Below are 115,343 nucleotides of genomic sequence, written 5' to 3' on the forward strand. Positions count from 1 at the left end.
AAAACCATTTTAGAAGAAACTGAAGAGTACGTTGTTGTGCGATTTGGTGCTGGAGAAATTTGGCACGAAACGGTCATGTTTGCCGTAAATAGTGGATGGGGTGGTTTAGAAAATCTCTCTCTGATTCCAGGCAGCGTGGGTGCTGCACCTATTCAAAACATAGGGGCTTATGGTGTGGAGATTAAAGATGTTTTGCTACAAGTTAACTTTATAGACCTTATTGGTGGTGAGGAAAAAAGTCTTTCAAATGCCGAATGTTTTTTTGACTATAGAAATAGCATTTTTAAAAATGAACTTAAAAACAAGGTAATTGTTACCTCCATTGACCTCAAGCTAAACAAAAATTCGACACTTAAATTAGATTATGGCGATATAAAATCAGAATTGAGCAAACAAAACATTGAAAAACCAACAATAAAAGATGTGAGTCAGGCAGTGATAAATATCCGCCAAAGCAAATTGCCCGACCCAAAGGAATTGGGAAATAGTGGTAGTTTTTTTAAAAACCCGGTAATAGAAAATGAATTATTGCAAAAAATTATTCAAACCAACCCCGAAGTAAAAAGTTATCCGATAGATGAAAACCACTCAAAACTTGCCGCAGGATGGCTTATTGAGCAGGCCGGATGGAAAGGGAAGCGGGTGGGCAACACGGGTAGCCACAAAAATCAGGCATTGGTGTTGGTAAATTATGGTAATGCCACAGGTAAAGAAATTAAGAATTTGGCTTATACCATCATCGATTCCGTTGAAAGACAATTTGGGGTAAGGCTTGAACCAGAAGTAAATATTATTTAATGGAAAACTGGAACGTAAAATCGGCGATACTATTTGAGGACAATCACCTCATTGCCATCAATAAACCGGCAGGATTATTGGTACATGACGAATTGTCTTACGACAAAACTTTGACCGATTATGTAAAGGAATACATCAAAACGGAATACGATAAACCTGGAGATGTATTTTTAGGTGTTATTCACCGAATAGACCGACCCGTTAGCGGGCTGGTAATATTTGCCAAAACATCCAAAGCTCTGACCAGAATGAACGAACTGTTTAAAGAAAAAAAACTCAAAAAGATTTATTATGCTTTAGTTCAAAAAAAGCCTCAAAAATTGTCGGATGATTTGACCCATTGGCTGGTAAAAAATAAAGAAAAGAATGTAACCAAGGCTTATGACAAAGAGGTAAAAGACAGCAAAAAGAGCCAACTGAGTTATGACTATATTGGAACGGCTAATCACAAATTTTTGCTTAAAATATACCTTCATACAGGTAGGTCGCACCAAATAAGGGCACAATTGGCCAAAATTGGTTACCCCATTTCGGGCGATTTAAAATATGGAAGCTGGAAAGGAAAGGGCAACTATATATACTTACACAGCAAAAGCCTTGAGTTTATTCATCCCGTAAAAAAAGAAAAATTACTTTTGCAATGTCCATTGCCGAATGAAGAAAATTGGAATTTCTTCCAATCGTTTGAGTAACAAATAATTAAAAGTTAGATTCAACATAAATTTATAAAATGAACGGATTTTTTAACGTACCAACTCCTAAAAACGAACGAGTACGAGACTATGCACCAAACACCCCCGAAACTATTTCATTAAAAAACAAATTGGCCGAAATGCGTGCCGAAACCCGAGACATCCCAATGTTTATTGGCTCTGAAGAGGTTAGAACTGGAAACACTGTTTCTATGCACCCTCCACACGACCATCAGCACGTTTTGGGTCATTTTCATAAAGGCACCAAAGACCACGTTCATCTGGCAATTAATGCAGCTTTGGCAGCCAAAAATGATTGGGCGAACCTTAGTTGGGAAAATCGAGCTTCGATATTTTTAAAAGCTGCCGATCTAATTGCCGGACCCTACAGAAATGAGATTAACGCCGCCACCATGCTTTGCCAAAGCAAAAATTGTTACCAAGCAGAAATTGATTCGGCCTGCGAATTGATTGATTTTTTGCGTTTCAACGTAAAATATATGACCGAAATATATGCCGAACAACCGCCAGAAAACTCTCCGACTGTGTGGAACAGAGTAGAATACCGGCCGTTGGAAGGATTTGTTTTTGCCATTACCCCTTTCAACTTTACAGCCATTGCCGGAAATCTGCCCGGAACTCCAGCTTTAATGGGCAACACAGTGGTTTGGAAACCAGCCGAAACGCAAATTTATTCGGCCTATGTCATAATGAAGGTGTTTAGAGAAGCCGGCTTGCCCGATGGAGTTATTAACTTGATATACAGCAATGGCTCTGATGTAGGCGATGTAGTTTTCAAACATCCCGATTTTGCTGGTATTCATTTTACAGGCTCTACCGGTGTTTTTAGACATTTGTGGAAAGAAATTGGCACGAATATAGCCGCCTACAAAACCTATCCGAGAATAGTGGGCGAAACAGGCGGAAAAGATTTTGTAATGGTTCACAAATCGGCTAACGCCAGCGAAGTTGCTGCAGCCATTGCTCGTGGTGCATTTGAATTTCAAGGTCAAAAATGTAGTGCTGCCTCCAGAGCCTATATACCCAACAACCTTTGGCCTGATGTTAAAAAACAACTTGTAGCCATGGTAAACGATATGAAAATGGGTCCAACCGAAGATTTTGGTAACTTCGTAAACGCCGTTATTGATGAAAAAGCATTTGATAAGATAAGCTCATACATAACACAAGCAAAAGCCGATGGCATCGAAATTTTGACCGGTGGAAACTTTGATAAAAGCAAGGGATATTTTATTGAGCCAACAATACTTCTGGCAAAAGATGCACACTACCGCACCATGTGCGAAGAAATTTTTGGACCTGTTTTAACCTTATTTGTCTATGACGAAAACAAGTTTATAGAAACACTAAAAATTGTGGACAGTACCAGCGAATATGCACTAACAGGCAGCATTTTCAGCAAAGACAGATACGCTGTTGAGATGGCAACCAAAATGCTGAGCAATGCAGCAGGAAATTTTTACATCAACGATAAGCCTACTGGAGCCGTTGTTGGTCAGCAACCATTTGGTGGAGCAAGGGGCAGTGGAACCAACGATAAAGCGGGTGCAAAAGCCAATTTGATGCGATGGGTGAGTATGAGAACAATTAAAGAAAATTTTGTACCCCCAACAGACTATAGCTACCCTTTCCACAAGTTATAAACAAGAGTACAAGTCTAAATTTGGGAAAAAACAAAGCGATATTTATGCATAAATATCGCTTTATTTTTTTATATACTAAAACATAACTAATTGATAATCAAGTATTTGAATCCATTATTTTTTACTCCCATTTTTTTTATAACCTCGGTGGCACATTGATTGCAAGAAGATAACAACTTTGGTGACACTATTAATTGATAACTTATGCGAAGATTTGATTTATTAAACTTTTTCTATGGGCTTGGAGCAGCTATTATTCTGGTTGCGGCTCTGTTCAAATTTTTAGGCTGGAAGGGTGCCGATGTACTCTTTGTGGTCGGTTTGGTTGGAGAAGCCGTCATATTTCTTATATCGGGGGCACAACCCGTTTTTAAGCAAAAATCATATAATTGGGAGAGAATCTTTCCTCAGCTTTCGCGTGATTCGGATGAGACAGAAGCTCCAAAAATGAGTTTGGATGGTGCTGAAATGACTCAAGAACAACAAATTCAGCATATTATGCAGTCAATTTTGAGTTTGAACAACTCGGTAGAAAATTTAAATGCAGCCACTCAAAAGCTTACAAGTTATGTGGAGAGGCTTGAAACGAACTATGAGTTGGTAAACACATCTACCCTTGATTATCATAAGGAAATATCCAATTTAAAAACCAAAATAGCAGCTGCTAACGATAAGTTGCGTGAGTTCGACAATTATAAATTTTAATTGACATGGAATCAAGTGCAGCAAAACTCAGGCAAAAGGCGATAAACCTTTTGTATCTTATATTTTTGGCATTAATATTCACATACATACCCAATGATTTTGTGGATACGGTGCAAAAAAGCGATCAATCATTGACCAGATTATGTAATGAGGTAGAGGTGCAAAACTCTCGTTTTAATGCATTTATGCTGGCCAACTTAAAAAACAATCCGGAATATTTCGACAAAACCTTGTTAAACATAAACATCATTGATAAAAAAACCCAGCAACAACTTAATTTGATTGATTCATTAAAATTGGTGCTTATCTCGCAAGAAAAATATAATGAGTTTGGATATTTGGTAGGCGGTAAACGTGAAAAACACTCAAACGACATTATGATTTATCAAAATAATGCCACCAAATTATTTAACTCGCTACGCGAATATAAATTGGACATAGGGCAATATTTAGATGCCGAAAAAGTAGATTTAATAGATTCCATACTCCCATTGCCAAAATTTGAACGAAAATCTGATGGACAACTTGTAACCTCAGAAAACTTCTATTTCTACAAGCATCCTCTTACCATATCGGTTCTTAGTTTAACAAATTTTAAGAGTAAGATTGAATTGGTTAGAAGTATGGTTATAAATGATGTGGTAAGAAGAGCAATAGTAGATAACCAATCTGTTCCGTCCGATATTAGAAGGTTGGCTCAATTAGACCCACAATCTTTCCAAAACCCTCAAATTTTAAAGGCATACACAGAAGATATTTCATTTGACTCTATCATTGTGATGCAAGACAAAATGCAACTTTATAGAAATGAGCGTATAGAAAAACAAAAAGAAAGCAATAAATACAATGTAAAAATTGAATCGTTGGGTGATTCAATTTACGCTGTTGGAAAGCCCATTCAGTTTGCATTTACTTTTGATAATTCGGCCAACCAAAAGCTGAATGTTTCGGTGGAAAACCCCGAAGGAGAAATGCAGAACTTTACAATGACCCGCGAAGGAGATTTTATGTTTGTGCCTGAAACAAAGGGCTATTATATTTTGCGATACTCAAATGGGGTAACCACAGGTAGAAAGAACCTTAAAGTAATTGACTTGAACCCTATTTTGGATAACAACCAAATGGGTACACTCTACATTGGCATAAACAACGAGTTGCAACTCAAAACCAGCGAGTTTGAAAATACGGACAACTTGCAGGCACGAATTTCTGATGGCCGAATCTTGAAAAAAGGAAAAAATTTCTACGCTCGGGTGGAAAAAGAAGGCCAAGTGCGAATAGAAATATTTGCAAAAATGCCTTATGGCCTTGTTAGAATAGCCAACAAACAATATGTGGTTAGACATTTGAACCCTCCGGTTGCCAATATTTTGGAAAAGAAAAGTGGAGAAAAAATTTCGTTTCAAGAAGCTCAAAAGGTAAAAATATTAAATATCAAGTCGGATGAATTGATGGTTGAAGAAGCCTACTACATTTCGAGTTTCAACTTTACGATTATTTATAATGGGCACACCGCCATTTTGAAGCCGATTCTCAATAAAGGCAATTCACTAAATGCCAGCTCATTAGAATCTCTTTCAAAAGTACAACCTGGTGATATTGTTATGTTTACTGACATAAAAGCAAAATCATCAACCGGTACCGAAATAGAGATACTTCCTGTTACTTATACCATTGCCCCATGAACAAATTTGATTACGTGCAAAAAACTTTGAGATGAGAACTATTATTAAACAAATACTCGTTGGAATGGCTTTCTTACTATCATTCTTGCCCATCGTGGCACAGAACAGCACCAATGTGCAAGTAAAAAGTTTTCCCTCGGTCATTTCCTCAACTACAGCCCTAGAGCCGGGAAAGTATGTGGTTAGTGGCAATAATGTGGTAAAAAAAGATGTAACACTTATCATAAACGCAGGCACAGAATTGGTTTTTACGGAAAATGCCAGTATCCAGGTTTTGGGTGGTTTAAAAATTGCTGGAGCCTCAAATAATTTTGTAAAAATATCCTCGATTGATGATTCGAAACCCGGTTTTGGATTTGAAATTAAATATGAAAGCAACTCAGACATCAATGTGCAGTATGCCGAGTTTACATCCTTAAAAAAATCGTTGAAATTTGACAAATTTTGGCTCAGAAATTCAGTCAATATCGAAAATTCTATGTTTCACGATTTAAACGCAGAGGTTTATCTCGAAATCTTAGAAATGGACAAGATTTTAGTTGAAAACAAAGTTGTTGTAAACATCAAAAACAATACGTTTGGCAACAACTCCTCAAGTTTGATGATTGCAGATGCAGCATGGACTCTCTTGGAATACAACATAGAAAACAACGTTTTTTCGAGAAGTGAATTTATTGGAAAAGAACAAAACGGAATTTTTACTACACCTCTTTATTTGGTGTATAATGAGGACGATGACCAATACAAACAACCCACCATAAAAAATAATAGCATAAGCTACAACTATGTGGGTTTGTTGGGGATTGATACTGTTGATTTTATTCCTGTTTACATCACGGCCGTTGGTTCGTCCGACAAAATTGATATTTCAAACAACTATTATGGCCCGGATGCCGAGAAATATATTGAACTCAATTCAGAGCAAATAAAAAGCCTACAAAGAGCCCCATTTATAGTGTTTTATGACTTGTTGGAAAAGCCTGACAATACTTTAAATGGTCATATTTATCAAATTGGAGTAAATGGCGTTCGTGTTGATAACCCATCATACGACCTTAGGATAGACCAATTTACTGAATTAATAGAACTAATTGCCAATAAACCCATAAAACCCACAGAATCTTTTGAGGTTAATTACATTTACATTCACGATGACACCATACGAAGATATGGCATAAAAAATAGAATTGAATTTGAAGACAATAGCCAACGTGTAAAAGTTTTTATCGAAGATAAAATCGTAAAACAATACGAGCATGGTTATATTGAAATTAAGGGGCTTCAAGACAATAATGGTTTTCTTGTGCCAGCCGTAAACATTGGCTTAAAAAACTACCTAAACAAAAACCGGGAATTTTTGGTCAGCATAGATGACTATCAGAAAATTCCACGAAGAGATTTATCATCAAATGACATAAATATTGATTATACAGCTACCAACAACATCGACACCGGAAAAAACGATGAACCAAAGGGCTTTGACTCATTAGAGGTAATTCGAAAGGAAAAATATTGGGATTTAGGGTTATTTACAGGTTCTACCATTTATTTTGGCGACTTGGCTTATACCGCGGTTGGGTTTTATATACCCAATGCACGACCCAATGTAGGACTTCGATTTGGATACAATATTTCGGAAAGATGGAGAATTGAGCTGGCTCAAAATAATTTGAGAATTGCCGGAGATGACCGCCGCGAAAGCGATTTGGGCAAGAACAGAGGACCCAATTTTGAACGTGGTCTTCATTTTAGAACCACCATTTATGATATTGGCCTTTTATGCGAATTTCGCCTTTTGAAATACAAACGACTTACATCGTATGTACCTAGTTTTACCTTTGGCGTTTCTGGTTTTTACTTCAATCCACAATCAAACGTTGGCAACAAATGGTATAATTTAAGGCCAGTTGGCACAGAAGGACAGACATTGAATGGAGCAACCGAGGCTTATAGCAAATATGCGTACAGCATTCCGATGGGCATCAAAATATCTCGCCATCTAAAGCAAAACTGGATTATTAGCGGATCCTATACCTACCATAAACTTTTTATGGACTATTTAGACGATGTAAGTACGGGTGAATTTCCTGATGCCGATGCTCTTAAAGCCGTAAACCCTGATTTAGGTGATATTGCCGTACAATTGAGCAATCCAAATGGAATATCGGGAAGACGCTCATTTAGTGATGTCAACGATGGATTTTCCTACTTCGGTATTACCATTACACGCAAGCTACGGATGGGCTTTTAATCTGATTCAAGCATATCTGGTCTTCGCTCTTCGGTTCGCTTTATGGCCATTTGTTCATTCCATTTTTCAATTTCGGCAAAATGGCCGCTCAGCAATATATCGGGTACTTTCCAACCATTGAAATCGGCTGGCCTTGTATAAATGGGAGGCGATAGTAAATTGTCCTGAAAACTGTCGGTTAAAGCAGAAGTTTCATCGCTGATAACTCCAGGAAGAAGCCTAACGATAGCATCTGCCACCACAGCCGCAGCCAACTCTCCACCTGTCAGCACATAATCGCCAATAGATATTTCTTTGGTTATAAAGTGTTGACGAATTCTCTCGTCAATGCCTTTATAATGACCACAGAGAATAATCAAATTTTTTTTCATTGACAATCTGTTGGCCATGGGTTGATTAAATTTTTCGCCATCAGGAGTCATGTATATTATTTCTTCATAGTCTCTTTTCGACTTTAAATCATTGATGCAATTGGCTATAGGCTCAATCATCAAAACCATTCCGGCATTTCCGCCATAAATTTTATCATCTATTTGGCGGTAGCCTCCCAGTCCATAATCTCGAAGGTTTATAACATTTATTTTGGCTAATCCTTTATCTGAAGCACGTTTTAAAATGCTCTGATTTACAGGGCCTTCCAACAATTCCGGCACTGCCGATATAATATCGATTTGCATGGTTTCAAAGTTGATGCAAGAAATCTGAAAAAGAAAATTTTAACACAAAAAAACCCCGGTACCTTGTACCAGGGTTGTGCTGTTGGCTTTCAGACTCGTTAAAGTCTTACTTCATCTCAAAAGTAAAATTGCCTTTAAATCTGAATGTCATTGTAATATCAGTTTTCAAATTTCAGATGGTTTGCAACCGAAACTGACACTTCGCTGTTTCTTTTATGACAATAATAATTAGCTCGATGCGTTGAGCATCATCGGCATAACCAGCATCAATAAATCTTCGCCTTCATCATTCTCATCAGGCAGAAGGATGCCCGCTCTGCTTGGCACCGACATTTCTAAATTAATATTCTCGCTATCCATATTACTCAAAACTTCCATAAGCAATCTTGAGTTAAAACCTATTTCTATATCATCGCCTTTAAAATCGCAAGCCAGTCGCTCGGTTGCTTCATTGGCCATGTCCATATCTTCGGTTGATATTACCAATTCGCTTCCGCTAATTTTGAGTCTAATTTGGTGTGTACTTTTGTTTGAAAAAATACTAATACGACGCACACTGTTTAAAAAATCATTTCTGTTAATGGTTAAAACACGTGGATTTTCTGCCGGAATAACAGCGTTGTAATCTGGATATCTTTCATCAATAAATCGGCAAATTAGCTGAATATCGCCAAAATTAAAGAATGCGTTTCTCTGATTATACTCCACCCGCACCGCCGAACCGTCGTCGGTTAAACTGGACTTGAGCAGGTTCAATGCCTTTTTTGGCAGAATAAACGAATGTTCTACACCGGGCGAAACATCTTTGCGTTTCAAACGAACCAATCGATTGGCATCGGTGGCCACAAAGTTTGCCGAATCCTGAAACAATTCAACATAAACGCCAGTTAAATTGAGCCTCAAGTCATCGTTTCCAGTAGCAAATATGGTTTTAGAAATACTGCTCAAAAGCACACTGCTCTTCATTTCAAACGAAGATTCGGTTTCTATCTCAGGTATTTTCGGAAAATCAACTCCCGGCTGACCCGCCAGTTTATATCTACCGTTTTCTGACCGAAGTTCTACCGCATTGGTATCTGCATCTAACGTAAAGGTAATTGGCTGGTTGGGCAACGACCTTAATGTATCGATGGTAAGTCGGCTGGGAACAGCCACCAAACAATCTTCCTCCGCCTGAACATCAAGGCTGGTACTCATACTGGTTTCCAGATCGGTGCTTGTAATGGTTAAAACTCCGTTTTTTATATCAAACAAAAAATGGTCGAGTATGGGCAATATCGGTTTGGCCGCAATTGTTCCGCTGATGGCCTGCAATTTTTGCAAAAGTGCCGAGGTGTTAACAATAAATTTCATTTACTAATAACTAAATTTTATATGTGTGGCGAAGTTATATCTTTGGTTTAAAATAAATCAAAATATGTTAAAAATGTTCCCGTTTTTGTTGAAAATGAAGAATGAATTAAAACAGAATCTCAAAAAATCATTAAAAAAAAGTATTCGTTAAAGTCGAAACATTATCTTTCGGCCTTTAAAGGAATCAAAAAGAAATAAAAACAATGATTGAAGAAGAAAACGACTTGACGGCACACGAAACCAATGATCTGAGGGCAATTTTGGAGGCTGAAACTAATAATGATATAGCTAAGATTGTAGAATTAGCCACCAAAATAAAGCAACAGCTTTCTACCGTAATTGTGGGTCAAAGGCAGCTCATGGATTTGTTGATTATTGGTTTATTAACCAAAGGCCATATATTGCTCGAAGGCGTGCCAGGAGTAGCAAAAACACTTACAGCTCGGTTATTTGCAAAAAGCATCGATGCCAAATTTTCAAGAATACAGTTTACCCCCGATTTGATGCCCAGCGACATTTTGGGAACCAATATTTTCAACTCAAAAACGCATGATTTTGAGTTTAAAGCAGGACCCATTTTTGCCGATTTGGTGGTAGCCGACGAAATAAACCGTGCTCCGGCCAAAACCCAAGCTGCCATGTTTGAGGTAATGCAAGAGGCTCAGGTTTCGGTTGACGGAATAACACGCCAATTGGGCGATGGCTTTATGGTTATTGCCACCCAAAACCCAATTGATAACGAGGGGACGTACAATTTGCCCGAAGCTCAGCTCGATCGCTTTTTGTTTAAAGTGATAGTGGATTACCCCACCATGGAGGAAGATTTGGCCATTTTGCATCGGTTTCAAAATGATTTTGATATGCGTGAAATGGGCAACATAAAACCCGTGGCAAGCATTGCCGATTTAGTAAAACTCCGGAAAACGGTAGAAAGCATATCCATAAGCGATTCTATTTTGCAATACATTGCCGGAATAATTCAGGAAACCCGAAAAACGGGAGACTTATTTTTAGGAGCTTCATCGCGTGCTGCTATTTGGTTAATGAAAGCTTCTAAGGCTGCCGCGGCTATAAATGGCCGCAACTTTGTTACCCCCGACGATGTGCGATGGGTGACCAAGCCGGTGCTTAATCATCGCATTATTTTATCACCTCAACGTGAAATGGAAGGAATTCCAGTTACTACTATTTTGCAACAAATTGTCGAAAAAGTAGAAATCCCGAGATAGCCTTGCTCCGCCGCTTTGTAAAACATATCAATTCAGTTTTTTTTACTCAAATGCTTTATAAAGCATTTGGCGTACTAATCGTGGTAATGGTTTTGGCCAATTGGCTCAAGTTTCTTTTTTTTCCTGCCATTGGTTTGGGTGTCGTTTTGTTGGCTGTAGTTTTTTATCAATATAGATTGCTTTATTATACCAAAGGTGGAATTGTAGCTCATCGAAAAATGGCCAACAAACTATCTGTTGGAAGCGAAAACATCATCAAAATTGATACGACCAATAACTTCAATACTGCAATAAACATTGAGATAGTTGATGATTTACCCTACCAACTGCAAATTCGTGATTTTAAAATTTCCACCCAAATGCAAGCCGGCGAAAACAAACTTTATAATTATACCATCCACCCCACCACTCGTGGTATTTATGAGTTTGACAAAATAAATGTTTTTGTTTCTGTTTCAAAATATGGACTCCTACAACGAAAATTTGAGATAGAAGCCACCGAAAAAATATCGGTTTACCCATCCTTAATTCACATGCAGGAAATTGAACTAAAATCGATTTCAAAAATTTCGGTAAATCAGGGGGTGAAAAAACAACGACGACTTGGCCACAGCTACGAATTTGAACAAATAAAACAATATGTGCAGGGAGATGACTATCGCAGCATCAACTGGCGAGCTACCGCCAGAAACCAAAACCTGATGATAAACCAATATGAAGACGAAAAATCTCAGCCCATATATTTTATAATTGACAAGGGTCGGAACATGAAAATGCCTTTTAATGGGTTGAGTTTGGCGGACTATGCCGTAAACACTACCCTTGCCATAAGCAATGTAGCTTTAAATAAAGGAGACCGCGTAGGGCTTATGACTTTTGATAAAAATTTTGATCAATTTGTTAAAGCCGAAAACAAAAAGGAGCAGTTGTTTCATTTGATGCAGTCGCTATACACTCTGGAGCAAAATGATTTAGACTCCAATTTTTCGGCCTTGTATTCGGGCATTACGCACCGCATAAAACAGCGAAGCCTTATATTTTTATTTACCAACTGCAACACACTGCACACACTGCAACGCATAAAACCTACGCTCAGCCTGATTGCCAAACGCAATTTGTTGGTGGTAATTATGTTTGAAAACTCCGAAATAGCCGCCATGACTGCCGAACAAGCAAAAACATTGGAAGAAATTTATGAAAAAACCATTGCCGAAAAATTCATCTACGAGCAACGGCTCATTGCCTCCGAACTCAACACCATTGGCATTCAAACCATTGTTTCAAAACCCGAAAATCTATCCATAAACACCATCAACCAATACCTTTCTTTAAAGGCAAAGGGAATGTTTTAAGATTGAATGTTTGTGGAACGCCATCAAAACAATTTTGATTTTCTACGGTTGCTGTTTGCCACTTTTGTAATTATTACACATTCCTATACACTTACAGGTCTCAAAGAGTGTGATATCCTGTGCCAAATTTCTAACGGTCAAATGGGATTCTCATACATTGGTGTAAAAGGTTTTTTTATCATTAGTGGTTATTTAATTTTCCAAAGTCTTCAACGCAGTTCCACTATTTTACAATATTTCTGGAAAAGAATTTTACGCATTTATCCGGCTTTAATTGTAGTGTTATTACTCACGGTTTTATTAGTACCGTTTGTTTATCAGAGCTCAGTCCCTTTCTTTCAAAACACACAACTACTCAAATATCTGCCCCAAAACTTAACACTCTATAAACCGCAATATGGCATATCAGGGGTGTTTGAATCAAATCCGCACAAGGCCGTGATAAATGGCAGTCTCTGGACTCTACCATTCGAATTTACCATGTACCTTTTTATTATTCCACTGTTTGTTTTTCGAAAAAAAACAAAACTTGCCTCCATTATTTTATTCTTCGTTCTGATTGCGTCCATAATTGCTATATTATTTTTTGAAGAAAAAGTGGAAAGTCTTCACCTTATTCTGAGTGGATTTCACCTATTCGATTTAGGTTGTTTCTTTTTGGCCGGGTCATTTTGGGCCTCGGTAGAAATTGAAAAATTTAATCATAAAAAAACAATGTTACTTGCTGCGTTTGTGACAATCATTATTGCTACCTATTTCAATTTCTTTAATGAAATAAAATACGTTGTCCTACCTTTCCTCATCATACTTTTGGGGTTAATTCCGGTTCGTTACATAAAAAACATCGGTTACAAACTTGGAGACCTTTCTTATGGAGTTTACATCTATGCATACCCTGTTCAGCAAACATTGTTGTATTTCTATAAGCTGAATCACGTTCAGCTAATGTTTTGCACAATTATTATATCCTTTATTTTGGCGTATTTTTCATGGCATATCGTTGAAAAAAGAGCGTTAAAACTTAAAAACATACCATTGAACCTCAGTAAATAACACTTGCAAGGCCGTCTAAATCGTCTTATAAAAATCAAGCAACTTAGCCACAACACTTTTGTTAGAATATTGATTTTCAATTAATTGACGAGCGTTTTGCTGAATTATTTTTCGGTATGCGTTGTCCTCTACTACATTTATTAGAGATTGAGCAAATGCCTCCGGAGTGTCGGCAATAAGGATATTTTCGTTTTCCGAATAATTGATACCCTGAGCCCCAATGGTGGTGCTAATAACCACTTTGCCAGCACTCATCGCTTCCAAAATTTTGAGCCTAATACCACTGCCCGATTTTAACGGAACAACGGTAATGGCCTTGTCCGCCACAAATGCCGTGGCAGAGTCCACCTCTCCCACCATTTCCACATTTTTTAGTTTCAAATTTTTCAAATTTTCGGGCATACCTTTTCCGGCCACAAAAAAGGAAATTTTATCTGTTTTTTGAAGTATATGTGGCCACACCTCATCCAAAAACCACATCACGGCCTCTAGATTTGGTAGCCACTCCAAACTGCCGATATGAAATATGGCATACGGATTTTCTTGCTCGTAGGTTGGTTTCCACACCTCTGTATTAATGCCCGCCGGAGAGGCAAATACGGGTATCTTACAACCCATTTTTTTGAACAAATTGCCATCGTCTTCCGTAACCGGAACTAATGCTGCATATTGGTTCAAATGTTTTTTTTCAAAATTTTCCAGTCTCCTCGAAAGCAAATTCAAATACCATTTCTTTATCGGATTTTTGGCATTGGCTGCCAGCCGTTGCCAAATCTGAAACTCCACATTGTGCTGCCGAAGCACCACCTTTGCCGATTTTGCGTATTTAAAAATAGTATCAGAATATACTGCTGGAAAAGTTCCTTCTATTTGAATTATATCGTATTGGTTTTCATTAAGAAGCTTTATCAGTTCTTGCTCAAAATGCTTTGAATAAAACCGCTCAACATTATACGACTTGCTGCTAAAAAGATTGAGAAACGCAGGAATGACGTGAACATCCGTATTGATTGGGTAAACCAAAAATTGGCAATATTTCGACAATTCAGTTTTAGCTTCATCGAGATTTATTTTATGCTTGTCGGCGGCCAATGCAATAAGAGTAACATCGCAACCCGACTCACTAAAACCGCGGGTGTAGTTGTATATGCCAATAGTTCCGCCCTCGTTTAGCGGATAAGGCACTCTATTTGAAACCTGTAAAATCCGCATCAACTTTTGTTTTTATCCGGCACAAACCTTCGAATAAAATTGACATAGGCATCCGGCGAAAATAAGGCAGAATCAGTGGTGGCTTTATAGGTAAGAAACAGTGCAATAGGGGTAAAAATAATTTGAGCAAACCATCCGCCGGTCCACACCTCAAGCACGCTCTCGCGAGCCAATTTTTCGCCAACGGTTTGGGTAATAAAATATACTATAAACAGCAAAATGGCTACCACCATGGGGGTTCCAAAACCACCTTTTCGGATAATGGCTCCCAACGGTGCACCAATAAAAAAGAGCATCAAACAGCTATATGCTAAAGTAAATTTTTTGTGCCATTGCACCATAAAGCGGTTTCGTCGTTCATACAATTTTTTCGACTCCATACTAATAGCAGAGCACATCTGGCCGATATTTCGAGAAGTTTGAGTTGCACTTTCCACCACCGTGCCAATTTCTACTTTTTGGGGTTGAAAAACGATTGGCTTTTTTGCCGCATTTGCCCTATTTCTTCGAGCCAATAGTGTGAGCGGTTCTTCTTCGTCCTCAACATATTTTATGGTATCCGGTTTGGCCACTTGCATACTGTCGAGCGAAGATTTTAAAATTTCATAATACGATTTGGATTTGTCAATTTTGCTAAAATCATATTTCCGTTCCACATAATTCGAATCTCTATGATGATAAAATGGCTTTATATACTCCGTCAAAAAAACGGTTTTACCTTTTATTCTACCATTCAAATCCTTTACCAGCGAATCTATTTCATCCAAATTTTGAGCATCAAAATTATTCATGAAATTTTGCGGATTTGTACGTTTAAGTTGCAATTCCGACAAATCAAGTGCAATGCTATATTGCTTAAAACTCATGAGATTGTGGGGCATTGTTTCGTTGTATTTCCCTGTTTCAACCATTTCTTGGTATCGTTTGCCATCTTCAAGCGTCAACTTCAAATACCGTTTATCTTCGGTAAATTCCATGGTTCCTGTTTTGGCCAAAATAACATTCGACACACCCGATTTGGTTGTTTCCTGATAGATTAAAACGCCGTCTATTCTATTAGTTTCTTTGTGCTTCTTATCAACCCGAATAGCAAAGCCGTTTATTTGGTTGTAAAAAACTCCGTCTTTAATATCCATTGCCGGCTTTTTCTCTTTCACATCCCAAAGCAAAGAGTAAAAGCTCAAATTGGCTTTAGGTATTAAACTGTTGGACGAATAAAAAGCGAAAGCTCCCAGCAATAGCATAATAAAAATGAGCGGCATCATGGTGTTTATGAGTGATATTCCTGCAGATTTTATAGCCACCAACTCATATCGTTCGCCCAAATTGCCAAAGACCATGAGGGTGCTAAGCAGCACAGCTAATGGCAGAGAGCGTGGTATTAGGTATGGAATAGAGTAAAGAATGAATTCAAGAATAACATACCATTCCAACCCCTTTCCCACCAATTCGCCCACATATTTCCACATAAATTGGAGCAAAAACAAGAAAATTGAAATACCAAAAGTGGCCGCAAACGGTCCTATAAACGATTTGATGACCAGAAGATGCAGTTTTTTCAACTCCTATTTTCTATTAGGTGCAAACGTAAGGTTTGCGATTCAAATTATTTTTTAAAACCGATAAAATCGCCTTTAAATCAATTCATTTTGCAATGCCTCAATTTTTGAGAGCGTATCTGCCTGCTTTTGTTTTTCGCGAGCCACCACATCTTCCGAAGCATTTGCCACAAATTTTTCGTTGCTCAACTTCTTTTCTATACCCATCAAAAATCCTTTCAATCGGTTTATTTCGGACTGAATGGCAGCCACATCTTTTTGATTCAAATCAACGCCCTCAAAATTTAGAACCACCTCGTTTGTACCCAACAATTCTTTCAATCCATCCACGGCAGTATTGTATGAAAATGACTCAACGTTGGCTAATTTACTTACCAAAGACTCCACAGATTTAAACCCATTTTCATTTTCTGTTTTTACGGAAATGGTCGCAGCAATTTTTGGAGAAATTTGTTTTGTATTTCGCACCGAACGAATAAGTGAAACCAATTCTTTGGCCAGTTCAACTACGTTATTTTCAGATATTTCCGAAGTTGCCGGCCACGTTTTGTTGTTTATAAAGATAGAATCTGATTGATGTAAATGTTGCCATAATTTTTCGGTCACAAAAGGCATGAATGGATGTAACAATCGCATCAAAACATCGAAGTTTGATTTGATTTTTTCTAAATCTTTTTGCGGAATCGGACTGCCATAGGCCGGTTTCATCCACTCAAGATACCAACTACAAAAATCTCCCCAAATAAGTTTATAAATGGCCGTCATTGCATCCGAAATACGGAACTTTTCAAAATGGCTATCCACTTGCTTAACGGTTTCGTTTATGGTGGCTTGCATCCATGCATGAATTTGGTCGGAAGCTCCATCGTAGAACAAATCGTCCGACTTTTCGGTAATTTCCCAACCATCAATCAATCGATAAGCATTCCAAATTTTGTTGCCAAAATTTCTGCCTTGTTCGCACAAAGCCTCGTCAAACAATAGGTCGTTTCCGGCGGGTGCTGCCATCATCAATCCCATTCGCACACCGTCTGTGCCGTAGGTATCCATTAGGCCAATGGCATCAGGCGAGTTGCCCAATTGTTTCGACATTTTTCTTCCTTGTTTGTCACGAACAATCCCAGTGAAGTACACATGGTCGAACGGCTTTTCATTACGATATTCAAATCCGGCCATTATCATTCTGGCGACCCAGAAAAATATAATGTCCGGCCCGGTAACTAACACATTTGTTGGGTAATAATAGTTTATTTCCGCATTGTCTGGTTCGTTAATTCCATTAAAAACACTAATCGGCCACAACCAAGAAGAAAACCATGTATCCAACACATCTTCGTCTTGTTTTAATTGGTCTATGGCAATATTCGAATCAATGGACTTTGCCTTTTTTAATGCCTCTTCAAGGCTTTCGGCCACCACATATTTTCCGTTCGGCAGATAGTAGGCCGGAATTTGCTGCCCCCACCACAGTTGACGGCTAATACACCAATCTTTTAGATTCTCCATCCAATGTTTGTAGGTGTTTTTCAATTTTGCCGGGTGCATGTCTATGTCATCATTCATTACATCGGCAAGCACTTGAGGGTTTTTATCAATATAGGCTTGCATATTTACAAACCACTGCTGACTGAGTTTTGGCTCAATCATGGCGTTGGTTCGTTCACTAAAACCAACTTTGTTTTTATAGGGTTCTATTTTTTCAAGGTTTCCCGTTTCTTCAAACGATTTGGCAATATTTTTACGCACCCAAAAGCGATCTTTTCCTACAAAAAATTGGGCGGCTTCACTCATAGTTCCGTCCTCACTTATCGTGTCGATTACTTCAAGGTTAAACTTGATGCCCAAATTGTAATCGTTTATATCGTGGGCGGGGGTAACTTTTAAGGCTCCGGTACCAAATTCAGGCTCAACATATTCATCAAAAATGATAGGCACTTCTCTATTAACCAATGGAACGATGGCCTTTTTACCTTTTAGGTGTTTATATCGTTCGTCTGTTGGGTTCACACAAATGGCCGTATCGCCTAAAACAGTCTCCGGACGGGTGGTTGCAACAGTTATGTATTCATCCGAATCAACAATTTTGTATTTGATGTAAAACAACTGTGAGTCAACTTCCCGATAAATAACTTCTTCGTCACTAAGAGCCGTTTTTCCTTCCGGATCCCAGTTTACCATTCGCACGCCTTTATAAATTAGACCTTTATCGAATAAATCCACAAAGACTTTAATAACGGATTGATAGAGTTCGGGTTCCATGGTAAATCGGGTTCTATCCCAATCGCACGAACAGCCCAACTTTTGCAATTGCCCCAAAATAATTCCACCGTATTTTTCTTTCCATTCGTATGCATGTTTCAAAAATTCCTCTCTACTAAGGTCTTTTTTGGCAATGCCCTTTTCTTTGAGCATGGCCACCACTTTGGCTTCGGTGGCAATGCTGGCATGGTCGGTGCCTGGCACCCACAAGGCATTATATCCCATCATTCTGGCCCGCCGAATCAACACATCCTGAATGGTATTGTTGAGCATGTGCCCCATGTGCAATACCCCTGTAACATTGGGTGGGGGAATAACAATGGTAAAAGGTTTTTTCTCGTTTGGCGAGCTGGCAAATAGTTTATTTGAAAGCCACGAATCGTATATTGTCGATTCGAACTCTGACGGGTTGTATTTATCGTTTAAGTGCATTCTGTGTATTGATTTTAAAAATCGTTCAAAAATAAAAAAGCCTCCCGTTTTGTGCGGAAGGCTTTCTTAGAAATTATCAAACTAAAGTTAAACTCTTTTTTCTTTAATTCTTGCTTTTTTACCGGTAAGCCCTCGCAAGTAAAACAATCTCGCTCTTCTGACCTTTCCTCTTCTGTTTACCACGATTTTCTCAATCAATGGGCTATTGATAGGAAAAATACGCTCTACACCAAAACCGCTCGAAATTTTTCTAACCGTAAAAGTTTCTGTAGAACCGCTTCCTCTACGCTGAATAACAGTACCTTGAAAGGGTTGAATACGCTCTTTGTTTCCCTCTTTAATTTTATAGTGAACAGTCACATTATCACCCGCACCAAACACTGGCAAATCTGCTTTCAATGCTTCACTCTCAATTTTCTTTATTAAGTCCATGTCCTTGAAATTGGGCTGCAAAATTATATTTTTTATTTATTTAAACGAAACAAAGATTTTATTTTTTGGAGAACTTCGCAAATGAAGGTTTTACAACTTTTGGGCATTGGGAGAAAATAACACATCTCTCAAAGTGCCTATTTTTACATTTTATTGAAGCATCTGTAGGGAAAAAGACCACACTAAAATTATGATATATATCAGATTTAGGGTCATTTTGATTGGATTATTTCTGATTTTTAGATAAAAATCTTTTGTACCAAAAAGAGTTGAATCAAGCCATTTCACTAACATCTCACAGCCTTTGAATCAACCTTAAAACCTAACAGAACAAAAATCTTGTAAAAATGGTTCGGATACTTTTGTCTGATTTAAGTCAGATAAAAATATCCGAATACCAAATTTGATATACTTTCGCAGAGGAATTTAATTATCACAGTTATGTTATCAAAAAATCAAGCACGGTTGTTCTTTATCGGAGGCACAATCGTCACTTTTAGCATTTTCTTGGGATTGTCGTGGCACACTTTGAGTACGGAGGTACCGAAGAAAACCAATTCACAAAAAATTACCAAAACCGTTGTCAGCGGCAAGGCCTTGTGGGAGTCCAATAATTGCATGGGCTGCCACAGTATTTTTGGCGAAGGAGCCTATTATGCACCTGAGCTTACAAAGGTAATTGAGCGACGAGGGGAGGGTTTTGTAAAAGCCGTTTTGATGTCAAAAACCCCGTGGAGTCCTCGTGGACGTAAAATGGTAGCCTACGGTTTTTCGGAAGAAGAAGCCAATAATCTTGTCGAATTTTTTAAATGGTGTGGTGAAGCCGATTTGAATGGATTTCCCGCTAAACCACCCTATAAAGCAGAGTCAAATCATTAATTTTTAATACAATGAAGTACAAATCTCAAAAAATAGCATATTGGTTTTTTGCCCTTTCCATGTTGTTGCTTTCATTGCAGCTGATATATGGTTTTATCATGGGTTTTGCCCACATGGGTTACGATGGGCTTCACTCAATCTTTCCGTTTAACACGGCAAGAGCTGTGCATACCAACCTATTAGTTATGTGGTTGCTTTCAGGGTTTATGGGGGCAGCTTACTATATTATACCAGAAGAAGCTGAAAACGAACTGGTAAACGTTAAACTCGCTTATGTGCAGCTTATTTCATTTGCCTTAGTAGGGGTTGTTGCCATAATTGGTTATCACTTCAACTATTGGGAGGGTCGCAAATTTCTTGAAATTCCTCGACCACTCGACTGGTTGGTGGTTGTCAATGTGCTTACCTTTCTTGGTCTTATTTTGATGACTTTGTTTAAAGGTAAAAAGAGAACAACCACATCATTGGTATTGACAATGGGGCTGGTATTTGCCGCCCTCTTATATCTACCCGGAATGATTTGGTTTGACAATCAAACGATGGATTCATTTTTTAGATGGTGGGTAGTTCACCTTTGGGTTGAGGGTGTTTGGGAACTTATCATGGGTGGTATTTTGGCATTTTTACTTATAAAAATTACTGGAGTTGACCGTGAGGTAATAGAAAAGTGGCTGTATGTAATTGTGGGACTTACCTTTATTTCGGGTATATTGGGTACTGGACACCATTATTATTTCATTGGCACACCCAAATATTGGTTGACTATTGGGGGTATTTTTTCTGCCCTTGAACCCCTTGCATTTCTGGGAATGGCTCTATTTGCCGTTTATATGTATCGAAAAGGAGAAAAAAAGCACCCAAACAAAACAGCATTAAACTGGACTTTGGGAACTGCCATCGTTTCCTTTGTTGGTGCAGGTTTGCTCGGTTTGGCTCACACATTGCCTCAAGTAAACCTCTACACCCACGGCACATTGGTTACTGCTATGCACGGACACCTTGCATTTTGGGGAGCTTATGCCATGATTGTTTTGGCAGTAATAAGCTACGCATTGCCCAATCTTACGGGTAGAAAATTGTATGATACCCCACGCGGAATGTATGCATTTTGGCTCTCCAACATCGGTATGTTGGGAATGACAGTGGCCTTTGGCGTGGCTGGCGTGGCACAAGTGTATATGGAGCGAATAATGGGTGTAGAATTTGGCGTTGTTCAGAAAGAAATACAAGTTCACTTTTTTGTATTAATATGCTGTGCAACCCTATTTACCATAGGCATTGCCCTGTATATCCTTGAATTTATCCGACATGGAAAACCAAATGACGAAGCAATTATTAACAACAACAATATATAAAAAATACAATTAGTTTTATGAACGCAACTTTTAAAAATCGGTTAATTATTCCTGCACTATTAGTAGTAGTGGCGGGGGCGTTTTCAATCATTTCCTGCAATAAGCAAGCGAGTGATAAAACCCTTAGTGTGGATGACATTATTGCAATGAAAACAACTGGAGAAGAAAACGCAGAATTGACTGCTCCACCCTTTGTGCCAAAACCTGTGGGTGATAGAGCTCCAAAAAAGCTCATTGTAAATATGGAAATTGTTGAAAAAGAAATGGAAATGGACAATGGTGTGAAATATACCTATTGGACTTTTGGAGGCTCGGTTCCGGGCAGTTTTATCCGAACCAGAGTGGGTGATGAAATAGAGTTTCACTTAAAAAACCATCCAGACAACAAATTGCCGCACAATATTGACCTACATGCCGTTACCGGACAGGGCGGTGGTGCAGCATCTTCATTTGTTGCACCCGGACACGAGGTAACCTTTTCGTTTAAAGTAATCAATCAGGGTATATTCATATACCACTGTGCTACTGCCCCCGTAGGTATGCACATTGCCAACGGTATGTACGGTTTAATTTTGGTAGAACCCGAAGGTGGATTGCCAAAAGTGGACAAAGAATATTATGTAGTGCAAGGAGATTTCTACACCAAAGGAAGTTATGGTGAAACCGGTTTGCAGGCTTTTGATATGAACAAAGCAATAAAAGAAGATGCAGATTATGTTGTATTCAATGGTAAAGTAGGTTCATTAACTGGCGACAACGCCATTACGGCAAAAGTTGGCGAAACAGTACGTTTGTTTGTCGGAAACGGTGGTCCTAACTTAGTTTCTTCATTCCACGTAATCGGAGAAATCTTTGACAAAGTATATGTAGAAGGCGGTGAATTGATCAACAAAAATGTGCAAACCACACTGATACCAGCAGGTGGGGCGGCCATTGTAGAGTTTAAATGCGAAGTGCCCGGCACATTTATTTTGGTTGACCATTCAATTATTAGAACATTCAACAAAGGCTCATTGGGTATGCTCAAAGTTACAGGAGAAGAGAATAAAACTATCTATTCTGGCAAACAGCAAGATGGAATATACAACCCTGAGGGAGGTGTTATTCAAGAATTGCCGAATGAACCAAAAAATACACCTGCCAAAAATTATACAATGACTGAAAGAATTGAATTGGGCAAACAGATTTATATGAAAACGTGTTTTGCCTGCCATCAAAATAATGGTCAAGGATTGCCCAATGCCTTCCCTCCTCTTGCTGGTTCTGACTACTTCAAAGACGACGTAAACAAGGCCATAGATGCGGTGGTAAACGGACTTACTGGCAGTATTACCGTAAACGGGAAACAATTCAACTCGGTTATGCCAAAACAAGTTATGTCGGATGATGACATAGCCAATGTACTAAACTATGTTACCAGCAGTTGGGGCAATGGCAAACAACAAATTACCCCAGAGATGGTAAAAGCTAGAAGAAAATAATTTCTGCTAATTTCATTGGCAGCAAAGAAAAAACTTCGAAGCAATACAATGAAGCATAAATATTTCTTGTTTTTAGTGGCATTTTTACCTGCATCCTGTCAAAAAATGGATGCAGGTAATTTTGTCGAAAATGTATCTACACCCTCTGTGTTTATTGATGACTCTGTAAAAATGAAACACATTACCGGAGGAAGTTATAAACCCTTGTATGGCAAAGATTCGGCAGACATAATTGTACATGATTTTTTACTGGATGAACACCCCGTTACCAATATGCAGTATAAAAAATTCGTTATGGCAAATCCACAGTGGAGAAGATCGGCAGTAAAAAAGATTTTTGCAGACGGAAACTATCTAAAAACTTGGGATTCTGACACATCATTTCCTGCCAATATTCACCCCAATGCTCCGGTTACCAACATCAGTTGGTATGCTGCCGAAGCCTATGCAACATCTGTCGGAAAAAGATTGCCCAACATAGATGAATGGGAATATGTGGGTATGGCCGATGAAACAAACTACGATGCCCGTATAAACAAATCATACAACGAAGCAATACTGGCATGGTATGAAAAACCCCGAACTTTTGGCAATGAGGTGGCACAAAATGCTCAAAACAAATGGGAGATTTACGATATGCACGGATTGGTTTGGGAATGGATACAAGATTTTAATTCGGTATTGATGAGCGGAGAGTCGAGAAAAGATGGTGCCACCGACCGGAATTTGTTTTGCGGCAGTGCCTCGTTGGGTGCTTCCGACCTAATGAACTATGCCGCATTTATGCGATATGCTTTTAGGGGAAGTTTAAAAGCCAATTACTGCATTCAAAACTTGGGATTTAGATGTGCAAAAGACATTAAAAATAAAGAAAATGAATAAATACCTTGTTATATCTGCACTCATACTGCTGTTTGTGGGTTGCACGTCAAAAAACAGCGAAAACCCAAACTCCATAACCGAAGAATCCATTTTTAACTTGCAATCAGAATGGCAAAACCAAAATGGTGAGACGGTAAAATTGACAAACTACAAGGGCGAAGTTTTGGTGGTGGTAATGATTTATACCTCTTGCCAATCGGCCTGCCCTCGCTTGGTGGCCGATATGCGGGATATAGAGTCAAAAATACCTGAGAAATATTTAGATGGGGTAAAGCTAATTTTAGTAAGTATCGACCCCGAAACCGACACTCCCGAACGCCTCAAAGAATTTGCATCTACCAACCAAATGAGCGACCCTCATTGGGTTTTTTTAAGGAGCAACATTGTTTCTACACAAGAATTTGCCAATGTTTTGGCTGTAAAATACAAACAAATTTCCCCGAAGGATTTTTCACATTCCAATATTATCAGTGTTTTTGATCGGGGAGGAAATCTGGTTCATCAACAGGAAGGACTGGGTGTAAATAATGAAAACACGGTTAACACAATTATCAACACTTTAAAAACAAAATAGTATGAAACGTAAAATATATTTTCTGCTTACCTTTCTATGCCTACAATTTATGGCCAATGCTCAGTTTACCTTTAACGCACAAAGCTTGCAACGAGGAGAGTATCGAAACGGCTATAACAAAATAATGAGCCTACATACTGCCCCGGCAGTTTTTGTTGCTCATCGGTTGCGGTTAGAAACAACATACAAAATGGATAGTGTTAAATTTTATATGTCCGTTCAAGATATACGCACATGGGGTGCCACCCCAAGCACCAAATTGTCTGATAATTTTTTATCGCTATATGAAGGCTATGTGGAGTTTCCGGTTGCAAAAAATATGGTGGCCAAAGCCGGAAGACAAGAGTTGGCCTACGACAACGCTCGGTTTTTAGGAAACCTTGACTGGGCTGTTCAGGCTCGTTCACACGATTTCTTACTTTTTAAATGCGAAAAAAAGGATAGAAAATTGCACTTTGGTGGCGGATATAGTGCCGACAATCAAACACTTACAAGAAGTACTTATCAAACCAACAATTTTAAAGAAGCTCAATTTGTGCATTATCAAAATAAGTTTAAAGGACTTTCCTACTCACTTATTTTTTGGAATAATGGACTTGCTGCCTCGCCAAAAGACAGCTTGGGAAACCCCATTAATAAGGTAACATTATACTCTCAAACGTTGGGTATTTCTAACCTTTCATACCAGATAAAAAAAACCACCCTTTCCGGATTTTTTTACTCCCAATCTGGAAAAGATGTAATTAATAGAACCATTGGAGCTTACGATGCCTCGATTAGTATTTCATACAAAAAAGAATTGTCGGAAACCAAAAAAGAGTTTTTACAATTAACATTGGGTGCAGAAATGATGTCGGGAAACAAGGACCTTGCCCCGTCGGCTACGCGTAATAATGCTTTTAGTCCTTTTTACGGAACCAACCACATGCACAACGGATACATGGATCTTTTTTATGTAGGCGGAAGAAACGAGAACCAACTTGGGTTGAACGATTATTTTTTGAGAATTAAATATCAGCCCAGCAGCAAACACTTTATTTCTTTAAATAGCCACTATTTTAGCACAAACCAAAAACCGCTGTTAAACGGCGTTTCGCCCGGCTACGAATCGGCTTTGGGAGAAGAGTTTGACCTTACGTATGGACGAATAATAAACAAAACTGTTTCCTTACAGATTGGTTATTCGCAGTTTTTTAACACCAAAGCAATAGATTCTCTTCAAAAAGTAGCCAACTCAAAAGCAACACAAAATTGGGCTTATGTGGCGGTGCTTTTCCGACCAAACAATCCTAAACGATTTACCGGTTTAAACTTTTAAAAGGAATGAACCCAAATCAAATAAAAGACGGTGCAGATGCAGCAAATGCCCCTTACTATAAAGTAATTGGAAAAGAAACTGTGGTGTTTGAACACGCCTGGCAAAACAAACTGCCTGTGTTGCTTAAAGGCCCCACCGGCAGTGGCAAAACTCGCCTCATCGAATACATGTCTCACCAATTGAATACTACATTAATAACGGTGAGCTGCCATGAAGAAACATCGTCAACCGATTTGATTGGAAGATATATTATTAAAGGCAGCGAAACGCTTTGGGTAGATGGACCAATGACTCAAGCCGTAAAAAAAGGATATATTCTGTATTTGGACGAGGTGGCCGAAGCCAGACCCGATGTTATGGTTGCCATACACTCGCTTACCGACCACCGACGACAGTTGTTTATTGACAAACTGGGGGAGAGCATTGATGCCCACCCCCAGTTTATGTTGGTGGCATCCTTCAATCCGGGTTATCAAAAAGGATATAAAGAGCTAAAACCATCAACTCGGCAACGTTTTGTCTCGCTTTGGTTTGACTACCCTTTGCCAGATGTGGAATCGGAAATAATTCAAAAAGAAACCGCAATAGACCAAAGCACGGCCACTAAAATAGTTGCCCTTGCCAACAAAATACGCAATTTGCACGAAATGGGATTGACCGAAACAGCCTCGACGCGGTTGCTGGTAAACGCCGCCAAACTGATACAGAGCGGGTTGCCAAAACGGCTCTCGGTGAAATGTGCCATTGCCCAAGCCCTTACAGACGACAAAGAGTCGCTTACGGCTCTCAATGATCTTTGCGACTTAATGATTTGAGAAAATGGAGCTGGATGAAATTTTGTATTCCAAAATTGTTAAACTGCTTCAAAAGCGAAAAAAGAAGAAAGAAGATTCCAACCCGCACATTGTTTACCTTTCTGATATTCAACCACGATTGCTTTTTATTGCGAGGGCATTAACCGGTAGCCCCATAGAAATTTATCCGGCAGAAAGAGAAGGTGGATATAAAAATGATGATTTCTTTCTTCCCGAAAAAATCAACCTTTTTTCTTCTGTTGATCAAAACGTGCAGTTTTATTTTTTCCGTATTTTCTTTCTTTCTATTCAATACCAACTCCAATTAAACTTAATGAAACCAACAGAAAATGAGGAAATTACCGAAAAGCAAACCGAACAAAATGCCAAACCGATTTTGGAAAAAATGGAAACAGATTTTCCAAACGTTTACAGCATTTACCAAGGTTTGTTAAACCAATTTATACTTCAAAACCAATCGCAAACACCCGAATTGTTTTGGTTTTATGGCAAATGGATGTACAACTCCCCAAACACCATAAAAAACCCAAAAACAAACCATGAAAAAAATAATCCGTTGGCTCAGGCTCTTTCTGAAGAAATTAAAACAATAATTAAATCCAAGCCTGTTGAAGAAATTAAAGCCATTGAAATAGATAAAAAAGCACAAGAAGACTACGTTTTAAACCACAATTTTGAAAAGGTAGAAACGGCAGATGAGTTTAGCGGTTCGTGGCGAGATTTTGACGGAGAAGATGATTTGGAAGACCATGCCGATGCTATAAATGAGCTGAGTATGCGGTATGTGGTAAGAACAGATGAACAAAACAAAAGCATATACCAAAGTGATTTTAGAGAGAATGTGTCTATTGCCGAAGGCGATAATACACAAAGCAACGAAACGGTGCTTTCATACCCTGAATGGGACTACAAATCGAAAGAATATAAACCTGACTTTTGCAAAATATACATCAGCAAGCTGATGGGTGCAGACCAGAGTTTTTATGCAAAAACCCTTTCTGAACAGCAAAAAACGCTAACGGGTTTGAGAAAAATGTTGGCCGCTGTAAACAACAAGCGAAGGCTGCAAAGAAGATTGCAAGATGGCAGCCAGTTTGATACCGATGCCGTAACTGACTATTTTGTTGATACGTTCGGAAAAAAAGACCCCTCAGACAAAATCTATGTTTCGGATAGAAAAAAAGAAAAATCACTTTCCATTGCTTTATTAATTGATATGAGCATGTCTGCTGATAGCTATGCCGACAACAACCGCATTATTGATGTAGAACGTCAGGTTTCTATCTTATTTGGAGAAATATTGCACGAACAATCTGTTGACTTTGCGGTATATGGCTTCAATTCGAAAACGCACAACCACTCCAATTTTATCATTGTAAAAGATTTTGACGACCCATGGAAAAAATCGGTGGCAAACTTTAGCTATTTAGAACCTACCGGCTACACTAGAATAGGTGCTGCCATTAGGCATTGCAACCAACTGCTGCAGGCCCGAGAAAATCAGAAAAAGTGGATGATTTTGCTCTCCGACGGTAAACCAAATGATTTTGATAGATATGAAGGCAAATACGGCATTGAAGATATTAGGAAGGCTTTGCATGAACTTAATTTTAACCATATTCAACACTATGCTCTGGCCATCGAAGCCAACGCAAAATTCTACTTACCACAAATGTTTGGCGTTAATCACTTTCAGATACTCTCTTCTGCCAACCAGTTGGTAAATGCCATGGTAAGGCTGTATGAAAAAATAAGGGTGTAATTGTATTATTCCCAACTTTGAAATCAAAAACGAATGTCACAAAGCGTATATCAAAAATAAACTATGTCGCATTTTTGGGGTAGCTTATATCCCTCAGATTTCCATTTGGAGGCCTAACCATCGACAAAATGAACAGATAAACTTATTTTTGCCACTCATATTATACTTACTGAAAAATGAAATTTTATAAATTATTGTTTTTTATCAGCATTGTTTATCTGTTGGGAGGCTGCAAGGTAGCCGACAAATTCACCCAATTTGACATGGAATACAAAACCACGGCCATAGTAAAATCGGCCTCCGGCATCAATTTGCCTTTCGATATTTTAACACCTGATGTGGAGAGCAATTCGGAAAGCACTTTTGAGGTAAATGACACCCGAAAGGACTTGATTGAAGAAATAAAACTAAAGCATCTTGATTTATTAATTACCTCGCCTGATGGGCAAAACTTCGATTTTCTTAAATCCATTGCCATTTATATTTCGGCCGATGGACTTAATGAAATTAAAGTGGCATGGAAAGATGATATACCCGATGGCATGGGCAACAACTTAGTGCTCGAAACCACTGAAAACGATCTTAAAGAATATATCAAAAAAGATAAATTTAATTTGAGACTAAACACGGTTACCGACAAAGTGATAACCAACGACGTATATATTGATGTAAACTCTATCTTCTTTGTGGATGCAAAGTTGTTTAAATAGATTTCTCCTCATAAAGATTATTTAACCCAAGTCTAAGATTTCTAATGGCTTCGTAGAGTCGTTCAATAAATTCAAATATTTCTTTTCAGCTTTTAGATTATTCATATATTTGTCAGAATAAGAGATTTGGAGCTGTTCATGAATGTTAAAAATGTGCTAATCCTATTGCTACTCACCTACTGTTTTCAGCAGGTTTCTGGACAAAGTGAGTTTAGTGTGCCTTCTGTTGGGGAATATGCAAAGACCGAGTTTTTGTATTTTGAAAAAGAAACCGTTAAAGAGCTAAAACTTGGCATCAACTCATCGGAATACAAAAAAGATTTAAAACGGCTCTACAATGCCAAAAAAGACATGGTGTATAACATGGCCATGAACGACCACATCTTTTTTTCGACCGATTGGGAAAACTACTTAACAAACATTGCATACACCATAACCAGCAACAATGCCCAGTTTGCCATGCTAAACCGAACCCAGGTGGTTTTGAGCAGTTATTTTTGGCCCAATGCATTTAGTGTAGGGGAAGGCACCATTGTTATAAATCCGGGATTGATTTCGGTGCTTGAAAATGAGGATCAGCTTGCCTTTGTTATATGCCATGAATTTGCCCATTTTTTATTGAAACACTCCGAAAAAATGTTTGTAGAAGTGTTGCAAAAACAGGAATCGGAAGAAATTGAAGCAAGATTAAAAAACATAAACAATTCGGAATATTACAAGCTTACCAAGTTCAAAGATTTGCTAAAAACATTTTTGTATGAAACCAACAATCACATAAGAGCAAACGAAAAACAGGCCGATTCATTAGGGTTGGTACTTTATTTAAACACCCACTATAAACCCGAAGAAGCCTTAAACACCATTCAAATACTCGAAAATCTAAATAAAAAGAAAAAATACGACATCGATGTTTTTGAAAAATTAGGAGCCGATAGTATGGGAATTGACCAAAACACTATACTAAGTGAATCGAAAAAAGAAGGCTCTTGGATAGATTTGGATTCGCTAAAAACACATCCCGACTGCGAGGAGCGGTTTAATATTTTGGCCAGAAGGCTTAAATCTGATAGAAAATTTGACAACCAAATACCCAGCACCACGGCCGATGACAATTTTAGTCATTTTAAAAAGGAGATGAAATATTTCAAAATTCACTGCTATCTGCAATTTGACAGACTTGATTTGGCACTTTTAGAATGTTGGAATATGATGAAACATGGCGACAGTAACCTTTATCTGCAAAAAATGGAGAATTATATCATAGCCTCTTTTGCATACGCCCGCACAAAGCATAGAATCGGCACGGTTTGCTCCTACCCCAACGACTCCATGAGTTTGGCACAAAAGCAGCTTTCAAATATGCTATACGGAATGCGTTTTAAAGCCTTGATCGAAAATTTGAATGCCTATGCTGAATCAAAATATTATGAAAAATTCGATGATGAGATTTCTATTTATTCGGCAGCATTACTTGCCTATTGTTTGAAAGATGAAGGCCAACTCAAAATATGGCGAGACAAATATTTGGAGAACTTTTATAACCAAGTGCCAGAAAGATATAACACCATTAAGTATCTAATTTTATAATTACAATCGATATATGAAAACGGTCAAATTACTATTTTTAAAAAACCTGATACTGGGTTTTGCACTAATCATGACTATGCCTGCTCTGGCTCAGGAGTATAACATTGAAAATGTTGGGCGTGTAGGCATCCGAAATTCCGGAACCATAATGGATGGCAACATCATTAAGGGGTATTATTTTTTCTATTTTTCGGAGAAAATAAGCAAAAAAGAAAATGCGTATGAAATTGTTGTGTTGGACGAAAACTTGGTAGAAAAATCATCCAGCAAAATGACAGACAGCAAATCAGCATTTTTATTGGAGGCTTCATACAACGGAAAAAACATCCTTTTTAAATTTTATGACTCTAAGTCAAAAACGGTTTCATACCGCACCATTGACGAAGCCGGAAAAGTGAGCAGCAAAGAAACCCGCGAACCCGACAAAACTGAGCAAATGACTTATCTTACGGCTGTGACAAATGAGCTTGAAAACACCAATTTGCAGGCCATTAACGACAAGTTATTTGTAGATATTTACAACGTAAAAACAAAAAAATACACCTTTTCGGTTCAAGGTTTGAACAACAGCGGAAAAATTGTTTGGACATACGACCACGTGCCAACCAGCAAGGTAGAAACCGGCAGTTTTTTGGGCAGCAGCAAGGACCAAATTTGGATTGCAGTAGCCAAAGCAAAAAATATTACCACCAAAAATTATTCATTCGACTTGATGGGTTTGAATACTGAAGGCGAAAAAGATTTTGACATTCCGCTGGTAAATAAAAAGTATAACATGCTGGCCATCAATGCAGTTTACAATCAGAAAAAAGACGAAATCATTGTATTGGGAGAATATTTTGATATTGAAGACAAAGCAATGAAAAGCGACAGCAAAGGTGTTTTCATTAAAGTAATTTCCCCTACGGGCGAAGAAATTTCTGAAAACTTTATTTCTTGGTCGCGAGATGTGGCAGATTTGGTAAGTTCTGAGCAGAAAAAAGAATTGAGCAAGTATTATGTATTCTTTCACAACGTGGTTCAAACCGCAGATGGCAGAATATACGCCATTGGCGAGCAATACCGCAAACAAGTGAGTGCAGCCGGAGTGGCCATGAATGTTTTGGCGGCCTCCAGCAGCAACGTGAGTACCAATGCCAGTACAATGGAAATTAAGTTTGGCAATATGGTGGTTTTAGAAATTTCTCCCGACTATGAACTTTCAAAAGTACACATACACGACAAAAAAGCGAGAACTGACGTATTGCCACAGGGTTACGGAACAGTAAGTCAACATTTGCTGGCTCGTTTGCTAAAATCGGTAGGTATGTTCGATTATTGTTTCACTCAAAACAATGAAGACGCTTCATTGGTAAGTTTTGCCTATACAGACATTGAAAAAGTGAAGGGTAAACTAAAAAAACAAGCGGTTGTTCATTTTGTACATTATGTGCAAGGACAAGAAGAATATAGCGAAGATAAAATTGAACTTTCTACAGAGGCGAGTTCCATTGCTTTTATGGCTGCCAAACCAGGATACGTTTTGATTTCGGAATATTACAAAAAGGAGAAAAAAGCCTCTTTTAGACTTGAACCTCTGAATTACTAAAATTTAGTATTGCATAAAAAAAGGCCGGCAAAACCGGCCTTTTTTATTTCTATATTTTTCGCATTCGCAAACTTTGCGGAGTTACTTCCAAATACTCATCCTCTTTGATATACTCCATAGCCTCTTCCAAAGAGAACTGAACCTTCGGAAATATCTTCGCAGCCTCATCAGTACCAGACGCTCTGATGTTCGTCAATTTTTTACCCTTAATTAGATTCAAATCCAAGTCGTTGTTTCGGGTATGCTCACCCACAACCTGACCTTTATAGATTTGTTCGCCGGGTTCTACAAAAAATCTTCCTCTGTCTTGCACCCTGTCAATGGCATAAGCCAATACCTGACCTTGCTCCATGCTTACCAACGAGCCTTTTAGTCTGGTAGGAATATCTCCTTTAATGGCATCATATCCCCTTAAACGGTGGGTCATAATTGCCTCTCCTGCCGTTGCGGTCAGCACGTTGTTTCTTAATCCAATAATCCCTCTCGACGGAATGTCAAACTCCAAATGTTGTAAGTCGCCTTTTGGCTCCATTACTTGTAGTTCCCCTTTTCGCATGGTAACCAATTCGATAGCTTTCCCTGCATAGTCCTCTGGCACATCAATCACAAGAGTTTCGTAGGGTTCTAATGTTTCACCATCAACCTCTTTGGTTATAACCTGTGGTTTTCCCACTTGCAATTCATACCCTTCTCTTCGCATGGTTTCTATCAAAACAGAAAGATGCAAGATGCCACGACCATGCACCACAAATTTGTCTTCAGAGTCAGTATATTGAATACGCAAGGCAAGGTTCTTTTCTGTTTCTTTTTCCAATCGATCACGCAAATGGCGTGAGGTAACAAACTTGCCTTCTTTTCCAAAAAAAGGAGAGGTGTTGATGGTAAAAAGCATACTCATTGTTGGTTCGTCCACTTTAATTCTTGGCAAGGCTTCGGGGTTTTCTATATCGGCAAGTGTATCGCCGATTTCGAAATCATCCAAACCGACAATGGCACAGATATCGCCACTTCTCACCGATTCGGTAGGGACTTTGCCCAAACCTTCAAACACGTCTAATTCTTTTATTCTCACTTTTTTGGTAACACCATCTCTTTTGCAAAGCATGTAATCTTTGCCCACATTCAAATCGCCTCTAAACACACGACCAATGGCAATACGACCTTTAAATGGCGAAAAATCCAATGAAGTAATTTGCATTTGTGGAGAGCCCTCGCGATAAGGAGCCTCTGGAATTACCTTTAAAATAGTATCCATCAATGGCCAAATATCGTCGGTGGGTTGTTTGTAGTCAAAATTCATCCAGCCATGTTTGGAGCTTCCATAAAGGGTTTCAAAATCCAACTGGTCTTCGGTGGCATCCAAGTTAAACATCAACTCAAATACATCGTGTTGCACCTCTTCTGGTCGGCAGTTTTGCTTATCAACTTTATTAATTACAACAATTGGCTTCAACCCCAACTCAATAGCTTTGCTGAGAACAAAACGTGTTTGAGGCATGGGGCCTTCAAAGGCATCTACCAACAACAGCACACCATCGGCCATTTTTAGCACACGCTCTACCTCGCCGCCAAAATCACTGTGACCGGGAGTATCAATGATATTAATTTTTACTCCTTTATAGTTAACAGAAACATTTTTAGAAAGGATGGTAATGCCTCTCTCCCGTTCCAAGTCGTTGTTATCCAAGATTAATTCTCCAGTTTCTTTTCGGTCATCCAACAATTTACTGGCTTGAATAATTTTATCAACTAAGGTTGTTTTTCCGTGGTCAACGTGGGCAATAATGGCAATGTTTCTAATAGATTGCATGCAGTCTTTTTTGAGGCCGCGAAAATATCCTTTTTAATAAGGAATTAGGTGTTAAAATATTTAGTTTTTTTGACTCCTACTTTGAACTGTTCTACCTCACCAACTCTACCCAACCCGTTTTGTAATAGATTTTTTGGTCGATGGTTCTGCCGTCTATTTCATAGATGTAGCTGCCATGTGGTGCTTTTTTGCCGTTGGCAGAATCGTATTAGCCACAAAAAGGCCTCTGCCGAAACCGACAGAAGCCCTTATTAGGAATACAAAATTTACTAATTATAAAGTGTGTTTGTAGCCAATACTCCAGCGGATGCCTTGGGTGCTGCCAGAGTAGATATAATCAGTTCTGGCATAGTTATGTACAAATTTCACTTGAGGATTTAAGATGTTTTTTACCGATACAACCACTTGTGATTTTGAGCCAATTTTCTTGAAAAGGTTTACATCCAATGAAGGTCGAGGCATTTCGTAAACATCCGGCAAATCTCCTTGACTTACCAAAGCCAAACGTTTTCCGAAAATATTAAAGCTAATGTTGGCCGTAAAATCGCTCGAATCTTTGTTCACTTTATTTCTGATGTTGAAATAGGTGTTAAAAATATAAGGAGATTGGCCATACATCGGTCGAGTTGGCGATGCCGTTTCGTCAATTTCTTTTCTTACAGTATACTCAAAACTATCAATGGTAACGATGCTTTTTATAAGCGAACCGTTGAAGCCCCACTCGATTATTTCTAATCTTGGATTAACAAAAGCTAAATTTTGCAACCACTCCATTTCTAAACCATACAGTGTTGCATTTCCCACATTGCTAAAGGTAATTTCGGTATTGCCTGCCGTAGGGTTTTGTGTTTTTTCGATGGGTGCATCAAACATTTTATAGAAACCGGAAAGCGAGAATGTTTTCCCTCTTGATGGAACTAACTCATATCGAATATCAAAATTTTGAATTTTAGTTCTTCTCAAGTTTGGATTACCAATAAGTACATAATCGCCTGTGAAGAAAAACGAAGGGAAAGGAACTAACTCCCTAAACGTTGGACGTGCCAAGGTTTGTGAATATCCAAAACGTATGTTACCCATTTTTCGGTCGGAATAGGTTGAAGTATCTATTCTGTTCACAAAATTGTAAATAAGATTAATGCCCGGTAAAACGTCGATATTGTTCAATTTTCCTGCTTTTTGGCTTTCTAAAAGTGAACGAACCAAAATATCTGTAGTCTCCACTCTGGCACCCCCTGTAAAAACCCACTTTTGACTTAGGGCGGTGTTTATTTGAGCAAAAGCGGCCATTACATTTTGCCAACCATCATAACTATTCTTTTTATTTCCGGCAGGATTTCCTTTTATGAACGTATATTGATTTGCATTTGTTGACGGATAAGAGGCAATGTTCATGTTTTCCGGTGCAAAAAATGCGTTAATATTTCCATCGAAATCGTTCGTTTCAAAATAGTCAAAACGTGTTTCTCTAAAAGTTCTCATTTTGTGCAAATACGAAACACCGGTTTTAAATTCTCGTTTTTTATCAAATCTATCGGCCAACGGAATGGTTAAGAAAATTTTATTATCCCAGTTGGTTTCATCCATTTTTCTGTAGTATCGAGAAGGTGCGTTGTATGCCGCCTTGTTGATTCGATACATTGTATCATTGGTAGAAGAAACGGTGTAATCGTAGGCAAAAAATCGCAAATCGGGTTCATTTTGTTGCGAAATAGTGGCTGACGAAATCCAATCGATTCGAGTAGGTTTTAATGATTGATCCGCTCTTGTAAAACTATGCTCTCCTTTTAGTTGTGTGTTTGTAAGCGTTCGTTGCAAATACTGCAACGTGTTCGAAACAAAAATGGCGTTGGAATTAACCGGAGCATCTTCCGCCCACATTCCTGCCAAAATTCTTGTTCCAACTTCTCCACTTTGATTTCTCATTGTGGTAAGGCTTAGTTTTCTTAAACCAATTGGATTATATTTTTTAATACTATAACTCAAGTTTCCGTATAGCCCGGTAATAACTTGATCAGACGAACTCTTGTCGTTCAACAAATATTGTGGATTGAGCTCCGTGGATGATACCGCATTGAATCTGCCTACGCTGCCGTTGTCGTAAAAACTGTAATTTCTTCTGTAGCTTGCACCCAATAGGTAACCCCAAGGTTTAGAACCTGTTACCTTCTTACCGCCAAACGTTCCACCAATGTTGTAGGCGTAACTTTGGTTTATACCGCCGTTTTTGGTATGTATGTTATTATCAGTTCCAAAACTCTTTGATAGTGCTTCCAGTTGACTGTTATCGGCTCCCGGAACAGGAACTATGTTTGGCACTTCGGTGTTTGCAGCCATATCCGGCATTTCGCGTTTGCCATTATCAAAACCCAAAAAATCGGTTTTACTACCATTGTACGTAATGAAGTTTGGATTAAAAAATGCCTGACTGTTGCCACCAAGCGAGAGGCTGAAATTCATAAAAAATGAATCAGGAAATTCTTTGGTAGTAATGTCTATCAAACCACCCGAAAAATCTCCGGGAAGCTCTGGCAAATAACTTTTGTTTACCTGCATATTGCTAATCATGTTGCTAGGAAACAAATCCATTTGAACTGAGTTTCTGTCGGGGTCAAGACTTGGCACTTCGCATGCATTTAAAGTGGTTTTGCTGTATCTATCGCCCAAACCACGCACAGAAACGTATCGGCCACCTTCTACTGAAACACCGGTTACACGACCAACGGCATCCGCTGCATTTGTCGATTGTTGTTGCGTCATTTGTTCGTTGCCAATAATACTTATGGCTCGGTCGGCTCTTATTTGCATATTGATAACCTCCTCTTTGCTTTCGGCCAATTTTCTTTTTACAGAAACTTCCGCACCTTTCAAAAGCAATCCTGAACCGCTTGACATAGTTGCATTTTGGATGGTAATTTTTCCGGCTTCAATTTTTACGTTTTCAAACGTCAACTGCTCAAAAGTAATGTGTGATATTTCGATGGTATAAATGCCGGGTTCTAGGCCAAACGAATATCTACCATCAAAGTCCGAAATGGTTCCTGTTTGGGTTCCGGCTACTTTTATGTAGGCATTGTAAACCGGTTCGCCATAGTCGTCAATCAAAGTACCTTGCAATGTACCTTTTTGGTTTTGTGCAAATGCTCCCGAAAAAAGGGCAGCGATAATGCTGATTGTGATAAAAAATTGTTTCATTCTAAAAATTGTATTCCTTTTAATTTTTTGCTTTTTAAAACAATTAAACCACCGTGCCTAATGACACGGTGGTTATTGTTAAAACTTATTTCAACAGTAGTTCAACTATTATCTGTTTATTTACGATCTTATTTTACTAGACCAAGAGCATCAATCTCTGTCCAGCCTTTAATCCAAGCATCTTTTCCTGGTTCAAAAGCACCTTTATAAGTAGTTTTTGTAAAGAATGGGTCGGCAGACAAATCGCTTGCACCGCTCACATCGCCAGAAGGAACGCCAGCTGTTAAACCTGGATTAGCAATTTTGTTTCCTGAAGTGTTTGCACCACCTTCAAGGTTATCTCCTTTAGAAGAAAGGATAATTTTTGTCAAATCACTACCTTCAACCATGTGGAAGATGTTGTCAACTACTTTCAATTGACCTGCATCCAAACGTTTTTTGCTGTCTTCTCCGTCACCATCAAGGTCTTCAATGTCAATACCATGTTTCCAGTTTACGAAGATTGAATTGTGATATTCACCACCGGCATTATCTCTAAAAGTTACAGCTCGGCTGTTTCCATGACCAATGTATGTGCAGTTTGAGAAAACCGGCAAGGCATAAGGAGTTCCATCTTCAGGATCAGTTCCACCATCGTGCTCACCACCTCTATCACCCACTAGTGATGGATCTTGTTGAACAAAAATAAATTGTGCTTTGCCCCTCCAACCTTCATCGTAGTCAATGTTGTCATCACCACAGTAAGCAAGAGCCATATATTTTATATTTACTGTTCCACCAAACAATTCAACCGCATCATCGGCATTACCAACTACTTCAATGTGGTCAACAATAGTACCGCTACCAACACCGCCCAAAGACAAACCGTTGATTTCGTTTCCTGCACCAATATCCGTTCCACCATGTCTGATAGAAATGTATCTCAACACACCTGAGTTGTCTGCATCGTCACTACCACCATACACGCCTCTGGTTTCAGAAGTTGGGATACCTTCGATAGAAGAATAACCTGGTGTACTATTTAACCCGGCTTTTCCAAGCACAATAAGTCCACCCCACAATCCGCGAGTTGATGGAGCCATAGAACCATCCAATTTATCTGCTTCAGAAGTAAAAATAATTGGTTCAGCGGCAGTACCTTCGGCCATAATTTTTGCACCTCTTGCCACAATAAGAGCAGAAGCATTTTCACCTTGACCAGATTTTCCTTTAATAACAGTTCCAGGATTGATTGTCAATGTTTGGCCTTCGTTTACAAACACAAGACCATTCAAAACCCAAGTTTTATCGTTGGTCAAAGTCATTGTACCAATTCCTTTTCCGTTGTCTTTAATAGTAATAATGGTTTCTAAAACTACACCTGCATCATCTTTAATCTCTGAGGTTGTAAATTCTGTGTCAGGCGTGAATATTGGAGTATCATCTCCTTTATCAGGACCACAAGAAGTAAACATAGAGCTACTTACAAACAATGCTACAATTGCGAATAAGCTAAATTTTAATTTAATCATTTCTTAAATACTTTTTACGGCTGCAAAACACAGCTTAAAGTATTAAGTGAATGTTAAGTATGATTAAACTTACTGTAAATCGGAGAATGAGTTAACAACAGTAGCTGTTGCACAACTCTTGAAAAAAGAAAAAATGCTTAAAAATCAAGAAAAAAACAAAAGGAAATAGTGCCATTTAAGGCACTCTAATTTAAACGGCAGGGTTTCGTTATACAAAAAAATGAACCGCCCAAAATGCATGAAAATGCTTCTAATAACTTGATTTTAAGAAGATTTGACGTTTGCTCCATTGCTTGCACATTGCCTTGTACTTTTTTACGGCTAAAGTTGAGGTATTTTTTGAGGTTGTAGGTTAGGGCAGCCATCAGCACATGCTTGTTGGCTTGTTTCATCCCTCGGCTGTTTATTTTTTTCATGTTCAAGAAGTTGATAAGCGTGCCCAACACTGGCTCTACCGTGCTGCTGCGTATTTTGCTTATCTTCTTTGCATACTCTGGATTTTGGGCTAATTTTTGGTGCATACGGTCGTAGTAGGGTTTGTCTATGCTTTCTTCTATCTTTTTAAACTTGGTGCTTTTGCCACAACATTGTTCTCGCAAGGGGCAGTTCTTGCAACTTGATTCTGAACTGCGGTATTGCTTTTTTTGGTAGCCTTTACTGTCGGTTTTTATACCCTTAAAGGTTAGTATTGCTTGGTTTCCTCCCTGCTTTTGACACTCGTATTGATTTTGGTCTTTATTAAATTTAAAACCTTCTCTATTGGGTTTATACAACCCAAAGTTGGGTATATAAGCATCTATATTTTGTTCTTCGCAATACCGTAATGCTGTGCCGCTGCTGTAGCCCGCATCGGCCGTTAATTGATCTATGGTAAGGTCGTTTTCTTTCAGATTTTTGATGGTTTGGCTTACTATTTCGGGTAGGTTTTCGCTGTCTTTGCTGCCTGCTGTGCTGGCACATGCTCCGGTTATTACGTGGTGGGCATCATCAACTGCCAATTGGCCACTGTAATTCAATTGGCGGGCTTTGCCCGGTTTTACCGATATTTTGGCTTCGGGGTCGGTGGGACTGTAGTGTGTGTGATTGCTCAAATATTTAGGCCGAATGTCGTTGCCGTTTTCGTCTGTTTTTACAGTTTTATTGTTGCCTGGCATTCCTTTGTAGGCTTCTTTTTTCCAGTTGTGATGTCGCTCTACCAACTTTTTTCGGCTGCTCGTTACCTGATAGTCCGAGTTTTTGTTCAACTCATCTAAGTATGCTGGTGCATCTGCCACTACCTGTTTTTCTATCAAACTATCCATGCTGGCATTGGCTTTTATAAAGGCACTATCCACCGCTTGGCGTTTGCCTTTTACCATTCCTTTTTGTATGCAAAGCCTCAATACCTCTTGAAACAAACTCAAAAATACTTCTTCGCCATACAACTGTCGGGTGCGGCTTATGGTGCTGTGCCAAGGCAATGATTGGTCTATATCATACTTTAAAAACAACCGAACATCCAAACAATTTGAACAATATTCAATCAGTTTTCTGTCGGAGTTGATGTTGTTTAAATAGCCCACCAACAGTAGTTTAAAGAACACCACGGGGTCTATCGACTCCTGACCTTCTGTGCCATAGTATCCTGCCGTGGCTTTATACAAAAAGTGAAGATTTAACGCCTCCCCAAGTTTTCGATAGAAATTATCTTTGGGAACCAAGTCTTCTAAACTTACTTGATAGAACATTTTTGGCTCTATCTCTTGTCGTCCTTGCATGGTGTAAAGATAGTCAATATTTGTTTATCTTATTGATTAACAGTGTGTTGTGAACATTTTTCCGCGATTTTGTCTATAACTATTTTTTTTACCTTTGAATGGTTTGGTTGTGCAACAGGCACAACAGGTTAGCAACATATTTTTTATTGAAAATATGCACCGCCCAATAGAAGCAATAATAGAAGTAAATTTAAAATAGAATAAGCCACAATACTCTGATAAACGGTTATCCGGTTTTTATTTAGGAACTTGAACCAGAGGTAGAAGGCAAAAATAACAGCAGTCAATATCCACCAGTTCATACTTGTTAAAAGAATACCGACCAAAGCCCACACCACAATAATTACATATAAAGTATATCGGAGCCAAACTTTATGGTTAATTATGCTGGGGTCGAACCAAAGTGCCCATGCCAAAAAAGAAGTGACAAAAAGAAAGACCGATACCCCAATCAAAAAAAATTCTTCAGGCTGCGGAGGATTGTTTATTAAATCTATCAAAAGAGGAATAAAATAGAGACACTGCAACAGAAGCAGAATTATTGATAGAATTTTTGCAACGAGTTTCGACTTCAACTCTTATCTGTTTTGTTTAAGAAAAAAGCATTAAAACTAAAAAAAAATGCCGCGAGAGTTGGTTCTAAAACCTATTCCACCCAGCTTTTCCAATAGCCTTTATCCTCCATAGAAAGTGCCTCTTCTGTAATATGCAAAGGATAAAATGGGTCAATCATCACTGCCAGCTCACGGGTTTCTTTCTGTCCGATACTTTTTTCGATAGTGCCGGGATGTGGCCCGTGAGGAATGCCTTTCGGATGTAGAGTTATCATACCTCTTTCCACATGTTTTCGGCTCATAAAATCGCCATCAACATAATATAAAATTTCATCGCTGTCCACGTTGCTGTGGTGGTATGGTGCCGGAATGGCTTCAGGATGATAATCGTATAAGCGAGGAACAAATGAACATATTACATAGTTTCTTCCTTCAAAATTTTGATGCACCGGTGGCGGCTGATGCACTCTTCCTGTAATGGGTTCAAAATCGGCAATATTAAAGGCATACGGATAAAGGCATCCATCCCACCCAATTAAATCAAACGGGTGTGTGGCCATGGTGTATGGAAACATATACCCAGATTTTTTAATCAATACCTTAAAATCTCCAAACTCATCGAATGTTTCGAGGTTTTCAGGCACTCGCAAATCTCGCTCACAAAATGGGCTATGCTCTAAAAACTGACCTTGATTATTCAAATATCTTTTTGGCGGATATACCGGCGAAAAACTTTCGGTTATAAAAAGTCGATTGTTTTCGCCATCAAAGTGCATTTGATAAATGGTGCCACGCGGTATTATTAAATAATCTCCATAACCAAATTTTATTTGACCATAGACTGTTTTTAAAATTCCGGTTCCCTCATGCACAAAAATTACTTCGTCACAATCCGAGTTTTTGAAGAAATAATCGGTCATACTTTTCCGTGGAGCAGCCGACACTACAAGCAAATCATTATTGCCCATTAATGTAACGCGGCTTTCAATAAAATCATCCACAGGTTTTGTGTTGAAGGTAAGAAAACTTCGGTGTTTCAAATTATTTTCAACCGCATATTTCGGTCTTTTGTCAATTGGTTCGCCAATGTGTTTAACCAAAGTTGGCGGATGACAATGATAGACTAATGATTGAATATTAGAGAAACCCTCCGTGCCAACAAGTTCTTCGGCATATAAATTTCCATCAGGTTTTCTAAACTGTACGTGTCGTTTTTGAGGAATGTTTCCAAGACGGTGGTAAAAAGGCATCGTATTTTGTATTTTTAAATGGTCAAAATTATTGAAATTTGACCCATTAAAAAAATGAGAAAAATCACAGTAAAATTTTTCATAATCAATTGGGCGATTTTTTCGCTGTATTCCTGCGGAGGTATTTTTAAAAATCACAGTGAAGATGCTTTGATTCAGGACTCTACGCTTAGCTTGGTGGTAAAAGAGTGGAGCAAGATGATAAATGAAAATCCAGAAAACGATGAATACATCTACAAAAGAGGTTTGGAACTTGCCAAAGATAATAGACCTGATTTAGCTCTATTAGATATGCAAAGGGCAATAAAATTATCTCCCAACAATGCCAATTACCTTATTGGAGAAGCGGATGTTTATATGGCTCAAAATGAAACCAAAAAGGCTTTGGAAAGCTACAAAAAGGCCGTTGAAGTGGATGGCAAAAATGAGACAGCTTTGCTTAGCTTGGGAAGATTTTACTATTTTGTTCGTCAGTTTGACAATGCCAAAAGTGTATTAGAAAAGTTAGAAAAAGTTAATTCGGCCAATGCAGAAGGTCTTTTTTATCAGGGAATGATTTGGAAAGAAAACAAAGACACCACCGAAGCCATCAAAAAATTTCAAAAAGTTACGCAGATAGACCTCTATCATCATGAAGCATTAATACAATTAGGGCAGCTTTATGCCGCAAAAAATGATACCATTGGATTGGCTTATTTTCACAACGCACTATTGGCCAACCCTGATAGCGACGAGGCCGCCTACAGCATGGGTTTTTTATATCAAAACTTAGGTTTACTGCCAAACGGAACAGTGGTAAAAAAGGCATATTTAGACAGTGCCATGGTTTATTATCAAAAAACCATCGACCTAAATGCTCAACATTATTTGGCCTACTACAACGTTGGCTATATTAATTTTTGGCTGAATAATATTGACCGAGCCAACGAACATTTTTTAATTGCAGTTAAATTTGCCCCCGAATTTACCAAAGGGCATTATATGATTGGCTTGTGTCATGAAACCAAAGGGCAAAACGAGCAAGCAAAAGCCTTGTATGAAAAATGTTTAAAAATAGAACCTGATTTTGAAAAAGCAAAATTAGGACTCAAGAGAGTAAGCAAATAAAAGAAACCGTTTCGACCCGCTTGTATGGTTCGAAACATAAGTATATATAAATTGGAAAACATAAAAATTACACTTCCCGATGGCAGCATCAGAGAGTATGCAAAGGGAAGTTCATCAATGGACGTGGCCAAAAGCATTAGCGAAGGATTGGCACGAAATGTTTTGGCAGCCAAGGTAAATGGCGAGGTATGGGATGCTGACCGACAGCTTCAAACCGACTCAAGTTTGCAGCTTTTAACGTGGAATGATACCGCCGGAAAATCAACCTTTTGGCACAGTTCGGCACACTTAATGGCAGAGGCCCTCGAGGCACTCTACCCAGGAATAAAACTTGGCATTGGCCCTCCAATAGAAACCGGGTTTTATTACGACATAGATTTTGGTGACCACCAATTTTCGGCTTCCGAATTTGAAAAAGTGGAAGCTAAAATGCTTGAATTGGCTCGCCAAGACAACAACTACATAAGAAAAGATATTTCAAAAGCTGAGGCAATTTCTTATTTCAAAGAAAAACAAGACCCCTATAAACTTGATCTTCTCGACCGCCTCGAGGATGGAACCATTACCTTTTACGAGCAGGGAAATTTTACAGATTTATGCCGAGGCCCCCACATACCCAGCACCGGAAAAATAAAGGCTGTAAAACTGATGTTGGTGGCCGGAGCCTATTGGCTTGGCGATGAAAAAAGCAAACAACTTACCCGCATTTATGCCGTTTCTTTCCCAAAACAAGCGGAGCTTACAGAATATTTGCACATTTTGGAAGAAGCAAAAAAACGTGACCACAAAAAACTCGGAAAAGAACTTGAATTATTTACCTTCTCAGAAAAAGTCGGTGCAGGTTTGCCCATTTGGTTACCAAAAGGAACCGCCATTCGCGAGCGTTTGGAGCGTTTTATGCGACAGGCACAAGTAGAGAGGGGCTATTTGCCCGTGGTCACTCCACACATCGGCAAAAAAGATTTGTATGTAACCAGTGGGCATTACGAAAAATATGGTAAAGATTCGTTTCAACCCATCAAAACACCAAACGAAGACGAAGAATTTTTGCTAAAACCTATGAACTGTCCGCATCATTGCGAGATATATAAATTTAAACCTCATTCCTACAAAGATTTGCCCATGCGTGTGGCAGAGTTTGGAACGGTATATCGCTACGAACAATCGGGCGAATTAAACGGATTGGCTCGCGTTAGAGGATTTACCCAAGATGATGCACATATTTTCTGTACACAAGATCAGATAAAATCAGAATTTGTGGAAGTTATCGACTTGGTAATGTACGTATTTAAAAAACTTGGTTTTGAGGATTTTACCGCACAAATTTCACTGAGAGACAGAGAAGACAAATCAAAATATATTGGTAGCGATGAAAACTGGGAGAAAGCAGAAGCAGCCATTATAGAAGCAGCCGCCGAGCGTGATTTAATTACCGTTACAGAATATGGAGAGGCAGCCTTTTATGGCCCCAAACTCGACTTTATGGTAAAAGATGCCATTGGTAGAAAATGGCAATTAGGCACCATTCAGGTAGATTACAATTTGCCCGAAAGATTTGGACTTGAATATATTGGTGCCGACAATCAAAAACATCGTCCGGTAATGATTCATCGTGCTCCATTCGGCTCATTGGAGCGGTTTATAGGCATTTTGATTGAACACTGTGCGGGAGATTTTCCTTTATGGTTGAGTCCTGAACAATTTGTTATTTTACCCATAAGTGAAAAATACAACGATTATGGCCAAAAAGTTTTAAAATATCTTCATAAATACGATATTCGCGGCTTCGTTGACGAAAGGAACGAAAAAATAGGTAAAAAAATCCGCGATTCGGAGGTTAGCAAAATTCCGATTATGCTTATTGTGGGCGAGCAAGAGTTTGAAAATGAAGCAGTTTCGGTTCGAGTTCACAAACAAGGCGACAAAGGAAGCATGGCTTTGAATGAGTTCGTGAATTTTTTTAACACAATTTTAGAAGTATAAAATTTATTGAAAAAAGTTAGAGCAAAAGGTCCGATTCGGAGAAAAGAGGCCGAGCATCGAATTAATGAACACATCAAAGCCGACCCCATTCGGCTTGTAGGAGACGGGGAGCCACAAATAGTTGGCTTGGCTGCGGCTTTAAAAATGGCCGAAGAAGAAGAGCTTGATTTGGTTGAAATCTCGCCAAATGCTCAGCCTCCTGTGTGCAAAATTCTCGACTACAACAAATTTTTATACGAACAAAAAAAGAAACAAAAAGAAATCAAATCTAAACAGGTGAAAACCGTGGTCAAAGAAATTCGTTTTGGCCCAAACACCGATGACCATGATGTAGAATTTAAAAGAAAACATGCAGAAAAATTTCTGCAAGAAGGCAATAAGGTTAGGGCTTATGTATTTTTTAGAGGCCGAACCATTGTGCATAAAGAGCGTGGTGAGTTGTTGTTATTGCAATTTGCCGAACAACTTCAGGAAGTGGCAAAACTTGAGCAATTGCCCAAAATGGAGGGAAAGAAAATGATTATAATGTTAGCACCTAAAAAGTAATTTTAAATAGAGATGCCTAAAATGAAAACAAACTCGAGTGCAAAGAAGCGTTTTTCTTTGACCGGCTCGGGCAAGATTAAGAGAAAGAGAGCTTTCAAACGTCACATTTTGACGAAAAAAAGTACTAAACAAAAGCGTAATTTAACGTATAGTGGTTTGGTGCACGAGCGAGATGAAAACAATGTAAAATTCTTGCTAAGAATCGGTAAGTAATTAATGTTTAACAAATTGGTCTGGCAAAAGTTTTCGTAAAAAGAAACGCCTCGGCCAACAAATTATAAGTTTATGCCACGTTCAGTAAATGTTGTAGCCGCAAGACGGCGAAGAAAAAAAATGATGAAGCATGCCAAAGGATTTTTTGGCAGAAGAAAAAATGTTTGGACAGTAGCCAAAAACACCATCGAGAAAGGGTGGGGCTACGCCTACCGCGACCGAAAAGCGAAAAAGAGAAGTTTTAGAGCCTTGTGGATTCAGCGTATCAATGCCGGAACAAGAATTAACGGTATGAGTTATTCTCAATTTATGGGAGCGGCCAACGCCAAGGGGCTTGAACTTAATCGTAAAGTTTTGGCTGATTTAGCTATGAATCATCCAGAAGCTTTTGCCGCTGTGGTTAAAGCTGTAAAGTAAAAATATCAACAAATTTTATCGCCCCAAAATCTTAGATTTTGGGGCTTTTTTGTTTGTCGAAATATAGGTTTAAAACTACACCAATTACCACCAATGCCATTCCTAAAATAGACCATACGTTAAAAACATCATTGAAAATTAGATAGCCAAGAACAAGGCCATATATTACACCCAGATTAGAAACGGCGGCTACTTTGTTCGCCATTTCTGACTGATAAGCCTTCGTAAGAAAATGTTGGGCAATTTGGGTAAGAACTCCAATAATAACTAGGTAACCATACTCTTTTACCGATGGCCAAACCCAGTTTCCGGTAATAAGCACAATAGCTAAGGTAATAGGAACAGCCAAAAAAGGGAAGTAGAAAATAATGACATTACTATTTTCGGTAAATTTTAATTTTCGGATGCAATTGTAAGCTGCCCCGCTAAAAAGTGCACCTCCCACACCTGCCAAAACTGGAAACCATTGCAATCTTTCATCCACTTGTTTCATCAACAAAATGCCGGCAAAACTGATACTAAAAAACAACACTTGAACCCATTTGAGCTTTTCTCGCAAATAAAAATGAGCAATAACTGCGGTAAAAATAGGCGACAAATAATGAACCACCATTGCCGCGGCCAACGGCAATTTATGCAACGAATAAAAGAACATGACCAACGCCATGGTGCCAAACAACCCTCTAAGTATTAAAACTTTACGATTATTTCCCCAAAACGACATACGCTTCCGTTTTAAAATCACTGCCGACAAAATGAGGGAAATGATGGCACGAAAAAATACAATTTCTGATGACGGAATGCCAGGTGTCAGTTTGATGAATACATTCATAAAGGCAAAAGTCAACCCTGCCCAAATCATCATTTTAATTCCGTAGGTCATCGGCTTTTAATTGAGGATAGTAAAATCTGACTTGATACTTTTAATAATTTGGATGGGGATGTTGTTCTCGTGCATTGATTTTTCCAAAACCTCGATAGCAGTCTGCACTTTGGCAATAATTCCAGTAGGATTTTTTATTGTATATTTTTCCGCAGTTATCATTACATCTGATAGCCGAATATCTATTCTCTTTGAATTTACGGATAATGCTCTACTGACATGCGTATAATTCATCATCGGATTAAGGGAATACGTCAAATCATAGGCCGGAGACAAATGCCATTTGTCGGTTTCTAAATCATAAATAAATGAGTGATTTTTCAAATGATCATCGCTATTGCCAAAAACAATATTAAAAATCATTCTTGTAAATAGTTCTTGTATTTCTGTATAAGGGATTTTCAGAAATAAGGCGAGTTCAAAAAGGTTTTCGTAGCTCGATACTTCCGAATTTTTGTAGCTCCACCCTGTGAGTCCGGTTGCTGTGAGCGTATGAATTTTTTTGCCGTTATTTCTATCAAAACGTTCAGTTGCAAAATGCTTATTGTCAATCATTTTTGATGGCATCATTCTAATTCCACATTCAAGTGCCGTTAAATAGTAACAATATTCGATTAGCTCTCTGGGATAAGCCACTTCATCCAAATCCAATTTTACGATAAGGTGTCGATAGTTATCCGAATAATTGATGTCGCCCGGAATTATTTTTCCAGTTACTTTATGTTCCGAAATTAAAATTTTTGGCCGAGCACCGCCAACCGAAGTTCCCATTTTAAAAATATTAATTAACCCTTGCGTATCAAGTTTGGGGTTGAGCGTATTTTGTTTGTTGGTCAATACTTGCTTTAAAACTTCAGCTATTTCTTTAACATCAATTGTAGAGTTTGATGGAAAATCAAGGCAGGGTTTATACTCTAATGCCCCCATACCTCTATTACCGATATAGGCCAATTGTTGCAATACATTTATTCTTTTCAACCCTTTCTGTTGGGACTCTAACCAAGTTTTAAAAATGATATTTCCGAATGAATCGGGAAGAGAATCGGCAATTTGGGGAGGCAATCCTTTAAAAACATCATCATTAAATTTACTAAAAACCTGAACTTGCGAAATGGGTTTTATAATGCCCGTTTGCGGGAAAAGATTTAAGCGTTTATTTTCGACAATAAATGTCGGATCATATTGAAAATAAGACCTGTTCAGGTTTTCGTCCAATCCCACTTTTCCAATTTCCTTCCCGAAACAATATACACTAATAATGTTGTTTTTTACCATGTTAGTAAAGTGGGTTTATACTGGTATCGTTTATTTTTTGGTTGATTGTTCGATTAAGTTCTTCCAATAAATTGAAATGATGCACAACTTTTAAAAGAGTATCTATCGTAAAATTTTGTCCGGATTCGAGGTTTTGAACCGTAATGCGTGAAAGACCTAATAAATCGGCCAATTCCACTTGCGATAAGCCCTCCTTCTTTCGTAATTTTTTTACGAGATTCCCAAGTTGCACTTTTACATCCCTAATTGAAACAACCTCCAACATATTATACTATGCAAGTATAATCAATATTTTACAAAAAGCATATTATAATATGTAAAAAAAATTGCATATTATTACTTTTTCGACTTTTCAAACTTCTTCATTGCCGAGGCAATTACCTGGTGCATATCATAATATCTGTATTCGGCCAAACGACCGCCAAAAACATATTTACTTTTCTTTTCAGCCAACGTTTTGTATTTGGCATATCGGGTATTGTTTTCTTTATCATTAATGGGGTAAAATGGTTCTTTACCTATATCCCATTTTTGCGGAAACTCTTTCGTAACAACTGTTCTATCTGCGTTTGATTTCTCGAAATGTTTGTGTTCAATAATACGCGTAAATGGAATTTGGGCATCCGAATAATTTATAACTGCCACTTCCTGAAACTGTTTTTGCTGTAAAATTTGAATTTCAAACCTCAAACTTCTGTATTCAAGTTCGCCAAATTGATTGTCAAAAAAAGCATCAATTGGCCCAGTGTAAACTATTTTATGTGCATTGGTTTCGCACCAGTTTTTGATTGAAAAAAAATCCGTATTCAACTGAACATCAATTCCATCAAGCATTTTTTCAACCATTTTTGTATAACCTCCGATTGGTATGCCCTGAAAATCGTCGTCAAAATAGTACTCATCACTATTGCTTCTAACAGGAATTCGTTTTAAAATGGAACTCGGCAATTCCGCACAGCTTCTCCCCCATTGCTTTTCTGTATAGCCTTTAATGAAAATTTCAAATAGCTTTTCTCCAACTTGGCTTTTGGCAAACGATTCAAGTGAGTCATCTATTGGCCTTTCAGTATTTTTAACCAAATATTTCTCAATTGTTTTGGCATCAGAAAAACCAAACAATTGCCTAAAAGTAATTTGATTTATGGGAAAAGAATACAGTTGATTTTGGTATGAAACTTTTACTAAATGCCGATAATCATTGAATTTGGCGAAACGGTTTACAAAATCCCAGATAGGTTTGTGGTTGGTATGAAAAATATGAGCTCCGTATTGATGCACCACGATACCTTGCATGTTTTGAGTAAAAGCATTTCCGGCAATATGGTTTCGTTTGTCAATTACCAAACATTTTTTGCCAGCATCAGAGGCAAGTCGGGCAAATGTGGCCCCGAAAAGCCCTGCACCAACAATGATATAATCGTAGTTGAGCGACAAGTTTTGGATAAAATATAAAAATGAGAGCGATTTTGGCGAAGCCAAAATCGCTCTCATTCAAAACACTAATTCAACAAAGCATTCGTGCCTCGAACCCCTTCAGCACTTTCGGTCATTTTGTCTTTTTCGCTGCCGCTCAACGAAATTTCAACAATCTCCTCGATGCCATTTTTACCAATAATACATGGCACACCAATACACAGGTCGTTCAAACCATATTCACCCTCAACCAATGCCGAACAAGCGAACATTTTTTTAGAATCAAGAGCAATTGCTCTAACTAATTCAGATACGGCCGCTCCCGGAGCATACCATGCACTAGTGCCAAGCAAGGCAGTCAAAGTGGCACCGCCCACTTTGGTATCTTCCACAATTTTCTGCATTCGGTCGGCATCCAAAAATTCAGAAACATTTATACTGTTTCGTGTGGCCTTTTCAATCAAAGGCACCATACCTGTGTCGCTATGTCCGCCTATAACCATGCCATCCACATCCGATGTTGGGCAGCCCAACGCCTCGGCCAATCTATATTTAAAACGGGCAGAATCTAATGCTCCACCCATTCCGATAATTCTATTTTTAGCAATATTGCTTGATTTGTGAACTAAATAAGTCATAGTATCCATTGGGTTGCTCACCACAATAATGATGGTGTTTGGAGAATATTTCAACAGGTTTTCGGTAACTGATTTTACAATTCCGGCATTAATTCCTAAAAGCTCCTCGCGTGTCATACCCGGTTTTCTGGCAATTCCGCTGGTAATTACGGCCACGTCGCTATTTGCGGTTTTTGAATAATCATTTGTTATTCCAACAATTTTTGTATCAAACCCATTTAATGATGAAGTCTGCATCAAATCCATAGCCTTACCCTCGGCAAAACCTTCTTTGATGTCAACCAAAACTACTTCGTCTGCAAAATCTTTAATGGCAATGTACTCGGCACAACTCGCTCCCACCGCACCGGCACCAACAACTGTAACTTTCATATTTTATTTTTTTACTTTTCTAATTTGTCGGCAAAGGTAGAATTTAGATTTGAGATGTAAGTACTGATAGTTATCGGATTAAATAACGAGCTACCCGTCATGCAGAGCAAAGCGAAGCATCTCTTAAATTAAAAGTGACGCAGTGGCAAGCCTCTGCATGACGGACACAATAGACAACTGCCTCGTGATTAAAAGTACGTCGAAACTTAATGAGTTAATCAGGTATTTTCAGAAATATTTATTTTCAAAAATACTCTGCAAAACTTTCCTACATCATTCATTTTTTTGTAACCAAGCCAGCAAAACTACAAATGAACCAATTAAATTATTTACCCCTCCATAACCGGAATATCGCCTTCCACAATCAGCCTTCCGTCTGTCGCCTTTCGCACCATTTCCACGGTAACACCAGGGGCAAGTTCTTTCAATTCAAAACCTCTTTCGGTAATGTCCATCACACACAAATCTGTCACCACTTTTTTTACACAACCCAAACCTGTTACCGGAAGTGTCAATTCTTTAAGTAATTTAGATTCTCCTGCCTTGTTGGTGTGCATCATTGCCACAATAATATTCTTGGCAGAAGCCACCAAATCCATGGCTCCGCCCATACCTTTTACCATTTTGCCTGGGATTTTCCAGTTTGCAATATCGCCGCGGTCATTCACTTCCATTGCTCCAAGCACTGTCAAATCAACCCTCCCGCTGCGTATCATACCAAAACTTGTGGCCGAATCGAAAAAAGCCGATCCTGGCAATGTGGTAACCGTCTGTTTTCCGGCATTTATCAAATCGGCATCTACCTCGGCCTCTGTTGGAAAAGGCCCCATACCCAGCAAACCATTTTCTGACTGAAGTGTAACGGTCATTCCCTTGGGAATATAATTGGCCACCAAGGTTGGCACTCCAATGCCCAAATTTACGTAATATCCGTCTTTTAATTCTTTTGCTATTCGCTTTGCAATTCCGTTTTTGTCTAACATAATTTTTTATTTTCTGGTAACCACACCAATGCCAAGATATTTTTGATTTTTGAGCTCAATTTCAGGATACTGATCGATATATTCGATAGTATGATAATCTCCAGAGTTTTTCAACCACTTCCAAAATTTAACCACACCAGGGCAATTGGCATCAACAATATCATGAAATGCCATTATTCTTGCGTGATTCTTTAAAATTAAAAAGTCATTCATAACACTTTCAAAACTGTGATTTGCATCTATCAAAACCATATCAAACTGCTTACCTTTTAGGAATCGGACAAACCGTCGAGAATAACTTGGCATTTTCTTAAATTCGAACCCGTTTTGTTTTATATATGTTTCTAAAGGTTTATTACTAGCTATATCAACTGCAACGGCAGATATATTTCTTCCTAAAGATTTTTTAAGATAGCTCGTCATAGCAACAAAAGTACCACCATGATAAACCCCCAGTTCAAGATATGATTGAACGTTATTTAATTTTGCAAATTCCATTAATTTAGCCAATTGGTGAGGATATTGCCAAATTTGATACCCAATTCCCAAAAATTGCTGCATATTATTTGGGAAAACTTTTGGCAAATCTGAACAAAGACCTAATTTACTGATGAACTCCTCCAATTCCAATAAGTTTGAGTTTTCATTGACAGACTCAAGTAATTTTGAATTGTTAAAGTTTGCACAAGAATTGAACTTCTTTGGTATTGAATCTTTAATTATAAAACCAATATCTTTTAAGACTTCAATCATCCCCTTACCGTCCTTTGCTCAATCCTTTTCTCATAATTCACACCCTGAAAAATGGCATTTACAAAAATGCCGGGTACATGAATAAAATTGGGTTCAAGTTCGCCGGGTTGCACCAGTTCTTCCACTTCGGCAATAGTAAACTTTCCGGCCATGGCCATCATGGGGTTAAAATTTCTTGCGGTAGCTTTAAAAATTAGGTTTCCATCGGTGTCGCCTTTCCAGGCTTTAACAATAGCAAAATCGGCATCAAAGGCGTGTTCCAACAAGTACATTTTCCCATTAAATTCTCTTGTTTCTTTTCCTTCCGCCACTTCTGTGCCATGGCCAGCCGGTGTAAAAAAGGCCGGAATACCTGCCCCGGCAGCACGGCATCGCTCGGCCAAGGTACCCTGTGGAATCAAATCAACCTCCAACTCGCCTGTCAACAATTGCCTCTCAAACTCCTCATTTTCACCCACATACGAGCTTATCATTTTTTTAACTTGTTTACCTTTAAGCATCAATCCAATGCCAAAATCATCAACTCCGGCATTGTTTGAAATACATGTCAATCCCTTAACACCTTTTTTAACTAATGCAGAAATGCAGTTTTCCGGAATACCACATAATCCAAAACCACCGAGCATCAAGGTCATGTTATCCGTAATGTTTTGTATCGCCTCATCGGCGTTTGAAACCACTTTGTTCATTACAATTTTTTATCTTTGTGGACGGCAAAAATAAGAAACATACCTGTCCATAAATTGGAATAAAATTCTCAAACCCCAAAAACCATCATTTTTCTATAAAAATAGACATCCTTTTTTGCTGATTTTTAAGCTATTTGAAACTAATAAGTTATTTTTGATGTCCTAATCTACAAATAGAAGATGAAAAAGTGTTTAATTACCCTATTTTTTAGTTTATTTACCATTCACGCTATCGGTCAAACGTATGGCAATGAATGGATAAATTACAGTCAACAATATTTCAAATTTGAAATAACACAAGATGGGGTTTATCGCATCAATCAAGCAGATTTGGTTAATGCAGGCATTCCGGTATCGGCCATTAATCCTAAGAACTTTCAGGTTTTTAAAAATGGAATAGAACAGTGGATTTATGTTTCGGGAGAATCGGATAATTCATTTGATGGTACTGATTTTATAGAGTTTTATGGCACCCGAAACGATGGTTCGTTGGATGAAGTACTATACCGAACTCCCGAGGAACACACAAACCCTTATGTTAGTCTTTATACCGATACTTCTGTTTATTTTTTGACCTGGAAAAATTCCAACTCCACAAAACATTTAAAGGATTTTTATGATGGAAACTACACCGGAAAAACGGCTGATACTTATTTTAGATGGACTTCTGTAAAATGGTTTTTCGAAGATTTATATGATGGAACGCCCAATGCCAACGTGCCAGAACAAACATTTAGCGAATACACCGCCGGTGAGGGTTATGTGAGTTCAAACAGCAATTGGCTAAAGCAATATACCCTTAATACTCCCGCACCATTTTTGGCTGGTTTGGATGCCGAACTACAAACTATCGCCATTGCCCGAAATAATCCCAAAGAATCCTATCAGGGTTCAAATCATGGTTTAGGAATTGCATTGGAGAATCAAACAAATTTTATTTATACCAAAGAGTTTGCTGGCTACCAAACCATACCACTCACCAACGGTGAGTTGAAAATTGGGGCTAACCAAATGAAAGATATTACAACTCTTTTTATCGGAGAAAAAGATGCCACCCAACGACCAAACTCATATCACTCCGTTCCTTTCTTGCGATTATCGTATAACCGTAAATTTGACTTAGCTAATGATAGCTTTTTGAACTTTCAAGCAAGTAGCAATACTTTTTTCAAATTTGACAATTACGCCTCGGGCAAAACTCTGCCAACCATTTATGATGCTACCAACGGTTTCCGGATAAAAGGCGATTTAAGCGGAAGTCAATTGCAGTTTAACACCCAAAACAATAATCAAAAAGAACTAATAATCTTTGATTTATCGGACATTAAAACCATCAGCAGTTTAAAACCCATAAACTTCACGTCATTGCCCACCACCACAGCCAACTACTTGATAATTACTAACTCTGCCCTAAAAATATCCGCTCAGGAATATGCCGATTATAGACAAAGTGTATCAGGTGGTGGCCATCAGGTAATGACCATTTATGCTGACAAGTTGTACGACCAATTTTATTATGGCTATCATCACCCAATGGCAGTAAAAAACAGTATTGATTATATTCTCGACCAATTGAATATACCTATTGAACACATTCTAATTTTAGGCAAAGGCCAAGTACACAACAACATTCGTAAAGATGCGAACAAAAAAAACAATTGGGATTTGATACCCACTTTGGGGCTACCTCCAACCGATTATATGTTTGTAAGTTCTTTGGATGGTTCTACGGCACAAATTAGAGTGCCCATTGGCCGCGTGGCGGCCAAAAATGATGCCGAAGTTCGAATATATTTAGACAAGGTAAAAGCACACGAGGTGGAACCAAATGGTGAATGGAAAAAACACATTATCCAAGTAATTGGTGGTAAAGATGCTACGCAAAACGCAACCTATGGTGGTTATTTAAATGGATATTTCAATGTGGCCAAAGATAGCTTTTTGGGTGCTTATCGTACTGTTTTTAGTAAAAATGAGGCTGTAAGTGTGAGCGGTAGTTTAATTGACGACATTCAGGCTTCTATCGACTCCGGAGCAGGAATATTTAACTATTTTGGGCATGGTTCATCGCAAGTGTTGGAAGTAGAAATTGGCGATGCAAAAGACCTAAACAATTATGCCAAATATCCATTTTTTGTATTTAATGGTTGTGCATTGGGCAATTGTTATGTAGATAATTCAAAAGGAGAAGCCTACCTTTTTGAACCAAATTTTGGGGCGATTACTTGGGTGGCCGGAACCGGGTTTGGCTTTACAGATCCTTTAAGAACCTATACCCAAATTTTGCATGAAGAATTGCTGAGAAACCAATATGAACAAACCCTCGGTAAAATAATTCAGTCAACTATAAACCGATACCAAAACCCTAATGACAAGGTAAATCTCATAAATGCACGACAGTTGATTTATCAGGGTGACCCTGCCATTAAATTAAGGCTACCCGAACAGCCCGATTTGATAGCCCGCAACGGAAAAATTATTACCGATTTTAGTGCTGTTGAGGATATTCGTGTTAGTTTTGATTTAGTAAACATTGGAAAAACAAGTCGAGACAGTATTTCAGTATCCATTTTTGCCCAAAATAGTACAAAGACAGACAAGTTTTTTGAGGGTAAGTTTCCGATACCTGACTACGAAAAAAACGAAATAATAACCATTGATAAATCTGATTTTTTTTCGGGTTTAGTAAAATTCACTATACTTATCGATTCCACTAATGCCATATCAGAAACCCCGCCTTTTGGTGAAACCAACAACTCATATTCCTTCGAAAACTTATTTGAGTTGCAAAAACCCTTATTGATTTACCCAAAACTAAACAGTATAGTCAATACGTCAAATGTTGAATTTGTGTTTCAAATAGCCAACCAAAAAAGAAGCATAGTAAACATCGAAATTCAATTGGATACAACACCCACGTTTGTTGGAAACGGACTTAGTCAGTTTAGTTTTACGACCGATAAAAATTTGATTGAATATACTGCTGCAATGCCACCATTCAGCGGAAAAGACTTTTTTTACCGAATACGCACCAAGACCGACACCGTTTACAGCGACTGGAGCTCAAGTTCTTTTGCCTACTTGTTTGGAAAACCAAATGGTTGGAGTGAGCAACATTGGGTAAATTTGCAAAATATTTACTTGAATTTTATCATTTCTGATAGTTTGAAAGAGACTTGGTATTTTAGCGATAAACTTGCAAACGAATACAGCATCGAAACCAACGGCCAATATCCTACGTCAGGGTTCAATTGGAATTATTTTAGGATTGCAGGAGAAATAGATATCATTTACAATTATGTGCCGAACGGTGTTCATGTTGTAGCACTTCACCCTAACAATGAGCAAAGATGGTTATACGGCGTTCAGCACAACTTAAAATATCCTGATGAGGATCCAAAACCATATTGGGGAGCTAACCCACAAGAAAATCAAAAAAAATATTATGAACCCAATGCATACACTAATGTTTACCTTTTCAACACCCAAAATAAATCCGATAGGGACTCTTTCTTAAACTACTTGAGATCGATTCCTGATGGATACAATTTTATGATGCACAACAACCGAATAACAGGCATTGAAGATTGGGAAGATTCTATTTTTATTGAGCTCGAACGTTTTGGAATTTATAATTTAAGAACTATTAAAGAGAGCGAACCTTTTGCCCTTTTTGGAACAAAGGGTAAACCAGAAAATGCCTTGGAAAAATATGGGGATTATTCCAACACCATAAACCCACCAATCAATCAAAATTACCAAGTAGTGTGGCCTTTAAAAATTAAGGTTCCTAAAGGCCAAATTACAACTGAAAAAATTGGCCCTTCTTCATCATGGAGTTCGGTTGAATTAGCTTGGAAAAAGGCTGATTCCGATGAGGACACATTTAACTATGCAGTTATTGGAATAGACGAACTGAATAAAGAAAATATATTGTTCGATAAAATTTCTACGATGACATTCGACATCTCATCCATCGATAGTAAAAAATACCCTTTTATTAAACTCAAATTTACACTTTCCGACAGTCTTGAATATACCCCACTCAACATCGACCGATGGACAGTATATTACACTGGAGTTACAGAAGGGGTTATAGCATTAGATGAAAAAGACGAAATTTCCGCTGACACTATTCAGCGGGGCGGTCAACTTTGGTTTGATACGCGATTTAAGAACATTTCTGCGGTTAACTTTGATACCTGCAAGGCCTTGGTAAAACTCGTTCACAAGTCAGGTTATAGCATAGATATTGACACGCTAAACTTGGATTCAATTTTGCCCGGCAAATCCATTGCTCTTGCCGATACACTTGAATCGCTTGATTTGGCTGGCGAATACCAACTCTTTGTTACTGCCAACTATAATCAAAGGGTTTTGGAAGATAACTACACCAATAACTTGTATTACAAAAGATTCTTTGTTGAAACTGATAACAAGAATCCATTGTTGGACGTGACTTTTGATGCCATTCACATACTTAATCGTGATTTGGTGAGTGCAAACACGTTGATTTCTATCTCAGGAAAGGATGAAAATGAATATTTATTCATTGACGATCCGGCTTTGTTTAACGTAAAAATCAAATATCCAGGCGAGGATAGTTTCAGAAACATTTTGCCAAATGACCCGTGGTATAGTTTTATTCCTGCTACCTCAGCCGGAGAAAGAGCAACCGTAAATTATCAAACAAATCAATTGCCGGATGGTATTTATACATTATCTGTAAAACTTGAGGATAAAACCGGAAACGGTTCGCAAACACCACCCTATATCATTGATTTTCAGGTCATAAACAAACAAACAGTTACCAATTTATTTCCATATCCAAACCCATTTACAACATGCACCAAGTTTGTTTTTACTTGTACCGGGAGTGAAATACCCGAGAAAGTTCGGATTAATATTTACACCATTTCGGGCAGATTGGTTAAACAAATTGATGAATACGAATTGGGGGCAATTCGCATTGGAAATAATTTGACTGAATATTGCTGGGACGGCACCGATGATTATGGCGACCGATTGGCGAATGGGGTGTATTTGTATAAGGCTGAAGTATTTTCTGATGGAAAACCGATAGAACAAGCCCAGACATCTGCCGACAATCTGTTTGTAAACGGTTTCGGTAAGATTTATTTGGCGAGGTAAACATTTATTGGAAGTTAAAAATGTGTATGCCTTTGGGCAACATTAGGTTACCTTATTTCAAAAACCTGAATTCGGTCCTTTTTTGGAGTGATTTTCTCAGTTTTCGAAACTTTGAAAACATGCCAAAAAATCCAACCATACCCAAAATTATTGCCCCAAATCGCCGAATGTCGAATCGATAGATTGAGGTTGCCAAACCTGAAATAACAAATCCCGTTGCAGATACTTTCGGTTTGTTTAAATTTAGGAAATGAGCTGCAATGTGATTTCTTTCCGTTTCCACCCAAATTTTAAAATTAGACGGTGGATATTTAAACTCGTGATTTACAGTGGCTCTGGCCGCAACAAAATTTTGAAATCCTAAATTTCTGGCTCGAAAGCAAAGCTCTTTATCCTCGCCGTACATAAAAAAATCAGGTAAAAAACCCCCAACCTCTTTAAAAAAGGAGTAGTCCACTAACCATAGTGCGGCAGGTGTAAAATCAGTTTTCCAAAAACCATTTTCGCTCTTTATTAAATTGTCATAAAACATAGTTTGTTCAACACCAACATCAGTCAAAAATCTTGGTGAGATAACGCCAGTTTTATTAGCATTTCGCTTTAAATCTTCAAATGCCTTCAACATTTCTCCAATGGTTTTTTGGTTTAAAACCACATCATCATTACACACAAAAAACAAATCATTTTCGGCCAAAGTTATTTGGCTAATAACATTGTTAAACCCATTACCATAGCCAACATTTTTTGATTTATAATAGATTGTGTTAGCAACTTCTTTTACCCCTTCTCTAATATTTGCATCTCCCAAATTATCCCAAACATGAAGGGTAAAATCTTGCAAACCTGACATCTGCACTTGCTCAACAAGTGGTTTTAACTCCTTCCATGAGCAATATGAAACGATAACAAAATGAATCATCTTGGGCAAAATAAAACTTTATCTTAGGTATTTACCCATTCCCAATTTGATAATTATATGTTCCATTAGGCTGAATATTTGAAAACGAAGACCAACCAAAGTTACTTTTCTATCACATTCGGGTAAATGGAAACATTCACGAACCTCCTTAAAAAAAACGAATTTCTCGTTCTTCACTTTTTTCTTATATCTGCCATTAGAAAACTCAAAATCCGAACTTATCAGATTTCTTATCAAATTTATCACATCTGAATTGGTAGCGGAAATTTTGGAATCATTATCAATCGGCACATCCACGACATTATTACACGCACCATTTTGGGAAACAATTACAAAGTTATTCATAAGCGTTGCTTCTCTAATTAACCTATCCTTGCCTGGATGCATCCCAAAATCGACAATTACACACGATTTATTAAATAACTTTGAAAGGCCAATTCTACTCAAGGATTTAATGGATACTGTTTCAAATTCAGCTTCAATTTTTTCGATTACCTCCTCATACCTTTTATCCAATTTGCTTGTGCAAATTGCAATAATTTCCTTCTTTTTATTCATTTGTGTTATGGGATAATTCACGACATAATCGGAAAGACTCTTCAAATTAGTTACACCTTTTTTAACTAAGAATTCTTTGGCATAATAACTTTGATACAAATGAGTTACATCATCCATTTTAAACCAATTGGGGTCAATTTTGCTCCCATAATCCACACTCAACCACCAAATATATTTTGAAGCTTTTTTGTAAAGAGACAGGAATTCAATGTCAATTTCAGGAGCTACTACTGCATTACGGGCTATGTCATCAATATTTCTCAAAACTCTAATTTTGTAATGTCTAAATTTGAGTGGTACAAAATTCCTTACCCCGATTTTTTGACCTGCATAATAAACTATAAAAGCCTGCCCACCGTGCCGATTAATGGCATCAACTAATTGGTGCAAAGCCTCCGTTCCTCCAGTCACCAATGCCTTTGGACATAAAACATAAATTTTATTAAATGCATTCATGAGGCATTTTCAATTAAGTTATCAATGCTATATTGCACCATTGTGAGTACAAACATCGACATAAGCATTTTAATACTTTGCTACAACGCCGAAAAGTTTTTAGACGATTGCCTGCTCGGTGTGTTTAATCAACAAACTGAAGCAACACTTCAATTGGTATTTATGGACGATTGTTCGACGGACATGAGTTTCGAATTTGCAACAAAATTAATCAAGTCGCATCGTCCTAAATTTGTTGACATACAACTTATCCAGAACCCAAAAAACCTCGGCTGCTTTTTAAATATGAAAAAAGGCCTCAGTTTTTGTACCGGCAAATACATCGCATACTTAGAGGCGGATGATTATTGGACAGATATCAACAAATTGGAATACCAATGGCAGTTTTTGAGAAACAATCCCAATTACTCAGGTATCGGCGGTGGTTGCCAGTTTGTGGATGAAGAGGGGAATAAAATTGAACAAAAATGGTACAACCTAAAAGAAGACAAAACCTTCACAAATAAAGATTTATGGGGCTACCCGCCGTTTCAAACAAGTACATTTATGTTTGAAAAAAATGAAATTGCGAACATGAAGGACAACATGAGAGAGACCATTAGCAATGACAAAATTCTTTATGTATTTCTCTCAAAAAATAAGCTATTGAAATACGAACCCAGCATTGTTTCGAACTATCGATTTCATCAAACCAACATTTCTCATCGCTTTTCAAGATTTCAAATTTTTCTAAAACAGATTAATGTCAACACTCTTATTTTCAAACAATTAGGGATTAAATACTCATTTCTATATGTTAAATCAATATTTAAGTACTCCTTGAATTATGTGAAATGTTTGATTTAGATTAACTGAATTATGGAAAACCTTAATACTCATTCTTCAAGATTAGAATTTTATGCCCTCTTATACTTGGGCATTCCATTCTTATTTTACTCCATTTGTTGGTTTAAGCCAATTGTGGTGTCGGCTATATTCTTATTACTATTAATGTTTTTCATTAAAAATCCCATGTTTGTCAAGGAAATTAAAATTAAAAAAAATGACATAATAGAATTTTCTATAATAACCTTAATATTAATTTTTTTCGGGTTTGGCGAGATAGTTTTACCCCAAGCGGGTGATTGGCAAAAGCACAACGCAATTTTTAGCACTATCTTCAATGCAGGTTTTAACCCTGTTGAACTTGAATATAAAGGGCAGCAATACCTTTTGTCGTATGGCACTGGTTTTTATTATGGCCCATCAATCATTGCACGATTGTTTAATAGTTACGAATTCTTACCCATTCTTATTTTAATAAACTCAGCAATTGGGCTTAAGCTAATTTTCAACCAAATCAATGCAATTTTTCCTATAAAAATCCGCTATATTATTCTTGCTCTTTTGATGACACGTTTGCTTTGGATGCCAGCTTTGTTAAAACTGAACTACTATGAATGGCTCGAACATTTTAAGAAAGTGGACTATAACGACATTGTTATTGTACTTATTTCCTTTGTGGTGCAGCATATTATACCAATTTGTATAGTTGGGTTAGCGATAGTAAAATCAATTCTTAATGAAGAGATAAACTGGCCATACCTAATTATTTTGACAGCGTTCGGAATATATTGGTCTCCATTTGTTTTAATCCCTGTTGCTCCATTATTTCTTACCTTATTTATTTTTCACTATCAAAAAATTGACAAAGAAATAATTCTTCAGTCAATAGCACCGAGTATAATACTACTTTTCATTGTCTCTTTAAGTAACAACCACCTGCCGTTTTCTAAGTCACATTATCTCACTGAGGCTTCCTTAAATTTATATGGTTATGTGCGTTTAATTTTCTTTAATTATTTTTGGATATATTGTTTGTTCTGGCCATTTTTTATTTATCAATTCCGCAAAGGAAAAATACCCAAACGGATATTTGTAATGCTTACCATAGTTCCTTTTTTCGCTGTCGGCTTTGTCCCTTTCGACTTTGGTTATTTTAGCGATTTATCTACAAAATCCATGATTTTCCCGGTTGTAATGTGTAATCTATTTTTCATCTCGTATTTCATTAAGTTTCCACCTGACAAAAAAGTTTACAAGATCTATTACATCCTTATCATCGTTCTAACTTTAATTTCTCCGGTTAGAAATTTGACCTATAGAATTAATGAAATAGCAAAAGATGAAAAAGAAGTTGACACAAGATTTTTATTAAAAGAAAATAAAAACATCACGCTTAATGAAGTTTTTCAAGAAGCATCAATTTCACTTAATCATGAGTTCGTTAAGCAATATCTTGGTTATAAATCAAAATATATGAAACTGATTACCAAAGATTAATTACAAAAAGTGATTTCACTTCACCACCACCTTAAAAACTCTTTCATAATCCCCCGAACTTACTTTAGCAAAATAAACGCCTGGCTCAATGAGAATCGTTGGAAAACCCAGCTCATGACTACCTGGAGCATAAGTAAAATTATCTTCCCAAATTAATTGTCCGAGGGAGTTCACTACTTCATAACTAATTTTTCGCTGGGTTTCGTTGTTTATGAAAAAAGAGAAACTGCCCATTTCTACAGGGTTTGGCCCAACTTTAATCTCAAAATCTGATTCAAAATCATGGTAATATTGGGTAACCACATCCACATTCTCGGTAACCCACAGGCCACCGGAAACACTGCCTGCCCAAAGTTTTTTACCCGTGCTGTCGTTGGGGTCGAACATTAAGGTGCGGGTTCGACCGCCCACGTTTGTTGGGCCACGCTCTTGCCAAACTACATTGTAGTCATCCTGAATTTTGCCTACAAAAATGCCTCGACCATGCGTGGCGGCCACCAACGTATTGTCCTCGGCTCTGAGCCGAAGCATATTTACTTTCACATTGGGTAAATCATTGTTTATGGATTCCCAACGAGTGTTGGCTCCATCCAACTTTTTGGTCATCATTACACCTACTTCAGTGGCTATGTAGCACACTTCAGGATTTTGGGGATGCAGCACAGCCCATCGTATTGGGATGTTCGGCAAATCTCCTTCATGACTTACCCAAACAGGTATTGAATCGAGCACATTTTTGCACTCCCAAACACTTTCGAGGTCATAATTCGTATAGGTTATAACTACGTGATTTTCGTTAATTGGATTCACAAAAATACTATGGCAGTATCCCGATGAGGGCAGATATTGTTTTGGGTCGCAGTCTTTGGGTAAATCGGATGCAGCAGAGGTAAGTGCATTATCAATTCTATAAACTCCCCTGCCACCTGTGCGACCAATAAATACCAAATTGGGCTTACTTTTAGAAATACCTATTGCCGAAAATGCTCCAAATGGCCTACATATTTGTTTCCAATCATTCTTTGTAGCTGTTCTTGCGTTTTGCAATTGCCAAAGTCCTCTAGCTGAAAGTTGATAAAGTATTTCAGGATTGTTTGGATCCATTTCTATTGGGTTGATAAACAAGGTTTGGTTATTTACCAATTGCCCATTTGTCAGTGTATCTATCACTCCATGATTGGTGCGATAGATTCTGCGATACTGTGTTGTGGTATAAAAAATATCCGCGTCTTGATCGTCGATGTTACAGTAGCTTCCATCTGCCCAACTCAATTCTCGAAAATCGCTTACCCCACTTTGTTTTGAACCCACCGAACCGTTATCTTGTGTGCCACCGATTACAAAATCTTTGTTCGTTTGGGTGGCCATATCGCACGAATAAAACTGAGTAACATTATAGTTTTGATTTAACGAGTAAAAATATGGTTTATCGGCTTGTATGTCATCGCATTTGTAGATTCCTCCATCGTTTCCAAACAACACTGTATTGCCATCTTTAAACACTATTTCGTGCTGATCTACATGTACATACTGCAAATTGGTGTTCTTTTTTCTTAGATCACCCTCAAACATTTGCTGCCAATTTTCCCCACCATCGGTGGTTCTGTAAACATTTAAACCACCCACCAAAACCAAATTTTCATTTGTTGGCGATACCTTGATTATCAAATCATACCAACCCTGAATTTTAGATAAATCTCTATTGCCATCCGGTAAGGAAACAGCTTTCCAATTTTTCCCTTTATTCTCTGATTTATAAACACCCCAAATTCGAGTGGTGTCTAATGCCACGCTACTTGTGGGAACGGCATACATTACATCGGCATTGCTTGGTGCAGTGGCTAGTTCGATTCTATAGGTGCTACTGGGCATTCCACTCATTCTTTTCTCCCAACTTCCTTCATCGCCACTTTCCGAAAAATAAATTCCGTCGGTACTAAAATTTCCGATACAAACCACTAATTCATTATCGGCAGTAATTTCAATATCAGTCACCTCGTTTCTGCTTGCCCCTACTCCACTTCCAAGCACCTTAGCCCAACTATTTCCCCCGTCTTTACTTCTCATTAAACCCCTTTCTCGGGTAGCCACATACACATCACTGGTTATTGGATGAATTTTCATATCATGGCAATACCAAAAAGTATCATTAAATGTAGAGGGCAATTGCATCCATGTATCGCCACCGTTGGTAGATTTCCAAACACCTGCACCACGTGCCGCATCGGCATTGTTCCATCCCTCTCCAGTGCAGAAATACATTGTTTGCGTGTTGTTGGGGTCATACACAATTCGTTGTATTGAAAGATTGGCAAAATGGTCGTCTATTTTTCTCCAGCCTTGAGGATATATTTTTGCTTTTGCATGAGCATTTGGCTCGCCCATAATTTTCTTCTGTTGCAAAATATAGTTCCAAACATTTTGGCTTTCAACCAACCCGGTTATTGGGCTGCGAAGCATCTCCATTTCTTGATTCAAATAATTGGGCGAATTAAACGCCAGGGTTATGGTTGTTCTTTTTCCTTTACAACCTGAAATCATGATGGCCGACAACAATAAACCAAAAAACAGATTTAATCTCATAATGCAATAGTAAAGGAAGTTGATGACAAATTGTTTATGGGAATATTGAGTTTTGTTACCGTTACCTTTAGCCCCTCTATTTTATCCAAAAATCGCATTTGGATTGACTTAAAAATTTCATGGCAACTCTGCTCTATAAGTCTTATTTCTTGTTGCATAATGGTTTTTATTATGTCCACTACCTCAGCATAATCAATGGTATCGGTCAATAAATTTATTTCGACAAAACGTAAATTCATTTCCACATCAATTCTATACTCTGCCCCCACTTTCCGCTCCTCCTCATACCACCCATGATGTGCCCACACCCGGAGGTCATTGATTTTTAAACAACCATTAAAGCTATTCATCTTCTAATTCTATCTTTGCAAAGATAGAAAATGCACCTTATGCACATAGATTTTGATGCCCTAAAGCAAAACAACTCAAAAATGGATGATTTTGAACATCCTGATTTTATGGGAATAGACGAACTTTTGACGGAGGAACAAAAATTAATTAGAGATTCCGTTAGAGCTTGGGTGAAAAAAGAAATTTCGCCAATTATAGATGAATGCTGTCAGCAGGCGGTTTTTCCTCGCCATATTGTTCCACAGTTGGGCGAAATAGGTTGTTTTGGGCCGCAAATTCCTGCGGAGTACGGTGGTGGAGGCTTAGATTATATTTCGTATGGATTAGCCATGCAAGAATTAGAACGCGGCGACTCCGGCATTCGCTCTACGGCCAGCGTGCAAGGCTCGTTGGTAATGCACCCTATTTATAAATTTGGTAGCGAAGAGCAAAAACGAAAATATTTACCCAAACTTGCATCAGGCCAATATTTAGGCAGTTTCGGATTAACAGAACCAAACCACGGAAGTGATCCGGGAAGCATGGAAACACGCATAAAATTGGATGGAGACTTTGTTATTTTGAATGGCAGCAAAATGTGGATTAGCAATGCTCCGTTTTGCGATATAGCCGTGGTTTGGGCAAAAAATGAAGACGGCATTGTGCAAGGGGTAATTGTAGAACGCGGTATGGAGGGCTTTTCAACTCCCACCACACACAAAAAATGGAGCCTTAGGGCATCGGCCACCGGAGAGTTGGTTTTTGATAATGTAAAAATTCCGAAAGAAAATATTCTGCCCGGTGTAAAAGGTCTAAAAGGCCCTCTAACATGTTTAAATTCAGCTCGATACGGAATAAGTTGGGGAGCCATAGGTGCAGCCATGGATTGCTATTATTCGGCAGTAAAATATGCCAAAGAGCGTCATCAATTTGGCAAACCGATTGCCTCATTTCAATTGCAACAGAAAAAGTTGAGTGAAATGCTTACAGAAATTACCAAAGCTCAACTATTGGCTTGGAGATTGGGAGTGCTTATGAACAAAGACATGGCCACTCCGGCTCAAATAAGCATGACAAAACGAAACAATGTAGAAATGGCATTGAACATTGCCCGAGAATCACGCCAAATACTTGGAGCCATGGGCATTATGGGCGATTACCCGATGATGAGGCACGCTGCCAACCTTGAATCGGTAATTACGTATGAGGGAACACATGATATTCATTTGCTAATTTTGGGAATGGAAATAACCGGAATTAATGCCTTTGTATAAACTCTTGGCTAAAATTATTACCGAGAAAAGATAGTACTCGATACTCACAGCATTCTGACCACCAAAAAAATTTTACCTTTGCAGGGTTGTTTACGAATAGCAATTTAATGGCATTAAGCGGCATGAAATATCTAAAGTTTATAAAATCTGTGGTGATGATTGCCGCAGGTTTGTTGCTATTTGAAAATAGTGCCACAGCCAGCAGCTACGAGAGTACTCCGACCATAATTCAGGTAAACAAAAATCAACAAAAAGACACCGTTGGTTTTAATTTGGTAAAAGACATCTATGCCTTATTTTATAAATGCATTTTAGAAGGAACAATTCCCCTATATGAATCGCATTTAAAAAAGACAAAAATATCTGCCCAGGCACTGCAAAATATTGAAAAACAGCATGAAGTGTCATTTCAAGATTGTGAAGATTTATTCATTTACGAATTGTGGGAACTGTATAAAAAAGACTTTGAATTTCAGGTGTTGGGTTTTGCCTTTTATCAACGTACGGAGGGCAGCACTTTAAATTTTGGGTACGTTGACGCAGCCGACGCAAAATCAATTTTGGGCAGCTCACCCATATCTACAACCATTAATGGCCCTCATTATTTGGGCATGTGGGATGCCATAATGAGTAAAGCGTACAACTTCAATTTGGTAAAATTTGGAAACATTGATTTCATTAAAAACCCCCAAATGGCCTTTAACTTAAAAGATCAAATATTTGGAAACAAAAAAATTCAAACCAATCAAACCGTTATACCTCAAACCAAAGAAATTGAGTATTACGTTATTCCCGGATTGGAGGAAAACACGCCATCCTATTGGCTTTGCCGAGCCATAGAAGATTATTATGCCGAAAACCGGAACGAATATTTTAATAACACCCAAACTCCGGTTGTTTCCCATTTAGATATTAGAACTCCTCTCAACGTAACCAGAATCGAGATAACCGAAAATTGGAACAGATCTTCTGATGGCAACATAATCTACCAGCCAAAATCAATACGTGTTTTTATTAATGACAAACCAATGAATGAAATGAGCATGAAAGATTTTGAGGAAATGAAACTGCTGGTTCAGTTCAAACCTTTCGATGAGTTTTTAAAAGAAAAAACGTTTAAGTTTAATATTAAAAGGGTGAACCACGACCCCATTTACAGCTTTGAAGCCGATGAAATAAAAACAGCCCTTTATACGAAAGACTGGAACAAAATCAGATATACTCCACCCAATTTACTTCAAGACAACAATAGATAGTACTTTTTAAATGAGTTATAAAATAAAGTTTGGAACCGATGGTTGGCGAGAAATTATTGCTCGCGATTATACAGTAGAAAATGTTAGACGCGTGGCATTGGCCACCGCCAAATGGTTGAATAATTCGGGCTTACCCAAAAAAGCGGTTATTGGTTTTGATTGCCGTTTTGGAGGCGAAATGTTTATGAATGCCACCGCCGAAGTATTTGCCAGTGAAGGTATAAAATGTTTGGTTGCCGAAAGTTTTGTTACTACACCAATGGTTTCGCTGGCCACTGCCAAAAACAATTGTGGCGTGGGCATTGTAATTACCGCCAGCCACAACCCACCAGAATATAACGGTTTTAAAATAAAAGCCCACTATGGAGGTCCTGCATCCCCTGCCGAGGTTCAAAAAATTGAAGATTTAATCTCTTCAGAGTCTGTTATTGTTTCAAAAAGCTATGCAGATTTTTTGAAAGAAGGAATTATTGAAATAGTAGATTTAGAAACACTCTACTTCAATCAGGTGGAAAGCAATTTTGACATGGATGGACTCAGAAATGGCAGCTTAAGCTTTGCTTATGATGCCATGTATGGTGCCGGACAAAACATTGTTAGACGACTATTGCCCGATGCCACTTTTTTGCATTGCGAACACAATCCGGGTTTTGACGGGCAAGCCCCTGAACCGATTGACAAAAATCTTCAAGAATTTAGCGAAATGATTGAGATTTCGGAGAATATCGACAGCGGATTGGCCACCGATGGAGATGCCGACAGAATTGGTTTATACAACTCCTCCGGTCTTTTTGTCGATTCACACCATATTATTTTACTGCTCATTCATTATTTGCACAAACACAAAGGTTTAACCGGAAAAGTGGTTACCAGTTTTAGCTGCACCGGAAAAATAAAAAAGCTGTGCAATTTGTATGGTTTAGAGCAGCAAACCACAAAAATTGGTTTTAAATACATCTGCGACATTATGGTGGCCGATGATGTGTTGATAGGTGGCGAAGAAAGCGGCGGCATAGCCATAAAAGGGCACATTCCTGAGCGAGATGGTGTTTGGATTGGGTTGGTAATATGGGAGTTTATGATGAAAACCGGAAAAACACTCGATGATTTAATAGAAGAAATATACGAACTGGTGGGTTGTTTTTCGGTTGAACGGTATGATTTGCACATCAGCGAGCAGCTTAAACAGAGCATTGTGCAGAAATGCAAAAACAATGAATTCACAAAATTTGGTTCATACACTGTCGAAAGAATTGAAGACCTTGATGGTTTTAAATTTCATCTTGGAAACGACCAATGGGTAATGATAAGACCTTCTGGAACCGAACCTGTATTGCGAGTGTATGCCGAGGCCGCAAGCAGCGATGATGCCTTTGCTATTCTCGATGCTACGAAAAATGAAATCGGGGCATAAATTCGTTCTCACTTCACTGCTGAGTTTAGCCGGCTTTTGTGCGTCCGCTCAGCATACAATAGACTCTGCCACCGCGGCAAAACGTAAAAAAACTTTCGTACTTGCCGGCAATGCAATGGCATATTCCGGAAGCATGTACGGGTTATACAACCTATGGTACAAAGATTATCCACTCACAAAATTTCATTTTCATAACGATAATCATGACTGGTATCAAATGGATAAAGTGGGTCATGCCTATAGCTGCTATTATGAAGGAGTTGTTGGAATTGATATGCTGAAATGGGCCGGATTTTCGCATCGAACAGCCTCCATTTTGGGTGGCAGTTATGGCTTTTTTATTCAAACGGGTGTAGAAATTTTTGATGGCTTTTCGGAAGGTTGGGGTGCATCATCCGGCGATATGCTGGCAAACACGTTGGGTGCAGGTTTATCAATATCGCAAAGTTTGGCCTGGCAAGAACAACGTATTTGGATGAAACTTTCCTATCGGCCAACCAACTTTGCAGCAATTAGACCTGAGCTTTTAGGTAGAAATTTTGTGGAAAGGCTCTTTAAAGATTACAATGGCCAAACCTATTGGTTGTCGGGAAACATTGCTTCATTTTTGCCCGAAGAAAACCATTTTCCAAAATGGTTAAACGTAGCCATTGGTTATGGAATTGACGGATTTGTAAGCTCTGACGATAACATTTTTGAGCGAAATGGAGTGACTTACAATTATTCCTTTATTCCACAATTTCGTCAACTCTATATATCACCAGATATTGACCTTACCCGCATAAAAACCGACAAAACCTATCTTAAAATAGCGTTAAGAATGCTTAACTGCATAAAGTTTCCGTTGCCTGGTGTATCATATAATTTACACGCAAACGGCATAAATTTTCATTTCGTTCAATTCTGATTAATTTCGAGGCAAATTTGTTAAAAGAGGTAGTGAACATGCATAAAATTAAATCTTTTCTTTTATTTCTTATTGTTCTTTTGGGTGGCAATGCATTTGGGCAATTAGCAGAGCTAAATCAACAAAATGAATTGATAAAAACTCAAATAGAACAAAACCTGATGCTATCTAAAACTGTCGAAAACAGCACGCCATATCTTTTGGCCATTGCTCGTGGTTATTATCAATTAGATAATTACACAAAAGCCGAAGAATACTTTTTAAAGGTAATAGACAATTCAATGTGCGGAATAAACGATTTAAAAGCATTGGCCATTTGTCTGAAAATGAATGGAAAACAAGTACTTGCTGATGAAATTTTAGGAATATATTTATCAAAAAGAGAGGATAAAACATTGCAAAATTTATGGGATTTGGAGCATACCTATAATGGGAAAAACGTTGATATATTCGAGTCTAAAACAACAAATTATTCGCTCGTTTATGGCAGTGTTTCGGAAAAACAAAATGTAAACTTAAACATTAATCATGGCACCGCCAGCGGCATTATGATGTGTAATAATTTTGCAAATTTGAAATTTGTAGAGCTTCCTGTTTCCGATTTGCTAAGGGTTGGAAACTTTACCGATGGCCCTATACCCAATAGCATCATTTACAGTTATTTATCCGACAACGGATACTATCAACTCTATTTGGCTATCTACAAAAAAGGAAAATTAAAAAAAGTAAAACAGCTATTTGCCGAACAAGAAAAAGCGAATTATGCCTTTCCATTTTTGTATCAAAATCAACTAATTTTCGCCAGCGACAAATCAGGCGGGTTTGGTGGTTATGACCTTTATAAAAGTATGTGGACCGGAAAAACCTTTGAATACATTCAAAGTTTAGGCGAAAAACTTAATACCGACAAAAATGAGATTATGCCAAGCACAACAAACGGCGAATTTTCTTTTGCAAGCAACGGTTTTTTAGGTCAAGGTGGATACGATGTTTTTTTGGCCTCTTCTAATTTTGATTTGGTAACATCCATTCCATTTCCATTTAACTCAACCCACAACGAGTTTGCCATTTTAAATTATGAAACCAACAGTGGAAACGTAATTCGACAAATAAATGGAGAGTCGAATTTGTATAAAATTACTCAAAATAGGGTTTTTGAAAGGAGATTGGTTGGCAGGGTGTTGGATGCTCAAATAGAAGGAATTCCAGAGGCACGAATCTTAATATCTCAATCTATGAAAGGGCAGGGAGTCTATACCTCGAGTGATAACGATGGTGATTTTTGGATGATAATTCCGGATACTATTGATACATGGAATATTGAGATTATAAAACCAAACTTTATTACCAAGGAGTTTACTCTTGATTTGAATACATTGGGAAACAACTCCTTGATTATCAATTTAGACCGAGTAATGCCATTAGAACCTGAGCCTGTTTATATTGTCAGCTCAAAATCTGAGAACGTGGTGCCGACCACCCCAAAAGCCGACACTTTTTTTGATGAGGTGACAAATGAAATTATTATTACAAACCAACCAAGAAAAAAGGACGACATTTTTAATGAAGTGACAAGTTCTGGAAGATATTATATCATTTATGCCTCCAGCAAAACATACGAAGGTGCCTACGATTTTTGGGAAGAATGGAAAAAAACATTGCCTAATGCGGAGATACTAGAAAATCCGGCCAAAGGTGTATATAGGGTGGGCACTTATGCCGGCACCTCGCATACCGAGGCTATGAAGGAATACAAACGAGCAAAAAATATAAAAGCCGATTGTTGGATACTTCGCCCAGATACAAATTAGTCCTTTTTAAGCCAGACATCGGGCAGTTTCATTCGCCAAACACCGTTGCCGTAGGCAGCCACATAGAGGTAAGAGTCTGATTTATCTATTTGAAAATCAATTATCTGAGCAAACTCCTCTTTCCCTTTTAACCGAGTCCAAACGCTGTCGGTTTTGTGCATGTAAAACATTCCAGCATCAGTGGCCAACAACAGATATTGCTGATTGTAAAGTTCTATTTTATGAGCCAAGGTGTTTGGCAATCCATTAGAAATATTCCACCAAGATTGGCCGCCATCAGTGCTTTTGTAAACGCGATAGGGCTTCTCTGTATCATCAAAAATTTCAAAACAAACATAAACTTCATCGTTGTTCAACGGGTTTGAATAAATATCTCCTATTTCTCGCCAAGCTAAAATGGGCAAATTTATGGTAATATCCTGCCAATGGTAAAAACCGGAATCATTAAAAGTACCTTTATAAAAATGATGTTTTAAACCCGCCGGAGCAACCGACCACGTGGGTTCATCTTTTGCCAGATAAACAATTTTCCGGTTAGGGTCGTTGGCATCCAATGCCACAATTTTTGAGTTTATTTTTGGTAAGGTTTTGGTAAGGTTTGTCCAGTTCCCGTTGGGTTTTAGTTGCCACAAATCATGGTCGGTAACCCATATTGTTGAAGAATCAGTAGGACAAAACTGCACCGGATAGATAAATCTATTAGGCATAAAAGGAGTATAAATCTCGCGGATTATACGGTCATCACTTCTATTTCGGAAATAATATTTTGCCCCGTTTTGCGATTGCACATACATCGAATCATTTATCAAACACATGCTGCCATCGGCATATATTTCGGTGGTTTGTCGCCATTGGCTATTTTGAAATATAAAGGTGGATAAATCTTGACCTCCGGCCACCAACATTCCTTTATTTACCACCATGCTATAAAATTGAGTAAGCCGCATGCCTTCTGTTGGCAAATTTGTCCAATTCTCACCCAAATCGGTTGATTTTGAAATGCCTCCATCGTTTCCCACCCAAAGTGTGCCATCATCGGTAAATATCATTTCCCGAATATCATCGTGCATAAATTGCGGATTTTTGGCATACGGAAAACTAACTAACCTAAAATTGTCCGTTCCATTTTTGGCTGTATAAACTCGAAAACTACCAACGGCTAATTCGGTGGTATCAGCAGGATTCCATGCTATTTCGGTGTGATGTACATCAAGTCGGTCGAAAATACGGCCCTTTAAAATATTATACCACGTTTTGCCAAAATCGTCCGAACGGTCAATATAGCTCACACCCTTGTGGGCGTAGCATACCACTAATTGATTGTTATTGAGCGGATTAAGAGCTACCGCAAACCGCCCCGGAAGTGAATCATTTAAAGAAAGCTGGCTATTATAAGTCAAGAAACTTCTTTTTTGATGCCAGCTATTCCCCGAGTCGTAAGAGAAATAGAGTGTTGCTCCGGCAGCCAGCAAATATCCCTGTTGATTATTGTTCCATAAAACCTGTCGTAAGTTTTGACGACTTTTATCGTCATTATCCAAAATTTTTCTCCACGAAACACAGTAGTCGTTTGATACATAAACGTCTGTTTTTGAGCAGGCTAAAAATGAATTCAGCTCATTTTCATTTTGTTCGAGCGAGGTAATATGAACCTGTTGATAAGGTTCGAAAGTTAGTCCGGTTTTTTGCCAGGTTTTTCCCCCATTTTTTGATTCAAGCACACCCAAACCCCAACTTTTAGCCCAATTGTTATTGCCTGTGGCCACCCATAGATGTTTTTTATTTTTGGTATCTACTTCAATATCCCAAACACCGCACACGGGGTTTACATTAAACACAAACTCCCATTTTTTGCCATGATTTTTTGAAAGAAACAGCCCACCGGTATTGCTTCCTGCATATATCCATTTATTTTTTCTACCTCCAAAGCCCATCGCTTCAATCCTACCCAAGCCGTACGGGGTAATTCTACCGCTGTCTGAATTGTCTTTGGCCACATCTTTTGGGCCAACAAATTCCCAATCTACCTCCAACACGTTGTTTTGAGCTTTGACAACCCACGAACACAAAATCCAGACAAATACTATCAAACACTTTCGCATAGCCAAATTTAGTTTTTTCAACAACAATGCCTTTCAAAAAAAAAATAATACACCAACAATAGGGCTTATTACATAACTTTCTACGTTGTTTGCAATGCAACTTTTATATCATTTTGAGATTAAAAGACAACTATATTTTTTACGGAATCTTCCTTTTGGCCGCCATTCTCCGTTTTTACGACTATGGCTCTATCCCATTTACCCACGATGAATTTAGTGCCATTTTCCGAACCAAATTCACTAATTTTCAAGACCTTATAAATCTTGGGGTAAAGGTTGACGGGCATCCGGCATTAATTCAGGTCTTTTTATATTACTACGGCCACTTTTTCGGTTTTGAGGAGTGGGTTATAAAACTTCCGTTTACATTGGCCGGATTAGCATCTCTTTGGTTGTTTTATAAAACTGCCGCAAGTTGGTTTAATAGCACGGTGGCCTTAACATCTACAGCTTTTTTGGCCACCATGCAATATATGGTAATGTACAGCCAAATTGCCCGACCATACATATCTGGTTTGTTCTTTGTTTTGTTGCTCTTTTATTTTTGGACTGAGCTTATTAAGAATCAGGATAAAAAGTTAATAATCAATTTAATAGGTCTAATTTTATCAATAGATTTATGTGCATACAACCACCATTTTAGCTTGATTTTAGCCGCACTTATTTCTATCTCTGGATTTTTGTTTTTAAACCCCTCCGTTAAAAAAAAATACCTCTATGCACTACTGCTATCTGTTGTTTTATACCTCCCTCATCTGCCCATTTTAGTTTATCAACTCCACACCGGAGGAGTGGGCGGCTGGCTTAGTAAGCCACATAATAATTTTATAATCAAATACATAGAATACATTTTTCACTTCTCGTGGCCGGTTTATTTAGTGGCATTTGCATTAATTACCTTTTCTGTTTTTAATCAGGTCAACTTTAATAAAAAAGCGTGGTTGGCATTTCTTAGCTGGTTTGCCATTCCATTTGTTGTTGGCTTTTTATACTCCAGATTCGTCAATCCGGTATTGCAGTTTTCGGTTCTTATTTTCGGTTTTCCGTTTTTGTTGATGTTCATTTTTGGAAAATTGAAACAGCAAAAACCCACCACAAATTTGATTTTAGTAGCCTTTATTTGCTGCGTCAATATTTTTACCCTCATACTAAACCGCCAACACTACACTTTATTTTATCAGTCTAAATATGAGGCATTTATACACGATTACAAAGATTTAGTTTCGAGAGATTTAGACAAAAACATACCTCTTTTGGTTGACTCTCATCGACCCATTACCAACTATTTTTGCGAGAAATTTCAGTTTGATTCAACCAAAATTATTTGGTTTGACAAATTCGAGAGTACCCACCATTTTGAACAATTTTTAGGCGAATTGGCAAAAAAATCGAACTCTTTATTCTTCTCTGCCAATTTTTCAAACGCTCCAAACACCATTCCCATTATTCAACAGTATTTTCCGAGTTATACTCAATTTAACCACTACGGAGTTACGTGCTATTTTTTTCAGCGAGGTACAATAGTTAATGAAACTACCCTCGGCTGGCTCGATTTTGATAGCGAAGTTGAAGCTCCGTTTGAGCAGGTAAATGAAAGAAACATTGTTTCGATAGATTCTTCTGACCACCAATACCAATTGGACTCAACCACTGAATGGTCTCCCACTTTTTCAATTGACCTAAAGCCCTTCTTGAAACATCAAAACCATTTTATTGATGTTTCGGCAAAACTCAAAACCGCCCAACCTGACAGCAACGTGCTACTTGTGGCTACGCTTGAAATAAATGGTGAGAACATCTATTGGAATGCCATAAAAATGAGCGACTACAACAATGACTCGACTGGTTTTACAACCGCCATTCATTCCATAAAACTGTCCGACATTTATCTTAAAAATAATTCGGTAAAGCTAAAGGCATTTGTATGGAACAAAGCCCACCAAGAGGTGTTGATGGATGATTTTAGCATTGTGCTGAGAGAAGGAAACCCCGTGCTTTATGGATTATTTAATGAAATAAAATAGGTTCATACATGTTATACATCCCTCCTTAATTCGGCAAAATCAATCTACCTTTGCCGCATGATTTCAATTTTTAGTCCGAAAAACTGGAAAGAATATAGCCTGATAGATTGTGGCGATTTTGAGAAATTAGAAAGGTTTGGTCAGTTTGTTTTGAGAAGACCCGAGCCACAGGCTATCTGGAAAAAAGCCCTACCCGAAAAAGATTGGAATAAACTAACCGATATAACGTTTAAAAGCACCAGCAGTCATAAAGGCGAATGGTTAACTCCAAAAAATTTTAAAGAACCCTGGTTTGTCGAATATCTCTTATTCGATAAGAAAATAAAGTTTAAGCTGCGGCTAACCGCCTTTAAACACGTGGGCATTTTCCCAGAACAGGCAGACAATTGGGAGTTTATTTATCAACGAATCAAACACATAAAAAAAGAAGTAAACCAGCCCAAGGTATTGAATTTGTTTGCCTACACGGGTGGAGCCAGTTTGGCCGCAAAAGCGGCAGGTGCAGATGTGGTGCATGTGGATAGTGTGAAACAAGTGGTTTCGTGGGCAAACGAAAATCAGCAAATTTCAAACCTCGAAAACATCAGGTGGGTGGTGGAAGATGCCATGAAATTTGCCGAACGAGAGGCAAATCGCGGCAATCTTTATCATGGTATAATACTCGACCCTCCGGCCTACGGTATCGGTGCCAAAGGGGAGCGTTGGAAACTCGAAGAAATGATTGACCCATTGCTCCAAACCCTCTCAAAAATACTTCATCCGCAACATCGATTTTTGGTGTTAAATGCCTATTCATTGAGTTTTAGTAGCCTTATTATCAACAACTTAATAAAATCAAATTTCCACAACGTCCACAAAATAGATATTGGCGAATTGGTGTTAAACGCCGAATCTGGCAATGTCCTCCCATTGGGTGTTATTGGAAGAATAATTTAACTATAAAAAAATCAAAATTTACCGTAACTTAGTGCCATGACTGAATGGCAAGAAAATTTGTGGCAAAAAATAAATCGCTTTGAAATAGACGACCCTGACTCTGCATTTTCCTTTACAGATAGACTGGCTCGCGAAAATGGTTGGAGCCTTACGTATGCCATCAGGGCAGTGACTGAGTATAAAAAATTCATGTTTTTGATATGCATTGCCCCTCACCCACTAACCCCTTCTGATGAGGTAGATCAGGTTTGGCATTTGCATCTCATTTACACCCAATCATATTGGGTTGATTTTTGCGAAAAGACCATAGAGCGAACAATACACCATGGCCCCACCAAAGGTGGAAATTCAGAAAAAGCAAAATATGCCGATTTATACGCAAAAACCCTTGAATTCTATAAAGAAATATTCGATACAGAACCGCCAAAAGATATTTGGCCACAAACGGATGTTCGATTTCGGAGTATCAATTTTACTCGCATAAACCGGCATAAATATTGGCTTTTACCCAAATGGAGATGGAAATGAAATACCTTAATAAATACACCACGGCAGAGCTTTTGTTGATGAATGATGTTAATCAAAAACTCACCATTAAAAACTTTATAAGACATTCCGTTTACGACCTATTGCTCAAAAATGTTTTAGAGCTTCGAACCGTTTCAAAACAACCATCGGCACAGGAACAAACCAGAGAATATTTGTATATATCACCTGGCATCAACTACGGAAAATACCCTTTAAAAATACACGAACAACAAATTTTGCTTCCGTTTTCGGGCAATAAAGATATAGAAATCCAATTCCGCCTTTTTGCCAAAGCATGTTATCAAAACTGCAAAAGCATTAGAAAAATACGAAAATGGATATGTGATGACCAAAAGCTGTATCAAAACTTTTTGTTAGGAAAATTTTACCCATTTTGGGGTTTTGCTCTGCTTAGCCAGGAGGGCAAAAAGAATATTGCCGAACTTGCCAATGAAATTAAACAGTTTGAAAGCAAGTATAAAAAACTGGATAAATCTGATAAAGCCGAGGCTTTGAATCTGCTAAAGGGAATACATGGAAATATTTTTCTTCTAAAAAATGTGAATATTGAAGATGTCACTGAACTTGAAGCTCAATTAGATTTTAAAACAAAACCAAAAAAAGAAAGCACCGCCTATGACGGCGGTGGATGCGGCGGTTTTTGGACGGACACAAGTTATTATTTTAACCAAATAGATAGCGACATTGACTATTCTGTAGGATGTGGCGGATGCAATGGCTGTGGTGGATGTTCCGGTGGTGGATGCTCCGGCGGTGGTGGCTGTTCTGGCTGCGGTGGATGTGGTGGCTGCGGAGGTTGTGGAGGTTGCGGTTAAAAAAAGGTGCATAAACCGTTTAAAAAAGCCCACCGAATAGATTGACTTGCCAAAAGGTTTTATTCATATTTGCCGAAAAGTGGAATAAAATGAGTTTAGAATTAAGCGGAAAAGTAGTAAAACTATTGCCCATGCAAAGTGGACAAAGTCAACGTGGCCCATGGAAAAAACAGGAAATGATTTTAGAAACCAACGAACAATACCCAAAAAAAATAGCCATTTCTTGTTGGAGCGAAAAAGTGGACGAAATTCAAAATCTTGCCGCTGGAACTAATATCAAGGTTTCTATAAACATTGAGTCAAGAGAGTATAACGACAAGTGGTACACCGATGTGCGTGCATGGAAAATTGAGCCATTGCAGGCATCACAACCAGTTGACAATACAAATACGGCCTCATTTAATAGCATTAATGATGAGCCAACCAATATGGTATTTACCGCCGACGAAACAGACGACGATTTACCATTTTAATATCTGAGGGTTGGGCAACTAATGAAAAAAGTACTTATTTTGTCCGACACACATTCTTTTTTTGACGACAACATAAAAAGACACGCCATGCAACACGACATGTTGTGGCATGCGGGTGATTGGGGTGATATTAAAGTGTTTGAAGAACTCGAAAAACTTGCTCCTCTTTATGGTGTTTATGGAAACATTGACGGACAAAATATTCGGATGGAAAACCCTAAATACCAAATATTTATGGTTGAAAATTGCAAGGTGTTGATGACTCATATTGGGGGTTACCCGAAGAAATACAACCCTGAATTTCGCAAAAAAATAATCGAAGAAAAACCGAATATTGTGGTTACGGGGCATTCGCATATCTTAAAAGTAATGTTTGATAAAGAGTTAAACCATTTACACATCAATCCGGGTGCAGCAGGGCAATACGGCTTTCATCAGGTGCGAACTATGGTATCGATAGAAATAAACGGGAGCAAAATTGAAAATGCCCGAGTAATTGAGCTTCCGAAATAATTTTGACATTTGGCAGTTATAAAAATATGAGAAAAGCAGTTTTACTTTCATTCATTACTTTCCTATTTATTGAATACGCTTTTGCAGTTCCAACCCGCGGAACTGATAGCAAAAAGGCATATAAATATTATGGCATGGCTCTCAGAGAAAAAAACCTGCTGAATTATGAAAATGCTTTAAAGTATATTGATAAATCCATTAAAAAAGACCCGAAGTATATGACTGCACTGAGTTTTAAGGCAGGTTTGCTGATGGAACTTAAACGATTTAATGAGGCAGAACAGGTTAATTTAAGAATCATTCAATTAGATCAAGACAACCTTTTTGCCATATTTGATTTGGCCAATATTTATTTTGAAACCGACAGATATAAAGAGTGTAAAGACATTTTAAATCGTGCGTTGCCCCTTTCGGGTGTGGGCGATGACAGAGTAAAAGTGCAAAAATTTATTGACCGAGCCAGTTTTGCAGAAAAAGCTTTTGCCAACCCCGTTCCATTCGAACCAATCAATTTGGGTACAGAGATAAACACTAAATACGAAGAATATTTTCCGGGCTTAGACATCGAAGAAAAGACACTTTACTATACCCGCCGCGATGGCTCATTGCCAGTACAAGCTCAAAACGAAGACATATATTTTAGTAAAAAACTGAACGACAACAACAACCTTTGGTCGCAAGGCACCAATCTTGGCAACCCAGTAAACACTCCCGAAAACGAGGGTGCTTTTAGTGCCTCAGCCGATGGAAAATACATTTATTTTACCTCATGCTCCCGACCGGGCGGTGTGGGTAGATGCGATATTTGGTTTTCAACACTTGACGGCGACAAATGGTCGAAACCAGAGAATTTGGGTTTGCCTGTAAATACCAAAGAGTGGGAAAGCCAACCGAGCATTTCTGCCGATGGAGTTACCCTATATTTTGTGAGTAACAGACCGGGTGGATATGGTGGAACCGATATTTGGTATGCTATTAAACAAAATGATTCGGTTTGGAGCAAACCCATCAATTTAGGGCCAGGAATAAACACCGAAGGCGATGAAGAATTTCCTTTTATTCACAACGATGGAGTGACACTTTATTTTACCTCCAAAGGGCTACCGGGCATGGGTGGTGCCGATATTTTTGTCACCCGCAAAATGGGAACAACTTGGTCGAAACCAGAAAACTTGGGTTACCCTATAAACACGCATGGCGATGAATGGAACTTTATTGTGAACCGACAAGGAAATATTGCCTACTTCGCCAGTACGGGTTTAAAGCCAAATTATGGCGGTATGGATATTTATTCGGTTGAACTGTATGAAGGAGCAAGACCAAAAAAAACAGGCTATGTGCACGGTACAGTTTTCGACATTGAAACAAAGAAAAAGCTAAAAGCCAATGTGGAACTTTACAATTTAAAAACCGGAGAAAAGGTAACAGAAACCTTTAGTGATGCTAAAACCGGAAGTTTTTTTGTGAATTTGCCTGCCAACAGCTATTATGCCTTTGAAGCTCGTGCGGAGGGTTATCTATTTCATTCCGAGAACTTTTCGCTGGCCAACGAATCATCACTCGATAAACCATTTGAATTAGAAATTGGCCTAAAACCAATTAAAAATGACCAAACCATCGTAATGAAAAACGTATTGTTCGACACCGACAAATCCGATTTGAAATCAGAATCATTTGTAGAACTTGATATTTTGGTGGACTTTTTGGCCAAAAACCCCAACATAAAAGTGGAAATAGGCGGACATACCGACAACACCGGCAGCGAATCGCACAACAAAACGCTTTCAGAAAATCGGGCAAAATCTGTTTACAACTACCTTATTTCCAAAGGTATTTCAAGCAATCGATTGAGCTTTAAAGGTTATGGAAGTGCAGTACCTATAACCGGAAACGAAACACCTGAAGGGCGTGCCACCAACCGCAGAACAGAAATGAAGATTGTTACATTTTAGAGTCGATATTCCCTAAATAGCTCAACAAATCGGCCACCACAAATGTGCTGCCTCCAACAAAAATGAAATCATTTTCGTTGGCTGCTTCTAATGCCGCTTTATGTGCTTCAGAAACTTCGGGATATAACGAGCCTTTGAGATTTTCGCTTTTGGCAATTTCTGCCAATTCATTTACATCCAACGCCCGAATAACGGAGGGCTGACAGAAATAATAGGTTGCATTTTTAGGTAATAATTTAAGCACTTTTCGTGGGTCCTTTCCAACCACCTGACCAAAGACAATATGCAATTTCCCATATTTTTCCGAAGCAAGTTGTTCAACGATATAACCTATTCCTTCGGCGTTGTGTCCAGTATCGCAAACCACCTTAGGGTAGTTTTGAATGGTCTGCCAACGACCCAATAAACCAGTATTTTTGACCACATTCTGCAAACCTGATTTTATCTTGGCGGAATCCAGTTTCCAACCATTTTGCCGTAAAACCATTACCGTTGCCAAAACAGAAACCATGTTTTTTTTCTGATAAATACCCTTCAAATCGGTGGTATATCCATTTGCATTAACAACTTCCGATGCCACAATCAGTGAGGCATGAACACTTCTTGCTTTTTCAATAAAAACATGCTCAACCTCAGGTTGATGTTCTCCAATAACCACGGGAACATTGGGTTTAATAATTCCGGCTTTTTCGGCTGCAATTTCGGGCAATGTTTCACCCAACATATCGGTATGATCAAAGCCAATATTCGTTATCAGCGAAACTTCGGGTGTAATGACATTGGTGCTGTCAAGCCTTCCACCCAAACCCGTTTCAATAATGGCAACGTCCACCTTTTGGTCGGCAAAATAGGCAAAAGCCATTGCCACGGTTATCTCAAAAAAAGAAGGTTTTATACTCTCAATATGTGGTGCTATTTTGGCAACAAAATCAACCACAAATTCCTCAGAAACCAATTGTCCATCCACTTTAATTCGTTCTCTAAAATCGATTAAATGGGGCGAAGTGTATAGCCCGGTTTTATACCCATTTTCTTGAAAAACAGATGCCAATGAATGGCTACAACTTCCTTTGCCGTTGGTGCCGGCCACATGAATGGTTTTAAAACTATGGTGAGGATTTCCTAAAACTTCACAAAGAGCAAGTGTATTGGTCAAATCCTTTTTGTAAGCCGCACTTCCAATGCGTTGATACATGGGCAATTGAGCATACAAAAACTCAAGCGTTTGAGTGTAGTTCAACGAGGTAAACTATTTTAGGGTGTAATTAATGGTAATGGTTCCGCAATTTTCGTCAGAAGGCTCTCCAGCAGGAACAAAGGTTGCCTTTTTAACCGCATCAAGACTGATTCTTCTTAATTCTGCACTGGTACTTGTTCCGCCAATAACCTGTGTTTTAACGATTTTCATATTCCTATCCACACAAATTTTTACCACAACAGAACCTGTTTCCTGCGTGGTATTTGTTATAGATGGAAAACTTCCCAAACCAAAACCATTCAAATTGTATCCAAAACCATCATTGCCACCAACACTTTTACCACCTTGATTACCTCCCGGAATGGTTGTTCCGCGTGGTCCTGAAGGTTGGTTTTCTTCAGTGCCTGAACCAGAACCCTTTTTCTTTCGAAAATATTCGTCCACGGTTCTTTTTGCTTCGTTCACATCACCTTTTGTGGTTCCGTCTTGTTTACCGCTTGTCTCCGTTTCGGTAGCTTTATCGTTATCTTGGGTTTTTACATTATTTGACGTTTTTGTCCCCTGCTTTGTGGCAGATCTATCTACTGGTTTTGGGATGGCACTCCCTCCACCATTCTCTCCACCCTCAATTTCGCTTGGATTTGACGAACCACTTGAACTTGGTGGGGGTGGTGGTGTTTCTTCAAATTCAACTTGAAGTTCAATGGGGTCTTCCACTATTTTTGAAGAACCGCTCATTTTCCAAATAAGCATTAAAAGCACAACAATAATATGCAACAGCACTGTTGCAATCACTCCTTTTTGTTCGTGTACTTTTTTTAAATCAATCATTTTTTTAAGGTTGAAGTGCCAATACGGGTTTCCCACCCAATTCGTCAACAATATAAACCAATTCCATCACTTTTTCATAAATAACCGATTTATCGGCATGAATAGAAACTGTTGCCTCCGGATTTTTTTGCAGTTCTGCATCTAATATAGCAGGAACTCCGTCAAAGTTTGTTCTTTTGTCGTCAATGGCATATTCATCGTTGGCATTTACAACAATTACTATTTTCTTTTGAAGCGACGTAGTTTTTGCTCCTTTGGGCAAAGCCACCTTATAAATGGGTTCGGGCGTAAATCGAGCGGTAATAATAAAGAAAATGAGCAGCAAGAAAATAATATCCGTCATAGACGACATACTAAATTCTGCATTGATTTTATTTCTTCTCTGAAGTTTCATTTCAATTCATTAATCATTAACGAATTACGAAGCAGGTTCGTGTAAAATATCCAAAAATTCTAACGAAGTGGATTCCATTCTGTAAATTACCTTGTCAATCATGGCGGTCAAACTATTGTAGGCAATATAGGCTATGATACCCACTATTAATCCTCCAACCGTAGTAACCATGGCATTGTAAATACCTTCGCTCATGCCGCCAATAGTAATATTATCGCCCTGTTTCGACATTTCGTAAAAGGTTTTAATCATACCCGTAACCGTACCCAAAAAGCCAATCATAGGTGCTGCACCCGAAATTGTTGCCAAAGCCGGCATCCCCTTTTCTAATTTGGATACTTCCAAGTTGCCCACATTTTGCACGGCCACCCGCACATCTTCCATGGGCCGACCAATGCGTTGGAGTCCTTTATCCAACATTCTGGCAATGGGTGTGTTGGTTGCCTCGCACAAACTTTTAGCTCCTTTAATATTGCCTTCCATCACCATGTCTTTAATTCGTTTCATAAAAACAGGGTCGTATTGTCTTGCTTTTTTTATGGTAAGATACCTTTCAACCAACAAATACATGGCTACAATACTCAAAATAGCAATAGGAATCATGATTGGCCCTCCGTTAAGAGCCATATCAAACACCTTCAGTTCTTTTTCCCCATCAACTTTTAAGCCCGCATTTTGAGCCGAATCCGTGGCATTGGCCACTTGCAATAAAAAAGGTTTCATTTATTTTCTGTCTTTTTTTGTAATTATCAATCTTATTTCTGGCTCGTTTCATAGATAAACGCAGATTTGTCATCATAGCGTTTAACCAAGTCCAAAAATTCTTGTGCAATTTGCTTAGAAACAAATTTTTCGAGGCACAAGTAGCGGGTTTGTTTATCCTCAATTTCAAAAACAGTGTATTGTTTTCTTTCCAATCGAGAAGATTTTGTGGCTTTTTCTGCTGCCGACAAATTAGTTCCGACCACCACATAAAAAATACCCTTATCGGTAGATGTTGGTTGCTTGGATTGTTCTACAACCTTCGGTTTAACCGGCTCAACAGCCGCTATTTTCTTTTCAACAATTGGTTCTTCCGCTTTCGGTTTTACCTGTTCTTTTGGTTCAATCACTCTATCGGTTACATCTATGTAATCCATGGATTCCGAAACTTTAGCAACTTCAGCATTTTTTGGTTCTACCACTGTTTCCGTGTCAAAAGAAGGCACCAACGAAGCTTTCGAATCGGTTGGTTGATGGTTTTTGTGGTTAGCCTGAGGTAAGTCTGCGGTTTTTATAAGTTGAAATAATACCGCTGCAAAAACAAGAACCAATGCCACAGATGCGGCCACTTGAGGCCAATAAATCTTCCCAATAAATCCTTTTCGCTTTGGCAACCTGGTGTCAGGTGGTTCAATCCTCCTTATTTCGTGGTTTGACGAATCAGGCTGCTCCGCTACCTCCAAAACAGCGGTTTGCGTCTGCAATTTTTCTATTTCTACTGCTTTTGCCAACCGTTTAACTTTCACATCTTGCAGGCCGTAGCTTTTTTTATAAAAGTTCAAACCATCGTAGGCAACAAAAATCAACTTGTCTTCTTTGTTTAAATACAAAGAGCCAACATTCTTAAATTCGTAATTTTTGTAGTCTAAAATTCTGTCTTTCAGAAATTTAGAAAAAAGATAAACTTCCTTTTCGGCTTGGTCATAATCAATGCCCTTCCGACTCATCAGGGCATTAATAAGCAATCCGTCATTTTCGGTTAAACTTTGATTGAAGGCTACTTTTTTACGGGTTGGAGAAACCAAGTTTCGGTTTTGGTCAAAATCGGTTGACTTAAAATTGCCTACAAATCCACCAAAATCAGGGATGATAACACAATTGTGTTTGTAGAGCAATTCAGATACTAAGTCAATCAATTCCATTCTTTTAATTCCTTCTTAAAAATTTATAGCGAAAACGTAATTCCAGCCAACAAATTTATTCCATACGATTTATATCCATACCATTTTTGGTATCGAACACTCGAAATATTATTTACGTTCAAGAAAAAGGATATGTTCTTTTTGTAACGATAATCAGCCATCAGGTTAAAATCCAAAATCGGTGGTAAGGTTTGTGGTTTTGCACCCTTCTCAAATCTATCTTTTGCAATTCTATCACCAATAAAATAAGCCTGTGCCCGTAAGTTCAGCTTTTTAGCCACAATCATTCGGGTATTCAAATCAATGTCGTAAAGGGGTAATTGCCAGGGGTCGGACTGAAAGGTAGTGTTGTAGCTATAAAGTGTGGCGGCGGCCTGAATAAAAAAACGTTCATTCAGCCTAAATCCAAAACCGCTTGTAAAACCGGTGGTTTTCACATTGTCATAAACAACTCCAAACGTGCGGGTGGCAAAGGTATCCGTCAAAAACAAAGGCAAATTTTTATCAGCTGAAAATTTAATTTTTAACAAATAATCGAGTTTTTTCAAAATAACTCCTCTCAAACCGGCAACCGCCGAAAACTCGTTAATGGTGTTTTTAAAAGCCACGTTGCTGCCCATAAATGGGTTGATATACGACAACTGTCTAAGTGCATTTTTTTGCACATCGCCACCAATTTGGGCAAAGGCCACCACTTTTTTGGGAACCAAAAAATGCTCAGCATAAATATCAGGAAACACATACACCTTTGAGCCATTGCTGTCCAAAGCCACTACAGTATTTAATCCTGCTTTTACGTCAAGGTCGATTTTTTGAGGTGTAACATAAACAAAAGAATAGTTAGGCTTTATGCGAATGAAGGTTCTGTTTTGAACGGATTTTCCGCCATCAAAAAGCTGCGTATAATCGACATTTGCTCTAAAATTGATTTCGTTTTTGCCTTTCATTTTTCCGCGAACGGCAAAGCCTCCATCATAATTATTTTCCCTCAATCCACTGGCATGTGCCGACAGGGTATAAAATTTAAAATCGGCCAACGTGCCAATTTTCATTGTTTCATACCCTCTGTTGTATGTGAGTATGCCGTTGAAATCATTAAAAATCTGATTTATCTGAACCTTCTCAAAATTAAAGGTATCATCATATCCATAAAAATGAACCACGTGCCGTTCGTAATTTAATTTTCCGGTAAGGTTGGCCTTTTTACCTACCTTTTCGCCCATAACGCCCAATCGATTATCGCTAAAATCGGCATTTTTCGGATTTCCGGCATTCGATGAAAGATGCGTGCCATATACCCCATAATTAAAGGCTTTGTTCCGAACACTATGCACCCTGAATTCGGCATAAGGAGTAACATAATTTCCCGCACCAAGTTTAAAATAATTGCCAAATAGTGGCTCGTCCATTTCTGATTTTACGCCAATGGCAGGTGCAGGTCGGTATGTTGGTAAAACAGAATAAGCAAAGTTTGGAAGATTGTAGGTAAAGGTTGGCGTGGTGCCTTTAACGGGTTCCACATCCGGGTTGGTTATAATTTTGTTGGCCATAGACAACTTGGGTCTATATTGCCCCAACACCACAATATCAATCGATTTAGAAGTATCTAACTGTGCCAATGCTCCCAAAGGCAGCCCCAAACAAAAAATCGCAATAACTAAGCTGAATTTCCGCATAACTTTAAGCACTCAAAATTAGAACAAATGAGCTTTTTAAGACAAGCAACATTTCCACATTAACGGTCAATTTGGGCAGAAGGTATCCACATCGGTATTCAATTACACCTTTTTATCAACAAAAAATCACTTTTGGAAGCATGATATTTTTGGGACTTTATATTTGAACATTCATTTATAATTTAATTCAAATGTCTAACGATAATTCAGAAAAATTAAAAGCGTTAAAGCTAACCATCGACAAACTTGAAAAGTCTTATGGCAAGGGCATCGTAATGAAAATGGACGATGACTCAGTTTCAAATATTCCTTCAATTTCTACAGGTTCACTCGGTTTGGACATGGCATTGGGCGTTGGCGGGTTTCCAAAAGGGCGTATTATTGAAATTTACGGCCCTGAATCGTCCGGTAAAACAACACTTGCTATGCACTGCGTTTCGGAAGCTCAAAAACTTGGAGGCATTGCAGCGTTCATTGACGCAGAGCATGCTTTCGACCGTTTTTATGCCGAAAAAATTGGCGTAAATACGGAGGAACTATTGATTTCGCAACCCGATGATGGAGAGCAGGCCTTAGAAATTGCCGACAATTTAATTCGTTCGGGAGCCATTGATGTGATTGTTATTGACTCGGTAGCAGCATTGGTGCCTCGTGCCGAATTAGAAGGCGATATGGGCGATTCTAAAATGGGCTTGCACGCCCGATTAATGTCGCAAGCACTTAGAAAATTAACGGGAACCATCAACAAAACAGGATGTATCTGCATTTTCATCAACCAGTTAAGAGAAAAAATTGGTGTTATGTTTGGCAATCCTGAAACTACAACCGGTGGTAATGCCTTGAAATTTTATGCCTCCGTGCGATTGGATATTCGAAGAATAGGCCAAATAAAAGATGGTGTGGACATTGTTGGAAACCGCGTAAAAGTAAAAGTGGCTAAAAATAAAGTGGCACCACCTTTTAGGGTTGTGGAGTTTGATATTATGTATGGAGAAGGTATTTCAAAATCGGGCGAAGTGCTTGATTTGGCAACCGATGCCGAAGTGGTTCAAAAAAGCGGAAGTTGGTTTAGTTATAATGGCACAAAACTAGGCCAAGGCCGTGATGCTGTGCGAAAACTTTTGTTGGACAATCCTGAAATGATGGAAGAAATTGAAAACCAGGTAAAAGCCAAAATGATGGACGGAGTTGGTGCTAAAGTAGATGGGGAATAGTGAATTGATTTGATAAAGATTGGGTTTAATTCAGCAAAATTAAACTCAATCTATTTCCCTTTATACCTTCTGTATGGTGCCGCTATATAAATTAACAACAGTCGAGAAAGCCGAACAATAAAAGGCAAAAACAGAACCACGGCTGCAATAATTACTATGGCCAAAAGGGTTAACGATGGGTCATCGTATAGGGTAAACATGATAACCGATAAGACAATGAGCATACCCACAATAAGTGCATAGCTAAAATACATTGCCCCCCAAAAAAAACCGGGTTCTTGCTCAAATTTCACTCCACAACTTGGGCAATGCTCGTGAACATCTTTAAATTTTTTGCTGAACAAACTTCCTGTAAATATAGACCCACGGCGGCACTGAGGGCATTTGCCGCCCATAAATGCTGACAAACCTGATTTAGGCATTTCGCGTACGTTTATTCTTTTTGTACCAAAGCGTTCCGATAAAAGCAACAATGATGTATGGCGTTGCCAACAGATATAAAATGCCTTTGTTTAGCCCCACTCCTACTTTGTTGCCCTCATTCTGCATTGCAGATTCTACTGCACTGCGGCACATTGGACATTGAGCATAAACCTCTGCCCCGCACATAAATACAGAAACAAAAAGCACAAGTATAAAAATCCTCAGAAATGCTTTCTTCATGCCACAAAATTAGCTGAATAATGAACAAAGAAAAAGTTTTGCGTAGTATGATTTTTGGCATCAAACTCAACAATATCATTGTCTTGTTTTACCATAATTTTATACCCAAGCGAGGTTAAATAATCAAAGCAATCGTAACGATTTTTATTGTCCCAAAGCTCGCAGTAAATAATTGGTTTGTGTTGTTTCAAAATTGACTCAGCACCTCTAAAAACCTGGTACTCAAAATTTTCAACATCAATTTTTATTGCTTTAATATTTAGCTTTACAAGTTCCTGTATGTCGTCGAGTTTGCACATTTTGGCCTTAAATGTTTCGCCTTCGTTAAATTCTTTGATTTCATCAGTAAGTACATGACTTAAACCTTGTTTTTTGACCTTATCAACCACCGGAAGCACCATTTCAATTTCCCCATTCTGGTTGCCCAAAGCCAAATTTAAAATGGTCAAATTTTTAAGGTTGAATTTAGATTTTACCCAATGCAGGGTTTGCAAGTTTTGGGGCATTGGCTCAAAAGCAATAACCTTGTTTTGTGCAGCCTTTTTAGATAGGTAGTATGCCATGATTCCGATGTTTGCACCAATGTCCAACACATCAGAATTAGCTGGAATTAAATTGAGGAAAAAGAAAAAATCGTTTTCGCCTTTATCGTTTTTAAGTGTTTTTATTTTGTACCACGAAAATATTTTAAGATAGGCAGTCATGCCCAACATTCTTTGCAGAAAATATTGAATAGTACTTTTCAACTTTTATTTAAAAAGGATAATGTGGACTTATCATAAAATAAACAATCACTCCAGAAACAGTTACATATAGCCACAATGGGAAAGTCCATTTTACCAGTTTTCGATGCTTTTCCACTTTGTTATTTAGTCCATAATAAAACGACATAAGAATAAGTGGTAAAATTATAGCAGCCAAAACGATATGTGTTATAAGTATAAAATAATAAATCGGACGAACGATGCCCGTGCCACCAAATGTAGTTTCATCAACAAAAAAATGAAAAGTAACATAAAAGATTAAAAACAATGCTGATAATGCAAACGTGGTAAGGTTATACTTTTTATGCAAAGCAACCTTTTTTTGTTTAATAGCCCTAAAACTTAGAATTAACAAAACCGAACAAACGGCATTTATAGCTGCAATGATTTTAGGAAATTGAAAAACAAATGCCGGAGTTTCTGGGGGAGTAATCAATTTTCGGTTTAAGATGATAACCAAAACAAAAACTAAAGCCGAAACGGCTAATGCAATTCTAAAAACTAGTTTATCGTTTTTCATCCTTTTTATAGTTTTCCGGAAAATGGTATTCAGCGATTAAGTTTTTAATGCTGGCTTTTAATTCATTAACAAAATGGGGGTTTTCATACGTTTCAAAATATTCACGCATTCGGCCTTTGGGGTCAACTGTAAACACCATGGTGCTATGAAAAAAATCTGTTTTCCCGTCTCCTTCGGGCGTTGCCGCGTGGTAATGGTTTAATCCCAAATCGTATATTTCGTCTTTATCTCCAGTCAGAAAATACCATTTGCTTGTTGGGTAACCATAGGCTTTGGCATAATCTGCCAAAACGGATACCGAGTCGTTTTCGGGATCTACGGTATGTGAGAGAAAAACGACATCAGGATGCTCGGCAAATTGATCTACCACAAGTTTAAGGTTGGAATTCATTTTGGGGCAAATCTTGGGGCAACTTGCATAAAAGAAGTTTGCCACAATTATTTTATCCTTAAAATCAGCCAATGAAACCTCGCGACCCGTTTGATCTTTCAAATGAAAATCTCGGAGAGTCCACGCCTCAAAAACGCTGTCATTTCTAACAAAGAAGTTGTTTTTTGAAGAGTTGAGCATCTCTTCTGATACCTCGCTCTTCAAGGCATAAAAACTACCCTGAACATCGCAGGCAGTAAATTTTTGTTTTGCATTGTGCCACCAAAAGAATAGCAAAACAGGAACAATGAGCAGAAGAGCTAAATAAAGTTTACCTCTTTTGGTAGTATCCACCTACAAAAATTAGTAGTTTAAGAAATGCCAAAAATCGGAGTCCCAAAGCAAATAAGCAATAAGGTACAACACCAAAATCATTGGCAAAACAATAGACATTTTCAATGCTTTTTGTTCATACGTTAGGTGCATAAAAACATACACAATGAATGCTGCCTTAACAATTCCAAGTCCAATAAAAATAACGTTTCGCGTCATTCCCGGATCGATAGAAAAGTAAAGAATAATGTCAACAATCGTTATTACTGAAAGCAAAAGAAACGTTTGCATTAAAGCTTTAGTGCCATGCGAATGAGCTTTTGGAACCCAAACTGTTGGGTCGTAATTTACCTCATCGTGAATATTAACAGGTTCGTTGCTGTGATGTGCCATTTTTAACTAATTTTTTTAATTCAAAAACTATATAAGGTAGAAGAATGTGAAAACAAATACCCAAACCAAATCAACAAAGTGCCAGTATAGTCCGGTTTTTTCAACCATTTCATAATGTCCGCGTTTTTCATAAGTTCCTTTAACAACGTTCAAGAAAATTACAATATTCAAAACCACACCACTCAAAACGTGGAAACCGTGGAATCCGGTTACTAAAAAGAACAATGCAGCAAAAGTTACGGGTCCAAATGGGTTTCCGTTTAAAGTTGCTCCTTCTCCAATAAACTGAGTCCACTCCCAAGCCTGACAGCCCAAGAACATTGCACCGCCAATAATGGTATAAATCATATATTTCTGCACATTCTTCTTATCCATTCGCTGTCCGGCTTCTACTGCCAAAACCATCGTTACACTACTGAGAATCAGGATAAAAGTCATTAAACTCACAAACATAAGCGGCAAATGTCTTCCATGAAGAAATGGGAAGTGGTTGAACACCAATTCCGGTGCCGGCCAGTGGTCGGCAGAAAAAACCCCTTCGCTTCGCAAAGCACTGATAAAGTGGTGTCCAGCATCTTCATGACCTTCGGCTACACCGTGTGCATCTGTAGCATCGTGGGTTGTAGCAACTGCTCCTGCAGCATAATTGGCCACGTTGTCATTGAATTTTAACTTTTGACGTACCATTTCCATTTTTTCTTCGGGCACGGCGTCTTTCGAGAACCGAACGGCTCCGTAGCCTACCAAAAGCGATGAAAAAGTAAAAGCGTCAGAAAGCAAGAAAAACCACATCATCAGTTTGCCATAACTAATTTTAAACGGTGACTTACCGCCAGCCCATGTGGATAATGTATTTACAGTGTGATTCGACATAATCTACAGTAATAATTTCGGTGCTAAATATAAAAACATGTATAAATAAAGCCATAAGATTCCAACAAAGTGCCAGTATGTGTTGCACATGCTGATAGACAATGTATTCTTTTTATGAACTTTATATAAAAAACTCTTTACAAAAACGACTAAAATAAAAATGATTCCTCCGGCAAGGTGAGCCAAGTGAGCTGCAACCAAAAGAAATACGAATGATCCGGAAATCATTCCACCTTGACTTCCCTTTTTGGGAGCAAAGAAAATTCCATGACTATTCAAGGTTTCAAATCCATTTATTTGAAGAAAAACAAAGGTCAAACCCAGCATTAGGGTAAGTCCCAAAAAAATTTGGGTGGCTAAAAGGTTGTCCTTCTTGGCTGATTTATAGGCCAAAATCATTGTCAAACTGCTTAATACAACTGCCAAAGTGGACCACACAAACTCAGAAGGTAAATCAAATTTAAACCAATTTCCTTCAGACATCCGAACAATGATAACGCTTGTTAAACCGGCAAAAAACATGCACATACTCATTATGAGCAACCACAGCGAAAACTTACGAGGTTGAACCCCATATTCGTTATTCCCTATTTTTTGCGATTCTGCCAAAAGCATATTTTATATCTTATCCAAAACAAATGCAAGCAACACTACCGGATTGTAAACAATTGAATAAAACATCAACCGTTTTGCATCTTTTGTACTGCATGATTTATAAAACTTAACTCCTTGATGTAAAAAAAAGATTCCACAGATAATAGCAATTATGAGCGAAACAATGCCCGTTATACCTAAAACAAAAGGTAAAATGCTAATGCTTATCAAAACTAAAATATACCAAATTGTCAGCCTTCCGGTTTTCTTATCTTTTCCCATCCTTGATGGTAAAAGTCTGTATCCTGCACGCTGATAATCTTCATCCAAAATCCATGCAATAGACCAAAAATGAGGGAATTGCCAAACAAATTGAATAGCGAAAATTACCCATGCAGCAAGCGGTAAACTTCCAGTGGCAGCAGCCCAACCCAACAGGGGTGGTATGGCTCCAGGAAAAGCTCCCACAAAAACTGCAATGGGGCTTATTCTTTTGAGCGGGGTATATAAAAAGGCATAACTCAAAAGAGCAAAAAGGCCTAAAATACCACTTAAAGTATTTAGGTATGTTCCTAAAATATAAACTCCTAAAACCCCAGATATAATGCAGAAAGTTGCTGCTTCTGCAACAGACATCCTATTTTTTGCAACGGGTCGATTGTTGGTTCTTACCATTAATTTGTCAAAATCTTTTTCAATGATTTGATTCAACCCATTGGACGAAGCAACCACCAAAAAACCACCAAAAATCAATGCCCACAAATGGCTATAATTTGTCTCGGCATTTGCGGCAATAAGAAAGCCCAATACGGCAGAAAGAACTACCGTAAAAGTTAAGCGGGTTTTTGCCAATTGATGGTAATCAACCAATTTGGCCGACCAACTCACTGACGATATGGATATTGCTCTGTTCACTTCTTATCGGTATTTAGAATTTCTGATTTCAATTCTTGGATTGTCAAATAGATGAAACCAACCAAAGTGAGACTTCCGAAAACAATGTGCAATAGGCGTGCAACAGCCGGAAAACTCATTCGTATATTAAGAACTCCAGTTAAAATTTGGAGTAGAATCATTGCCACTATCGACAATAGAATCAAACTTGTGCGTGGTCTGTTCGTTCCTTTTCTGTTGAGTTGCCAAACAAGTATGGTTAATGCCAAACCAACAAATGATATTATTCGATGTATGGTAAAAGACTCCCCTATTTTGCCAAAATTATCGAGGCCAATAGATACACCATTCATCGCTAAAATATCAATTTTTTCTCGAACCGAAGTGCCAAGAATTAGTTGTATTAAAGATAAAAGTACTGACATTATTATCAATGCTTTCAATGATACCGTGGTTTTTCCCTCCACTTCTTTTCCCCAATAATAGGCCAACATAAAACTGGTAATTGCCCCAAAAGCCAAGAGAAAATGAATAGTTACAATACCTCCTAAAAGATTGGTATCTACCACCACAGAACCCAACCATCCGTTAAAGGCCACAAATAATACCCCCAATAAGCTGAAGAAAGTGACGGCTCGTTGTTTTTTCCAAAATTGAAAAGAAGATAAAGTGGCAATCAATGCAAATATTCCTGTAATGGCACCCCACAAACGGTTTACATATTCGGTGTAGGTTTTTCGGACATTAAAAGGCTCTATGCTCTCAACATTTGTTGAAGCAACAATAGACGCTTTATTATCAAATCCGAATGTTTTCAAAATATCTGCCAAACGGCTATTTTTTATTTTTCTTTTTGCAATAAATTCTTTTTCAAAATTGTCTGGCAATTGGCTTTCATCCGTCGGAGGAACCCATTGTCCAAAGCATTTTGGCCAATCAGGACATCCCATTCCTGCACCCGTTATCCGAACCATTCCCCCTATAAAAAAGAGAAAAATAATCCCTATTATGGTGAGTTTACAATATCGATCGTAAAACCGACGGGTAAACAATTTAGGCTTTATTTAAACCTAACCAATTTTTCAATAGGCTAAAGAAAACAACGTTTTCACCCGATGGTTCTTTAGCATCCTCAACTATAGGAGTAACTGGTTTTATATGCACTTCCTCTGCCGAACCCATATCTGGAACGTTTTGCGGAAGATAATCTTCATCCATATCAGGGCGGCTATATTCGTAAGGCCCACGATAAACCGTTGGTATTGCACCTGGCCAGTTGCCATGGATATGTTCTACAGGAGCAGTCCATTCCAATGTGTTGGCTTTCCATGGGTTTTGCTCTGATTTTTCTCCAAAGAAAATGCTGCTAAAGAAGTTGTAAAGGAAAATAATCTGAGCAACGCCACCCAAAATAGCACCTAAGCTGATAAATACATTTACATCCCACCACACTTGAAACTCGGGCAATAGGCTAAACTCATAGTAACGACGTGGCACACCCGCCAAACCTTGAAAGTGCATTGGGAAAAATACCATATACGCGGCAATGAATGTCATCCAAAAATGGAGATAACCTAAAGGCCTATTCATCATGCGACCAAACATACGAGGATACCAATGATAAATACCTGCCATCATACCAAATATGGCAGAACTACCCATTACTAAGTGGAAGTGAGCTACAACAAAATAGGTATCGTGAAGGGTTATATCTAACGCTGCATTACCTAAGAATAAACCCGTTAAACCTCCAGTGATAAACAACGAAACCAAACCGATGGCAAACATCATACCGTTGGTATAACGAATGCTACCTCTCCACAAAGTGGCCAGATAGTTGAAGGTCTTTACCGCAGACGGCACGGCAATAATCAATGTCATGATTAAAAACAATGTTCCCAACACCGGAGACATACCTGTTATAAACATGTGGTGCCCCCAAACCAAGAACGAAAGTATAGAGATACCCATCAACGAAATAACCATGGCGGTATATCCAAAAATTGGTTTTCTTGCATTTACAGCAATAACTTCTGATGTTATACCCAAAGCCGGCATAATGATGATATACACCTCTGGGTGACCAAGGAACCAGAATAAGTGTTGGAATAGAATAGGGCTTCCACCTACTTGCTCCAAAGCTCCGACACCTTTAATAAATACCTCTGATACGTAAAAACTTGTATCGGCCATTCTGTCAAACATCAACAAAAGACCTCCACCTAAAAGCACCGGAAAGGACAGAAGACCCAAAATGGCTGTTAGGAAAAATGCCCAAATAGTCAAGGGCAATCTATTCATCGACATACCTTTGGTTCGCATATTAAGGATGGTAGCAATATAATTTATACCCCCTAAAAGAGCAGATACAACAAAAAGAATAATGGCAATCAACCACAGGGTCATACCCATGCCCGAACCCGGCATTGCTTCTTCAATAGCACTCAAAGTAGGATAAATTGTCCATCCGCCAGATGCAGGGCCAGTGGCCACAAACATGCTCGACATAAGCACAACACTTGATAAGAAGAAGAACCAGTAGCTAAGCATATTCATAAACGGTGAGGCCATATCTCTTGCTCCCACTTGCAACGGAATAAGTAGGTTTGAGAATGTTCCGCTTAATCCTGCTGTTAACACATAAAACACCATTATGGTACCGTGAATGGTAACCAAGCCCATGTAAAATCCGGGATCTAACCGACCGTTGGCAGCCCATTTATCACCAAAAAGCCAATTAAGAATAGGGAAATTAGTATCCGGCCAAGCCAACTGAAGTCTAAACATTATGGACATGGCCACACCCATAACTCCCATAATAATTCCCGTAATAAGGAATTGTTTGGAAATCATTTTGTGATCCATGCTAAACACATACTTCGAAATGAAGCTTTGCTTATGATGTTCGTGATGTCCGTGATCGTTGCTCATCTTTATTACTTTTATTTAATGTGTTGTCTTTAAATTATTTAACGGCTGCTAATGGTTCAGTTGCTACTACTTCATGCTGTGTGGTGTCACTTGGTGCTACAGCAGGAGTTTCTTCCACTTTTTCGGCCATAAAGTAGCCTTTTTGTTTCTCCATCCAGAGGTTATATTCATCCTGAGTTTCAACAACGATTTTTATACGCATGTTGTAGTGACCATCACCGCATATTTTATTACAAATGATGTAATAATCAAATTCTTGATTTGCCAATTGGTCGCGTTTAGCAGCGGTTGTTACCGTAGGCGTAAAAGTGAATTGAGTTGGGATGCCAGGAACCACGTTCATTTGAGCTCTAAATTCTTTCATTAAAGCACTATGTATTACATCACGGGCTCTAAACTTGAATGTCACAGGCTTGTCAACCACCAAATGAATTTCATCACCAATAATGTCATCGTCACCTGTTTTGTCAAACCAAGTGCCTTGTTTTATAGCTTCTTCAATACGTTCAATTTGAGTTTTACGACGTTGAATCTGCAATTCAAGTCTTGCCTTTTCTTTACCAGAGGCATAATGATCTATTTGGGCCAACAAATCTCTTCGCTCTTTACCAACTAATCCACCCAATCGAGCACGCAATTTTCCTTCATCGTGACCCAACATCTGAATCATTGAGTCAAAATCGTGTATATCACTTCTCAATTTTGCCAAAAGCACTTCGTTTCTCGAGCTAACGGCAACACCAAGTGGGTTTGTCGTTTCCGAAATCAATACATAATTGGCATTCCCCAATTTGTTATCTGCACCCGGATAACGCACTTTCCATTCGAATTGCTGAGCAAAAACTTCAATTTGTGCTGTTCCCTCCGCAGGTGCTTTGTTTATTTTTTTCCAAGTTTTAAGACCACCTAAAACCAATAGTGTCAGTACTATTGCAGGTAAAGCCGTCCAAGCAATTTCTAACGCATCGTTGTGTGGGTAGTATAAGGCCTTAACCCCTTTTTTAGCTCGATATTTGAATGCAAACCAAAACAGAAGGATTTGAGTAACAACGAATACAATCCCAGTGATTAGGAAGGTTATCCGCATCATCTTGTCAATATCTTTTCCATGCTCAGATGCCGCATGATATATTAGCACATACTTGCCATGTATGGAAACCTCCCAAAACGCCAAGCTCATACCAACAATTAAGAACAATAGAAACAATCCGGCATTAATATTTCCCCAAGGCACAACTTCTTTTCCGGTAACTTTGGTAACTAGATTTAACGTTTTGATTATCAAAACAATAACAATGAAAATTAAAATGGCTAACAAAAGCAGCATCCAGTTTGAATTTTTAAACAAACTCGGACTCACTTCCTCGGCAGCTGTTGATGTTGCAGCAGCTTGTGCCAAAGGACCATTTTCGGTGTACATCAGAATAGACTTAATTTGATCATCTGTTAAGTCTGGGAATGCATTCATGGCCACCCCATTGAATTCTTTATAGATTGCATTTGCATCGGCATCTCCGCTTTTTCGGAGCTCCTCGTTATTTTTAACCCATTTCAGAAGCCACTCAACGCTTCTTCGCTCTGTAACTCCTTTAAGTGCAGGGCCTACCATTTTGTTGTCCAAAGCGTGACAGGCTTTACACTTGTTTTTAAACAAATCCTCTCCGGCCTTTACCGTTGCCTCGGAAACTTCCATTCCTGTTGCACTTTGAGTAATTTTCAGTTGAGCCGAAACTCGTAAACCTGATACAAGGACAAAAAGTGATAAAAATACCACCTTAAAAAACCGATATTGCATACTTTTTATTAAAGAAAAGTTATTCATTAATCTTTTAATTCTCAACAGATTAAATGCCTTTATGACATTAAACTTACCTGTTTTTAAGTTTGGGCAAAAATACTTTCTTTTTAAAAAGAATAAAGTTTTTGTTTTCCCCATGTAAATCTAAGCAATTATTTAGAACTGATACAAATTAGTTTTTTGCATGACATAGTTCATGAAGCTCTTTTGAAAGAGACGGCTGCAATTGGGCAAAATCAAACCATACGAAGACAATATTCTTCCACCACCTTCGGAAAGTGTTCGTATTCTAAGAGATGTATTTTTTGGGCTAATGAATCAGCCGTGTCATCCGCGTCAACGGTGCAATGTGCCTGAAAAAGCATATCACCATTGTCATACTTATCATCCACCTTGTGAATAGTAATACCCGATTGCTTTTCTCCTCCGTCTATCACGGCTTCATGCACCCGCATTCCATACATGCCTTTTCCACCAAATTTGGGCAACAAAGCAGGATGGATATTAATAATTTTATCTGGAAATTGTTTTACAAAAGCACTAGGTATAAGCCATAAAAATCCGGCAAGCACAATCACGTCTATTCGATCATATATCAGTTGCTCCAACAATGAATCATTTTGTAATTGACTTTTGGTAAAAATATGACATGGTATATCGTTTGAAAAAGATTTGGTAATGACACCAGCCACCGGATTGTTGCAATAAATTTTTGAAACCTCAATATGTGAATGGTTTTGAAAATATCGATTCAAATTAATAGCGTTTGAACCATTGCCGCTGGCAAAAATGCCTAATCTAATTTTCATTTTTTTTCGGCAAATGTAGTGGCTATTATTTCTGCCTCCCTCAAATATGAACCAAATTTTCCGTCTGGTGCAAAAACGATACAATCAACTGTTACAATTTTGTTAATCTTCGGACACAAATAGGTATAACTAACAAAGGGGCCGCCCATAATGCCGTTTACCATTTCCCACCAGCCGCGAGTTTCAACGGTATATAGTCCATTTATAGTCTTGACAGATGATGACACAACAACATTTTTTTCGTCGGTACCCATATAGGCTACTCCGCCATCAATGCCATTGCCCGCTTGTTGCACTTTCTCCTTCAGTACACGGTTTCTTCGAGATATAATAGCACTTTGTTTAAGCTGTGATGAATCTTTAAAATCTTCGCTATAAATGTAAAAACCCTGCCAAACCTCGTTTGGATATTTTCCGAAACCATAAAAACTATCGGTCTCTATTATACTCTTTCTATATCCTCCTGGTCTAGCAATGCCATATCCATACACTTTTAGCATCGAATCTAAAAGTAGATTTTTATTCACCCCTCCCCCATAAATTTCTTTCCTTGTATTGATTCGGTTTGATTCTTTTGCATAATCAATTAATTGATTCTGATGTTTTTCGAGCAAAGATTTTATTTCGGAAGAATTATTGCCAATAACCAAAATAACATTTTGCGGAGTGGCGAATAAGTCTTTATAAAGCAATATCTGTTTGCCCTCTTTTAACTTTTTTTGAAAGGATAAAACCACGCTATCTCCAAACAAATCTTTATACACCTCGGGTTTGGAAGCATCAAACAATACGCACAAATTATAGTTTCTCAGGTGCATATTGTTGGCTTCGCTCAAAGGCTTAATGTTTAATCGAAAAATTGGCAAATGAGTCGGAAGTCCCTCAATAGATTTTTGAAAAACAGACTCGAGTGTGGTTGAGGTTGCAATTATTACGCTATCATCAGATATAACGGCTAATTCGCCAATATTGCCGTAGGCAGACGGAAGACCATAGAAGGTATCTTCTTTCTTTTCGCACGACCAAAAAAACAAAATGAGTAAAAAAACAACTGCACCTTTATTCATTTTACAGATACAATTTCAGTTTATTTCCAGGATGAATAGTATTTGATTTTAAATCATTCCACTCCTTTATTTCATCAATCGAACAACCATTTTTATTGGCAATGGCGGGCAATGAATCACCTCGTTTTACGATGTATTCTACTTCGCTTAATTGAGGTTTGTACGTTTCGCTCAAAGTCAAAATTTCTCCCTCTTTCTCCCAAAAAACCAAAGCCTTATCTGTTGGTAAAGCCAATTCCATATTCGCAACGTTTGCCGGAATATTATCTGTTTTTAAAGCCGGATTCAGTTTTCTGATGTCCTCTATTGAAATGCCAATCAAATCAGAGATGGCTTGCAAATTATAATCTGGCGTGCACGAAACCTTTAAAACATCGCTTTGGGGTTGCTCTACCCAAGCCGGGAATATGCCATAATGCTCATAAAAATTCATCAAATAAGCTACTGCAATAAAAGAAGGAATATAGTGCTGTGTTTGGCTTGGTAAATATGGATAAATTTCCCAAAATCCGGTTTTGCCGCCGGCTCTGTTTATGGCTTTGTTGATATTGCCTGGGCCACAATTGTAGCTGGCTATCACCACCAACCAATCATCAAATCGTTTAGACATATCGCTAAAATATCCGGCAGCCGCTTCGGTGCTTTTTTCCACATCTCGTCGTTCGTCTTGATATCTGTCAATTTGAAGGTCATAAATCTTTCCGGTATAGGGCATAAATTGCCACAAACCCACTGCACCACTGCGTGAAACCGCATAAGGATTTAATGCACTTTCTATAACACTAACATATTTTAGTTCGAGTGGCAAGTTGTATTTATCAAAAACGGTTTCGTATATCGGAAAATAATACTCGCTAAGGTGTATCATTTCTTTCAATTTGGTTTGCCAGCTTGTTCCAAAATAATCAATATATCGTTTCACTTCACTATTAAAATCAAGTGGTATTTGAAACTCCAATGTACTTACATGACTAAAAAATAAGGAACTGTCAACAGGAATTTTGTTGTCATCAAATAGGGTGATTTCGGTGCTGAAATATCTTTGAGTTTCTTGTATAGACTGTCCTTCCGATTGTGTAGGAACAACCTCCACACTACTTGCCGAATCAGATTTTTCTACCTCATTTTCGGCAAACAACGTGATGCTGCCAAACACAAAACCAACAGAAATCAAAAGTATTTTTCTCAAACCTTCCATAAATATTTTTTGAACGTCCAAATAGCATAATAATTGCGAACGGCGAAAATAATTTTTTCTACAAACGAACACATTTATAGACAAGAAAAGTTTGATTTTTTTTTGATTCAAGGTTTGCACTGCTGTCAATGTTTGGTGCCTAAAACACTAAAATTTTATGCACATGCACAAACCAACCACTTATTTTCCGATTGGTTAATGTACATTTGAATCCATCAACCACTATCGGTGAGATAATATGTGTTTTTGCACCTAAAAATTGTATTGAGACAAGGAGAAGTATGGAAGAATTTTCAAAAAAAACACTGTCCGATTTGGCAAAACAGGCCAGCCTGCAGCCTCAGGAAAAACTTCAACATCAGCATCTAAAAAACAATCGACTGTGCATTTCGGTACCCAAAGAAATAACCTACCAAGAGCGTAGAATATCACTTTCTCCATTATCGGTAGAATTGTTGGTAAATAACGGACACGAGGTAAAAATTGAAATAGGTTCGGGTGAAAAAGCCAATTTTTCGGACATTGAATACAGCAATCTTGGCGGCCAAATTGTATATGACCGCGAGTCGGCCTTTAGCGGAGATATTGTTTTGAAAGTGGCACCACCCACTTCGGAAGAAATTGAAATGATGAAACCCGGACAGATATTGGTTTCTGCACTTCAATTGGCCGATTTAAAAAAAGAAACACTTCTGCATCTCTCTCGAAAAAAAATTACGGCAGTTGCCTACGAATTTTTTAGAGATGATGCTGGCACATTGCCCATAATAAGGGCTATGAGCGAAATTGCCGGACGTGCCTCTGTTTTAATAGCTGCAGAATATTTGATGAGCAACTCTGCCACCAATGGCAAAGGAGAACTTATTGGCGGAATACCCGGCATACCACCTACAGATGTAGTAATAATTGGAGCCGGCTCGGTGGGCGAATATGCGGTTAGAGCCGCCCTTGGCCTCGGGGCACACGTAACCGTTTTCGACAACTCGCTACACAGGCTCCGCCGCTTAGAGGCATCTATTGGTAGAAGGTTGAACTCATCCACCTTATTGCCGCATATTTTGCAAAAAGCACTTTCGCAATGCGATGTGGCCATTGGTGCATTGCGAAGCGGTGCAGGCCGCAGCCCCATTGTAGTTTCCGAAACAATGGTGCAAAAAATGAAACCACATTCGTTGATTGTCGATGTGTCGATTGACCAGGGCGGCTGTTTTGAAACCAGCGAGATAAGAAATCACGAAAATCCGACATTTATGAAACATGATGTTTTGCACTACTGTGTGCCAAACATTGCCTCCAGAGTGAGTCGCACCGCAAGCTATGCTCTCAGCAATATTTTGGCACCATTGATTATTGAAATTGCCAACGAAGGTGGCTTCTACAGTTATATTTGGGCCGATAAAGGCCTTAGAAAAGGAGTGTATATGTATAAAGGTAGCTTAACAAACAACAATTTGGGCGACCGATTTGGATTAAAATCACAAGAAATAGACTTTTTGTTTTCGGGCAACGCATAGCTTTGGCCTAAAAACCTATTTTTGCACCCCTTTAAAAAAGTATGCTCAACAGACGACTTATTCGTATCAAAGTTTTTCAGGTAGTTTATGCCCATTTGCAAGATGAAACAGGTAGCATGAACAAAGCAAAATCCTATCTCAAAAATTCTATCAGAAGCATTGATAACAACTTTTTTACAGTCGTTTTGTTTCCGTTAGAGTTAATCCATTTTATACGAACAAAACTCGACCCGAGCGATACTATGTATTTGCCAAAAGCGGAAGATATAAGTGCATATAAAGCCTTAAATTTTAATGGCTTGTATGAAAAAATTGTTCAAAACGAAGAAGTTGCATCGCATTTGGCACGACCAAACTACAAATGGGAAACGCAAGACGAATTGCTCAGAAATACGTACAGAAAAATTAGAGCAGATGAGCGATTTGCCGAGTTTTTATCGAAAACAGAACTAACTGAAGAAGAAGCACAAGCTGCATTGATATCTATCTATGAATTTGTGATTGACGAGATGGAAGAATTCAATCATCAAATGGAAGAGATAGATATGCTTTGGGAAGATGAAAAAGATGCAATCAAAAAAGCGGTAAAAAGCTATGTAAAAGACCTTTGTCGAGGTAAAAAAGCCAGAGTGCCATCAAAAGACGATGAGACAGATTGGGAATTTGCCGAACAATTGTTTGATAAATCAGTGAGGAACACCGCCGAATTTGAAAACATGATTGCCTCATCGGCAGCAAAATGGGATAAAGATAGGATTGCCAAAACCGACATGGTGCTTATGACCATGGCACTTACAGAGTTTGTGGATTTTCCATACATCCCCATAAAAGTAACCATGAACGAATATTTGGAGCTTGCCAAAGAATACAGCACTCCACAAAGCAGCAAGTTTGTTAATGGCATTTTAGACAAACTGCAAAAGCAGCTAAAAGCCGAAAATAGATTGATAAAAAAAGGCCGCGGCATGGTTGGATAAGTATCAAAATTTCTAATTTTGCCAGCGTATTTTTAAACAATTTTCAGATGAAAAACAGGACAATTCTCTTTGTTTTAGGTTTAATAGTGACAGCTATGATTGGCTGCACAAAAAGCAACAGCGACATTACCGAAAATAACAAGACGGCATCAAACCCCAATGCTCAAAATGCGGAGGCTCAGTTTGAGTGGGTAGAAACCCACCACGATTTTGGCAACATCACACAAGGTTCGAAAGTAAATTGGAAATACCGATTTAAGAATGTTGGAAATAAAGAATTGGTTATTGGGAATGTTCAGGTATCGTGTGGCTGCACAGCCACCGAATACAGCAAGGAGCCGATTGCTCCAGGTGAATCAGGCTTTGTTACCTTAGAATTTAACAGCGAAAACAAAAGCGGTTCGCAACACAAAACAGTAACCGTTGTGGCCAACACCAACCCACCAAGAACAGAATTGAGTTTTAGTGCTGAGGTTTCAGAATAATAAAAAAAAAATAAATGGATATAGTTTTATTGCAGGGCAATGCTGCCGGCGGAGGTGGTGGATTCAGCATGATGGTTATGCTGGGTGCTATGTTTTTGGTGATGTATTTTTTTATGATACGTCCACAAATGAAAAAAAACAAATTGCAACAAGCCTACCGCGAGGAATTGAAAAAAGGGTATAAAGTGATTACCAGCGGAGGCATTCATGGCAAAATATCTGAGATAAAAGAAACCACTTTTATTATTGAAGTGGAAGATGGGGGAAAACTTAGAATTGATAAATCTGCTGTTTCTATGGAGGCCTCTATGGCTTTGAATGGCGAGAAACCCACAAAATAATTTTGATAAATTATTTAAAAATTGGCATAACAGGTGGCATCGGTTCAGGAAAATCAACCGTTTGCAACATTTTTTCTCATTTGGGAATACCCGTTTACAATGCCGATAATCGTGCCAAACAATTAATGCATGAGGATGAAACCCTTAAAAAAAACATCCGATTGGCATTTGGATGGGATGCATACAATAAAGAGGGTGAATTAGATAGGGCCTACCTATCAAAATTGGTTTTTAACAATCCGGCTCAGCTCAAAATTCTGAACCAGATTGTGCATCCTGCAGTTTTTAACGATTATGAAAACTGGTCGAAAAAACAGGAGGAAGCCGGCCATCCATACTCCATAAAAGAAGCTGCATTGCTTATTGAAGCTCAAAGCTACAAAAATTTGGATAAATTGATTGTGGTTACCAGCCCTATTGACGTGCGATTGGACAGAATTACCAAAAGAGACAACCTAAGACGTGAAGAAGTTTTGAAACGCATAGAAAACCAACTGAGCGACAAAGAGCGTCTGAAACACGCCGATTTTGTAATTAAAAACTCGAGCAGTTTTTCATTAATAAAACAGGTTTTAAAACTACACGCTCTTTTTCTGGAGGAGGTTAAACAAGTGGCTGTATGACAGTTTCGAAACAAAAAAATCTGATTCTTACACACTCGGAAATCGAGATAAAAATTAACCGAATGGCTTGGCAAATTCTTGAAAAAAACTACAATGCCACCCAAATCATAATAATAGGCATTGAGCAAAAAGGGGTGATTATTGGCCAATTACTCTCAAAAGAATTACAGAAAATATCAAAACTGAGCATTGTTTCCGGCACCATAAAATTGAGCAAAGACAGTCCTTCTATTGACAAAATTAAACTTACATGCCCTGCTGATATTGAAAATAATGCTGTGATATTGGTTGATGATGTGCTGAATAGCGGCAAAACACTGATGTATGGCACTTTGCCCATTTTGGCACAAAACCCATCGACCCTGCAAACGGCGGTTTTGGCAAACAGAGATCATACCAACTTCCCGGTAAAAGCCGATTTTGTAGGCATATCGCTGGCCACTACGCTTCAAGAACATATCAGTTTTGAGCAAAACAAAAAAGGTGATATGGCAGTTTATTTGAGTTAAGGTAGGTTTAAACTGACTCAAATAGACTATTCTTTGGTAACAAAAATTCGGGTTGATTCCGATTTATCTTTTACCCTAAAAAGGTACATTCCAGTTTCCAAATCACCCACATTTATTTGGGTTGAAAAAGCTGGCAACAGCCTAACACTCTCTGTTCGAATTAAATTTCCTGAAAAGTCTAAAATCTCAACTTCCACAATTTGGGGAAGAAAATAATCGGATTTGAGCGAAATGACTTTGCTGGCAGGATTCGGAAAAAACTGAAAATTTTGATTTTCATTCCATTCTTCGGTTTGACGAGCTTTTAAATCGGAAACCATGAAGCCATTGTCAAATTTATTGTATTCATCAATTTCTGTGCGACCAATCATAACCCGTTCAAGATTGGCAACGGGTTTAGAAAATTCTATTGGCAAAATAGTATCGGTAAAATTGCGAGGTACAATCCAAAATATTTTGAGACCGGATTTGCCAAAATAACTCGCATCCCACGTGTTTAGCATTGCCAATGCCTCGTCTTCGTAAAGGCCCGCATCCACCAAATAATTAACAAACTGCTTCCTATATTTTTCATTCCATTCTGCTTCGGTAATGGCAAAAGTACTTCGTTCAAAAAAGATTGACTTATTCTGTGGTAATGATTTTACACCCCAAATGTAAATTTTGCCCTCCTTTGTTTTTTCGTAAACAAGTGCATAGGGAATAGAGTCTGTATTGTTGGTTACAAGCAAATTTCCTTGGTCTGTATATCTGGGAATTACGGGATTGTCGAAACCGCCCAAACCACGATAAAATATATATTTTTCCACCTCTCCGTTCGATTTGATAAGATTTGAATTTGTTTTCCTCGGAGCCAGCCACATATTTGGAACCGAATCGTCAGAATGACTTAGTGGTGTTATATCTCGAGGGGGTAACACGTCAATATTCCACGATGCAAAACCATTGTATTTGCGAAAAGAAAGCACCGTTTGTTCTTGAGAATTAAACCCTACATTTGATCTAAACAAAGATGTATCTTCTTGCTTAACAGGTTTTGGATAAAATTCTGAAATGCTTCCGGTTTTAAATTTTACGCTAACCCCCAAATTCTCAACTCCTTTTGAGCAGTAAAAATAAAGTACGGGCGTTTCCATTTTGATGGAAGAAACCAAATCATCTATTTTTAAAAAACCCCTAAAATAATATTGCGTTTTCTCATATCCCGGATAACCATTATAATATGTGCTATCAAAATCAAGATGATAAACAAAGGCAGGTACTGGTTCGTCCACAGTTTTATGTACATTCAAATAGGGCCTGCTCAAATGGTCGTAGCGAGCAGTGAACGTACCCCATTCATGGACTGTAAGTAATTGGTTTGGAGCATTTTGAGCGAAAGATTGAATTGATAAAAATAAAACGAAAATTAAAATGACTTTTTTCATAGAATTAAATTTTAAAACGACAAAATTTTGTTAAACGACATTCAAATGTTGTGATTAAAACAGAATTTAAGAAGATTAAATTGTCAAACTTTTGACCGCTGACAGATAAATGACGACCTTCTGATTTTTTGACAAAACTACCCAACCGCTCTTGCACAAGCCACACCATCCAATGCTGCCGACATAATGCCTCCCGCATAACCCGCACCTTCTCCACATGGATAAAAGCCTTTAATATCAGGATGTTGCAATGTTTCGCGGTTGCGTGGAATACGCACCGGTGAGGATGTTCTCGACTCAACACCCACCAAAACTCCTGCATTGCTATTAAATCCTTTCATACGTTTTCCGAAATGAATGATGGCTTCCCGCAATCGTTGGTGAACAAATGTTGGCAAAACTTCTCGCAAATCTGTTGATTGAACTCCCAATTGATAGCTGTTTTCCTGAATATCTTTTGATACAATACCATTCACAAAATCAGCCACACGTTGTGCCGGAGCTTTTAAATTTTCTCCACCAAAACGATACGCATGTCGTTCTATTTCTTGTTGAAAATGCATGGCCGCCAACGGATTTTCTGAGCCAAATTTTGCCCAATCCTCGGGTCTTATCTCTGTAACAAAGCCGCTATTTGCAAACTTTCCATTGCGTTTGCTGGGTGACCATCCATTTACCACCACCTCCTGCTGTGCGGTCATGGCGGGAGCTATGATACCTCCCGGACACATACAAAATGAAAACACTCCCCTACCCTGTGCTTGAGTAACCAACGAATAACTGCTTGGGGGCAAATACATTCCCCTTGTTTCGCACTTATATTGTATGCCATCAATTTGATTTTGAGGATGTTCTATCCGAACGCCTAATGCAAATGGTTTTGACTCGATAGCAATTTTTTGAGCATAAAGCATCTCAAAAATATCGCGTGCCGAGTGACCGGTTGCCAAAATAACGTGGTCGGAAGCAAAAAAGCCTTTGTTGGTATGAATGCCCTTTACCTGATTTTTCTCAATTTCAAGTTTTATGAGTTTGGTTTCAAAAAGCACTTGTCCTCCATTGTTTTCGATGGTTTTTCTGATATTTTCAACGATTTGAGGCAACTTGTTGGTGCCAATATGCGGATGTGCTTCATACAAAATTTCGGGTTTTGCTCCGTGGTTTACCAGAGTTTGAAGTATCTCCTGTATATCGCCCCTTTTTTTGCTTCGTGTGTATAGCTTTCCATCACTAAATGTGCCTGCCCCACCTTCACCAAAACAATAATTACTTTCTTCGTTTATGGTTCTTTCTTTAAAAATGGCAGCCAAATCACGTCGTCTTTCCCGAACCTTTTTGCCTCTTTCTATCACTAAAGGGGTTATTCCCTGGGCAATTAATTGAAGTGCGGCAAACATTCCGGCTGAGCCAAATCCAACCACAATAGCCGTTTTACTTTGTTTTTTTAATAGGGGTTTAAAAGGTTTTTCATTAGACGTTATTTGTTGTTTTGAGCCTATCCAAACCCTGTAGGTAAAAACAATTGGTTTTTTCCGAGCATCAAGCGATTTGCGTTCAATGCGATAACATATTTCATTTATCGAATTGATTTTCAGTTTTTTACAAATCTCCTTTTCTAAATATTCTACCCCATCTGCCTGTTCGGGCAACAGTGTAATTTCCAATAATTTTTCGTCCAATGATTTTTCCAATAACTATCCACAAATATTCGATTAAATAAATATAATCAGCACCTTTGCAATCAAATCTATTACAGTGAAATCAGCACAACAACTCAAAGAAATCGTTAGCCAAGTTAGAAGAGACATTGTTAGAATGGTTCATGGCGTTCAGTCTGGCCACCCTGGCGGTTCATTGGGTTGTGCCGAGTTTTTAACCGTTTTGTATCATAATATCATGGATTACAGTGCCATGCCTTTTAACAAAGATGGAAAAAACGAAGATGTTTTTATTTTGAGCAATGGGCATATTTCTCCGGTATTTTACTCCACGTTAGCTCACGCGGGCTATTTCGACAAAAATGAATTGGGTACTTTCAGAAAACTGGATTCGAGATTGCAAGGGCATCCGGCCACCGAAGAAGGGTTGCCCGGCATTAGAATAGCCACTGGCTCATTGGGACAGGGCTTGTCTGTGGCGGTGGGCATTGCTCAATCAAAAAAATTGAATAACGACAGTCATTTTGTATATGCACTAATGGGCGATGGAGAATTGCAGGAAGGTCAAAATTGGGAAGCCATTATGTATGCCGGTCATTACAACGTGAATAACCTAATTGCCACAGTTGATTTTAATAAACAACAAATAGACGGAAGCACCACCGACATTATGGGTTTTGATGATTTAAAAAACAAATTTGAATCATTTGGCTGGCAAACCCTGACCATGAATGGCAATGATGTGGAAGATGTGCAGCGAGGATTGACACTGGCAAAAGAAAAATCGGCTAATGGCAAACCCGTAGCTATTATTATGAAAACCGAGATGGGCAATGGCGTTGATTTTATGATGGGCTCGCACGAATGGCATGGAATTGCACCAAATAATGAACAACTTGCCAGTGCATTAAACCAAAATCCGGAAACATTGGGAGACTATTAATTTTGGCTTAGGCATACTATTTGAAACAAATTATTGGTTATAGGCACACAATGAAGCATATTTTAATAATATGTTTTGCCCTGCTTGTATCTAATAATAAAGGCTTTGGGCAAAATACATCAACAAAAACACGCATATTGTTTGTGGTGGATGCATCCTTCAGTATGTTCAACAAAATGGGCGAGGAAGACACCCGAATGGATGTTGCAAAACATTTACTTACCAAAATGGTGGACAGTCTTGAGAACATTAATAATGTGGAGATTGCACTTAGAGTGTATGGTCATCAAAACAGCAAAACGGTTCAAGATTGCAAAGACACCAAATTAGAGGTGCCTTTTTCGGCCAAAAACCATCAAGCCATCAAAGACAACATTGCCACTATTAGCCCGCGAGGAACCACCCTAATAGCCTACTCTTTGCAGCAGGCAGCATACGATTTTCCAACAACAACAGGTTGTAGAAATATTATTATTTTAATAACCGATGGCATTGAAGAATGTAATGGAGACCCATGTGCAGTATCTCAAGCACTTCAAAAACAAGGAGTTATATTAAAACCCTTTATCATTGGGGTAGGTTTGGATAAAAATTTTAGAACCCAATTTGAATGTGTCGGAAAATATTTTGAAGCCTCTACCGAAGGTGCATTTGAGAAAGCCTTGGGCATTGTCGTATCTCAGGCCTTGAACAATACTACCTGCCAAATAAACCTATTGGACACGTATGGTGCTCCGACCGAAACCGACGTAAATATCTCATTGTTAGATGCTCACAGCGGCATTTTAGTCAACAACTTTGTTCATTCTTTAAATAAAGAAGGAATGCCTGATACTATTTATATAGACCCTGCCCGCGACTACGAAATTGTTGTTCATACCATTCCTGAAGTCAGAAAAAAAGATGTTTCACTTGTTCCCGGTCAGCATAACATTATTACGATGGATGCACCGCAAGGGAGCTTAGAGCTATTGGTGGGTGGCCGTTCGGGATACAAATCATTACAAACATTGGTTTATAAAACGGGAACCAAAGAGTTGGTTCATGTGCAAGAATTTAACACCAAAGAACCCTACATTACTGGCAACTATGACCTTGAAATACTTACCTTGCCCAGAATCCATCAAAACAACGTACCGATAAAACAATCAAAAAAAACCAAAATTGAAATTCCTCAACCGGGTAGTGTAAATATTATAACCCGACAAAAATTTTGGGGAGATATTTATGTGAAAAACGGAGATAAACTTGAATGGGTTTGCAATCTAAATCTTGACGGGGCAAATCAGCAGATATATTTGCAACCGGGCAACTACTCCATTGTTTTTAGAGAAAAAGACGATTATAATACCATCAACACCCGCGATATTGGATTCATAATAAATTCGGGCACCGTGTCAAACATACACTTGTAGTCAAAAAAAAAAAGAAAAATGGTTAAAACTGAAAATTTAGAAATGAAAGATACCCGCTCCGGCTTTGGTGCAGGCCTGTTGGAGGTGGGAAAAAGCAACCCCAATGTGGTGGCTTTGTGTGCCGACCTAACGGGTTCATTAAAAATGGATGCTTTTAAAAAAGAATTTCCAAATCGTTTTTTTCAAACTGGCATAGCCGAAGCCAACATGATTGGAATGGCTGCCGGCTTGGCCATTGGCGGAAAAATTCCCTTCACAGGCACTTTTGCCAATTTTTCAACCGGAAGAGTGTATGACCAAATCAGACAATCGGTGGCATACTCGCACACCAATGTAAAAATATGTGCCTCACATGCAGGGCTAACCCTCGGCGAAGATGGTGCCACTCATCAAATTTTGGAAGATTTAGGTTTAATGAAAATGCTGCCAAACATGGTGGTTATCAATCCGTGCGATTACAACCAAACCAAGGCTGCTACCGTTGCCATAGCCGACTATCATGGACCTGTTTATTTACGTTTTGGCCGACCAAAATGGCCGGTATTTACAGATGCCAATCAAAAATTTGAAATCGGTAAGGCATGGAAAATTCAGGATGGAAGCGATGTGACCATTATTGCCACCGGACATTTGGTATGGAAATCTATTGAAGCTGCACAAGCCCTTTCCAACAGAGGCATTTCCGTTGATTTAATAAATATTCACACCATAAAACCATTAGACAACAAGGCAATTCTTGACTCGGTGGCCAAAACAAGATGTGTTGTAACGGCAGAAGAACACCAAATGAACGGCGGATTGGGCGATTCCGTTTGTCAATTGCTTTCACGTCATAACCCAACTCCAGTAGAAATGGTGGCGGTGAATGACCAATTTGGAGAGAGCGGCACACCCGAACAATTGTTGGTTAAATATGGATTGGATACAATCAACATAATAGATGCAGTAGAACGAGTTTTAGAAAGAAAAAATGGATAGTAGAAAAGAACTGATAGAGCAGATTTGGGACAACAGAGATCTGCTAAAAGACCCCAAAAGTGAAGAATTAATTCGGTCAATTATCGCTGATTTAGACAGCGGAAAACTGCGAACCGCCGCACCAACCGACAACGGTTGGGTGGTGAATGATTGGGTAAAAAAAGCCGTAATAATGTATTTCCCCATTCAAAAAATGGAAGTGTCAAACGCTGGCCCATTAGAGTTTTACGACAAAATGGAACTCAAAAGAAATTACAAGGAATTGGGCATACGGGTGGTGCCACATGCCGTTTCTCGCTACGGAAGCTACATAGCTCCCGGAGTAGTTTTGATGCCAAGCTATGTAAACATTGGAGCCTACGTAGATAGCGGAACAATGGTAGATACGTGGGCTACCGTAGGTAGTTGTGCTCAAATAGGCAAAAACGTACATTTAAGCGGTGGCGTGGGCATTGGTGGGGTTTTAGAACCCGTGCAGGCTGCTCCAGTAATAGTTGAAGACAACTGTTTTTTGGGTTCTCGGTGCATAGTTGTGGAAGGCGTTCACGTTGAAAAAGAGGCGGTAATAGGTGCCGGAGTTACGTTGACGATGAGTACCAAAATAGTTGATGTATCGGGTAGCGAACCTATTGAATATAGGGGCAGAGTACCCGAGCGTTCAGTGGTTATTCCAGGCAGTATTACTAAAAAATTTCCTGCCGGAGAATTTCAAGTTCCCGTTGCACTCATTATCGGAAAACGAAAAGAAAGCACCGACAAAAAAACGAGTTTAAATTCGGCACTTCGCGATTTTGACGTGAATGTGTAGGTTTTAAAAGCTGATTTTAGAAGACTTTGTTATTGCCTTTGAGAAACTAAGACTCAGAGGCAACTAATCTACTATCTTTGACCCGTGAGAATTGGTTTTGATGCAAAACGGTATTTTTTTAACCAAACTGGATTGGGCAACTACTCACGAATGTTGATTGATGGCTTGAAACATCATTTTCCGGAAAACGATTATCTACTTTTTTCGCCAAAATCTCCAGCTCTGTCAGTAGAGAATATTGTTACTCCACAGGGTTTTCAACCCTTTTGGCGACAATGGGGCATTATCAATCAATTTAAAGATGAAAATTTAGACATCTATCATGGATTAAGTGCCGAATTGCCTTTAAAAAGGTTTAAAAAAACAAAAACCGTGGTAACTATTCATGACCTCATTTTTTTGAGATACCCACAGTATTATCCTTTCATCGACCGAAAAATTTACAAATACAAAACACAAAAAGCGGTTGAAAATGCCGACAAAATTGTTTGTGTTAGCCAAGTTACTGCAAATGATTTGAATCGATTTTTCTTGTTTGAAACGTCAAAAACAGAAGTCCTTCATTTCGATTGTAACCCAATTTTCTACTCAAAAAAAACCGATGATGAACTGGCAAAGTTTAGGTTAAGATACAATATGCCCAACCAATTTTTGCTGATTGTTAGCAAATTTGAAAAAAGAAAAAATCATCTTTCCATATTGAAAGCCATTGTTGATAAAAATATAGATATACCCTTAGTACTTGTGGGCAAACATGGTGATAGTTATGATTCTGTAAATCAATTCATTAAGAAAAATGAATTGAACAAAAAGTGCCAGATATTTACAACCATCCCAACCGAAGACTTACCCTACTTTTATCAGGCGGCTTATGCCAGCATTTTCCCCAGCGAATACGAGGGTTTTGGCATTCCGGTTTTGGAAAGCATGGCGGGCGGCACTCCTGTGCTGACCACAAAAAATAGCAGTATGGCCGAAATTGGGGGGAATGCTTCACTTTATTTTGATGCACACAACACCGAAGAAATTGCCGAAGCCATCGAAACGGTTTTTCAGGCTGAAGAAAGGAACCTTATAACATCAAAAATTCCTGAACAACTCAAAAAATTTAACCATCAACACATTTTGAATCAATACATTACAATGTATAAATCAGTTTTATGATAGAAGTTGGAACATACCACATAATGACCGTTTTAAGAAAAACTTCGGTAGGATGTTTTTTGGGAAACAACTTGGGCGA

100 protein-coding genes and 1 pseudogene (1 of these 101 running past the window's edge) are annotated in these 115,343 nt (G+C 38.4%); 53 read left to right on the top strand and 48 right to left on the bottom strand.

Annotation, left to right across the window (positions count from 1 at the left end; all coding sequences use genetic code 11):
• The 6 genes from murB to H6607_12620 all read left to right on the top strand — a co-directional run.
• A partial coding sequence (gene murB / locus H6607_12595; GenBank protein ID MCB9263205.1) for a UDP-N-acetylmuramate dehydrogenase occupies nucleotides 1-798 on the top strand: 798 nt, incomplete at its 5' end.
• Complete coding sequence (locus H6607_12600; GenBank protein MCB9263206.1) at nucleotides 798-1,490, top strand: RluA family pseudouridine synthase; 693 nt, start codon at nucleotides 798-800, stop codon at nucleotides 1,488-1,490. The genes murB and H6607_12600, both read left to right, overlap by 1 nt.
• Nucleotides 1,491-1,528: 38 nt before the next feature.
• Nucleotides 1,529-3,154 carry an L-glutamate gamma-semialdehyde dehydrogenase gene (gene pruA, locus H6607_12605; protein MCB9263207.1) on the top strand — a complete coding sequence of 542 codons (1,626 nt, stop codon included), beginning with the start codon at nucleotides 1,529-1,531 and terminating at the stop codon, nucleotides 3,152-3,154.
• A gap of 204 nt (nucleotides 3,155-3,358) precedes the next feature.
• Nucleotides 3,359-3,859, top strand: coding sequence for a gliding motility protein GldL (gene gldL / locus H6607_12610; GenBank protein MCB9263208.1), 501 nt, complete (start codon nucleotides 3,359-3,361; stop codon nucleotides 3,857-3,859).
• 65 nt (nucleotides 3,860-3,924) lie between these two features.
• Nucleotides 3,925-5,544, top strand: coding sequence for a hypothetical protein (locus tag H6607_12615; GenBank protein ID MCB9263209.1), 1,620 nt, complete (start codon nucleotides 3,925-3,927; stop codon nucleotides 5,542-5,544).
• 31 nt (nucleotides 5,545-5,575) lie between these two features.
• Nucleotides 5,576-7,795 carry a hypothetical protein gene (locus tag H6607_12620; GenBank protein MCB9263210.1) on the top strand — a complete coding sequence of 740 codons (2,220 nt, stop codon included), beginning with the start codon at nucleotides 5,576-5,578 and terminating at the stop codon, nucleotides 7,793-7,795.
• Here H6607_12620 and trmD read toward each other — a convergent pair.
• Both trmD and dnaN read right to left on the bottom strand, forming a co-directional pair.
• Nucleotides 7,792-8,472: a tRNA (guanosine(37)-N1)-methyltransferase TrmD gene (trmD, locus tag H6607_12625; GenBank protein MCB9263211.1), complete on the bottom strand. Its 681-nt coding sequence runs from the start codon at nucleotides 8,470-8,472 to the stop codon at nucleotides 7,792-7,794. The two genes, H6607_12620 and trmD, sit on opposite strands and share 4 nt — an antisense overlap.
• Before the next feature lie 228 nt (nucleotides 8,473-8,700).
• The gene (dnaN, locus tag H6607_12630) at nucleotides 8,701-9,825 is read right to left on the bottom strand and encodes a DNA polymerase III subunit beta (protein ID MCB9263212.1); all 1,125 of its coding nucleotides are present in this window, start codon (nucleotides 9,823-9,825) and stop codon (nucleotides 8,701-8,703) included.
• A 203-nt stretch (nucleotides 9,826-10,028) separates the two neighbouring features.
• Between dnaN and H6607_12635 the strand changes: the two genes are divergently transcribed.
• From H6607_12635 to H6607_12645, 3 genes are read left to right on the top strand one after another with little or no spacing between them, the layout of a single operon-like run.
• Nucleotides 10,029-11,054: a MoxR family ATPase gene (locus H6607_12635; protein MCB9263213.1), complete on the top strand. Its 1,026-nt coding sequence runs from the start codon at nucleotides 10,029-10,031 to the stop codon at nucleotides 11,052-11,054.
• 50 nt (nucleotides 11,055-11,104) lie between these two features.
• Nucleotides 11,105-12,406 carry a DUF58 domain-containing protein gene (locus tag H6607_12640; GenBank protein ID MCB9263214.1) on the top strand — a complete coding sequence of 434 codons (1,302 nt, stop codon included), beginning with the start codon at nucleotides 11,105-11,107 and terminating at the stop codon, nucleotides 12,404-12,406.
• Between the two features lie 12 nt (nucleotides 12,407-12,418).
• Nucleotides 12,419-13,459, top strand: coding sequence for an acyltransferase (locus H6607_12645; GenBank protein MCB9263215.1), 1,041 nt, complete (start codon nucleotides 12,419-12,421; stop codon nucleotides 13,457-13,459).
• A gap of 15 nt (nucleotides 13,460-13,474) precedes the next feature.
• On the opposite strand, the gene H6607_12650 is transcribed toward H6607_12645, so the two are convergent.
• The 4 genes from H6607_12650 to rplS all read right to left on the bottom strand — a co-directional run bounded on the left by H6607_12650 (nucleotide 13,475) and on the right by rplS (nucleotide 19,353).
• The gene (locus H6607_12650; GenBank protein ID MCB9263216.1) at nucleotides 13,475-14,644 is read right to left on the bottom strand and encodes a glycosyltransferase; all 1,170 of its coding nucleotides are present in this window, start codon (nucleotides 14,642-14,644) and stop codon (nucleotides 13,475-13,477) included.
• Between the two features lie 26 nt (nucleotides 14,645-14,670).
• A complete protein-coding gene (locus tag H6607_12655; GenBank protein MCB9263217.1) occupies nucleotides 14,671-16,233 on the bottom strand; it encodes an LptF/LptG family permease in 1,563 nt (520 codons plus the stop codon).
• 72 nt (nucleotides 16,234-16,305) lie between these two features.
• Nucleotides 16,306-18,921: a valine--tRNA ligase gene (locus tag H6607_12660; protein ID MCB9263218.1), complete on the bottom strand. Its 2,616-nt coding sequence runs from the start codon at nucleotides 18,919-18,921 to the stop codon at nucleotides 16,306-16,308.
• An 87-nt stretch (nucleotides 18,922-19,008) separates the two neighbouring features.
• Nucleotides 19,009-19,353 (bottom strand): 50S ribosomal protein L19, encoded by a 345-nt coding sequence (gene rplS, locus H6607_12665; protein MCB9263219.1) that lies wholly within the window; start codon nucleotides 19,351-19,353, stop codon nucleotides 19,009-19,011.
• Nucleotides 19,354-19,794: 441 nt separating this feature from the next.
• Here rplS and H6607_12670 point away from each other — a divergent pair, with 441 nt between their 5' ends.
• The 11 genes from H6607_12670 to H6607_12720 all read left to right on the top strand — a co-directional run bounded on the left by H6607_12670 (nucleotide 19,795) and on the right by H6607_12720 (nucleotide 32,304).
• Nucleotides 19,795-20,232 carry a cytochrome c gene (locus tag H6607_12670; protein MCB9263220.1) on the top strand — a complete coding sequence of 146 codons (438 nt, stop codon included), beginning with the start codon at nucleotides 19,795-19,797 and terminating at the stop codon, nucleotides 20,230-20,232.
• 11 nt (nucleotides 20,233-20,243) lie between these two features.
• Nucleotides 20,244-21,587, top strand: a complete 1,344-nt coding sequence (locus H6607_12675) for a cbb3-type cytochrome c oxidase subunit I (protein ID MCB9263221.1) — start codon at nucleotides 20,244-20,246, stop codon at nucleotides 21,585-21,587.
• Between the two features lie 17 nt (nucleotides 21,588-21,604).
• On the top strand, nucleotides 21,605-23,068 hold the full coding sequence (gene nirK / locus H6607_12680) for a nitrite reductase, copper-containing (protein ID MCB9263222.1): 1,464 nt from the start codon (nucleotides 21,605-21,607) through the stop codon (nucleotides 23,066-23,068).
• A gap of 171 nt (nucleotides 23,069-23,239) precedes the next feature.
• Entirely contained in the window at nucleotides 23,240-23,950 is a 711-nt protein-coding gene (locus H6607_12685; GenBank protein ID MCB9263223.1) for a formylglycine-generating enzyme family protein, read from the top strand.
• Nucleotides 23,943-24,524 (top strand): SCO family protein, encoded by a 582-nt coding sequence (locus tag H6607_12690; protein MCB9263224.1) that lies wholly within the window; start codon nucleotides 23,943-23,945, stop codon nucleotides 24,522-24,524. Before H6607_12685 ends, H6607_12690 begins: the two co-directional genes overlap by 8 nt.
• A 1-nt stretch (nucleotide 24,525) precedes the next feature.
• On the top strand, nucleotides 24,526-25,842 hold the full coding sequence (locus tag H6607_12695) for a hypothetical protein (protein MCB9263225.1): 1,317 nt from the start codon (nucleotides 24,526-24,528) through the stop codon (nucleotides 25,840-25,842).
• Nucleotides 25,843-25,847: 5 nt separating this feature from the next.
• Nucleotides 25,848-26,657: a CbbQ/NirQ/NorQ/GpvN family protein gene (locus H6607_12700; protein MCB9263226.1), complete on the top strand. Its 810-nt coding sequence runs from the start codon at nucleotides 25,848-25,850 to the stop codon at nucleotides 26,655-26,657.
• Nucleotides 26,658-26,661: 4 nt separating this feature from the next.
• Nucleotides 26,662-28,419: a VWA domain-containing protein gene (locus tag H6607_12705; protein MCB9263227.1), complete on the top strand. Its 1,758-nt coding sequence runs from the start codon at nucleotides 26,662-26,664 to the stop codon at nucleotides 28,417-28,419.
• A 176-nt stretch (nucleotides 28,420-28,595) separates the two neighbouring features.
• Nucleotides 28,596-29,129: a hypothetical protein gene (locus H6607_12710; protein ID MCB9263228.1), complete on the top strand. Its 534-nt coding sequence runs from the start codon at nucleotides 28,596-28,598 to the stop codon at nucleotides 29,127-29,129.
• Between the two features lie 138 nt (nucleotides 29,130-29,267).
• Nucleotides 29,268-30,716: a M48 family metalloprotease gene (locus H6607_12715; protein ID MCB9263229.1), complete on the top strand. Its 1,449-nt coding sequence runs from the start codon at nucleotides 29,268-29,270 to the stop codon at nucleotides 30,714-30,716.
• 13 nt (nucleotides 30,717-30,729) lie between these two features.
• Complete coding sequence (locus H6607_12720) at nucleotides 30,730-32,304, top strand: hypothetical protein (GenBank protein ID MCB9263230.1); 1,575 nt, start codon at nucleotides 30,730-30,732, stop codon at nucleotides 32,302-32,304.
• Between the two features lie 49 nt (nucleotides 32,305-32,353).
• Here the strand turns inward: H6607_12720 and typA are convergent, their stop codons facing one another.
• The 6 genes and pseudogenes from typA to H6607_12750 all read right to left on the bottom strand — a co-directional run bounded on the left by typA (nucleotide 32,354) and on the right by H6607_12750 (nucleotide 42,381).
• Nucleotides 32,354-34,114, bottom strand: coding sequence for a translational GTPase TypA (gene typA / locus H6607_12725; GenBank protein ID MCB9263231.1), 1,761 nt, complete (start codon nucleotides 34,112-34,114; stop codon nucleotides 32,354-32,356).
• A gap of 273 nt (nucleotides 34,115-34,387) precedes the next feature.
• Complete coding sequence (locus H6607_12730) at nucleotides 34,388-37,309, bottom strand: carboxypeptidase regulatory-like domain-containing protein (protein MCB9263232.1); 2,922 nt, start codon at nucleotides 37,307-37,309, stop codon at nucleotides 34,388-34,390.
• Between the two features lie 128 nt (nucleotides 37,310-37,437).
• Nucleotides 37,438-38,820 carry a hypothetical protein gene (locus H6607_12735; GenBank protein ID MCB9263233.1) on the bottom strand — a complete coding sequence of 461 codons (1,383 nt, stop codon included), beginning with the start codon at nucleotides 38,818-38,820 and terminating at the stop codon, nucleotides 37,438-37,440.
• 305 nt (nucleotides 38,821-39,125) lie between these two features.
• Nucleotides 39,126-40,577: pseudogene (locus tag H6607_12740) on the bottom strand (IS1182 family transposase).
• Between the two features lie 143 nt (nucleotides 40,578-40,720).
• Nucleotides 40,721-41,077, bottom strand: coding sequence for a hypothetical protein (locus H6607_12745; GenBank protein ID MCB9263234.1), 357 nt, complete (start codon nucleotides 41,075-41,077; stop codon nucleotides 40,721-40,723).
• 146 nt (nucleotides 41,078-41,223) lie between these two features.
• Nucleotides 41,224-42,381 carry a homogentisate 1,2-dioxygenase gene (locus H6607_12750; GenBank protein MCB9263235.1) on the bottom strand — a complete coding sequence of 386 codons (1,158 nt, stop codon included), beginning with the start codon at nucleotides 42,379-42,381 and terminating at the stop codon, nucleotides 41,224-41,226.
• Between the two features lie 54 nt (nucleotides 42,382-42,435).
• On the opposite strand from H6607_12750, the gene H6607_12755 reads away from it, so the two are divergent.
• The 5 genes from H6607_12755 (at nucleotide 42,436) to rplT (ending at nucleotide 46,647) form a co-directional block, all read left to right on the top strand.
• Complete coding sequence (locus H6607_12755) at nucleotides 42,436-43,488, top strand: tetratricopeptide repeat protein (protein MCB9263236.1); 1,053 nt, start codon at nucleotides 42,436-42,438, stop codon at nucleotides 43,486-43,488.
• 24 nt (nucleotides 43,489-43,512) lie between these two features.
• Entirely contained in the window at nucleotides 43,513-45,471 is a 1,959-nt protein-coding gene (gene thrS, locus H6607_12760; protein MCB9263237.1) for a threonine--tRNA ligase, read from the top strand.
• Nucleotides 45,472-45,504: 33 nt separating this feature from the next.
• Nucleotides 45,505-46,017, top strand: coding sequence for a translation initiation factor IF-3 (locus H6607_12765; protein MCB9263238.1), 513 nt, complete (start codon nucleotides 45,505-45,507; stop codon nucleotides 46,015-46,017).
• Nucleotides 46,018-46,029: 12 nt separating this feature from the next.
• Nucleotides 46,030-46,230 (top strand): 50S ribosomal protein L35, encoded by a 201-nt coding sequence (gene rpmI / locus H6607_12770; protein MCB9263239.1) that lies wholly within the window; start codon nucleotides 46,030-46,032, stop codon nucleotides 46,228-46,230.
• Nucleotides 46,231-46,302: 72 nt separating this feature from the next.
• Nucleotides 46,303-46,647, top strand: coding sequence for a 50S ribosomal protein L20 (gene rplT / locus H6607_12775; GenBank protein ID MCB9263240.1), 345 nt, complete (start codon nucleotides 46,303-46,305; stop codon nucleotides 46,645-46,647).
• 31 nt (nucleotides 46,648-46,678) lie between these two features.
• On the opposite strand, the gene H6607_12780 is transcribed toward rplT, so the two are convergent.
• The 8 genes from H6607_12780 to H6607_12815 all read right to left on the bottom strand — a co-directional run bounded on the left by H6607_12780 (nucleotide 46,679) and on the right by H6607_12815 (nucleotide 53,653).
• Nucleotides 46,679-47,530, bottom strand: coding sequence for a DMT family transporter (locus H6607_12780; protein ID MCB9263241.1), 852 nt, complete (start codon nucleotides 47,528-47,530; stop codon nucleotides 46,679-46,681).
• A 6-nt stretch (nucleotides 47,531-47,536) separates the two neighbouring features.
• Complete coding sequence (locus tag H6607_12785) at nucleotides 47,537-48,805, bottom strand: type II toxin-antitoxin system HipA family toxin (protein MCB9263242.1); 1,269 nt, start codon at nucleotides 48,803-48,805, stop codon at nucleotides 47,537-47,539.
• Nucleotide 48,806: 1 nt separating this feature from the next.
• Nucleotides 48,807-49,070, bottom strand: a complete 264-nt coding sequence (locus H6607_12790; GenBank protein ID MCB9263243.1) for a helix-turn-helix transcriptional regulator — start codon at nucleotides 49,068-49,070, stop codon at nucleotides 48,807-48,809.
• Between the two features lie 71 nt (nucleotides 49,071-49,141).
• Complete coding sequence (glf, locus tag H6607_12795; protein ID MCB9263244.1) at nucleotides 49,142-50,296, bottom strand: UDP-galactopyranose mutase; 1,155 nt, start codon at nucleotides 50,294-50,296, stop codon at nucleotides 49,142-49,144.
• Nucleotides 50,297-50,304: 8 nt separating this feature from the next.
• Nucleotides 50,305-51,228, bottom strand: a complete 924-nt coding sequence (locus tag H6607_12800) for a malate dehydrogenase (protein MCB9263245.1) — start codon at nucleotides 51,226-51,228, stop codon at nucleotides 50,305-50,307.
• A 329-nt stretch (nucleotides 51,229-51,557) separates the two neighbouring features.
• On the bottom strand, nucleotides 51,558-52,211 hold the full coding sequence (locus H6607_12805; protein ID MCB9263246.1) for a CoA transferase subunit B: 654 nt from the start codon (nucleotides 52,209-52,211) through the stop codon (nucleotides 51,558-51,560).
• A 6-nt stretch (nucleotides 52,212-52,217) separates the two neighbouring features.
• Nucleotides 52,218-52,964: a class I SAM-dependent methyltransferase gene (locus tag H6607_12810; protein ID MCB9263247.1), complete on the bottom strand. Its 747-nt coding sequence runs from the start codon at nucleotides 52,962-52,964 to the stop codon at nucleotides 52,218-52,220.
• Nucleotides 52,961-53,653: a CoA transferase subunit A gene (locus tag H6607_12815; protein MCB9263248.1), complete on the bottom strand. Its 693-nt coding sequence runs from the start codon at nucleotides 53,651-53,653 to the stop codon at nucleotides 52,961-52,963. Before H6607_12815 ends, H6607_12810 begins: the two co-directional genes overlap by 4 nt.
• A 180-nt stretch (nucleotides 53,654-53,833) precedes the next feature.
• On the opposite strand from H6607_12815, the gene H6607_12820 reads away from it, so the two are divergent.
• On the top strand, nucleotides 53,834-58,804 hold the full coding sequence (locus H6607_12820) for a hypothetical protein (protein ID MCB9263249.1): 4,971 nt from the start codon (nucleotides 53,834-53,836) through the stop codon (nucleotides 58,802-58,804).
• A 52-nt stretch (nucleotides 58,805-58,856) separates the two neighbouring features.
• Here H6607_12820 and H6607_12825 read toward each other — a convergent pair whose 3' ends face one another.
• Together H6607_12825 and H6607_12830 are read right to left on the bottom strand one after the other, a co-directional pair.
• Nucleotides 58,857-59,723, bottom strand: coding sequence for a glycosyltransferase (locus H6607_12825; protein ID MCB9263250.1), 867 nt, complete (start codon nucleotides 59,721-59,723; stop codon nucleotides 58,857-58,859).
• Nucleotides 59,724-59,741: 18 nt separating this feature from the next.
• Entirely contained in the window at nucleotides 59,742-60,737 is a 996-nt protein-coding gene (locus H6607_12830) for a hypothetical protein (protein ID MCB9263251.1), read from the bottom strand.
• Between the two features lie 42 nt (nucleotides 60,738-60,779).
• Between H6607_12830 and H6607_12835 the strand changes: the two genes are divergently transcribed.
• Both H6607_12835 and H6607_12840 read left to right on the top strand, forming a co-directional pair.
• Nucleotides 60,780-61,583 (top strand): glycosyltransferase family 2 protein, encoded by an 804-nt coding sequence (locus H6607_12835; protein MCB9263252.1) that lies wholly within the window; start codon nucleotides 60,780-60,782, stop codon nucleotides 61,581-61,583.
• Nucleotides 61,584-61,595: 12 nt separating this feature from the next.
• Nucleotides 61,596-63,059, top strand: a complete 1,464-nt coding sequence (locus H6607_12840; protein ID MCB9263253.1) for a hypothetical protein — start codon at nucleotides 61,596-61,598, stop codon at nucleotides 63,057-63,059.
• A 15-nt stretch (nucleotides 63,060-63,074) separates the two neighbouring features.
• Here the strand turns inward: H6607_12840 and H6607_12845 are convergent, their stop codons facing one another.
• Complete coding sequence (locus H6607_12845) at nucleotides 63,075-65,642, bottom strand: T9SS type A sorting domain-containing protein (protein MCB9263254.1); 2,568 nt, start codon at nucleotides 65,640-65,642, stop codon at nucleotides 63,075-63,077.
• A complete protein-coding gene (locus tag H6607_12850; protein MCB9263255.1) occupies nucleotides 65,639-65,992 on the bottom strand; it encodes a dihydroneopterin aldolase in 354 nt (117 codons plus the stop codon). Before H6607_12850 ends, H6607_12845 begins: the two co-directional genes overlap by 4 nt.
• A gap of 39 nt (nucleotides 65,993-66,031) precedes the next feature.
• Here H6607_12850 and H6607_12855 point away from each other — a divergent pair, with 39 nt between their 5' ends.
• The 5 genes from H6607_12855 (at nucleotide 66,032) to H6607_12875 (ending at nucleotide 72,634) form a co-directional block, all read left to right on the top strand.
• Nucleotides 66,032-67,246, top strand: coding sequence for an acyl-CoA dehydrogenase family protein (locus tag H6607_12855; protein MCB9263256.1), 1,215 nt, complete (start codon nucleotides 66,032-66,034; stop codon nucleotides 67,244-67,246).
• 107 nt (nucleotides 67,247-67,353) lie between these two features.
• On the top strand, nucleotides 67,354-68,502 hold the full coding sequence (locus H6607_12860) for a hypothetical protein (GenBank protein MCB9263257.1): 1,149 nt from the start codon (nucleotides 67,354-67,356) through the stop codon (nucleotides 68,500-68,502).
• A gap of 10 nt (nucleotides 68,503-68,512) precedes the next feature.
• Nucleotides 68,513-69,916: a phosphoglucomutase/phosphomannomutase family protein gene (locus H6607_12865; protein MCB9263258.1), complete on the top strand. Its 1,404-nt coding sequence runs from the start codon at nucleotides 68,513-68,515 to the stop codon at nucleotides 69,914-69,916.
• The gene (locus H6607_12870; GenBank protein ID MCB9263259.1) at nucleotides 69,900-70,823 is read left to right on the top strand and encodes a DUF2279 domain-containing protein; all 924 of its coding nucleotides are present in this window, start codon (nucleotides 69,900-69,902) and stop codon (nucleotides 70,821-70,823) included. Before H6607_12865 ends, H6607_12870 begins: the two co-directional genes overlap by 17 nt.
• Nucleotides 70,824-70,861: 38 nt before the next feature.
• A complete protein-coding gene (locus H6607_12875) occupies nucleotides 70,862-72,634 on the top strand; it encodes a carboxypeptidase regulatory-like domain-containing protein (GenBank protein MCB9263260.1) in 1,773 nt (590 codons plus the stop codon).
• Here H6607_12875 and H6607_12880 read toward each other — a convergent pair.
• Complete coding sequence (locus H6607_12880) at nucleotides 72,631-74,757, bottom strand: hypothetical protein (protein ID MCB9263261.1); 2,127 nt, start codon at nucleotides 74,755-74,757, stop codon at nucleotides 72,631-72,633. The two genes, H6607_12875 and H6607_12880, sit on opposite strands and share 4 nt — an antisense overlap.
• A gap of 92 nt (nucleotides 74,758-74,849) precedes the next feature.
• On the opposite strand from H6607_12880, the gene H6607_12885 reads away from it, so the two are divergent.
• The 7 genes from H6607_12885 (at nucleotide 74,850) to H6607_12915 (ending at nucleotide 81,998) form a co-directional block, all read left to right on the top strand.
• Complete coding sequence (locus tag H6607_12885; GenBank protein ID MCB9263262.1) at nucleotides 74,850-76,760, top strand: glycosyltransferase family 39 protein; 1,911 nt, start codon at nucleotides 74,850-74,852, stop codon at nucleotides 76,758-76,760.
• A gap of 57 nt (nucleotides 76,761-76,817) precedes the next feature.
• The gene (locus H6607_12890; protein ID MCB9263263.1) at nucleotides 76,818-77,696 is read left to right on the top strand and encodes a class I SAM-dependent methyltransferase; all 879 of its coding nucleotides are present in this window, start codon (nucleotides 76,818-76,820) and stop codon (nucleotides 77,694-77,696) included.
• Between the two features lie 36 nt (nucleotides 77,697-77,732).
• Nucleotides 77,733-78,224, top strand: a complete 492-nt coding sequence (locus H6607_12895; GenBank protein ID MCB9263264.1) for a hypothetical protein — start codon at nucleotides 77,733-77,735, stop codon at nucleotides 78,222-78,224.
• Entirely contained in the window at nucleotides 78,221-79,060 is an 840-nt protein-coding gene (locus tag H6607_12900) for a hypothetical protein (GenBank protein ID MCB9263265.1), read from the top strand. Before H6607_12895 ends, H6607_12900 begins: the two co-directional genes overlap by 4 nt.
• A gap of 89 nt (nucleotides 79,061-79,149) precedes the next feature.
• Nucleotides 79,150-79,533, top strand: coding sequence for a DUF3127 domain-containing protein (locus H6607_12905; protein MCB9263266.1), 384 nt, complete (start codon nucleotides 79,150-79,152; stop codon nucleotides 79,531-79,533).
• Nucleotides 79,534-79,554: 21 nt separating this feature from the next.
• Nucleotides 79,555-80,046: a metallophosphoesterase family protein gene (locus H6607_12910; GenBank protein MCB9263267.1), complete on the top strand. Its 492-nt coding sequence runs from the start codon at nucleotides 79,555-79,557 to the stop codon at nucleotides 80,044-80,046.
• A gap of 26 nt (nucleotides 80,047-80,072) precedes the next feature.
• Nucleotides 80,073-81,998: a PD40 domain-containing protein gene (locus tag H6607_12915; GenBank protein ID MCB9263268.1), complete on the top strand. Its 1,926-nt coding sequence runs from the start codon at nucleotides 80,073-80,075 to the stop codon at nucleotides 81,996-81,998.
• Here the strand turns inward: H6607_12915 and H6607_12920 are convergent.
• Genes H6607_12920 through H6607_12945 form a run of 6 tightly spaced genes read right to left on the bottom strand, consistent with a single transcriptional unit; the run spans nucleotide 81,988 to nucleotide 88,001 of the window.
• Nucleotides 81,988-83,238, bottom strand: coding sequence for a bifunctional folylpolyglutamate synthase/dihydrofolate synthase (locus tag H6607_12920; protein MCB9263269.1), 1,251 nt, complete (start codon nucleotides 83,236-83,238; stop codon nucleotides 81,988-81,990). The genes H6607_12915 and H6607_12920 overlap by 11 nt on opposite strands.
• Nucleotides 83,239-83,247: 9 nt before the next feature.
• Nucleotides 83,248-84,027, bottom strand: a complete 780-nt coding sequence (locus H6607_12925; GenBank protein MCB9263270.1) for a hypothetical protein — start codon at nucleotides 84,025-84,027, stop codon at nucleotides 83,248-83,250.
• A gap of 4 nt (nucleotides 84,028-84,031) precedes the next feature.
• Nucleotides 84,032-84,421, bottom strand: coding sequence for a biopolymer transporter ExbD (locus tag H6607_12930; GenBank protein ID MCB9263271.1), 390 nt, complete (start codon nucleotides 84,419-84,421; stop codon nucleotides 84,032-84,034).
• Between the two features lie 24 nt (nucleotides 84,422-84,445).
• Nucleotides 84,446-85,144, bottom strand: a complete 699-nt coding sequence (locus H6607_12935; GenBank protein ID MCB9263272.1) for a MotA/TolQ/ExbB proton channel family protein — start codon at nucleotides 85,142-85,144, stop codon at nucleotides 84,446-84,448.
• Nucleotides 85,145-85,176: 32 nt separating this feature from the next.
• Nucleotides 85,177-86,325 (bottom strand): hypothetical protein, encoded by a 1,149-nt coding sequence (locus tag H6607_12940; GenBank protein ID MCB9263273.1) that lies wholly within the window; start codon nucleotides 86,323-86,325, stop codon nucleotides 85,177-85,179.
• Nucleotides 86,326-86,348: 23 nt separating this feature from the next.
• Complete coding sequence (locus H6607_12945) at nucleotides 86,349-88,001, bottom strand: hypothetical protein (protein MCB9263274.1); 1,653 nt, start codon at nucleotides 87,999-88,001, stop codon at nucleotides 86,349-86,351.
• Between the two features lie 191 nt (nucleotides 88,002-88,192).
• On the opposite strand from H6607_12945, the gene recA reads away from it, so the two are divergent.
• The gene (recA, locus tag H6607_12950) at nucleotides 88,193-89,215 is read left to right on the top strand and encodes a recombinase RecA (GenBank protein ID MCB9263275.1); all 1,023 of its coding nucleotides are present in this window, start codon (nucleotides 88,193-88,195) and stop codon (nucleotides 89,213-89,215) included.
• Between the two features lie 50 nt (nucleotides 89,216-89,265).
• Here recA and H6607_12955 read toward each other — a convergent pair whose 3' ends face one another.
• From H6607_12955 to H6607_13025, 15 genes are all read right to left on the bottom strand, one after another.
• Nucleotides 89,266-89,637 carry a DUF983 domain-containing protein gene (locus tag H6607_12955; protein ID MCB9263276.1) on the bottom strand — a complete coding sequence of 124 codons (372 nt, stop codon included), beginning with the start codon at nucleotides 89,635-89,637 and terminating at the stop codon, nucleotides 89,266-89,268.
• Complete coding sequence (locus H6607_12960; protein ID MCB9263277.1) at nucleotides 89,630-89,878, bottom strand: hypothetical protein; 249 nt, start codon at nucleotides 89,876-89,878, stop codon at nucleotides 89,630-89,632. The genes H6607_12955 and H6607_12960 overlap by 8 nt, the downstream gene beginning before the upstream one ends.
• Nucleotides 89,875-90,624 carry an FkbM family methyltransferase gene (locus H6607_12965; GenBank protein ID MCB9263278.1) on the bottom strand — a complete coding sequence of 250 codons (750 nt, stop codon included), beginning with the start codon at nucleotides 90,622-90,624 and terminating at the stop codon, nucleotides 89,875-89,877. The genes H6607_12960 and H6607_12965 overlap by 4 nt, the downstream gene beginning before the upstream one ends.
• A 7-nt stretch (nucleotides 90,625-90,631) precedes the next feature.
• Nucleotides 90,632-91,162: a DUF420 domain-containing protein gene (locus tag H6607_12970; protein MCB9263279.1), complete on the bottom strand. Its 531-nt coding sequence runs from the start codon at nucleotides 91,160-91,162 to the stop codon at nucleotides 90,632-90,634.
• Complete coding sequence (locus tag H6607_12975; GenBank protein MCB9263280.1) at nucleotides 91,149-91,886, bottom strand: SCO family protein; 738 nt, start codon at nucleotides 91,884-91,886, stop codon at nucleotides 91,149-91,151. Before H6607_12975 ends, H6607_12970 begins: the two co-directional genes overlap by 14 nt.
• Nucleotides 91,887-91,895: 9 nt before the next feature.
• Nucleotides 91,896-92,258 (bottom strand): cytochrome C oxidase subunit IV family protein, encoded by a 363-nt coding sequence (locus H6607_12980; protein ID MCB9263281.1) that lies wholly within the window; start codon nucleotides 92,256-92,258, stop codon nucleotides 91,896-91,898.
• A gap of 27 nt (nucleotides 92,259-92,285) precedes the next feature.
• Complete coding sequence (locus tag H6607_12985) at nucleotides 92,286-93,131, bottom strand: cytochrome c oxidase subunit 3 (protein ID MCB9263282.1); 846 nt, start codon at nucleotides 93,129-93,131, stop codon at nucleotides 92,286-92,288.
• Nucleotides 93,132-93,134: 3 nt separating this feature from the next.
• A complete protein-coding gene (locus H6607_12990) occupies nucleotides 93,135-93,746 on the bottom strand; it encodes a cytochrome c oxidase subunit 3 (protein ID MCB9263283.1) in 612 nt (203 codons plus the stop codon).
• Between the two features lie 3 nt (nucleotides 93,747-93,749).
• Nucleotides 93,750-94,640: a protoheme IX farnesyltransferase gene (gene cyoE / locus H6607_12995; GenBank protein MCB9263284.1), complete on the bottom strand. Its 891-nt coding sequence runs from the start codon at nucleotides 94,638-94,640 to the stop codon at nucleotides 93,750-93,752.
• The gene (locus H6607_13000) at nucleotides 94,637-95,671 is read right to left on the bottom strand and encodes a COX15/CtaA family protein (GenBank protein ID MCB9263285.1); all 1,035 of its coding nucleotides are present in this window, start codon (nucleotides 95,669-95,671) and stop codon (nucleotides 94,637-94,639) included. Before H6607_13000 ends, cyoE begins: the two co-directional genes overlap by 4 nt.
• 1 nt (nucleotide 95,672) lies before the next feature.
• Nucleotides 95,673-97,484, bottom strand: a complete 1,812-nt coding sequence (locus tag H6607_13005; protein ID MCB9263286.1) for a cbb3-type cytochrome c oxidase subunit I — start codon at nucleotides 97,482-97,484, stop codon at nucleotides 95,673-95,675.
• Nucleotides 97,485-97,584: 100 nt separating this feature from the next.
• A complete protein-coding gene (locus H6607_13010) occupies nucleotides 97,585-99,372 on the bottom strand; it encodes a c-type cytochrome (protein MCB9263287.1) in 1,788 nt (595 codons plus the stop codon).
• Between the two features lie 212 nt (nucleotides 99,373-99,584).
• Nucleotides 99,585-100,157 (bottom strand): phosphoribosylglycinamide formyltransferase, encoded by a 573-nt coding sequence (locus H6607_13015; GenBank protein ID MCB9263288.1) that lies wholly within the window; start codon nucleotides 100,155-100,157, stop codon nucleotides 99,585-99,587.
• Nucleotides 100,154-101,224, bottom strand: a complete 1,071-nt coding sequence (locus H6607_13020; protein MCB9263289.1) for a DUF4837 family protein — start codon at nucleotides 101,222-101,224, stop codon at nucleotides 100,154-100,156. The genes H6607_13015 and H6607_13020 overlap by 4 nt, the downstream gene beginning before the upstream one ends.
• A gap of 1 nt (nucleotide 101,225) precedes the next feature.
• Nucleotides 101,226-102,422, bottom strand: a complete 1,197-nt coding sequence (locus tag H6607_13025; protein MCB9263290.1) for a transglycosylase SLT domain-containing protein — start codon at nucleotides 102,420-102,422, stop codon at nucleotides 101,226-101,228.
• A gap of 281 nt (nucleotides 102,423-102,703) precedes the next feature.
• Here H6607_13025 and H6607_13030 point away from each other — a divergent pair, with 281 nt between their 5' ends.
• From H6607_13030 to H6607_13055, 6 genes are read left to right on the top strand one after another with little or no spacing between them, the layout of a single operon-like run.
• Nucleotides 102,704-103,936 carry an alanine dehydrogenase gene (locus H6607_13030; protein ID MCB9263291.1) on the top strand — a complete coding sequence of 411 codons (1,233 nt, stop codon included), beginning with the start codon at nucleotides 102,704-102,706 and terminating at the stop codon, nucleotides 103,934-103,936.
• A gap of 41 nt (nucleotides 103,937-103,977) precedes the next feature.
• Entirely contained in the window at nucleotides 103,978-104,913 is a 936-nt protein-coding gene (gene nusB, locus H6607_13035) for a transcription antitermination factor NusB (protein MCB9263292.1), read from the top strand.
• Between the two features lie 47 nt (nucleotides 104,914-104,960).
• Nucleotides 104,961-105,398 carry a DUF1573 domain-containing protein gene (locus H6607_13040; GenBank protein MCB9263293.1) on the top strand — a complete coding sequence of 146 codons (438 nt, stop codon included), beginning with the start codon at nucleotides 104,961-104,963 and terminating at the stop codon, nucleotides 105,396-105,398.
• A gap of 14 nt (nucleotides 105,399-105,412) precedes the next feature.
• The gene (gene yajC / locus H6607_13045) at nucleotides 105,413-105,739 is read left to right on the top strand and encodes a preprotein translocase subunit YajC (protein MCB9263294.1); all 327 of its coding nucleotides are present in this window, start codon (nucleotides 105,413-105,415) and stop codon (nucleotides 105,737-105,739) included.
• Nucleotides 105,740-105,741: 2 nt separating this feature from the next.
• The gene (locus H6607_13050; protein MCB9263295.1) at nucleotides 105,742-106,362 is read left to right on the top strand and encodes a dephospho-CoA kinase; all 621 of its coding nucleotides are present in this window, start codon (nucleotides 105,742-105,744) and stop codon (nucleotides 106,360-106,362) included.
• The gene (locus H6607_13055) at nucleotides 106,359-106,871 is read left to right on the top strand and encodes a phosphoribosyltransferase (protein ID MCB9263296.1); all 513 of its coding nucleotides are present in this window, start codon (nucleotides 106,359-106,361) and stop codon (nucleotides 106,869-106,871) included. The genes H6607_13050 and H6607_13055 overlap by 4 nt, the downstream gene beginning before the upstream one ends.
• Before the next feature lie 26 nt (nucleotides 106,872-106,897).
• Here H6607_13055 and H6607_13060 read toward each other — a convergent pair whose 3' ends face one another.
• Nucleotides 106,898-108,298 (bottom strand): T9SS type A sorting domain-containing protein, encoded by a 1,401-nt coding sequence (locus H6607_13060; GenBank protein MCB9263297.1) that lies wholly within the window; start codon nucleotides 108,296-108,298, stop codon nucleotides 106,898-106,900.
• A gap of 137 nt (nucleotides 108,299-108,435) precedes the next feature.
• Complete coding sequence (locus H6607_13065) at nucleotides 108,436-109,977, bottom strand: FAD-binding protein (protein ID MCB9263298.1); 1,542 nt, start codon at nucleotides 109,975-109,977, stop codon at nucleotides 108,436-108,438.
• 76 nt (nucleotides 109,978-110,053) lie between these two features.
• On the opposite strand from H6607_13065, the gene H6607_13070 reads away from it, so the two are divergent.
• The 6 genes from H6607_13070 to H6607_13095 all read left to right on the top strand — a co-directional run.
• Entirely contained in the window at nucleotides 110,054-110,899 is an 846-nt protein-coding gene (locus tag H6607_13070) for a transketolase (GenBank protein ID MCB9263299.1), read from the top strand.
• Between the two features lie 50 nt (nucleotides 110,900-110,949).
• The gene (locus H6607_13075; GenBank protein MCB9263300.1) at nucleotides 110,950-112,314 is read left to right on the top strand and encodes a VWA domain-containing protein; all 1,365 of its coding nucleotides are present in this window, start codon (nucleotides 110,950-110,952) and stop codon (nucleotides 112,312-112,314) included.
• Between the two features lie 18 nt (nucleotides 112,315-112,332).
• Nucleotides 112,333-113,292, top strand: coding sequence for a transketolase family protein (locus H6607_13080; protein ID MCB9263301.1), 960 nt, complete (start codon nucleotides 112,333-112,335; stop codon nucleotides 113,290-113,292).
• On the top strand, nucleotides 113,285-114,100 hold the full coding sequence (locus tag H6607_13085) for a 2,3,4,5-tetrahydropyridine-2,6-dicarboxylate N-succinyltransferase (protein MCB9263302.1): 816 nt from the start codon (nucleotides 113,285-113,287) through the stop codon (nucleotides 114,098-114,100). The genes H6607_13080 and H6607_13085 overlap by 8 nt, the downstream gene beginning before the upstream one ends.
• An 84-nt stretch (nucleotides 114,101-114,184) precedes the next feature.
• On the top strand, nucleotides 114,185-115,264 hold the full coding sequence (locus H6607_13090; protein ID MCB9263303.1) for a glycosyltransferase family 4 protein: 1,080 nt from the start codon (nucleotides 114,185-114,187) through the stop codon (nucleotides 115,262-115,264).
• On the top strand, nucleotides 115,261-115,343 hold the 5' portion of the coding sequence (locus H6607_13095) for a GntR family transcriptional regulator (GenBank protein ID MCB9263304.1). Its footprint extends 748 nt past the window's final position; 83 of the gene's 831 nt are visible here — the first part of the coding sequence; it begins with the start codon at nucleotides 115,261-115,263; its stop codon lies off the right edge, out of view. The genes H6607_13090 and H6607_13095 overlap by 4 nt, the downstream gene beginning before the upstream one ends.

Source organism: Flavobacteriales bacterium, assembly GCA_020635395.1.
Classification (GTDB): Bacteria; Bacteroidota; Bacteroidia; order NS11-12g; family UBA9320; genus UBA987.

What these genes read in the sequence shown, in the direction of transcription:
- H6607_12600 (MCB9263206.1), top strand. Translation starts at nt 798, where the DNA reads ATGGAAAACTGGAACGTAAAATCGGCGATACTATTTGAGGACAATCAC.
- pruA (MCB9263207.1), top strand. Translation starts at nt 1,529, where the DNA reads ATGAACGGATTTTTTAACGTACCAACTCCTAAAAACGAACGAGTACGA.
- gldL (MCB9263208.1), top strand. Translation starts at nt 3,359, where the DNA reads ATGCGAAGATTTGATTTATTAAACTTTTTCTATGGGCTTGGAGCAGCT.
- H6607_12620 (MCB9263210.1), top strand. Translation starts at nt 5,576, where the DNA reads ATGAGAACTATTATTAAACAAATACTCGTTGGAATGGCTTTCTTACTA.
- trmD (MCB9263211.1), bottom strand. Translation starts at nt 8,472, where the DNA reads ATGCAAATCGATATTATATCGGCAGTGCCGGAATTGTTGGAAGGCCCT.
- dnaN (MCB9263212.1), bottom strand. Translation starts at nt 9,825, where the DNA reads ATGAAATTTATTGTTAACACCTCGGCACTTTTGCAAAAATTGCAGGCC.
- H6607_12635 (MCB9263213.1), top strand. Translation starts at nt 10,029, where the DNA reads ATGATTGAAGAAGAAAACGACTTGACGGCACACGAAACCAATGATCTG.
- H6607_12640 (MCB9263214.1), top strand. Translation starts at nt 11,105, where the DNA reads ATGCTTTATAAAGCATTTGGCGTACTAATCGTGGTAATGGTTTTGGCC.
- H6607_12660 (MCB9263218.1), bottom strand. Translation starts at nt 18,921, where the DNA reads ATGCACTTAAACGATAAATACAACCCGTCAGAGTTCGAATCGACAATA.
- rplS (MCB9263219.1), bottom strand. Translation starts at nt 19,353, where the DNA reads ATGGACTTAATAAAGAAAATTGAGAGTGAAGCATTGAAAGCAGATTTG.
- H6607_12670 (MCB9263220.1), top strand. Translation starts at nt 19,795, where the DNA reads ATGTTATCAAAAAATCAAGCACGGTTGTTCTTTATCGGAGGCACAATC.
- H6607_12675 (MCB9263221.1), top strand. Translation starts at nt 20,244, where the DNA reads ATGAAGTACAAATCTCAAAAAATAGCATATTGGTTTTTTGCCCTTTCC.
- nirK (MCB9263222.1), top strand. Translation starts at nt 21,605, where the DNA reads ATGAACGCAACTTTTAAAAATCGGTTAATTATTCCTGCACTATTAGTA.
- H6607_12685 (MCB9263223.1), top strand. Translation starts at nt 23,240, where the DNA reads ATGAAACACATTACCGGAGGAAGTTATAAACCCTTGTATGGCAAAGAT.
- H6607_12690 (MCB9263224.1), top strand. Translation starts at nt 23,943, where the DNA reads ATGAATAAATACCTTGTTATATCTGCACTCATACTGCTGTTTGTGGGT.
- H6607_12695 (MCB9263225.1), top strand. Translation starts at nt 24,526, where the DNA reads ATGAAACGTAAAATATATTTTCTGCTTACCTTTCTATGCCTACAATTT.
- H6607_12700 (MCB9263226.1), top strand. Translation starts at nt 25,848, where the DNA reads ATGAACCCAAATCAAATAAAAGACGGTGCAGATGCAGCAAATGCCCCT.
- H6607_12705 (MCB9263227.1), top strand. Translation starts at nt 26,662, where the DNA reads ATGGAGCTGGATGAAATTTTGTATTCCAAAATTGTTAAACTGCTTCAA.
- H6607_12710 (MCB9263228.1), top strand. Translation starts at nt 28,596, where the DNA reads ATGAAATTTTATAAATTATTGTTTTTTATCAGCATTGTTTATCTGTTG.
- H6607_12715 (MCB9263229.1), top strand. Translation starts at nt 29,268, where the DNA reads ATGAATGTTAAAAATGTGCTAATCCTATTGCTACTCACCTACTGTTTT.
- H6607_12720 (MCB9263230.1), top strand. Translation starts at nt 30,730, where the DNA reads ATGAAAACGGTCAAATTACTATTTTTAAAAAACCTGATACTGGGTTTT.
- typA (MCB9263231.1), bottom strand. Translation starts at nt 34,114, where the DNA reads ATGCAATCTATTAGAAACATTGCCATTATTGCCCACGTTGACCACGGA.
- H6607_12730 (MCB9263232.1), bottom strand. Translation starts at nt 37,309, where the DNA reads ATGAAACAATTTTTTATCACAATCAGCATTATCGCTGCCCTTTTTTCG.
- H6607_12735 (MCB9263233.1), bottom strand. Translation starts at nt 38,820, where the DNA reads ATGATTAAATTAAAATTTAGCTTATTCGCAATTGTAGCATTGTTTGTA.
- H6607_12750 (MCB9263235.1), bottom strand. Translation starts at nt 42,381, where the DNA reads ATGCCTTTTTACCACCGTCTTGGAAACATTCCTCAAAAACGACACGTA.
- H6607_12755 (MCB9263236.1), top strand. Translation starts at nt 42,436, where the DNA reads ATGAGAAAAATCACAGTAAAATTTTTCATAATCAATTGGGCGATTTTT.
- thrS (MCB9263237.1), top strand. Translation starts at nt 43,513, where the DNA reads ATGGTTCGAAACATAAGTATATATAAATTGGAAAACATAAAAATTACA.
- rpmI (MCB9263239.1), top strand. Translation starts at nt 46,030, where the DNA reads ATGCCTAAAATGAAAACAAACTCGAGTGCAAAGAAGCGTTTTTCTTTG.
- rplT (MCB9263240.1), top strand. Translation starts at nt 46,303, where the DNA reads ATGCCACGTTCAGTAAATGTTGTAGCCGCAAGACGGCGAAGAAAAAAA.
- H6607_12780 (MCB9263241.1), bottom strand. Translation starts at nt 47,530, where the DNA reads ATGACCTACGGAATTAAAATGATGATTTGGGCAGGGTTGACTTTTGCC.
- H6607_12785 (MCB9263242.1), bottom strand. Translation starts at nt 48,805, where the DNA reads ATGGTAAAAAACAACATTATTAGTGTATATTGTTTCGGGAAGGAAATT.
- H6607_12790 (MCB9263243.1), bottom strand. Translation starts at nt 49,070, where the DNA reads ATGTTGGAGGTTGTTTCAATTAGGGATGTAAAAGTGCAACTTGGGAAT.
- glf (MCB9263244.1), bottom strand. Translation starts at nt 50,296, where the DNA reads ATGAGAGCGATTTTGGCTTCGCCAAAATCGCTCTCATTTTTATATTTT.
- H6607_12800 (MCB9263245.1), bottom strand. Translation starts at nt 51,228, where the DNA reads ATGAAAGTTACAGTTGTTGGTGCCGGTGCGGTGGGAGCGAGTTGTGCC.
- H6607_12805 (MCB9263246.1), bottom strand. Translation starts at nt 52,211, where the DNA reads ATGTTAGACAAAAACGGAATTGCAAAGCGAATAGCAAAAGAATTAAAA.
- H6607_12810 (MCB9263247.1), bottom strand. Translation starts at nt 52,964, where the DNA reads ATGATTGAAGTCTTAAAAGATATTGGTTTTATAATTAAAGATTCAATA.
- H6607_12815 (MCB9263248.1), bottom strand. Translation starts at nt 53,653, where the DNA reads ATGAACAAAGTGGTTTCAAACGCCGATGAGGCGATACAAAACATTACG.
- H6607_12820 (MCB9263249.1), top strand. Translation starts at nt 53,834, where the DNA reads ATGAAAAAGTGTTTAATTACCCTATTTTTTAGTTTATTTACCATTCAC.
- H6607_12825 (MCB9263250.1), bottom strand. Translation starts at nt 59,723, where the DNA reads ATGATTCATTTTGTTATCGTTTCATATTGCTCATGGAAGGAGTTAAAA.
- H6607_12830 (MCB9263251.1), bottom strand. Translation starts at nt 60,737, where the DNA reads ATGAATGCATTTAATAAAATTTATGTTTTATGTCCAAAGGCATTGGTG.
- H6607_12840 (MCB9263253.1), top strand. Translation starts at nt 61,596, where the DNA reads ATGGAAAACCTTAATACTCATTCTTCAAGATTAGAATTTTATGCCCTC.
- H6607_12845 (MCB9263254.1), bottom strand. Translation starts at nt 65,642, where the DNA reads ATGAGATTAAATCTGTTTTTTGGTTTATTGTTGTCGGCCATCATGATT.
- H6607_12850 (MCB9263255.1), bottom strand. Translation starts at nt 65,992, where the DNA reads ATGAATAGCTTTAATGGTTGTTTAAAAATCAATGACCTCCGGGTGTGG.
- H6607_12855 (MCB9263256.1), top strand. Translation starts at nt 66,032, where the DNA reads ATGCACATAGATTTTGATGCCCTAAAGCAAAACAACTCAAAAATGGAT.
- H6607_12860 (MCB9263257.1), top strand. Translation starts at nt 67,354, where the DNA reads ATGGCATTAAGCGGCATGAAATATCTAAAGTTTATAAAATCTGTGGTG.
- H6607_12865 (MCB9263258.1), top strand. Translation starts at nt 68,513, where the DNA reads ATGAGTTATAAAATAAAGTTTGGAACCGATGGTTGGCGAGAAATTATT.
- H6607_12870 (MCB9263259.1), top strand. Translation starts at nt 69,900, where the DNA reads ATGAAATCGGGGCATAAATTCGTTCTCACTTCACTGCTGAGTTTAGCC.
- H6607_12875 (MCB9263260.1), top strand. Translation starts at nt 70,862, where the DNA reads ATGCATAAAATTAAATCTTTTCTTTTATTTCTTATTGTTCTTTTGGGT.
- H6607_12890 (MCB9263263.1), top strand. Translation starts at nt 76,818, where the DNA reads ATGATTTCAATTTTTAGTCCGAAAAACTGGAAAGAATATAGCCTGATA.
- H6607_12895 (MCB9263264.1), top strand. Translation starts at nt 77,733, where the DNA reads ATGACTGAATGGCAAGAAAATTTGTGGCAAAAAATAAATCGCTTTGAA.
- H6607_12900 (MCB9263265.1), top strand. Translation starts at nt 78,221, where the DNA reads ATGAAATACCTTAATAAATACACCACGGCAGAGCTTTTGTTGATGAAT.
- H6607_12905 (MCB9263266.1), top strand. Translation starts at nt 79,150, where the DNA reads ATGAGTTTAGAATTAAGCGGAAAAGTAGTAAAACTATTGCCCATGCAA.
- H6607_12910 (MCB9263267.1), top strand. Translation starts at nt 79,555, where the DNA reads ATGAAAAAAGTACTTATTTTGTCCGACACACATTCTTTTTTTGACGAC.
- H6607_12915 (MCB9263268.1), top strand. Translation starts at nt 80,073, where the DNA reads ATGAGAAAAGCAGTTTTACTTTCATTCATTACTTTCCTATTTATTGAA.
- H6607_12925 (MCB9263270.1), bottom strand. Translation starts at nt 84,027, where the DNA reads ATGATTGATTTAAAAAAAGTACACGAACAAAAAGGAGTGATTGCAACA.
- H6607_12930 (MCB9263271.1), bottom strand. Translation starts at nt 84,421, where the DNA reads ATGAAACTTCAGAGAAGAAATAAAATCAATGCAGAATTTAGTATGTCG.
- H6607_12935 (MCB9263272.1), bottom strand. Translation starts at nt 85,144, where the DNA reads ATGAAACCTTTTTTATTGCAAGTGGCCAATGCCACGGATTCGGCTCAA.
- H6607_12940 (MCB9263273.1), bottom strand. Translation starts at nt 86,325, where the DNA reads ATGGAATTGATTGACTTAGTATCTGAATTGCTCTACAAACACAATTGT.
- H6607_12945 (MCB9263274.1), bottom strand. Translation starts at nt 88,001, where the DNA reads ATGCGGAAATTCAGCTTAGTTATTGCGATTTTTTGTTTGGGGCTGCCT.
- recA (MCB9263275.1), top strand. Translation starts at nt 88,193, where the DNA reads ATGTCTAACGATAATTCAGAAAAATTAAAAGCGTTAAAGCTAACCATC.
- H6607_12955 (MCB9263276.1), bottom strand. Translation starts at nt 89,637, where the DNA reads ATGCCTAAATCAGGTTTGTCAGCATTTATGGGCGGCAAATGCCCTCAG.
- H6607_12960 (MCB9263277.1), bottom strand. Translation starts at nt 89,878, where the DNA reads ATGAAGAAAGCATTTCTGAGGATTTTTATACTTGTGCTTTTTGTTTCT.
- H6607_12970 (MCB9263279.1), bottom strand. Translation starts at nt 91,162, where the DNA reads ATGAAAAACGATAAACTAGTTTTTAGAATTGCATTAGCCGTTTCGGCT.
- H6607_12980 (MCB9263281.1), bottom strand. Translation starts at nt 92,258, where the DNA reads ATGGCACATCACAGCAACGAACCTGTTAATATTCACGATGAGGTAAAT.
- H6607_12985 (MCB9263282.1), bottom strand. Translation starts at nt 93,131, where the DNA reads ATGTCGAATCACACTGTAAATACATTATCCACATGGGCTGGCGGTAAG.
- H6607_12990 (MCB9263283.1), bottom strand. Translation starts at nt 93,746, where the DNA reads ATGCTTTTGGCAGAATCGCAAAAAATAGGGAATAACGAATATGGGGTT.
- H6607_13005 (MCB9263286.1), bottom strand. Translation starts at nt 97,484, where the DNA reads ATGGATCACAAAATGATTTCCAAACAATTCCTTATTACGGGAATTATT.
- H6607_13010 (MCB9263287.1), bottom strand. Translation starts at nt 99,372, where the DNA reads ATGAATAACTTTTCTTTAATAAAAAGTATGCAATATCGGTTTTTTAAG.
- H6607_13015 (MCB9263288.1), bottom strand. Translation starts at nt 100,157, where the DNA reads ATGAAAATTAGATTAGGCATTTTTGCCAGCGGCAATGGTTCAAACGCT.
- H6607_13020 (MCB9263289.1), bottom strand. Translation starts at nt 101,224, where the DNA reads ATGAATAAAGGTGCAGTTGTTTTTTTACTCATTTTGTTTTTTTGGTCG.
- H6607_13025 (MCB9263290.1), bottom strand. Translation starts at nt 102,422, where the DNA reads ATGGAAGGTTTGAGAAAAATACTTTTGATTTCTGTTGGTTTTGTGTTT.
- H6607_13030 (MCB9263291.1), top strand. Translation starts at nt 102,704, where the DNA reads ATGGAAGAATTTTCAAAAAAAACACTGTCCGATTTGGCAAAACAGGCC.
- nusB (MCB9263292.1), top strand. Translation starts at nt 103,978, where the DNA reads ATGCTCAACAGACGACTTATTCGTATCAAAGTTTTTCAGGTAGTTTAT.
- H6607_13040 (MCB9263293.1), top strand. Translation starts at nt 104,961, where the DNA reads ATGAAAAACAGGACAATTCTCTTTGTTTTAGGTTTAATAGTGACAGCT.
- yajC (MCB9263294.1), top strand. Translation starts at nt 105,413, where the DNA reads ATGGATATAGTTTTATTGCAGGGCAATGCTGCCGGCGGAGGTGGTGGA.
- H6607_13055 (MCB9263296.1), top strand. Translation starts at nt 106,359, where the DNA reads ATGACAGTTTCGAAACAAAAAAATCTGATTCTTACACACTCGGAAATC.
- H6607_13060 (MCB9263297.1), bottom strand. Translation starts at nt 108,298, where the DNA reads ATGAAAAAAGTCATTTTAATTTTCGTTTTATTTTTATCAATTCAATCT.
- H6607_13075 (MCB9263300.1), top strand. Translation starts at nt 110,950, where the DNA reads ATGAAGCATATTTTAATAATATGTTTTGCCCTGCTTGTATCTAATAAT.
- H6607_13080 (MCB9263301.1), top strand. Translation starts at nt 112,333, where the DNA reads ATGGTTAAAACTGAAAATTTAGAAATGAAAGATACCCGCTCCGGCTTT.
- H6607_13085 (MCB9263302.1), top strand. Translation starts at nt 113,285, where the DNA reads ATGGATAGTAGAAAAGAACTGATAGAGCAGATTTGGGACAACAGAGAT.